The sequence below is a fragment of the Priestia sp. 10L35 genome (assembly GCF_056395685.1).
The window spans coordinates 517,565-632,907 of sequence record NZ_JBFTKA010000001.1; the positions used below are offsets into that span (position 1 = coordinate 517,565).

Below are 115,343 nucleotides of genomic sequence, written 5' to 3' on the forward strand. Positions count from 1 at the left end.
TTTCTTTGGAGATCTTCGTACGGTAGATACGCACGTCAAGCGTTTGCGTGAAAAGTTAAATCGTGTATCGTCCCAAGCGGCGAAAATGATTGTAACCGTATGGGGAGTAGGGTATAAATTTGAGGTTGAAAATAACTGATGTTTTGGAGAAGTGTAGTTGGTAAACTATGGTTTACTATCCTATTGCTCGTCACGCTTGTTTTATTTATTTTGACTATTTTATTGCTTCAGTTTTTTGAAAATTATCATGTTGTAGATGCAGAAAACCGTTTAACTAAAACGGCTGCTAAAATCTCTACCATTGTGCAGGAAACGGACGATGAAAAACTAGGACTATCCATTGCTCGTGAACTTGCAGACCAAGCAAGTGTAGTTATTGTTCAAGACAAAGATTTTTATTGGCATTCCACACATCCTGATAAAGAAAATAAGAAAGCTATTTCGGCCATTGTTAAACAAAACGATCAGCTAAATCAAGTGGTTGAAAAAGGTAAAGTAATACGGGAAAAAATGTACATGACCACAAAGAAAGACACGAGTGATGAACCTTTAATGTTTGTTGTCGGTGTACCTTTAATGAAAGATAACAAACCGACAGGCGGCGTTTATTTGTATCAATCTCTTTCTGAAATTGAAGAACCCGCTCAATATACGACTAAGTTCATTTTATTGGCTGCAGGTATTGCTATTATTTTAACTACTATCTTTGCTTTTTTCTTATCCACTCGAATTACAGCGCCTCTTAGAAAAATGAGGCAGGCGGCATTTGAAGTAACAAAAGGCAACTTTGATACAAAAGTACCTATTTTAACTCACGATGAAATTGGAGAGTTAGCGATTGCTTTTAATCAAATGGGCAGGCAGTTAAAGTTTAACCTCAATGCGCTTAATCAGGAAAAAGAGCAGCTTTCAAGTATTTTAAGCAGTATGGCAGACGGTGTTATTACGTTTAGTAGAGACGGGTCGATTTTAATTACCAATCCCCCAGCGGAGCATTTTCTTCAGACTTGGTATTACGAGCAGGATGTCAACAATCAGCAGGTGCCTGAGCTTCCAGCAAACGTTGTCCATTTGTTTCAAACGGTAGTAGAGACTGAAACGGAGCGAAGTGCAGAATTGAAAATCCAAGGGAAAACGTGGGTCATTTTAATGTCACCGCTCTATAATCAAACGAAAATTCGCGGTGCTGTAGCCGTACTACGGGATATGTCTGAAGAGCGTAAACTTGATAAATCGAGAAAAGATTTTATTGCAAACGTGTCTCATGAATTGCGTACACCTATTTCTATGCTTCAAGGTTATAGTGAAGCTATTATTGACGATATTGCAAGTACGGATGAAGAAAAGAAAGAAATTGCACAGGTGATTTATGATGAATCACTCCGTATGGGCCGGCTTGTAAATGAACTTTTAGATTTGGCGCGAATGGAAGCGGGACATGTGCAGCTTCACTTAGAATCTGTAGCAATGGTTGAATTTACAGAACGTGTTTTGCGTAAGTTTCAAGGGTTAGCTAAAGAAAAACATATTAAACTGTCTCTTAATGGAAAAGTAGAAGATGAATTTGAAGCGATGATTGATTCAGACCGTATGGAACAAGTGCTGACAAACTTAATTGATAATGCTATTCGTCATACGGATGACTACGGAGAAGTAAAGCTGCATCTTGATAAAAGTCAATCCGAAATCCATCTTTCTGTTCAAGATACAGGAGCAGGCATTCCGAAAGAAGATCTTCCATTTGTATTTGAACGATTTTATAAAGCGGATAAAGCCAGAACGAGAGGGAAGTCAGGAACTGGTCTTGGGCTTGCAATCGCCAAAAATATCGTGGAGGCACATCAAGGGATCATTGCGGTTGAAAGTGAATTAAATGAAGGAACAACTTTCTTCATCAAACTGCCAAAGTAAACATATGCTAAATAACAGTTTGTTCGGCTGAAATAATAAGAATAACAAAGAGATGTGATTCAGTGGAGAATCACATCTCTTTATTTTTTCTATAAACAAGTCTAAAAGAGAAAGAATTGGCATATAGTATGTTTTGTGTGCAATGATCTACATAGGAGGTTCTTTCTTCATGATTGACGTGTTAAGAAGAATATTGGTTGTATTAGTAATGGGATTGTGTATAGGTCTTTTATTTTTGGGCGGGCAAATGGTAAAAGCAGAAGAGAAGCAGTGGGAGTGGCCGGTTGAAGGAGTCTTAACTGATATATTTGGTTCACGTCACGCCAAACACTTTGGAATTGATATAGCAGCACCTGTTGGTAAACAGGTGTATGCTGTCGCAAAAGGAGTGGTGAGCCGCTCTTATTATTCAAATACATATGGACAGGTTGTTTTTATCAAACAAACAAATGGATATGAAACGGTTTATGCTCATCTAGAGGAACGTTTTGTTGCAGAAGGAAATCGTGTAGCCGCTGGTCAAAACATTGGACGAGTTGGCAATACAGGGCGCTCTTCAGGTGCACATTTGCATTTTGAAGTTCATCAAGGAAGTTGGAATCCGGATAAAACCAATGCAGTAAACCCACTTGCCAAATTGGACAAGCAAAAACTATCGGCATACGTAAAAAGCGATTTAGCTGCCACGGTTTTTCAGCAGTTACATCAGACTTCTGATAACTGTATTCTTATCCATCAAGGAGATACATTATCTGAGCTCGCAGTCAAATATGAAGTAGATATGGATCAGCTAAGAAAGTGGAATCATTTAGAAAATACGATGTTAAATACAGGACAAGTGTTAAAAATAAGTCCATAAAAAAAGAGCCGCTCAGGCTCTTTTTTTCAATTTCACAATTCAATACGCTGTATGGTCACAATTTCGCTTGTTTGTTTTAACGAAGAGATGACAGAATCATCTAAAAGCTTATCAAACGTAAGCATCATAATGGCTTCTCCGCCTTTTTGCTTACGGCCCACTTGCATGGTAGCAATGTTAATACGTAAATCTCCAAGTACTTTCCCTACATTTCCAATAACTCCGGGCTGATCACTGTGACGGATATAAAGAAGGTGTCCTTCCGGATAAAAATCAATATCAAACGAATCAATATTAACAATTCGAGGTCCATACCCTGCTATATAGGTGCCCGTAATGGTAAATGTACGCTGTTCGCCTGTTACGGTAACGTCAATCATATTGGAATATCCTTGCGTATCTTCCGATGTTTTTTCACCAAATGTAATTCCCCGTTCTTTGGCAATCATAGAAGCATTGACTTCGTTAACAGGTGAGTCGATACGATGAGTCAAAAAGCCTGATAATAAGCTCCGTGTAATATAAGTGGTTTCCAAATCCGTCACTGTACCTCCGTAGGAGATAGAGATATGCTGAACAGGTTCTCGCATGCATTGAGATAAAATAGCTCCTATTTGTTTAGTAAGGCTCGTAAACGGCTGAATTTTTTCAAAAACTTCTTTAGAAAGCGTCGGTAAATTAATGGATGAGCTTACAGGATTACCTTCTAGAAAACGCAAAACGTCATGTGCCACGTCTTCAGCAACGTTAAGCTGGGCTTCTTTTGTAGAAGCTCCTAAATGGGGAGTTGTAATAACTTGATCAAAATGTAACAAAGGGTTATCAATCGGCGGCTCAACTTCAAATACGTCAATAGCTGCACCTTGAACATGGCCAATTTCTAAATAATGAACTAAGGCTTTTTCATCAATGATCCCGCCGCGTGCGCAGTTTAATAAAAACACGCCCTTCTTTGTTTTGGCTAACGTGTCATGATTGAGCAATCCCTTTGTTTCTTTGGTAAGCGGAGTGTGCACGGTAATAACATCCGCTGCTGCTAGTAATTCATCCAGGGATAATAGTTCTACGCCTAGCTTTTCAGCTCGGGAAGAGGTTAAAAAAGGATCGTAAACGTGAACGCTCATATTGAAGGCTTTTGCGCGTTTGGCAAGCTCTGAGCCAATTCGTCCAAATCCGATAATGCCCAGGTGTTTGCGATTAAGCTCTGTTCCAACAAATGCTGAGCGGTTCCATTCGCGCGCTTTGACTGAAGCATTTCCTTGGGGAATATGCCGAAACAAGCTAGCCATCATAGCAAATGTATGTTCCGCCGTTGAAATGGTATTTCCGTTCGGCGCGTTAATAACGACAACCCCTCGTTTGGTTGAGGCTTCAATATCAATATTATCGACACCTACTCCAGCGCGAGCAACAATTTTTAAATTCGGCATTTTTGCCAGCAAATCCTCTGTAACCGTCGTAGCACTCCGTACTAAAAGCGCATCGTACGTATGCAAATCATTCTCAACTTCTTCAACTTTTTTTCGCGTAAGATTCACATGAGGAGCTTCAAGTAGTGGAGCAAGACCTTCATTGCTAATTGAATCAGCTACTAATACATTATACATGACGTGAACATCTCCCTTGGATTTTACTATCATCAAATATTTGATAATTTACCATGTTAAAAAAATTCTGTCAATTGTATTTTTCAAACTTTACGATTAGTTATCAAATACACAATTATAAACGTAAAATTGAAACTATAAATATGTCATAATGCTGTTGGTTATGCACTTATTTCCTTATTTTACATATAAAACAGTAATGAAGTTTATAAAATACATCAATTTAATAGGAATTAAAAAACTTCTTTATTTACTTTTAATTCGAGATAACATATAATAAATTCATAATTAAATATTGGTCTATCTTCGGGGCAGGGTGAAATTCCCGACCGGCGGTAAAAAACAAATTGTTTTGAGCCCGCGAGCTTATATGTAATACATACGAGCAGATTTGGTGAAATTCCAAAGCCGACAGTACAGTCTGGATGGGAGAAGGTGGAGGTTCAGCGTTCAAAACTTAATGTGATGAACGTTTATTAAATATGCCTGCCATGTCTCCTCTCAACGAATCATTTGTTGGGAGGTTTTTGCGTGGGGATATAAAGTTGAACCTTTCTTCTTTGAAGAGTGGATCACAAAGAAGGAGAGAGGCAAGATGCAACAAAGTAAGAAAACTCAAAAGCTGGTCATACTAGGAATGCTAAGTAGTATTGCTTATATTTTAATGATGATTAATTTTCCAATTCCTGGATTACCTCCGTTTTTAACAATTGATTTTAGCGAAATTCCTGCACTCGTAGCAGCACTTGTATTTGGACCGATGGCTGCTGTTATAGTAGAAGGAATAAAAAATTTATTGAATTATTTAATTCAAGGAAGTGCTACAGGGGTTCCAGTTGGTCAAGTGGCTAACTTTGTGGCTGGTTTACTGTTCGTTCTTCCTGTATCATACATGTTCAACCGATTTAAAACGGCTAAAGGCGTAACGATAGGTTTGGTTACGGGTACGGTGGTAATGACGGTACTCATGGCTGTCTTAAATTATTATGTCTTCTTACCAGCGTATACAATCTTCTTGCAATCGCCAGAAATGTCTAGTGAACAAGCACGTCAATATATCGTTGCAGGTATTTTGCCGTTTAACTTAATAAAAGGAGCAGCAACAGGGGTTATCTTTGTCTTATTGTTTTCAAAAATGAAGCAATGGATCACGCGTCGCATTGCTGTTTAATTCAATCGCTCTCCCGGGGAGAGCGATTTTTATATATAAAAAAACCTGCAGCATGTACACTACAGGTTTGCTCAATACTTATTCGAATTTATTAGCATCGCCTTCGAATTTTTCATCCGCTACGCGAATTGAATCCGTAGGGCAGCCTTCCATTGCATCCATCATATCATCTTCTAGATCTTCTGGAATTTCTACTACACCTTGGTTATCATCTAGTGTTACGAATGCAATACCTTCATCATCATAATCATAAATGTCTGGTGCTGCTGCTCCGCAAGCGCCGCATGCGATGCAAGTATCTTTATCAACAATTGTATATTTTGGCATAACAAGACCTCCTGTAAAGTGTTCGAAAATTTCTCATTATATAATCTCTTCGCGAATCAAGAGTGAAATTTCTCCTTATTCATTGTAAAATGATTTATAAAACTTTTCAATAGAAAAGTCACTGAGAATGCTTATCAAATCAAGGTTTCTTCACTTACCCAAACGTTTTAATACATAAAGGAAAGAGCTAAAAAGCCTTTATCTCACATGCTATTGGTCACTTTTGGTACAATGAATGAGAAAGGAAGTTGACACCTTTGAATTATATTCAAGTTAGCATTTTATTTTGTATAAAACAGTTAAAAGGTGAGCGAACCGCCTATGGTATTTATCATTTATTAACAGGTAAAAAGTCAGCTCAAACGATTCAAGACGGAAAAATTTTTGGAATTTCGTTTCTTTTTCAGTCATTTGTTTACTTAGATAAACGGTCTTTTGAAACCTGCGTTGCATATTTAAAAGAACAGCAGTATATTGAAGAAACTGAAAATCAAAAGTATGTGATGACAGATAAGGGACAAGCACGCCTTGAAGATGAACTGACGGCTCGACCCTTTCATCCAGCTTTAGACGGATGGAAATTCGCAAGCAGTACTCAATTATTTTTAGCAAGAATCACTTTGTTCATTCAGACCTTATCAAACCTACAGTATTTTCAAAAAGGGTTTTTACCCATTTCCAAAAATGCTGAGGTCATTCAATGGGTCAAAACGTATATTATGTCTCAAAAGCAAACGCGTCAAGAGTTAGCCGCCGAGCTATTCGAAGAGCTCCGAACGTGCTTGAAAGGCTGCACGGAACGGGACGCGTCTCTTTTTGTTTTGCAGCTGACTGGATACCAAAGAGTAGGCTTTACAAAAAATCAGTTAGCATATCAATATGAACTCGATGAGCATTATGTTCATATTCAACTTTTAGGCGTTATTCACCATATCATTGAAAAAGTAAGTAAAAATAATGAAAGCTTTCATGTACTGTCTTCTTTTTTACGTGATCTATATTTAGAATTGCCTTTGACAAGCTCGACGTTAAAAACGTATAGCTGGCTTCAAAAAGGCAAGACGCTTGAAGAAATTGCTTATATAAGGCGTTTAAAAGAAAGTACAATTGAAGACCATATTGCAGAATTAGCTCTGTTTGTTCCATCTTTTTCAATCGATGCATACGTATCGCCTAAGCAGCAGGAAAAAATTATCTCAGCCTTTGAAGGTTTGCGTACAAATAAATTAAAGATGATAAAAGAAGAAGTAAAAGACGACGTTACCTATTTTCAGATTCGTCTCGTATTAGCAAAACATTTTACCTGATAATAAAAAAAGTGGTGTTTGATGTGAAGATAGAACAACTTCTACAGAAACAATTTGGCTATAGCCAATTTCGACTAGGACAAAAAGAGATTATTCAAGATATTTTAACCGGTCATAATGTGTTAGCGGTTCTTCCTACAGGAACAGGAAAATCATTGTGCTATCAGCTCCCAGCTTATTTGTTGAACCGACCGGTGCTGATTGTATCTCCTTTAATTTCACTGATGGAAGATCAAGTTCAACAACTAAAGGCAAGCGGAGAAAAGCGAGTTATTGCCTTAAATAGTTTCCTACAACAAGAAGAAAAACAACGAGCGCTAAAAAATTTAGCTTTTTATCGTTTTATTTATGCATCTCCTGAAATTTTGCAAAATGCTGTTGTAGTAGAAGCATTAAAGCAGGCAAAGGTAGGCCTTTTTGTTGTGGACGAGGCGCATTGTATTTCTCAGTGGGGACATGATTTTCGTTTAGATTATCTACAGCTAGGAGATATATGGAAGGAACTTGGCAGTCCACTATGTCTAGCACTAACGGGAACTGCGACTAGGGAAGTAGTGGAAGATATTAAGCGCTACTTATCGCTTCCTGCTGTCAACGAGCACATCTATTCCATGAATCGAAGTAATATTGCGATGAAAGTTGATTTTGTTGCAAGTATTGAAGAAAAAAAAGAGAAATTACTGATGTACGTTAGTGAACTGCAAGGTCCGGGAATTATCTATTGTTCCAGCCGATCTTGGACAGAAGCGTTAACACAGCTTCTAAAGGAAAATGGGATACAGCGAGTGCAGTATTACCATGGGGGAATGGAACCGAATGAAAGAATGCTTGTTCAACAGCAATTTTTAGAAAATCAGCTTGATATCATTTGCTGCACAAGTGCATTTGGAATGGGGGTTAACAAATCGAATGTTCGCTTTGTTATTCATTTTCATACACCTACGCAGCTAGAAGCATATGTACAGGAAATTGGAAGAAGTGGACGCGATCAGCGAAACAGTATTGCGATCTTGCTTTATGCTGAAGGAGACGATGATTTTGCTCATTCTTTACTTGAAATTGAGCTTCCTTCTTCAGATACTATCTTATACTGCTTGTCGTATTTACGAAACCATGATCAGGCCATTCCTTTAAAACAAGTAGAGTCTCACTTTCTCTATACAGTAGGTGTTCAAGAAACACATTGGCGATTTATTCGTTATTATTTGTACAGAGAAAATGTAGTGAAAAATGAACATGTTGAACCCTGGAAAATTCCTGCATCGCTGCATGAAACGATTGTTGCAGCTGTAAATAAACGTCTTCGAAACAAACATGACAAGTATCGTGCGATGAAGGGGTTTATTAAGACAAAAGAATGCCGTCGTCACGTGCTGCTTGGCTATTTCGATGAAACGGGAAAATCAGAGCTTGAGAATTGTTGCGATTGCTGCGGCTTGGATTTAGAAAACTATAAAAAAACAAATGGTGAGCAGGAGCAATGGACATTTCAAGGCTGGGAATTAGAATTAGCTCGTTTGCTTCGTCAAGGAGAGATATAATGGCAAAATCACAGCAAGAGCTTATTTCATCCATGACAGATGCAGAGCTAGTTAAAAATTTATATGTAACACAGCTGCTCATCTGCTTCATTGCTTTAGGCATCGGTCTTTTTACATTCGATTCGTGGAATTCCTTTTTGCAGTTTTTTCAGCTGGATTGGTCTTCTATTTTATTGTACGGGGGAGGAACAGCTCTCTTGGTAGTAGGAGGAGATATACTTCTAATGAAATGCGTACCTGAGCATTTATACGATGACGGAGGGATCAATGAACGTTTATTTGCTAATCGTTCTGTTCCTCATCTGATCCTTATTTGCCTAATTGTTGCATGTTCAGAAGAAATATTATTTCGAGGGGTTATACAAGTTCAGTTTGGCCTCTTTTGGGCGAGTATTGTATTTGCACTGGTTCACATTCGATATTTAAAAAAGTGGTTTCTTTTTATTTCGGTTGTGTTTTTAAGCTTTTTAATAGGGTTGCTTTTTTGGTGGACTGAAAATTTGTATGTCACGATTTTTACTCATTTTCTCATTGATTTTTTATTGGGCCTGCAGATACGAAAATCAAAAGGGGAATCTGCACAGCCAGAAGAATTAATGCAGTAAAGGTTAAGGAAACAGCCATTATTTTCAATACTACCCACATAATCTTTTATGTTCCCTCATATGTTGTACTAGCATACGAGGGGGGGGTGGAATAATGGAAAACAAAGTGATAGACTTTGAAAACGATGAAACACTTCAATATATATTAGCTAGCGTTATTAAAAGAAAAGAGACAGTCAATAAGCTGAAAGCTAAAGAGAAAAAATGGAAGCTTTTGTTTTTAGCCAGTGTAACGGCTGTTATTAGCTACTTTTTTTTCATATTTCAAAGCGGTTTTTTTACGACGTTTAGCGAATTTTTTTCATTTTTGTTAGGCAACATGGGACATTTGATGTTTCTATTGCTTACAGTCTCACTTTACTTTTATACTGTACAGCTGCAGAAAAAAAGCGAGAAAGCAGAAAAGACTTTTCAAGATTTGCGCTGTGAGATTATTAAAAGAAGCAAAGAGCTATGGGCGACGCCTGAAACATGGGAGCACCGAAAAGAAACGTTCCGCTGGATGCAGTCAACCTATGGAATTAATTTATATCATGAAAACAAATAGAATCGCATGAAAAAGCCTCTTTTTACATAGAAGTTTAGTGAAGGGGGTTTTTTTGTGAGGGATTGGTTTAACTTGCTGGCTGCGTGGTTATGCAGTTATTATATCAGCAGTTTAACGGCTGTAGGCTCAAAAGCTTCGTTAACCTATTTACTTATTCAAATGATTTTACATCCGTTAGATGTGTTTAGTGTTATAATCTTGTTTTTTACGGCTCTTTTTTGTCTGTCGGCGGCAGTTCGTAAAGTGTTTCTGCAAAGTCGGTTGCTTCTAAAAGGCTATAAGGTAAAATGGCATGAATACCTTGTTTCATGTCTATGTGTAATAGGAATTTTATCGTTAAGTGCAATTGCACTTTATCAAGTAGTAGGTTTGTTAACAATTGCGATAATTTATGCCCTTTCTTCTTTAAAGGAAACACATCGGGTATAAAATGAAAAGAAGGAGAATATATGGTTATTCTTTTAATTGTTTTAGCGTTAGGCATAGGCTTGCTGATTTTTATGTTTTCAGAAGCCCATCGTACATATGTCGAAAAAAGAACGATTCATTTATCAAGATTTCCTGAAAATCAGCAGCCTTTGCGCCTGTTTTTTATATCGGATATACATAAGCGAACAGTTTCGTCGAAGCTGTTGGAAAAAATACCGGGCGAAGTAGATTTTGTGATCATAGGCGGTGATTTACTAGAAGGAGGAGTCCCTTTAGTGCGGGCTCGTCAAAATATTCAACAGCTTAAAACGCTAGGACCCGTCTATTTTGTGTGGGGAAATAATGATTACGAAGTAAGTCAGATGCAATTGAAGCAGATGCTTAAAGATGAAGGAGTTATTGCCCTTAAAAATGAGCATGCCTTTGCCGTTTCTAAATATGGTACTACCTGCCACTTTGCGGGGGTAGATGATTTATCAGAAGGTCAGATGAATCTAAAGCGAGCCGTTTCTTCCATTGAACCTGAACAGCTTACCATTCTTCTAAGCCATAATCCTGATGTTATCTATTATGTAGATGAAGAATCAAAAGTAGATTTAATTTTGAGCGGGCATACACACGGGGGACAGATACGCTTATTTAATTTGGGTATGTATGAATTAGGAGGGCTGAAAGAAAAAAGAAAGATTCCTCTTTTTGTCAGTAACGGATATGGTACAACCTCTTTGCCTCTCCGTTTACAAGCTAGAGCCCAAACGCATTATATTACTTTAAAAAGGAAAGAATAGCCTTGAACAAACTCTTTACATAGCATATACAAATTTTACACACAGGATAACTTATCCTATAATTCAATTAATAGATACAGTTCACGAAGAGTAGTTGGAGGTTACGTATGGCTCACGAAGGGAAGTATAATATTAAAGCCATCTCAAATATGGTCGGAATCCAGCCGGGAACTTTGCGTGCATGGGAACGACGTTATCAAATTTTAAATCCTGTCCGCAACGATTCGGGGCATCGGTTATATACAGAGGAAGATTTGCGGAAATTAAAATGGCTCACGGAAAAAGTGAGCGGAGGTTTTACCATCAGTCAAGCGGTTTCGTTATTAGAAACGGAAAGCAGTACAGTAGGAACGTTTGAAGAAGAAGGAGAAGTAGATTCCCCTCAAAAAATTAGGGATGAGCTGTTAACGATGCTTTTATCTTTTGAAGAAGGAAAAGCACAGGATTTAATTAATCATGCTTTTAGCCTGTATTCGGTAGAAAAAGTGGTTATTGATATTTTGGGTTCTCTACTCGTGACGGTTGGAGATATGTGGGAAAAAGGGCAAATTACAAGTGCTCATGAGCATTATACGACTCAAGTATTAAAAACGCGTATCAGCATGATTTTTTATTCGCTGCCTTCAAATGGCTTATTGCCTAAAGCGATTGCTGTATGCGGACCTAATGAGACACATGAAGTGGGACTCCTAGTCTTTACGCTATTTTTACGCCGTAAAGGGTTTGAAGTTATTTATTTAGGAAGCAGCATTGAAGATAAAGATGTTGAGTTAATTGTTAAAGAAGTAGACCCAACGTTTTTATTTATGTCATGCACAATGATGGAAAATGCCGAGAAAACACTAAACTTGACGAACCAAATGATAAAGAAATTCCCGCATCTCAAAGTAGGGTTAGGCGGTTATGTGTTTGATGGTTTAGATAGCAAAAGAAAAGGCGAGGCCCAGCCGTTTATTTTAGGAAATACAAAAGAAGAGTGGAACAGCTGGCTAACAAAAAAATTAGCAGAAATTGATTGAGAATAGCTTGTCTTTCCTATCATAAACCTGTAAACTCGTAAGTAAACATCACGAACCGTTTTCCAAAAAATACATATACTGCATTATCGAACCATGTGGTTATGAGTGCAAGCGGGGAGGGACGCTAATGAGGCTTGAACGATTAAACTATAATAAGCTAAAAGTTTTTTTGACCTACGATGATTTACAAGAAAGAGGGTTAACAAAAGAAGATCTATGGACAGATACATTCAAAGTAAAACAGCTTTTTCGTGAGATGATAGAGCAAGCTTCTCAAGAACTGAACTTTGAACCTACAAATTCTCTTTCGGTAGAAGTTTTTTCACTTCAAGCACAGGGAATGGTTGTATTTGTGACGAAGCAGTATGAAGAAGAAACCAGCTACGGTGAGTTCGATGAAGACGAGTTCGAGGACTTCATTGAAATGCAGGTCATGCTAGATGAAAGCGAAGACATGTTTTTTGAGTTTGATTCATTTGAAGATGTCATTCAGCTGACCAAGCGCATGTCAAACTTTTACGATACGGATAGCGTGCTCTATTCATTTGAAAAACGTTTTTACGTGCTGTTGGATTATCACATGCTGTCACCGGCTGAAGTTGGGAATATGATTGCGGTTTTGGCGGAGTATGGAAATCCCTCTACAATTACAAAGCACCGCGTAAATGAATATGGAAAAATGTTAGTAGAAAAGAGAGCTTTGGAGTATATTAATTCTGTCTTTTCTTAATTGTTTAATTGAAATAATTACACCCGTGAAGGATAAAGCACTTTTATTAAAATAAGAGTGGCTGCACTTTCAGCTTGTACAAAGTTGTTGAAAGTGCTCTTTATCACCGGGTGTTTTTTATTTTTTTTAGACGATTAAAGCATACTAGAAAAGAGGCAGACTTAAAACATTGTAGCATACCTTGTAAAGTTATTGGAAGCGTTTTCTTAGAAGAACACAAAAAATACTAAAAGTTCGATATTTTCCTTTGCAATGTAAAACTAAGGGTGTATACTATGTCATGAAAGAAGCACCATTCAATTAAAAACGAATAATTTTCGATACATTTTAGGAGGTTTACAGATGGTAGCCGACAAGATGCAAGACAGTAAAAATAGTCAAGAAGAGAAGCATGATGTTTTAAAATCTACACAAACAGTGATACATAAAGCGTTAGAAAAACTAGGCTATCCTGATGAAGTGTATGAACTATTAAAAGAGCCATTACGAATGATGACAGTAAAAATTCCTGTTCGTATGGATGACGGATCAGTTAAGATTTTTACAGGTCACCGAGCGCAGCATAACGATGCAGTTGGTCCTACGAAAGGCGGAATTCGTTTTCACCCAAACGTAACTGAAAAAGAAGTAAAAGCTCTATCTATATGGATGAGTTTAAAATGTGGAATCGTTGACCTTCCTTACGGTGGAGGAAAAGGTGGAATTGTTTGTGATCCTCGAAATATGTCTTTTGGAGAATTAGAGCGTTTAAGCCGCGGATATGTTCGTGCGATTAGCCAAATTGTTGGACCAACAAAGGATATTCCAGCGCCGGATGTGTTTACAAATTCACAAATTATGGCTTGGATGATGGATGAATACAGCCGGATTGATGAATTTAACTCACCGGGTTTTATTACTGGAAAGCCCCTTGTCTTAGGTGGTTCGCACGGCCGTGAAACAGCGACTGCAAAAGGAGTAACTATTTGTATTCGTGAAGCAGCGAAAAAACGAGGCATTGAATTACAAGGTGCACGGGTAGTAGTACAAGGGTTTGGAAATGCAGGGAGCTTTTTAGCTAAGTTCATGCACGACGCTGGCGCTAAAATTGTAGGGATATCCGATGCGTACGGAGCGCTGCATGACCCTAACGGTTTAGACATTGATTATTTATTAGATCGACGCGATAGCTTTGGTACAGTAACAAAATTATTCAATAATACAATCAGCAACAAAGAGCTGCTTGAACTTGACTGTGACATCCTAGTTCCAGCTGCGATTGAAAATCAAATTACAGAAGAAAACGCCCATAACATTCAAGCGAGTATTGTAGTAGAAGCAGCAAATGGACCAACAACTCTTGAAGCAACGCGCATTTTGTCAGAGAGAGGAATTTTATTAGTTCCAGACGTTTTGGCAAGTGCCGGCGGTGTAACAGTCTCTTATTTTGAATGGGTGCAAAATAACCAAGGTTATTATTGGACGGAAGAAGAAGTAGAAGAAAAGCTTGAAAAAGTAATGGTTAAATCATTTAATAACATCTACGAAACCTCTACAACTCGAAAAGTCGACATGCGTCTAGCTGCTTATATGATAGGCGTAAGAAAAATGGCAGAAGGCTCTCGTTTCAGAGGCTGGATTTAAAAACAGAACAGCAGAACAATTGCGTAAATAGAAAAAATCTCCTATCATTAATGAGGAGATTTTTTTGTTTTACACTGCCTTAAAATAAAAAAAAAGGTGCGTTTACAACTGAAGGAGTGACAGGCATGAAGAAAGAAAAAGTAATTATTGTTGGCGGAGGACCATGCGGCCTTTCAGCAGCTATCGAGCTTCAACATACAGGTATTGATGCCCTTGTAATTGAAAAAGGGAACATTGTGAATGCCATTTATAACTATCCGACCCACCAAACGTTTTTTAGTTCGAGTGAAAAACTAGAAATTGGGGATGTCCCTTTTATTACCGAAAATCGTAAGCCTGTGCGCAACCAAGCTCTTGCTTACTACCGAGAAGTGGTGAAGCGCAGGCAAGTTCGAATTCAGCCGTTTGAACGTGTCTTGCAAGTAGACAAACAAGCGGAAAACCAATTTATTGTCACAACATCTAAAGAGACATATGAAGCAGAGAATGTCATTATAGCTACAGGCTATTACGATCATCCTAATTATATGAATGTGCCTGGTGAAGATTTATCAAAGGTATTTCATTATTTTAAAGAAGCGCATCCGTACTTTGATAAAGATGTAGTCGTTATAGGCGGAAAAAACTCTAGCGTCGATGCAGCTCTGGAATTGGTGAAGTGTGATGCAAGGGTGACGGTTATTTATCGTGGCTCAGATTACTCACCTAGCGTAAAACCTTGGATATTGCCTGAATTTGAGGCTCTGGTTCGAAATGGGACAATTAGGATGCATTTTAATGCTCATGTAACAAAGATAACGGATGAAACGGTAACATATGAACAGGAAGGGAAAGAATCTACGATTAGTAACGATTTCGTTTTTGCGATGACTGGGTATCACCCTGATCATTCGTTCTTAACAAAAATGGGTGTGGAATTAGATGATGAAACAGGCCGCCCTTCTTTTAACGAAGAGACCATGGAAACAAACGTGGAAGGAATTTATATCGCTGGTGTGATTGCTGCAGGAAACAATGCTAATGAGGTTTTTATCGAAAATGGACGTTTTCATGGAAAATCAATTGCTTCTCATATTATCAACAAAAACAACGCATAGGCTTCTATGCGTTGTTTTACTAATGATTAAATAGCTGCTGCAGTTCATCATGATTCGTTGTTACTTGGAGAGCAACTAAGAGTTTAATGCGTGCTTTAGGACCATTTAAGCCATTTGAAAAAATAACGCCCATCTCTTTCAACTGCTTGCCGCCGCCTTCATATCCATATACATCTTGAGCAATTCCATTAAAACAGCGGGAAACGAGCACGATGGGTATCTTTCGCTCTAAAAGCAATTGAATGCCTGGAATTGTGAGAGGAGGTAGATTTCCTTGGCCGAGGGCTTCAATTACAAGTCCATCAACATTCATTGAAGCCACTGCTTGAAATAAATGGTCGTCCATTCCTGCATAAGCTTTTAATAAAGTGATTTGTTTATCTATCTGATTGACAGGATAAAATTCGTGTTCTGTAGGCATGTGGTGAAAAGATACGCCGCGTTTTGTGATTAATCCTATTGGCCCGTACTGAGGGCTTTGAAATGTCGCCACGTTGCTTGTGTGGGTCTTGGTCACATTTTCAGCGGTATGAATTTCATCGTTCATCACAACTAAGACACCTTTTCCTTTTGCACCGTCACTAATAGCCACCCGAACCGCAGATATAAAATTATAAGGACCGTCTGAACCAATTTCATTGCTTGATCTCATGGCTCCAGTTAAGACAATTGGAATATCTGTATGCACTGTTAAATCTAAAAAATAAGCGGTTTCTTCCAGCGTGTCCGTACCGTGGGTTAGCACGACTGCATCAATTTTGCCTTCATTAATTTTATCGCGTATTTTTTTTGAAAGTATAAGCATTTCCTTAGGAGTAATGTGAGGAGAAGGCAGATGAAATGCTTCTTCTACGATTACATTGGCCATACCTGAAACAGATGATGTGGAGCGGTGAAGCGGATTTTGAATATCTGGTGTTACTGATCCAGTTGCCATGTCTTCTTTCATAGAGATTGTGCCGCCGGTGTGAAGAATATAAACAGTTTTCATAAAGAGCTCCTTTCAATTTTTCATATAAGTATGATACATTTTTTGGTATACTTGTTTAAGGTCTTTGTTAGGCTTTGTAAATCGACAGCAAGTTATGTGAGCATTTACATATAAAGATAAGGACATTATAGACGGAGATTTTCATCCTAAAGATAACATGTTACTATTAAAAAAAATAGAGGAGATGAGGCGCTATTTATGTTGGCGATTGTATCTGCAGGCATTGCGCCAGGATTGGCATTGTTAAGTTTTTTTTATTTGAAAGATGAATATGAAACTGAGCCTATTTCAATGGTATTAAAAACATTTATTTTTGGAGCAATGCTTGTTTTGCCAATTATGTTTATTCAATATGTATTTGGTGAAGAACACGTTTTTCAATCACCTTTTCTTCAAGCATTTTTTACGACAAGCTTTTTAGAAGAATTTTTCAAATGGTTCATTTTATATTTCACGATTTATCAGCATGTGGAATTTGATGAGCATTATGATGGAATTGTTTACGGGGCAGCTGTTTCATTAGGTTTTGCTACCGTTGAAAATATTTTATATTTATTTGCAAATGGTTTAGAATCAGCGCTAGGAAGAGCCTTTTTACCCGTATCTAGTCATGCTTTATTCGGCGTCATTATGGGGTATTATTTAGGGAAAGCAAAGTTTTCTGAAGGAAAGGAAAAAACGAAGTGGACGCTGTACTCCGTATTTGCGCCGCTCATTTTACATGGAACATATGATTATATTTTAAAAACAATGGATCATTGGGTATTTATTATTATTCCATTTATGATTTATTTATGGTGGCTGGCGTTAAGAAAAGTAAAAAAGGCCAAACAGCCATCGATTGTCTAGGCTCAGCTTGTAAATCTTTTTTTGAGAGATTTACGAGCTGAGTTTTTTTCATTTCGGTAAATTTTGCGCATCTTGTATAAAAAAACAACCTTTACAAAAAATACTCCTATCATCTTATCAGTTACATACGATGTAGGAGGTTTTGTCATGTTATCATTTCGATGTTTTAAAAAGTATGCATGTCTCATATGCATATGTTCATTTATTGCAGCATCCGTTGTGAGTCCAAAGGCCGCTCACGCGTTTTCAAATCAAGTCATTCAACACGGAGCAGTTGGAGATGACGTTATTGAGCTGCAGTCGAGACTTCAGTATTTAGGTTATTATAATGGGAAAATTGACGGTGTATTTGGATGGAGCACATACTGGGCGCTGCGCAATTTTCAATATGAATTTGGCATTAAAAAGATTGACGGTTTAGCAGGCTGGCAAACAAAGATTAAATTAGCCAACGCAACAAAATATCACGAAAACTATGTGAAAAATCAAATTAGAAAAGGGAATAAGTTTACGCACTATGGCGGTCAGCCTCTTGATCAACAGTCTAAAGGAAGCGGTAGCAGTGGGAAAAGCAGGGGGAACAATGGTCAGCAAAAAGCACAAAGCGGATCTTCTCAAGCAAAAAAACCTGCCAGTCAGCCGCAGCGTAATACGTCTAAAGGAAATTCTGAACAACAGAAAGAAAAAGCACAAAAGCCAACAGCGGTGAATGTACCAAGCGGTTTTTCACAAAATGATATTCAGCTCATGGCAAATGCCGTGCATGGTGAAGCACGGGGTGAACCATATAATGGCCAAGTAGCCGTAGCGGCCGTTATTTTGAACCGAGTTAACAGTCCGTCATTTCCAAATACAGTCGCTGGAGTTATTTTTGAACCGCGTGCATTTACTGCCGTAGCAGATGGGCAAATTTGGCTTGAACCCAATCCAACATCTAAAAAAGCGGTTATGGATGCGATTAACGGATGGGATCCTACTGGGAATGCTATTTATTACTTTAATCCGGATACAGCAACAAGCGCATGGATTTGGTCACGTCCTCAAATTAAGCAAATCGGGAAACACATTTTCTGTCGATAAAGAGAGGTGAAGGAAACATGATTCGAACAATTTTAATTGTATTATTAGCTATTGGTGTTGTAGGTGTAGGGTATTGGGGGTACAGCGAACATCAAGAAAAAGATGCTGTGCTGCTTCAAGCGGAGAATACGTATCAACGAGCATTTCATGATTTGTCATATCAGCTAGATTTATTAAATGATAAAATTGGTGGCACGCTCGCCATGAGTTCGAGAGATCAGCTTTCGCCCGCGCTTGCAGAAGTATGGCGTTTAACTTCTGAAGCTCATAACAATGTAGGACAGCTGCCTTTATCGCTGTTACCGTTCAATAAAACAGAAGAGTTTCTTTCAGATGTTGGTGACTTTACGTATAAAGTGGCGGTAAGGGATTTAAGCAAATCCCCCCTAACAGATAAAGAGTATAAAACGTTAAATTCGCTTTATGATCAGTCAGGCGAAATTCAAAATGAAATGCGCCAAGTACAGCATCTAGTCATTGATAATAACTTGCGCTGGATGGATGTTGAGCTAGCCTTAGCGACAAAAGAAAAGCAAGGGGACAATACGATTATTGACGGATTAAAAACCGTTGAAAAAAGTATGGATTCTTTTGCCGAAACAGATTTAGGCGTTATGAATGCAACGAATGAGCAGGAAAAAAACGCTTTTCATCAATTAAAAGGTAGAGAAGTTAGTGAAGATGTGGCAAAACAAGTGGCGCGTTCGTTTTTGAATTTAAAAGGAAATGAACAAATTCATATTGTAAAGAGCGGAAAAGACGCTGATTATGAAGTGTACAGCTTAACCATTACAGATCCAAAGACTAAACAAGAGACGTATATGGATATTACACAAAAAGGTGGATATCCGCTTTGGGTGCTCGAAGATCGAGATATTAAAAAACAAAATATTAGTTTAAACGATGCTATGAACAAAGCGAATAAGTTTTTAAAAGATCATCGTTTTGAAAGCCTAGTGATGGCTGAAAGCGCTCAATATGATAATATGGGAGTCTTTACATTCGTAGAGCAAACGGAAAGTGGAGTTCGGATTTATCCGGATTCAGTTAAAATGAAAATGTCTTTAGAAGATGGATCTGTGATTGGTTTCTCAGCTAAAGACTTCTTATTAAAACATCGTACAAGAGATATTCCAAAACCTAAAATTTCGAAAGAACAGGCAAAAACCAAGCTGAACTCGAATGTAAAAGTGATGGAAGAACGCTTGGCAATTATTACGAATGATTTAAACGAAGAAGTGCTATGCTATGAGTTTTTAGGGACAATAAAAAATGATACGTATCGTATTTTCATCAATGCCGATACGGGTTTTGAAGAAAAAGTCGAAAAACTGCAAAACTCAGAACCTTTATATAATGAAGTGTAAAGTTGATAAAAACCAGTGTCTATAGACACTGGTTTTTGTGTTTTGTAATATTTTATTGAGTCTAAATAACTAATTTATATTTACAAAATAAACATATTTGACTATGTTTAAATAAAGGGAAAAAGTGTATATAGTGGAACTGAAGGAGAGAGAAGATGATAAAAGCGGGAATGAGGTTGACGTTAGAGAGCGGGCACAGAGAGTCTACATTACAACAAACATATCGGTGTAAAGTAGTTGAGTTTACGGAAGACGTGATTTATATTAGCTATCCGCTAAATGAAGAAACGCAGCGAAGTGCTTTTTTACTAAAAGGTACAAAATTGCTTGCTACGTTTATTGGATATGATCAAAATGTATATACTTTTCCAACTGAAGTAACAGGGCGTGAAATAAAAGGCATGCCTGTTGTGAAGCTCTTTTACCCGGGCGATAAAAAGTTAAAATCTATCCAAAGAAGAAATTTTTTTCGTGTGCCGCTTACAGTGAAGGCGGTGATAGAAAGTGAACAAGAACAGCAGGATGTAATGGAAATCATGACTAAAAACATCAGTGCAGGTGGAATAGCCGGCTCCTTCCATCACTCGCTGCTTTTTAATGAGAAAGATTCGGTTGTTGTACGATTAAGTCTTCCTAATCGTGAGGGAGCTTTGCAGCATCTTGAATTAAAAGGGGAAGTTGTACGAATTACCGCCCCGACTCCTTGTAAAGTAGGTCAGCTATCTATTAAATTTATGAATATGGAAAAACAAACGAAAGAAATGATGATTCGTTATACCTTAAAGCGTCAGCTCGACCTAAGAAGAAAAGGTCTTCTTTAGCGTATAAAAAAAACTTCTCTTTCCTAAACTGTAAGCAAAGGTATTACTTCTTACAAAAGGAGAAAAAAGGTGAATCGAATAGAACGAATTTTAATTAAATTAGTGGTTATTCAATTTGTGTTTTTAATAATTGCCCAATGTATTTTACTATCTAGCAGTCACAGTACATATTTCTCAAAGGTTATTCAGTATGAGGGAGTTAGCAAAAATAATTTTAATAAAATTATTGAAACATTCGACCAGTAGTCGGACGTATGGTAGAATAACTAGGAAAGAAACATGCAGTGAACACCAGGCAGGAGAAGACCCCCTGCTCTTTTTTTCGTTTATAAACGCTTCATATAAAATGGCTCATTGTATAAAAGATGAAAGTGGTTTGTTCCTGTTTTGAAATTAAGGGAGGCACTTATGGAAAAACAAATTTCAATCGCGATTGACGGTCCTGCAGCTGCTGGGAAAAGTACAGTGGCAAAGATTATAGCAGAAACCTTATCATATATTTATGTTGATACAGGAGCGATGTACCGTGCTCTAACGTATCAAGCGCAGAAAAACCAGGTAGATTTGCAAAATGAAGAAGAGCTATTGCATTTGCTTAACGAAACAGTAATCGATTTAAAACCGTCTGAATCTGGACAGGTAGTCATCTTGAATGGACAGAATGTTACAAGTGAAATTCGTTCGGCAGAAGTAACTAACTCTGTATCCATCGTAGCGAAACATCGTGCAGTTCGTGAAGAGATGGTAGCGAGACAGCAGGGCCTTGCTAAAGATGGAGGCGTTGTAATGGATGGACGTGATATCGGTACACACGTGCTTCCTCACGCAGAAGTTAAAATCTTTTTATTAGCGTCTGTGGATGAAAGAGCACAGCGACGCCACGACGAAAACATAAAAAAAGGTTTTGAATCAAATTTAGAGCGTTTAAAAGAAGAAATTGCCCGCAGAGACAAGCTGGATTCTGAGCGCGAAGTAGCACCTCTTAAAAAAGCTGAAGATGCAATTGAAATCGATACAACTTCTTTATCGATTGAAGGAGTTGTAGAAAAAATACTTTCTATTACAAAAGAAAGGATTGGATGATTTTGAGCTTTTATATGTTTGCACGTGCCATTGTAAAAGGCATTTTAACACCAGTTTATCGTTATGAAGTAATCGGTGCAGAAAATATCCCTTCAGAAGGCGGAGTGTTGCTTTGTTCAAATCATATTGACAACTTAGATCCGCCTACTGTAGGTGTGACATGTCCAAGGCCCATTTCGTTTATGGCAAAAGCAGAGCTGTTTAAAGCACCTTTTCTGAAGACGGTTCTGCCAAAGTTAGAAACATTCCCTGTAAAGCGCGGGATGGCAGATCGTGAAGCTTTGCGCCAGGGGTTAAAGATTTTAAAAGAAGGAAAAGTGCTTGGATTGTTTCCCGAAGGAACAAGAAGTAAAGATGGGAAATTAGGAAAAGGGATGGCTGGAGTAGGCTTTTTTGCTTTGCGTTCAAAAGCAGCTGTTGTGCCTTGTGCTGTTATTGGTCCATATAAGCGTTTTGCAAGGTTAAAAGTAGTGTACGGACCGCCAATTCAGATGGATGAGCTTCGCGAACGAAAAGCACCAGCCGACGAAGTGACCGAAGTTATTATGAAAAGCATTGGTGAATTAATTGAAAAATATCAATAGTTTGTAACCTTATGACTTGACAAAAGATTCTATTTATTAGAAGTTAGTAACAAAGAGAGTTTTTTCTATACAGAGCTATATACAATAATGATGAGCTAAAAGAGTGAAGAACTCTTACAAGGGAATACATATTGTAGATGGATATTGGAGGAGGAAAAGACGATGACAGAAGATATGAATCAAGTAGAGGTAACGTCATTAGAAGTAGGAGAAACAGTAAAAGGTACTATTACAAAAGTAGAAGAAAAGCAAGTGTATGTAGATGTACCTAACAGCAAACTAGACGGTATTATTCCAATTAGTGAATTAGCGAGCTTACATATTGAAAAAGCAGGCGATGTAATCCAAGAAGGTGCCGAAGTCGAAGCGAAAGTAATTAAAGTGGAAGACGATTTGCTTGTGCTATCTAAACGGGCTGTAGATGCTGAAAAAGCATGGGATGGTTTAGAAGCAAAACTTTCTTCAGGTGAAGTGTTTGAAGCGGTAGTCAAAGAAATTGTCAAAGGCGGATTAGTAGTAGATATTGGTGTGAGAGGGTTCATTCCAGCTTCTCTTGTTGAAACTCATTTCGTTGATGATTTTGCAGAGTATCAAGATCAAACTCTTACGGTCAAAGTAGTGGAATTAGATAAAGAAAAAAATCGCGTGATCCTTTCGCATCGTGCAGTTGTAGAAGAAGAGCTTGTACAACAAAAAGAAAATGTTCTTGAGTCATTAAAAGAAGGTCAGGTTTTAGAAGGAACCGTTCAGCGCTTAACAGACTTTGGAGCGTTTGTAGATGTGGGCGGAGTAGATGGGTTAGTGCACATTTCTCAGCTTTCACATACGCGTGTAGAAAAACCTTCAGACGTAGTAGCTGAGGGAGATGCTGTGAAAGTCAAAGTATTGTCTGTTGACAAATCAACGGGGCGTGTTTCATTATCTATTAAAGATACGTTAGAAGGTCCATGGTCCAACATTTCTACGAAGCTTCGCCAAGGTGATGTAGTAGATGGAACCGTTAAAAGACTTGTATCTTTTGGAGCTTTTGTGGAAGTTCTACCTGGAGTAGAAGGACTTGTACACATTTCTCAAATTTCCCATAAGCATATCGGGACACCGCATGAAGTGCTTTCTGAAGGCGAAAAAGTGACGGTGAAAGTACTTGATGTGAATGAACAAGAACGACGCGTTTCGTTAAGCATTCGTGATCTTGAGGAAGAAGAACAAGAAGATTACGGTGACTATGAATTACAAGAAGAGTCAAAAGGTTTCCAATTAGGTGATATGATTGGGGATCAATTAAAAAAATTAAGATAAGTAATGGTGATGATTTGTGAGCAGAGCAAAACGTAAAATTGATCACATTCATCATGCGATTCAAACGGGACAGCATCGGCTGCACGGGCTAGATGATATTCGCTTCGTTCATAATAGCTTGCCAAATACTGGCGTGCACGATGTTCATATTGATACAAAAATTGGCGAACTTTTGTTAAGTTCGCCAATTTTTATAAATGCTATGACGGGCGGTGGCGGACAAGAAACGGAACGGATTAACCGTTCGTTTGCTCAAATTGCTCATCATGGTCAATTAGCAATGGCCGTTGGATCGCAGATGGCTGCGATTAAAGATGAAAAGGAAGAACAATCATACAGAGTAGTGCGTCAAGAAAACCCTAACGGAATTATTTTTGCCAACCTAGGCAGTGAAGCTACAGTTGAACAAGCTAAAAAAGCAGTTGATATGCTTGAAGCAAATGGACTTCAAATTCATTTAAATGTTATACAAGAACTGGTCATGCCGGAGGGAGATCGTGATTTCACCGATGCATTACGTCGTATTGAACGCATTGTCCGAGAAGTAACCGTTCCTGTAATTGTCAAAGAAGTAGGTTTTGGGATGAGCGCTCAAGCAGTGCAAAAACTTAAAGATGTTGGTGTTGAAATCGTTGATATTGGTGGGTACGGTGGTACCAATTTTTCGAAAATCGAAAATGAAAGACGAGCAAAACATTTTCACTTCTTTAATGATTGGGGAATTTCCACAGCAGTTTCTTTAGCAGAAGTATCTCAGCACGTAGAAGGTATATCCATTATTGGTTCGGGAGGTATTCAAACCTCTATGGATATTGCTAAGTCTATTGCGTTAGGAGCTTCTGCAACGGGAATGGCAGGATATTTTTTATCCATTTTAATGAAGTCTGGTTTAGAAGCAGTTGTAGAAGAGATAGCCGAGATGCATGAGGAGTTAACGTTCATCATGGCTGCGCTAGGAGCAACTTCTATTGCTAAGCTTCAGCAAATGCCTCTAGTTATTACAGGGGATACCCATAGCTGGCTGACTCAGCGAAATGTATCTATAGAAATATTTAATAACAGATCATAAAAAAGCATGCAGTTGACTGCGTGCTTTTTTATTTCTTTAAAAGATGAATGATCGCGTTTTCATTTAAAAAAACAAAAAATGTTGGCAGAAGAAGTGACAAAAAGCATGAAATCCCAAACGTTAGCCCCTTATAATAAGTAAAATAGACAGAAAAATCAGAAAAAAGAGGTGGCGTAATGAAAAAGGGACATCCTGTATTTACAATTTTTCTTTTCTTTTTAGGCTGGGTTTTCATGTATGCAGATCGTAATATTTTATCTCCGGTTATGGGAGATATCGGTGCGCAGTGGGATCTTAATAAAGCTGAACTTGGGCTAATGTTTACCGTATTTTTTGCAGCGTATGCAGCTATGCAAATTCCAACGGGTTTTTTGGCAGATCGATTTGGTCGAGTTAAGATCTTAGTAGCTGGATACATCTTGTTTGGAGTTGCCACATTTTTTACAGGACTTACAACTACTTTCGGTATGTTCTTATTTATGCGGGCGCTGACAGGACTTGGAGAAGGAACGTATTATGGTTCACAATACGGAATTTCTTCAAGCATCACATCTGAACGATACCGAGGTTTAGTGTCGGCGCTCATTAATAGTGGAATGGCTTTTGGTATATCACTTGGTTTTATCGGTTCTACATACATTACATATACATTAGAAAAAGACTGGCAGTTTACTTTTTACTTATTTGCTATTCCAACTATAGTAATAGCTATTTTAATAGCTTTCTTTGTAAAAGATAAGCAAAGGGATCAAGAAAAAAATTCGCTAAATAAAGAAACAAAGCAGTCGCTAAAAGTATTATTTACAAAAAATCATATTTTCGTATACATTTTAATCTTCTGCTCTCTTTACGGATTTTTTGGGATGCTGACTTGGCTTCCTTATTATTTGCAGCACTCGCGAGGCTTAGAAGGGTCTCAAACAGGCATCATAGCATCTTTAGTACCTTGGGCGTCTATTCCAGGAGCAATCTTCTTTGGATATATATCTGATCGAATTGCAAATAAAAAAGCATTAATTGTGAGTTTGTCAGTAGCGGGCGCTTTGTGTCAATTTTTTATTCCCTATACAGAGAGTTATTCTTGGCTATTATTCGGCTTAATTGTGTACGGTTTGATAGGTAAATTAGCATTAGATCCGATTTTGATTTCGTATATGGCGGATATTACTCCATCGTCCATGTACTCTAAAGTGTACGGTTTTTTCAACTTCAGCGGCATGCTGTCATCGATCTTTGCACCTTACATTACCGGATATTTTGCAGATAAACTTGGAAGTATGGAATTCGGGTTTTATTTGTCAGGAGCACTATTGTTAGTGGGAGGAGTTCTCTTTTTGTTTACAGGAAAGAAAGAACGTTCCTATCCTGTTTCACATCCAGTTTTAAAATAAAAAAAATGCGCTGACTTAGTCAGCGCATTTTTTTTATTTATGCTCATTTAACTCGCGTGCTTCTTCAGGACTTTGCAAGCTAGTTGCTCCCGGATAGTGAAGTCCTTGATCACGGTCAGATTCAACTCGTTTTGATTCTTTTAATTTTTTCTCTTGACGATCTTTTCCCATTTTAGATTCCCTCCTTTTTTCTGATAGGTTGTCCAAAATAAGGGGTTCTATTCTAAAACTCCGATTAAGTTTTACCGAATTGATACATACTGATGACAGGTAGAGGAGGTGCCATATTCAGTGGACGGAATTTTCTTTTATTGGCTTTCGTGGATGGGATGGATTGTTGCGACTTTTCTTATGCCCAAAACACCTAGACGTTGGAAGGTAGCAGCCATTATATTAATCAGTATACTCCTAAGCGGAATGAACATGCATATGGCTCAGTTTTCATTTAGCTACACCGCTTTGTTTTTAGTGGGGGTAGCGTGTGTTTATGCTTCAGGCTACAGCAGGTTTCAGCAGTTATATTATGTTATTGTATGCGGCATTATAATAATTGCCTATGCTGGTTTTTGTTTACTTGAGCTCTATGATCCTGTATGGATTTTTATTGATCGTAAGTGGATTTTGACTGGACTTATCTTATATATTTGCTTTATGGTGATTAAAGATGCTGAAAAAAGATTCGCAGCGATCATTTTAGGTGTAGTTGGAGGAGATTTTTTATACGCAGTTGTCATTCGAGATATTGCATCTTATGAAGTAGGGTCTCTTCGGACACTCGACGTTTTAGCAACAGCAGTAGGAGCTATGTTTATTTGGGAGATGCTGGTTTATTTCTCTGCTTATTTAGATTTGTACGTGCTGAAGTCTCACAGGCAAAAGCAAAGTACTTACAAATAGAAGAAGAGATTTCGTAAAATTATATTGTTGTTACCGGTGATTTTTGATAAAATTGTTTGATTGAAAGAGTAATGCTTATTCAGCGGATAGGCAGTTAATCAGCCTGGTGTAAAATAGAGCTGATAAAAAGCCTGCTTTATCGCTTATGATCGATTAGTAGAGGTCATGCCACGCTGCATGGCCTCAATTTTTGAAAAAAGAATGATCTTATTTATTTGTACATGTAGATAAATACCTTTAGTCGATTAAAGACTGGTTGCCGATACATAAAAAAGATCAAGGAAAGGGAAGAATCGTATGCCAAAACCAATTATTGCGATTGTTGGTCGTCCCAACGTAGGAAAATCAACAATTTTCAACCGAATTGTAGGAGAGCGAGTATCTATTGTAGAAGATATTCCGGGTGTAACTCGTGATCGTATCTATAGTTCAGGTGAGTGGCTGAATGTGGACTTTAACATTATTGATACCGGCGGTATTGATATTGGAGATGAACCATTTTTAGAACAGATCAAACAGCAGGCAGAAATTGCAATTGATGAAGCGGACGTAATCATTTTTCTAGTGAATGGACGCGATGGAATTACTGCAGCTGATGAAGAAGTGGCGAAAATTTTATACAAATCCAAAAAGCCCGTTGTCCTAGCTGTTAATAAAGTAGATAATCCTGAAATGAGAGAATTAATCTATGATTTCTACGCACTAGGATATGGAGAACCGTTCCCAATCTCAGGAACGCATGGTTTAGGTTTAGGTGACCTGCTAGACGAGGCAGCTAAGCACTTTCCAAAAGAAAAAGACGAAGATTACGGAGAAGACGTCATTAAATTTTCATTGATTGGTCGTCCTAACGTAGGGAAATCTTCATTAGTTAATGCTCTTCTAGGTGAAGACCGTGTTATTGTCAGTGATCTTGCCGGCACGACACGCGATGCCATTGATACAAAGTTTACAAAAGAAGATCAAGAATATGTTGTTATTGATACAGCTGGAATGAGAAAGCGTGGAAAAGTGTACGAGAGTACTGAAAAATACAGCGTACTGCGCGCATTAAAGGCAATTGAACGCTCAGATGTTGTCTTAGTTGTATTAAATGCTGAAGAGGGTATTATTGAACAAGATAAGAAAATTGCTGGCTATGCACAAGAAGCTGGAAAAGCTGTTGTCATCGTTGTGAACAAATGGGATACAGTAGAAAAAGATGAAAAAACAATGAAAAAATTTGAAGAGAATATACGTGAGCATTTTCAGTTCTTAACATATGCTCCAATTGTATTCCTTTCAGCTAAAACGAAAAAACGTACGCATACGCTATTGCCGATGATTGATCTTGCAAGCGAAAGCCATGCGGTACGTGTAGAAACAAGCATCTTAAATGATGTGATTATGGATGCAGTAGCAATGAACCCTACGCCTACTCACAACGGCAACCGCTTGAAAATCTATTACACAACTCAAGTAGCAATCAAGCCGCCAACTTTTGTTGTGTTTGTAAATGATCCTGAGCTAATGCATTTTTCATATAAACGTTTCTTAGAAAATAAGCTTCGTGAAGCTTTTGGATTTGAAGGAACTCCAATTAAAATTATTGCAAGACCAAGAAAATAACAGAGGATGTGATCGGCGTGGAAAGAATAGCTGTACTAGGAGCAGGAAGCTGGGGAACTGCATTAGCTTTCGTATTGGCGGAAAATGGACACGATGTTCGCATTTGGGGACATAGACAACAAGTCATTGATCAAATCAACGAGACGCATAAGAATGAAAAATATTTGCCTGGTGTAGAGCTTCCTCATCAGATTAAAGGTTTTACGTCATTAGAAAAGGCAATAGAAGGTGTTGAAACCCTTATTTTAGCTGTTCCAACGAAGGCCATTCGTGAAGTGTTGCAGCAGCTAAAATCCCTTACCGATGAACTATTTACAATTGTTCACGTAAGTAAAGGGATTGAACCGGATTCTCTTTTACGTATATCTCAAATGATTCAACAAGAAATTGATACAAAAGACATCGTTGTCTTATCAGGTCCGAGTCATGCTGAAGAAGTAAGTAGAAGGCAGCCCACAACTGTGACGTCAGCTTCAACAAATATACAAGCAGCAGAAAAAGTGCAGGATTTATTTAATAATCAGCAGTACTTCCGTGTTTATACAAATCCTGATGTGATTGGTGTGGAAATTGGGGGAGCGTTAAAAAATATTATTGCTCTTGCTGCTGGTATTACGGATGGACTTGGATATGGTGACAATGCGAAGGCCGCTCTTATGACTCGTGGCTTGGCTGAAATCGCTCGTTTAGGTACTGTGCTTGGTGCCAATCCTTTGACGTTCTCAGGTTTAACTGGGATTGGAGACTTGATTGTAACGTGTACAAGCGTTCATTCTCGAAATTGGCGCGCTGGTAATCTTCTTGGAAAAGGCAAAAATTTAGACGAAGTATTAGAAAATATGGGAATGGTTGTAGAAGGTGTACGCACGACGAAAGCAGCTTACCAGCTATCTCAAAAATATGACGTAAAAATGCCGATTGCTGATGCTTTATATAATGTACTGTTTAATGATGTGAAGGCAAAGGATGCAGTAGACGCGCTTATGTCTCGTACTAAAACACATGAAATGGAAGATTTAGCGAATGTTTTAGGAGAAAAATTAAATTAAGTGCAAAGAAATATGAAAAAATAGGCAATTAGTGATACCCAAAATCATTTACTTGCATAAAATAACGTGTAAATAAAGATGAGTAGAACTGTTAGTATGGGAATATTTAGTTATGATCGAAGCGAAGAGCCCCCTTCGCTTCGATTTTTTTATGTGAATAAGCAGGAATTTGTCAATTTAATAGGAAAGTAATTACTATAGAGCATGAATCACTGGAAGGTAAATAAATAGTTAATTTAGAAAGTTCTATCAATATCCATCTTAACTATAAGTCCTTATGTTATAATAACGGTGAAAAAAGGAGTGGATGCAGTTTGTCGCCAGGTTTGTTAAAGATGTGGATTTCATTGGGCTCCATTGTATTTATGTTTATTTCGGTATTTTCTATTTACTTTAGTCGTTATAAAATTACGAACCGCATTGGTAAAATTGTACTCGCTTTCATTGCCTATTCGCTTATGATTGTAGCAGGTCTTATTATGGTAATTGTTGTATTCAGCGGGCCGACAGATGCTTAATGTACATATGGTAGGGTGAGGAAAATGAAAAAATTCATGCTAACGTCTATTGTTGGGTTAACCATTTTTGTATTATCCGGTTGTTTGTACCCGGCAGAAAGAATGTCTCAAAATCAAGTTCCTTATAAAGATCAAGTTGCTTCCGTGCAAACGGCGGTTGATCAATTTAAACAAGAAAGCGGAGGCTTATTGCCAATAAAAACGAAAGATATGGACACGCCGATTTATCAAAAATATCCGATTGACTTTACGAAAATTGTTCCTAGATACATGCAAGACGCACCTGGTAATTCGTATGAAAGCGGAGGGATATTTGCGTACGTGCTTGTGGATGCAGAAACAAAGCCCAAGGTTAAATTATTAGACTTACGAATGGCGGATACGATTCAAGATGTTAACGTACATTTGAATATATACCGTCAAAATCATAAAGGGTACGTACCGTTTAAAGAGGTCATCGCTCCCGGCGTATTCTCTATTAATTATAAAAAATTGAATATGAAAGAGCCTCCTGTCGTTACTAGCCCATATACAGGGAATAGTCTTTCTTTAATTGTTAATGGACAGGGAGATGTATTTGTAGATTATCGTCCTGATTTGTATGATGCCATTCAAAAGCATAAAAGCTCCTACAAACCTGGTGAAGATATACGAAAGCTCCTTGTGGAAAACAGTGATTTTGTACCTGCTTACTCTCTTCCTTATACAGTCAACGATAAGAATGAACCAATATTTTTAAAAAAATAAGTCATGAACCCCTTCTCCTTGAATAATATTCAGAGAGAAGGGGTTTTCTCTTTCTTGTACACCAATAATGATAATCAGAATGACTAAGTCAGCATGTGCATGAAAAAAATCATAAATTTTTCTATCAAAAGTCATATTTTAATAGGACAACGTCATAACTATATAGTGTCCTAATTTACTCTCGCAATGGATGTCATATTCCATGAACTCATAGATCGGAGGGGATCTTTTGGAAAAGGTGGATGTATTTAAAGATATCGCTGAACGTACAGGAGGCGATATATATTTAGGTGTGGTGGGAGCAGTTCGAACAGGAAAATCTACATTTATTAAAAAATTTATGGAGCTGGTGGTCCTGCCTCACATCGAGAACGAGGCAGAAAGAGCTCGCACACAAGATGAACTACCACAAAGTGCAGCTGGAAAAACGATTATGACAACTGAGCCGAAATTCGTACCGAATCAAGCAGTTAATGTTTTGGTAGATGACGGGCTAGAAGTTAACATACGGTTAGTAGATTGTGTAGGATATACGGTGCCAGGCGCTAAAGGGTACGAAGATGAAAACGGACCTCGAATGATCAATACACCTTGGTATGAAGAACCAATTCCATTTCACGAAGCGGCTGAAATTGGAACGAGAAAGGTAATTCAAGAACACTCAACGATTGGTGTCGTCATTACAACAGATGGCTCAATTGGAGATATACCTCGTCAAGATTACGTGGAAGCAGAAGAGCGCGTCATTAATGAACTAAAAGAAGTAGGGAAACCATTTATCATGGTTATTAATACCGTACAGCCATATCATCCTGATACAGAAAAGCTTCGTGCAAAGCTTAATGAAAAATATGATATTCCAGTATTAGCGATGAGTGTGGAAAGCATGCGCGATACTGATGTGATGAACGTATTAAGAGAAGCACTCTACGAGTTTCCTGTATTAGAAGTCAACGTTAATCTACCAAGCTGGGTAATGGTTTTAAAAGATAAACATTGGCTGCGTGAAAGCTATCAAGAAGCCGTTAAAGAAACGGTAAAAGATATTAAGAGGCTGAGAGACGTTGAACGGGTAGTAGAGCAATTTAGCCAGTTTGAGTTTATCGATCAGGCTCGATTAGCCGGAATTGAGATGGGGCAGGGAATTGCTGAAATTGACTTATATGCTCCAGATGACTTATACGACCAGATCTTGAAAGAAATTGTGGGAGTAGAAATTCGCGGAAGAGATCATTTGCTGCAGTTAATGCAAGATTTTGTGCATGCAAAAACCGAGTATGATCAAGTCTCTGATGCCCTTCGTATGGTTAAACAAACGGGTTATGGTGTAGCTGCACCTTCGCTTTCGGATATGAGCCTTGATGAGCCTGAAATTATTCGCCAAGGATCGCGTTTTGGAGTTCGTTTAAAAGCAGTGGCACCTTCAATACACATGATTAAAGTGGATGTAGAATCAGAATTTGCCCCGATTATCGGAACGGAGAAGCAAAGCGAAGAATTAGTTCGTTATTTGATGCAAGACTTTGAAGATGATCCGCTTTCAATTTGGAATTCAGATATATTTGGCCGCTCTCTAAGTTCAATCGTAAGAGAAGGGATTCAAGGAAAGCTGTCGCTGATGCCTGAAAATGCACGATACAAGTTAAAAGAAACGCTAGAACGGATTATTAACGAAGGATCCGGAGGTTTAATCGCGATTATTCTATAAGCATGTAACGTTAGGCTCCTCATAAAGGAGCCTCTTCTTTTTGGATAGATCATACAAAACTTTACATATATTGTGATAGATCGCGTGGTTATCCTATTCCTGCGTTATTTTCTGCTTGCTATGCCTTGTTCAATATGTTAATCTTTTAACAGAAATCGATCGATCATACTGTTTTTACTACATACATACGGCAGATGAATGAAAAACATTGAATTATTTAGTTCAATCGTTTATGATTAGGCTTGTCGATACATAGGTTATGTATAATATCCATTTGTTTTGTTAAAGAATGAGATATAACGAATTACTAGATTCCTTTTCTAACAAGGTTTTTAGTTATTATATGATCCGATTTTGGGAGGAGGTGAATGGCATGAACAAGACAGAATTAATTAATGCTGTTGCAGAAGCAAGTGAGCTTTCAAAAAAGGATGCTACAAAAGCAGTTGATGCTGTTTTCGATACAATTTTAGAAGCTTTAAAAGCTGAGGACAAAGTTCAACTTATCGGTTTTGGTAACTTCGAAGTACGTGAACGTGCTGCTCGTAAAGGACGCAATCCACAAACTGGCGAAGAAATCGAAATTCCTGCTAGCAAAGTTCCTGCATTCAAACCAGGTAAAGCTCTTAAAGATGCTGTAAAATAATATCTACATAAAATGGCTTTATTCATAGCCGTTGATGAAGAGCTTTGAAAGGTCGCACATTTGCGACCTTTCTTTTTTGCCTTTGGTATATACATATGCTAGAATTTTTTTCATAAAGTCGTAATGCAACGAATTGGAGGGCAACAACATGTCATCTGTAAATAAACCACAGATCGAACAAGCCGTGAGATTAATTTTAGAAGCAATTGGCGAAGATCCAAACCGTGAAGGATTATTAGATACACCAAAGCGAGTAGCTAAAATGTATGAGGAAGTCTTTTCCGGGTTGAATGAAGATCCAAAAGAACATTTTAAAACAGTTTTTGGAGAAGATCATGAAGAGCTAGTGCTTGTAAAAGATATTCCTTTTTACTCTATGTGTGAACACCACTTAGTTCCTTTTTATGGAAAAGCTCATGTTGCGTATATTCCAAAAGGCGGACGAGTGACCGGTTTAAGTAAGCTGGCAAGAGCAGTAGAAGCTGTTGCAAAACGTCCTCAGCTTCAGGAGAGAATTACATCTACAGTGGCGGATTCTATTGTAGAAACATTAGAGCCGCACGGGGTAATGGTAGTAGTGGAAGCAGAGCACATGTGTATGACCATGCGCGGCATTAAAAAGCCTGGAGCTATGACAATCACTTCTGCTGTACGCGGAGTGTTAGAACACGATGCAAGTTCTAGAGCTGAAGTTTTATCACTGATTAAATCATAATGTGGATGATGAAGGAGAAGAGAATATGACACAAAAAGGAACGCCGGAGTATATTGTCATTAAAGCGGTCGAAGATGGAGTTAACGTAATTGGCTTAACGCGAGGAGCAGATACGCGATTTCATCATTCAGAAAAACTAGATAAAGGCGAAGTAATGATTGCGCAGTTTACTGAGCATACATCCGCAATTAAAATTCGTGGCAAAGCCGTCATTCAGACTGTTCACGGAGAAATTGAATCCGATACGAAAAAATAAGCAGGGATTTTCCTGCTTTTATTTATATTTAAAATAAATGAATAAGAACAGGAAAAACATGGTGAAACTAAAAGCAATATCTTAAATTACTGTCTAAGAAATCCAGATGGTATGTAGATGAACGGTGTTCAAGCGGATGAGCAGCTAAATGATTTAAACCGTGAAAAAGCTTCAAAAGAATTTAAAGGATATTTTATAATGTAATTATGTTATAATTGACACTATCGATTTGGAGTTAAAAGAACTTTAAACAAATAGTGATGGAAAGGGAGACAAGGATGATGAGCGTAAAAACCATCTATGATATTGTGGCCAACATGAAAGAACAGCTTCATGTTGAATTAAGTCATCCATATGTAAAAAAATATATTCATCATCCGCGTATTGATGAAAATAGATTACTGTACATGTGTTCGTTCTTAGATACTCTCTCAATGGAAGAAGAAAAAAAGAACAGCTCTGTGCTATCTGTGATGCTCGTTCAAACCGCACTTGATACCCACGATCTAGTCTCCACTCAAAATGTTAGCGGAAATGAAGGAAAGCTGCATGAGCGGCAGCTGGTAGTTTTGGCCGGAGATTATTACAGCGGCCTGTACTATTACTATTTAGCTCAAAGCAACCAGCTGAATTTAATGAAAGTTATAGCATCTGCTATTAAAGAAATTAATATCGCTAAGATACACATTTATAACAATCGCTCTACTAATCCACACGACGTTATGAATAGTTTTTTAGCAGCAGAATCATCGTTTGTAAGATGCTTATGTGACTATTTTGAACGTGAAGAGTGGAAAGAACTTTTAAAACATGCAGCGTATTTGAACGGGATATTAAAGCAATTAAAGTCATTACAGCATAAAGAGCCTACTCTCTTGCTAAACTATTGCAAACAAATTGGTATGAATCAAGAACAAATAAAAGAATACCTTTATTCGTATACTCAACAGTCTGTAAACATTGTTAGAGGATACTTACGAAGTGAATTTGTGATGAATGAGTTTTTAAGAGAGCACTTAGATGAACTTACATCTAGCTTAGAAGTGCTGAAAAATGTCGTAGGAGAAGGATAGAGATATGCAGCAATCAAAAGAACAGCGTGTCCATGGCGTATTTGAAAAAATATACAAAAATTATGATCAAATGAATTCTGTTATTAGTTTTCAGCGTCATAAGGCATGGCGCAAAGATACGATGAAGCGAATGAATGTTCAAAAAGGAACAAAAGCTTTAGATGTTTGTTGCGGAACTGCGGATTGGACGCTAGCTATGGCTGAAGCAGTTGGAGAAACAGGAGAGGCAGTTGGCCTGGATTTTAGTCAAAATATGCTAAAGATTGGTGAAGAGAAAGTAAAAAACTCACCTTTTTCAAATATTACCTTACTACATGGCAATGCAATGGAACTTCCTTTTGAAGATAATTCATTTGACTATGTAACGATTGGATTCGGACTGCGCAACGTGCCCGATTACCTTCAAGTGTTAAAGGAAATGCAGCGCGTCGTGAAACCTGGCGGAAAAGTGGTTTGCCTTGAAACGTCTCAGCCCACGATGATCGGCTACCGACAAATGTACTTGCTTTACTTTAAGTATATTATGCCTGCGCTTGGAAAGATGGTCGCTAAAAGCTATGATGAATATTCATGGCTTCAAGAGTCAGCAAGGGACTTTCCAGGTCAAAAGCAATTGGCTGATATGTTCCGTGAAGCCGGTTTGACAGATGTTGAAGTGAAATCTTACACAGGTGGAGTAGCAGCGATGCATCTAGGGTACAAACGATAAAAGAGAAAAAGCTTGTCCTACAGGTGCAACAGCCTGTAGGATAAGGAGTAAAGAATGAATATATAATGCAAGGTGAGTCCAATGAAACTAAAAATGATGTACGCTTTTTTGAATACGGATATTACCCTTATTGAGAAAGAACTTGAACAAACTGTTCATACCGATGAAACACTTATCACAGATGCTTCTCTTCACCTTTTACAAGCAGGGGGGAAACGAATTCGCCCTGTATTTGTTTTGTTGGCAGCTAAATTTGGGCATTACAACATCGACCAAATCAAACACGTGGCAGTAGCGCTTGAGCTGATTCACATGGCGTCTCTTGTTCATGATGATGTTATTGATGACGCTGATAAGCGACGCGGAAAACCAACAATTAAGGCAAAATGGGACAATCGTATTGCTATGTATACAGGGGATTACATCTTTGCTCGTGCGCTTGAAGTTATGAGCGAGGTTAAAGATGTGGAAGCACATAAAATTTTATCTAATACGATGGTGGAATTAACGCTCGGTGAAATTGAACAGATTAAGGACAAATACAACCTAAACCAAAACTTACGCGTGTATCTGCGTAGAATTAAACGTAAAACGGCACTGCTAATTGCTGCAAGCTGTCAGTTAGGCGCAATTGCAGCGGGAGCTCCTGAAGATATACATAAACGTTTATTTTGGTTTGGATATTACGTGGGAATGTCATTTCAAATTACCGATGACATTTTAGATTTTATCTCATCAGAAGAACAGCTTGGGAAACCAGTTGGCAGCGACTTACTGCAAGGAAATATTACGCTGCCAGTTTTGTATGCCATTGAAAATGCTGAGTTTCGAGATAAAGTAGAACAGCTTTTCGAGAGGGAATATGAGCAAGAGCTGATCAATGAAATTATTTCTGATATTAAATCTTCTAACGCCATTGAACGTTCATTTGAGATGAGCGATCGTTATCTGCAAAAAGCGATGAGCATTTTAGAAGAACTGCCGCCAAACAAGGCGAAAAAAACGCTGCATCAAATTGCGAAGTACATTGGAAAACGGAAATTTTGATTTATTTACTTTCATAAGTTGTAAACTGCTCGAAACAATGTTAATATCTTCATGAGGTGTGATTGCGCTTTCAAAACTTGTTTACATATCATGAACTTCAGGGGTGGAGAGTAAAATGATACAAAAAACGTTTTTAATGGTCAAACCAGACGGGGTACAAAGAAGCATTATTGGTGAGGTTATTTCTCGCTTTGAGAAAAAAGGTTTTCAATTAGTCGGAGCTAAGCTTATGCATATTTCGCAAGAATTAGCTGAAACACACTACGGTGAACATAAAGAGAAACCTTTCTTCGGTGAGTTAGTGAAATTTATCACATCAGGTCCAGTTTTTGCTATGGTATGGGAAGGTGAAAACGTGATTTCAGTATCACGTCAAATGGTGGGGAAAACTAACCCTCAAGAAGCGCTTCCTGGAACTATTCGAGGTGATTATGGACTGATTGTCGATAAGAATATTATTCACGGCTCAGATTCACCAGAAAGTGCGGAGCGTGAAATCAGCTTATTCTTTGAAAGTGAAGAGCTGACTTTCTATAAAAAAGACGCAGACGCTTGGATTTACTAATTTAGATAGCGCAAGGAGACGAATGAATTTTCATTCGTCTTTTTTATTGTGTTTATACATAGGTTCTAGGCTATTGATTGCGAATATCTCTCTACATAAACATTTTCACAATGTATTCCGATATATTAATAAGAAGCTAAGCGTATATAAAGGTTTTATTTCCTTATACGTCTAACATAAACGTATAGAAATGAGAAAGGAGAGTTAAAAATGATAGATGAATACGACGGGTTTGTGGAGAAAATAAAAATAAAAACAGGCATTGATTTATCACTATATAAGCAGTCTCAAATGAAACGCCGCCTCACCTCCTTGTATGAAAAAAAAGGTTTTTCTAGTTTTTTTGAATATTATCGAGCAATAAGCAGTAACAGCGAACTGCTTGAGGAGTTTTTAGATCGGATGACGATTAACGTGTCAGAGTTTTATCGTAACTATCAGCGGTGGGATATATTGGAGCAAAAAATTTTACCGGCTCTTGTAAAAGGAAAAACAGACCTGAAAGTGTGGAGCGCTGCCTGTTCAACAGGGGAAGAGCCATATACACTAGCGATGGTTTTATCAACATTTTTTCCTCTTTCGCGTATTTCTATATTAGCGACTGATTTGGATGAAAAAGTGATAGAAAAAGCAAAAATAGGCTTTTATGATGAACGTTCACTTCAGGAGATGCCTGTTTCGATGAAAAATAAGTACTTTCAACAAAGAGGAACCGGGTACTTATTAGATGAAAAAATCAAAAAAACAGTTGTTTTTCAGAAACATAACTTACTGTCAGACTCTTTTCCAAAAAACGTTGACTTGATTGTTTGTCGAAATGTGCTTATTTATTTTACAGATGAAGCAAAGCATGCTTTATATGAAAAATTTAGCAGAGCTTTAGCACCTGGCGGCATCTTATTTGTAGGTAGCACAGAACAGGTTTTTACTCCGCAAAAGTATGGATTTGAAACGGCTGATACGTTTTTTTACAGAAAAGTAAAGACCATTTAATTGAGACAACCTGAAGCGGTTTCTTAAAAGCTGAGGTGAAACTTTTTGTACATTCTTATGTTATAGTATGGTATAGTCATATTTAAAAATGGAAAAATTCTGACGAATAATACATATTAAGCGGAGGTACGATTATGCGATATTTAACAGCAGGAGAATCACATGGTCCACAATTGACTACTATTTTAGAGGGTGTTCCGGCAGGGCTTCCTTTAACAGCCGAAGACATCAATACAGATTTAGCGCGAAGACAAAAAGGTCATGGTCGCGGAAGACGTATGCAAATTGAAAAAGATAAAGCGGAAATTTTAAGCGGTGTCCGCCACGGCTATACGCTAGGATCTCCTATTACGTTAGCGGTAGAAAATAACGACTGGAAACACTGGACAAAAATTATGGGCATCGAGCCAATTTCTGAAGAAGAATCAGAAGAAGTAAAGCGCAAAATCTCAAGACCAAGACCAGGGCATGCCGATTTAAACGGCGCTATTAAATATGGTCATCGCGATATGAGAAATGTATTAGAACGTTCTTCAGCTCGCGAAACAACTGTAAGGGTAGCAGCAGGTGCAGTCGCTCGTCAAATCCTTGCTCAGTTCGGGATTTCTGTAGCTGGACATGTATTAGAAATTGGCGGCGTACAGGCAAATCCGCCTCAATACAAAAGCTTAGAGGAACTGCAAGAAGTCACTGAAGCTTCTCCAGTAAGATGTTTTGACTCAGCTGTTGAGAAGGACATGATGCAAGCAATCGATGATGCTAAGAAAAATGGCGATTCTATCGGAGGCGTAGTAGAAGTTATTATTGAAGGCGTGCCAGCAGGAGTAGGCAGCTATGTTCATTACGATCGTAAATTAGATGCGAAGATTGCTGCAGCTGTTATGAGCATTAATGCATTTAAAGGCGTTGAGTTTGGGATTGGATTTGAAGCGGCTCGCAGACCAGGAAGCGAAGTTCATGACGAAATTCTATGGGATGAAAAGAACGGGTATACCCGTAAAACAAACAACTTAGGCGGCTTTGAAGGCGGCATGACAACAGGTATGCCAATTGTAGTACGCGGAGTAATGAAGCCTATTCCAACGCTTTACAAGCCGTTAAAAAGTGTTGATATTGAAACAAAAGAAGCCTTCGAGGCAAGCATCGAACGTTCAGACAGCTGCGCTGTGCCGGCGGCAAGCGTTGTAGCAGAAGCCGTTGTAGCTTGGGAATTGGCTGATGCGCTAATCGAACAGTTTGGACAAGACCGAATTGATTTAATTGCTGAAAATATTGAGAAAATGCGTGCACATGCGAGGGAGTTTTAATGTTGCAAATTGATATTCAAACTTTATCCAAAACATACCCTCTTTATTTAGGAAATGGATTAATTGAAAAGCTGCCTTCTATTATCGAGAGTGTAAAACCTAATCTGTCGTCCGTGCTAATCATCACCGATTCAGCTGTAGATTCATATTATGGAGAAGCGGCTGTAAAAGCGATTGAGACAAAATTTAAAGTGGCTAAATACGTAGTGCCAAGCGGTGAACATGCAAAGTCATTTCAACATTACTACGATTGTCAGACATTTGCGCTCGAACAGCAGCTTGACCGCAATGCGCTCGTTATTGCTTTTGGGGGAGGAGTAGTAGGCGATTTAGCTGGATTTGTAGCCGCTACTTATATGAGAGGAATTTCTTTTATTCAAGTGCCAACGACGCTTCTTGCTCACGATAGTGCTGTAGGCGGTAAAGTAGCCATTAATCATGAGCTTGGAAAAAATATGATTGGTGCTTTTTATCAGCCTGAAGCGGTTGTTTATGATATTGATCTTCTTAAAACGCTTCCCGAAAGAGAATGGCGTTCCGGTTTTGCAGAAGTGATTAAACACGCTTTTATTCACGATGAAGCATTTTATAAATGGCTTCAGCAAAATATACAATCGCTGACTGATTTACAAGATGAAAAATTAATTTATGCTATTCAAAACGGTATTTTAGTCAAAGCATCTGTTGTAAAAGAAGATGAGACAGAAGCTGGCGTTCGCGCTCACCTGAACTTTGGACATACGCTAGGGCATGCGATCGAAGCGGAGTGCGGCTATGGACAAATCAGTCACGGAGAAGGCGTAGCGATTGGTATGCTGTTTGCTATGAAAGTCAGCAATGTTCTTGAAAAAAGTCAGTTCTCTGTGGACGACATTGCGAAATGGTTTGAAAAATTTGGCTACAAGACGTCTGTCCCAAACCATCTTTCAGCTGAAAAACTGCTCGTAAGAATGAAAGCGGACAAGAAGTCTAAATCAAGCAATGTTCACATGGTACTGCTTGAAGGCATAGGCAAACCTTTTGTTCAACAAGTAGAAGATGAAGTGATTCTTAAACTGCTGAATGAAGAGCTTAAAGCTTAGTTTCGTCTAAAGCCAAGTAGATAGTAGTTGACAAATGGATTTGAAACGTACTACAATTGGTAACAAGTTAGTTTAGAGATTTTAGTTATGAGAAAACAATAGACAGTTTAGTTGAGATTAGGGTAGACGAGAATGAGACAGTTGAGCAGAGTTTAGTTGAGTGAATTTTACCATTCGTATACCCAAAGGCCCATTTTTGATGTGTCTTTGGGTTTATTTATTATATCCTCTTTTATATAACCTCATCTATTCTCATTCTCCATGAAATGGAGGATTGAAAGATATGACGAACACGTATACTTCTTTTTTAGAAGACTCTACAGAGTATTTAACCATTCCAATTATAAAAAAAATATTTATCGATAGCATGACACCTGTTGATCTTTTTCAACAAGTAAAAGATGAAGCCGTATATTTGCTTGAAAGTAATGATGAATCATCACCATGGTCCAATTATTCTTTTATTGGCTTAAATCCATTTTTGTATGTTGAGGAAGAAAAAGGAACCTATCTAGCAAAAAATAAGCAGCTTCAGCCTATGCTGCAAGGAGATAGCTTTAAAGAGGTGTTTTGTAAAATTCAGCAAGAGCTGAAAGTGAAAGTGCCAGACCTTGCACTTCCTTTTAAAGGAGGAGCAGTAGGGTTTATCAGCTACGACGCAGTATCGCAAATTGAAAAAGTGAACGTACATGCCCAAAATGATTTGAACATGCCTACTTTTCACTTTATCTATTGTCAAACGATGCTTGCTTACAATCATCAAACAAAAGAGCTTATGGTGATTCACTACATTCAGCTTAATGAGCAAGACAAAGAGCAGCAGAAAAAAGAAAAATACGGTGAAGCTTTAGCAGAGATCAATAGATATGTTGAAAGAATAGCGCAGACGGTGAAAGAAAAGCCAATGATGTTTGAAAGCGAGCAGCGCGAAGTTAGCTTTGAAGGCGTAACATCGTCATACCAAAAAGATAAATTTGTGCAAGATGTGGAAAAAATTAAGGAATACATTAAAAGCGGAGATGTTTTTCAAGCCGTATTGTCGCAGAGATTTCAAATTGATACGACCGTAGCTGGATTTGATATTTACAGAGTATTGCGATTAGTTAATCCGTCTCCTTATTTATTTTACGTGAAAGTAAAAGGCGTGGAGCTAATTGGAAGTTCTCCTGAGCGGTTGATTCAAATTGAAAACGGCCATTTAGAAATTCATCCGATTGCAGGAACGAGAAGACGTGGCAGGGATGCAGAAGAAGATGCGCGCTTATACGAAGACTTAATTAACGATGAAAAAGAGCGGGCAGAACACTATATGCTCGTGGACTTAGCAAGAAATGACATCGGCCGAGTTGCACAGTATGGAAGTGTCCAAACACCAGTATTAATGCAGCAGGTTAACTTTTCGCACGTCATGCACTTGATTTCTAAAGTGACAGGGCGCCTTGACGAAAAAGTACATCCCATTGATGCGCTGCTTTCTGCATTTCCAGCGGGTACCGTATCTGGCGCTCCAAAAGTGCGAGCGATGCAAATCTTAAATGAAATTGAACCAGTTGCGCGAAATGTATATGCAGGAACCGTAGCATATCTCGGATTTGATGGAAACATTGATTCGTGCATTGCGATTCGGACCATTCTTTTGAAAGACCAGACCGCTTATATCCAGGCTGGAGCAGGAGTGGTTGCTGACTCAAAACCGGAGCTTGAGTGGAAAGAAACCCGCAATAAAGCTAGCGCTTTAATCAAAACAATTCAATTAGCCCAAGACATCTACGATAAAAAGGAGGATGTATATGTTTAAAGAATTGTTAAAAAAGTGTTTGCGCGGTGAGTCACTTTCAGCGGAAGAAGCAGAAAAAATTATGAATGATATTATGAACGGTAAAGTCCCGGCAGCTCAAATTGCTAGCGTGCTAACCATCTTAACGTATCGAGGAGAAACCGTCGATGAAATTGTTGGTTTTGTCCGAGGTATGAAAAATAATATGAATGCTATTTCTCTAGAAGAATTAAACGTAGTAGATACATGCGGTACCGGAGGAGACGGGGCCTCTACGTTTAATATCTCAACGGCTAGTGCGATTGTGGCATCTGCTGCGGGAGTAAAGGTTGCGAAACATGGGAACCGAGCTGTATCTTCTAAAAGCGGAAGTGCCGACGTGTTAGAACATCTGGATATATGGATTCAAGGAAATGAAAAAGAAGTGAAAAATGCGGTGGCTGACCTCAATATGTCCTTTTTATTTGCGCCGCTTTATCACCCTGCTATGAAACATGTTGCTGCTACTCGAAAGGAATTAGGATTTAGAACGGTTTTTAATGCATTAGGTCCATTAGCAAACCCTACTAACTGCACAAAGCAAGTAATTGGCGTTTATTCCATTGAGCTTGCACGAAAATTAGCAGAAGCGCTTGTTGTACTGGGAGCTAACCACGTCCTTCTGGTTGCGGGCAGAGACGGTTTAGATGAAATCAGTGCCACGGATGTAACGGATGTTGTAGAAGTACAGGGCAATGTCATTACAGAATATACGCTTGCACCAGAGGATGTACACTTACAGAGAGGGAAGCTTGAAGACTTAGTGGTAGAAGATGCGAAATCGAGTGCCGAGCTTATTGAATCGCTATTTTTAAATAAAAGCAATGTAACTGCTAAAAACGCAGTCGTATTAAACTCTGCTGCAGCTATTTACGTTAGCGGAAATGTTTCTACTTTTGAAGAAGGAGTAGCTGTAGCTTTAGAAACAATTGAATCAGGTGCTGCATACACACAATTACAACGATTGAAATCGAAAAAGGTGGTTGAACATGCTCAATAAAATTATTGAAACAAAAAAAGAAGAAATTCAAAACCTACAGTTACCCGAACAGCAAAATGTTGCAAAACGATCATTTTTAGACGCTTTATCAAATCCGAATCGAGAGCTGGCTCTTATTGCAGAAGTGAAAAAAGCTTCTCCTTCCAAAGGATTAATAAAAGAGAATTTTCAGCCTGTGGAAATTGCTAAAGCCTACGAGAAAGGGAAAGCAGATGCTTTGTCTGTGTTAACAGATCAGCACTATTTTCAAGGGAATCGAACGTTTTTAAGTGACATTAAACAGCATGTCTCTATCCCTGTGCTTCGCAAGGATTTCATCATTGATTCCATTCAAGTGGAAGAAAGTGCAAGAATCGGTGCTGACGCTATTTTACTCATTGGAGAAGCACTTGAACCATTAAAATTGCAAGAGCTTTATCTTCAAGCTGCTGAAAAAGAGTTAGATTGTTTAGTAGAAGTGCATTCTCTAGAAACGCTTGAAAAGCTGCTAGCTGTATTTACCCCGAAGATTATTGGCATTAATAATCGAAATCTTCACACGTTTGAAACCAGCGTGCAGCAGACCAAAGAAATCGCCAAGCATGTTCCGAAAAATCAGCTGTTAGTGAGTGAAAGCGGAATTTACTTATACGATGATGTTTCCTACGTAAAAGAAGCGGGAGCAAAAGCTATTTTAGTAGGGGAATCGCTTATGAGGCAGGATAATCAAACCAAAGCGATTGAAAAGCTGTTTGGGGAAAGTGAATATGCTCATTAAGTACTGTGGTATTCGATCAAAACAAGATATAGCTTTAATCGAAAAGTCGGCTGCTACTCACATTGGCTTTATTTTCTATCCTAGAAGTAAACGATATGTAAAGCCTGAACGAGTAAATGAGTTTGTAACGGATGAAATAAAAAAACAAGTCTCGCTAGTAGGGGTATTTGTTAATACACCGGTAGATCAAATAATTGAAATTGCCTCCGTAACAAATTTAGATGTAATTCAGTGCCACGGGCAAGAAACAGCTGCGGACGTACGTCGGTTAAAGCAGCGTGGATATGAAGTGTGGAAAGCGCTCCCTCACAATAAAGAAACGGTGCAGCAAATGCATGTATATGAAGAGGCTGACGGGTATGTAATTGATAGCAAGGTTAAAGAACAATTTGGAGGAACGGGCGTCGCTTTTGATTGGAGTTTCGTTCCTCAGTATGAATCAGCTGCCCAAAGGTTAGGTAAAAAATGCTTTATTGCTGGAGGAATCAATGCTTGTAACATTGAGAACTTGTTACCCTACAAGCCTGGGGCGATTGATATTTCTGGAGGTATTGAAACAAATGGAACGAAGGACTATACAAAAATTATAGAGATTGAAAGGAAGATCATACTATGACATACAATCATCCTGATGAATTTGGCCGCTTTGGTGAATTTGGCGGAAAATACGTACCTGAAACATTAATGAAGCCACTTGAAGAAGTAGAAGCAGCTTTGAATCAAGCAATGAAAGATCCGGCATTTAAAGATGAGTATCTATCCTTACTTGTTAACTACTCTGGGCGACCAACGGCTTTAACATATGCTGATAATATTACCGAAACGCTCGGCGGGGCAAAAATTTATTTAAAACGTGAAGACTTAAATCATACGGGTGCTCACAAAATCAATAATGCCATTGGACAGATTTTACTTGCTAAACGTATGGGAAAAACAAAAATTATTGCTGAAACAGGAGCGGGTCAGCATGGGGTAGCCACAGCTACAGTAGCTGCAAAGTTCGGAATGGAATGTAAAGTATTCATGGGAGAAGAAGATATTGAACGTCAGGCATTGAACGTCTTTCGCATGAAGCTTCTAGGAGCGGAAGTCATTCCTGCAACTTCTGGAACAAAAACGCTAAAAGATGCAACAAATGAAGCGATTCGCTACTGGGTTCAACATTGTGAAGATCATTTTTACTTAATTGGTTCGGCTATTGGACCGCACCCTTATCCTAAAATGGTTCGAGATTTCCAAAAAATTATTGGAGAAGAAGCAAAAGAACAGTTTACAGCGGTAGAAGGCAAACTTCCGAATGCTGTCGTGGCATGCGTCGGAGGCGGCAGTAATGCAATCGGAATGTTTTATGATTTTATTAAAGAAGAAAATGTACGCTTGATCGGCGTAGAAGCAGGAGGGAAAGGACTAAATACAGCCCTCCATGCTGCTAAAATGGCTAAAGGCACAAAAGGTGTTATTCACGGAACGCTCACGTATTTACTTCAAGATGAAAATGGTCAGATTACAGAGCCTTATTCTATTTCAGCAGGTTTGGATTATCCAGGTATCGGTCCAGAGCATTCTCACCTTTCATCTATTGGACGAGTAGAATATGAAAGTGTAACGGATGATGAGTCAATCGAAGCTCTTCAGCTGCTGGCGAAAACAGAGGGAATCATCCCGGCTATTGAGTCCGCCCATGCGCTGGCAAAAGCATTTGAACTGGCTAAAAGCATGACGAAAGAAGAAACCATTTTAATTTGCTTGTCAGGTCGAGGAGATAAGGACGTTCATACATTAGTAAACTTGCTAGAAGGGAAGGAAGAAGAACATGAATACTTTTGAAGCGAGACTACCTAAACATGAAACATTGTTTATTCCATTTATTACAGCAGGAGATCCTCATGAAGATGCAACGGTGGAAATTGCTTTGTCTTTGCAAAAGCAAGGTGCTTCTATTTTAGAACTGGGCGTACCATATTCTGACCCTTTAGCAGATGGTCCAATTATTCAAGAGGCATCTAAAAGAGCTTTATCTGGCGGCATGTCTATTTCAAAAGCCATTAAGCTTGTATCGGTGATGAGAAAAAAAGGTGTGAAAATACCGGTAATTCTCTTTACCTATTTTAATCCTGTGTTACAATTAGGTTTAGAATCCTTTTTCGCGTTAATGCGAGAAAATGAAATAGATGGAGTGCTAATTCCGGATTTACCGTACGAAGAGAGTGGCCGTATCCGAGAGCTTGCCGCTGAAAATGAAGTTGCGTACATTTCAATGGTTGCTCCTACATCTAAAGAGCGTATCCAAAAAATCGCTGCAGATGCAACAGGCTTCTTATACTGCGTGTCGTCTTTAGGCGTTACTGGGGTTCGCTCTACGTTGCCAGCTGATATTGGCACCTTTTTAGAAGATGTGAAAGCAGCAGCTTCTATACCGGTTGCCGTCGGTTTTGGGATTTCAACAAGTGAACAAGTAGAGGTGTTAAAGGAACATAGCGACGGCATTGTAATTGGAAGTGCAATTGTTAATAAAATTGGCCAGCTTGAACAAGTTCTTTTAAATAAGGATACACGCCGGGACGGATTAAATCAAATTGAGGAGTATGTTGCATCCATCGTTTCGCCTATACAAAAATGCGAGGTGTAACACGTTGAAGGTAAAAGAACAATTACTAACTTTATCTCCATATAAACCAGGTAAGCCAATTGAAGAAGTAAAGCGTGAATTTAATTTAGATCGCGTTGTAAAATTAGCATCTAATGAAAATCCTTACGGCAGTTCTGCTTTAGTAAAAGAGGCGATTGCTGCAGAAATCGAAAATATGGCGCTTTATCCAGACGGCTATGCAGCTGAACTGCGTGCAGCAGTAGCAAAGCACGTAGGCGTAGAGCAAGATCAGCTGATTTTTGGAAATGGGTCTGATGAAGTCATTCAAATTATTTGCCGAGCTTTGCTATCGGCTGATACAAATACTGTCATGCCGACGCCGTCATTTCCTCAATATAAGCACAATGCCGTAATTGAAGGTGCAGAAATTCGTGAAGTACCGCTGCGCGGCGGAGATCATGATTTAGATGCTATGCTTCGTGCAATTGATGAAAATACGACAATTGTGTGGGTATGCAGTCCTAATAACCCAACGGGAACGTATGTGAAGGGCGATGAGTTAATTTCTTTTATGAAACAAGTTCCTAAGCATACATTAATCGTTATGGATGAAGCCTATTTTGAGTATGCAGCAGATCAAGCCGACTATCCGGATACGGTAGAGTTTTTGAATGAATACGAAAACTTAATTGTACTTCGCACATTTTCAAAAGCATACGGCTTAGCTTCTTTGCGCATTGGTTACGGTATTGCAAACGAATCATTGCTACAAAAAATTGAGCCGGCTCGTGAACCTTTTAATACAAGCCGCATGGCTCAAAAAGCAGCAATTGTTGCTCTTGAAGACCAAGCGTTCATTGAAGAGTGTAAAAAGAAAAATGAAGAAGGTTTGCAGCAATACTATGCTTTCTGTGATAAGAATGGCTTAAACTATTATCCGTCTTTCACTAATTTTGTTCTAATCGATTTTGGTCGTCAAGGCGATGAAGTGTTTCAATTTTTATTGCAACGCGGATTTATTGTTCGTTCAGGGAATGCATTAGGCTTCCCAACTTCCGTTCGTATTACAGTGGGAACAAAAGAACAAAATGAACAAATTATTGAATTGCTTCAGCAGTTTGTTAACCAAGCAGCAGCGAAAGCTTAATACCTAATATAGTAAAAGATGAGAGTGTGATTTCACACTCTCATCTTCATATGTACAATGAGGTGAAGGAAAGTGAAAGAAAATGTTTTTGTTATAGGTTTGGGGTTAATTGGAGGATCGCTGGCACTTAATATAAAAAAGACGCATCATCATCTTGATGTAATAGGTTTTGACATTAATCAAGAGCAGCTGGAGCTTGCCAAAACCCTAGGTGTAATTGACCAAGCGGCTTCTTCTTTACAACAAGGCGCGGAGCAAGCGGATTATATTGTTATTGCCATTCCGGTCACTCAAGCAGCGGAAGTGCTAAAACAGTTAGAACATTTTACGCTTAAACAGTCTGTTATCGTCACAGACGTAGGAAGTACAAAAGAAGAGGTCGTGAAAACAGCGGAAGCTCTTATTGCTAAAGGTATTGAGTTTATCGGCGGTCACCCAATGGCGGGGTCTCATAAAAGCGGAGTAGCTGCTTCTAAAGCTCATTTGTTTGAAAATGCAATGTATGTATTAACACCTTCATCTTCTACTTCTTCGGAGGCTTTAGGCAGTTTAAAGGAATTGCTAAGTGGTACAAAAGCTAAAATTATTGTGATGTCACCAAAAGAACATGATAAATTAGCGGGTGTCATCAGCCATTTTCCTCATATTATTGCTGCAAGCCTTGTTCATCAAGCAGAATATTACCAACAAGACAACCAGCTAGTTTCGCAGCTTGCAGCTGGAGGGTTTCGTGATATTACACGTATTGCTTCAAGCAGTCCAGCGATGTGGAGAGATATCTTGCTTCATAATCAGGATGCGCTTCTTTCAATGTTTGACCACTGGCTTGAAGAAATGAACGACGTGCGAAATATGATCGAACGAAAAGACGCGAACGATATCTATACATATTTTTCACAAGCAAAACAATTTAGAGATCAGCTTCCTGTACGAACCAAAGGAGCGATTCCATCCTTTTATGATCTCTATGTGGATGTTCCTGACTATCCGGGGATTATTTCAGAAGTAACGGGTTATTTAGCAGAAGATGAAATCAGTATTACAAACATTCGAATTTTAGAAACACGAGAAGACATATACGGAGTATTACGTTTGAGCTTTCAAACAGAGGAAGATAGAAAGCGGGCAAGAGCGTGTCTCCATCAGCATCAATATCAGACGTTTATTTCTTAATGTACGAAAGGTGTGAATGAAATGAGTGGAAAACAATTAAAAACTAATCTTTCATCTCTCCAAGGAGAAATTTCTATTCCTGGAGATAAATCGATTTCTCACAGAGCTGTGATGTTCGGAGCGATGGCAGAAGGGAAAACAACGATTAATCATTTTTTAGCGGGGGAAGATTGCTTAAGTACGATTTCGTGTTTTGAAAAGATGGGCGTATCGATTAAAAGAGAAGACGAGTATGTCGAAGTGGAAGGTAAAGGTATCGAAGGGTTAAGTGAACCTGCTTCCATCTTAGATGTAGGAAATTCAGGAACGACTACTCGTTTAATGCTTGGGATTCTTGCAGGTGTGCCATTTCATACGTCTCTAATTGGAGATGAGTCGATTGCCAAGCGTCCTATGAGTCGCGTTACGGTGCCCCTGCGCTCTATGGGTGCAAAGATTGATGGGCGTGAGCACGGCCAATATACGCCTTTATCCACTCGAGGAGGAGCTTTAAAAGCAATTCATTACCATTCTCCTGTAGCAAGTGCACAAGTAAAATCAGCGATTTTACTTGCGGGACTTCATGCGGAAGGCACAACAAAAGTAACCGAGCCTTTTACATCACGGGACCATACAGAGCGTATGCTTCGCGCCTTTGGAGTAGACGTAGAGGTAGATGGAACGACTGTAAGCATTGAAGGAGGACAATCTCTGCGCGGAACGGATGTATACGTACCTGGTGACATTTCTTCAGCTGCGTTCATTCTTGTTGCAGGAGCCATTGTTCCAAACAGCCGAATCGTTTTGAAAAACGTCGGACTCAATCCTACAAGAACAGGTATTATTGATGTGCTTCAGCAAATGGGTGCACGCCTTACAATTTCTAATGAACGTATTCAAAATGGAGAGCCTATTGGCGATTTGACGATTGAAACGTCTCAGTTGAAAGGGATTGAAATTGGGGGGGATTTAATTCCTCGTTTAATTGATGAAATTCCAGTGATCGCTCTTTTGGCGACTCAGGCGAATGGGAAAACAGTTATTAAAGATGCCGAAGAATTAAAAGTAAAAGAAACGAACCGTATCGATACGGTTGCAACGGAGTTAAGCAAGCTAGGTGCCTCTGTTATTCCAACAGCTGATGGCCTCATCATTGAAGGCAAGACGGCTCTAAAAAGCGGTGAAGTCGACAGCTATGGAGATCATCGAATTGGAATGATGCTTGCGGTCGCAGCAGCCATTGCAACGGGAGAGGTAACACTAATGAGAAGTGAAGCTATTCACGTCTCCTATCCTACTTTCTTTGAAGATCTTGATAAACTAAGCGAATAAGAAAGAGGCTGGAACAAGCGCATTTTGGTTGAAGGAAAATCCGAACGATGAATTGATATTCTTGATAGAGAATCAAACTCGTTCGGATTTTTATTCAAAAAATGTAAGCGTATTCAAATTGATTTGTTGAACAAACGCTCAAACTATTTTATCATGGTGTATAGAAGCATGTGTTCTTGCTTCGGTTTGGAAAAAATAGAAAATTAATTCGTTTTATTTGTATATAAAAAGTGAATGTAATAATAAAGGAGAATTGTGTGTGAAAGAACTAGACCGCGCGATAGGTTACGTAGAATCCAATGAAATTGAAAAAGGTCTTGCCCTTATTCATGAATTGAAAGATAAAGCTACAGACGAAGAAAAATTTTTAATGGCTGAACAGCTTCAAGAGTGGGGACTAGTAAATGATGCGCTGCCTTTAATAGACGAGCTCATCGCTAAATACCCAGAAGAAGGCGAGCTGTATTTATTAAAAGCTGAAATGCTTATCGATTTAGAAGAAGAAGAAGAAGCGATTCATATTTTAAATCAAATTAGCAGCGAAGATGATAACTACGTGCCAGCTCTGCTTCTTGTAGCTGACTTATATCAAATGCAAGGCCTTAGTGAAGTAAGTGAGCAAAAGTTAATGGAAGCGAAAAAAATGCTTCCAAATGAGCCGGTTATAGATTTTGGGCTCGGTGAATTTTACAGCAGTCAAGGAATTTATCAAAAGGCGATTCCTTTTTATCAAACGCTGCTAAAAACAGAAAAAGAATTTAACGGCACGGATCTTCGTCAGCGATTAGCTGAAAGTTTAGCAGGTATCGGCCAGTTTGAAGAAGCGCTTCCTTACTTTGATCAAGCGCTAAAAGATAAGCTTGAGATTAACACACTATTTGAATATGCGATTTCAGCGTATCAAGCAGGTCATTATCAGACCGCTATTGAAAAGTTCACAGAACTAAAAGAGCTAGACCGTGAGTACCATTCTCTTTATTTATATTTAGCAAAATCATATGAACATGAAGAGATGCTAGAAGAGGCTGCGGTGGCTGTTAACGAAGGTATTGCGCAGGATGAATTTCAAAAAGAACTTTACTTTTTTAAAGGGAAGATAGCATTAAAGCGCGGTCTAGAAGAAGACGCTGAATCGGCATTTCAACAAGCGATTGCACTAGATCCAGGGTATATTGAAGCCATTTTAACTCTCTCTAAACTTTATATGAGTCAAGAGAGATATGAAGATGTAGTAGAGAATATAGAGCACGCCAAAGAATATAATGAGCATGACCCTCATTTTGAATGGGATTTAGCAAAAGCTCACCAAGAATTAGAAAATTATGAAGAAGCGCTAAAATACTACGAATCTGCATACACTGTTTTTAAAGAAGAGTATGCGTTTTTAGAAGAGTATGGCTACTTCTTATTAGAAGAAGGACAGCGCTCGAAAGCGAAGGGGATTTTCCAAGCCTTATTAGCAATGGATCCAACAGTAGATGAAATTCAAGACATATTATTTCAATTAGAAGAATAAATAATAGTTCAGAGGATTTTATTGCTGCCGTGTGGAATAAATAACTGTAAAAGGTGTTTTAACTGAGAGTTTAAACACAGAGGAGGGAAGTGAGAATATGACGACCCCTGTTACTGTCAACGAGAAAAAAGAATTTGTTCGCTGGTTTTTAACGAATTATCAGCTGAAGCGAAGAGAATGTGTATGGATTTTAAATTATTTGATGAGCCATGATCAATTGATGAAACGAGTTCACTTCGTTGAGCAAGCACAGTTTTGTCCTCGCGGGATGGTGATGTCTACGCACTGTGTGGAAGACCCTCCATTTCGTTTTTATAAAGAAAATATCATGACAACCGATGCAGAAAAATCATTTCATGATATTCGTTTGAATCGAGAAGAAGACATTTATATTCAATTAAACTTCCGATCGTTGTATTCATCGCCTCAATATGTGGCTGTACTGGAAGACAATCCGTATATGCCAAAAGCTAATCAAACAAATGAAAAAGACAGAGTATTAGCTGAGCAAATATTGGAAGAATCTATTCAGAAGTTTCAGCGATCAAAAATCATGGAACTAATTGATAAAGCATTAGATGAAAACGATAAAGAGGAATTTCAGCGCTTAAGCGAATATTTAAATAACCATTATGTACAGTAGATAACTGAGGGATTGGCTAGCTTCTTAGAAAAAGGTCAATCTCTTTTTTTATCTCCTTATTCATTTTGGAAAATAAATAAGACAAGCTTTAGCGGGCTTGCTGAGAGGAGAAGGAAGTTGAAGCTTCAGGCCAAGGAAATGGATGTGTACTTACAATCCAAAAGTTATGTTGATACTGTATTGGTTCCACTCATTCCGATTGATTTCGGAGAAGATTTAAAGCTTACTGCATCTATGAGTGAATATACGACTGCTCTTACTGAAGAGTTAGAGAGGCAATTTAAAGGAAGAGTGATTTTAACACCTAGTTTTACATACTTAAAAAAAGATGGAGTAGCTGCTGTTTATGAAACATTACTTCGTTGGAATGAGCATATAAATGACAATGAAGTCAAACATCTTTTTGTGCTTACTAGCGACCGAGACTGGCTGCAGTTTGAAAAAGAAATAGGGGCGTACTGCATTTGGATACCTGCTTTACCGCTTGAGCATATAGATGAGTCGCATAAGTATACGCTCATACATGAACAAGTTCAACAGCTCTTACCGATTTTTGTAGAGAAATGGAGTGTTTAAAAAGACTGTAGAATAAGCAATGGAAGCGCAAACAAAATAATGACAAAAAATTTAGAAAAATAAAGGTTATTTCCATGTTTTAGGTTTTTATTGTATTGACCTTCCAGAAATATTAATATATCATGATTATGTCCTAGTTTAATAGAATGGTCCATCATGTGTCCAAAATTCTCTGGACTGAACTTTTTTAAAGGGGGGAAAAGCATGGGTGATCGGGTATCAAGACGACAGTTTTTAAACTATACGCTCACTGGTGTAGGGGGATTCATGGCTGCTGGAATGTTAATGCCAATGGTGCGCTTTGCAGTAGATCCAATTTTAGAAAAAGAAGCGGGTCAGGATTTAGTAGCTGTGGCGCAGGTTAAAGACATTACAAAAGAGCCGAAACGTGTCGATTTTAAAATCAAGCAAGTGGATGCGTGGCATAAATCAGAAGAGCCAAGATCGGCTTGGGTGTACAAAACTGATAAAGGTGAAATCGTCGCGCTGTCACCAATTTGTAAGCATTTAGGCTGTACGGTTAACTGGGCTGGTGACAAAAACTATCCACACCGTTTCTACTGTCCTTGTCATGGGGGAATGTATGAAAAAAGCGGTAAAAATGTACCGGGGACACCACCGATGGGACCGTTAGATGTATACGTTCAAAAAGTAAAAGGCGGTACGTTATATCTAGGAAAAGCCAAACCACAAGGAGGGGCATAGAAAATGTTGAATAAAATCTATGACTGGGTGGATGAACGGCTAGATATTACTCCTTTATGGCGAGATGTGGCCGATCATGAAGTGCCAGAGCACGTAAATCCTGCACATCACTTTTCAGCATTTGTGTATTGTTTTGGTGGATTAACGTTTTTTGTTACCGTTATTCAAATTTTATCAGGCATGTTTTTAACCATGTATTATGTACCAGATATAAAAAATGCATGGGAATCCGTTTATTATCTGCAAAATGAAGTCGCTTTCGGACAAATTGTTCGAGGTATGCATCACTGGGGAGCAAGTTTGGTTATCGTCATGATGTTTTTACATACACTTCGTGTTTTCTTCCAAGGAGCATACAAAAAACCCCGCGAGTTAAACTGGATTGTGGGTGTGTTAATTTTCTTTGTTATGTTAGGTTTAGGTTTTACAGGTTATTTGTTGCCGTGGGATATGAAAGCGCTCTTTGCAACGAAAGTAGGTTTGCAAATTGCTGAATCCACACCAATTATAGGCCAGCAAGTGAAGACATTACTCTCAGGACATCCAGACATCGTTGGTGCTCAAACACTAACTCGCTTTTTCGCCATTCACGTATTCTTTTTACCCGGAGCCCTACTTGGCTTAATGGGTGCCCACTTCTTAATGATTCGTAAACAAGGAATTTCAGGACCACTATAAAATTTTATACGCTTTATTCAAGTATTCAATCATACTAGTCATCATATGCATCAAGCACATACTCCGTTGTTAGTACTTTCACTAGAACAGTGAGAAAAAGGAGGGAGAACATGCATCGTGGTAAAGGGATGAAGTTTGTTGGAGATTCACGTGTTCCTGCAGAACGAAAACCCAATATTCCAAAAGATTACTCTGAATTTCCAGGGAAAACAGAAGCATTCTGGCCAAACTTTTTACTAAAAGAATGGATGGTAGGGGCAGTTTTTTTAATCGGTTATCTATGTTTAACCATCGCTCATCCATCTCCTCTTGAACGTATTGCCGATCCGACTGATACGGGGTACTTGCCTCTTCCTGACTGGTATTTTTTGTTCCTATATCAGTTGCTTAAATATTCATTTGCTTCTGGTCCATATAATATTATAGGTGCATTTATTATTCCAGGGATTGCATTTGGCGCATTAATGCTTGCTCCGTTCATTGATCGAGGACCAGAAAGAAGACCAGCTAAGAGGCCGTTTGCAACAGGATTCATGCTTTTGGCTATAGCAGCAGTCTATTTCCTAACGTGGCAGTCAGCGACACAGGTGGATTGGAAAGCGCGTGAAGAGCAAGGGAAAATTAGAGAAGAAGTAGCGATTGACAAAAATTCAGAAGGCTACAAAATCATGCAAGAGCAAACGTGCTTGACCTGTCATGGTGATAACTTACAGGGAGGCCCTGCGGCTCCGGCTTTAACAGGAATTGATTTATCTCCTGAAGAAATCGCCAATATTGCAAAAAATGGTAGAGGCAATATGCCAAAAGGTGTTTTCAAAGGTTCAGATAAAGAATTGAAAACGCTCTCGGAGTTTGTCGGCAACTTAGGAAAAGAATAGTGAAAACCAGCCAAAGGGCTGGTTTTTTTGAATTTATTTAATGTAGTGTTTCACATCAAGGAGATAGGTGCTTGCTATTGTTCAAAAACTGTACATAATAAAGAAGAGATTAAATGTAAAGGAGACTTTCTAAATGGCTTGGTTATGGTATACCTTAAAAGATAAGCGTTTTTTAACGCTTTTGCTGATTGTGAATATACTAGGAACAATATATGGATATATTTGGTACGGTAGTCAATTAGCGGAAACACCTAAGAAGTTTTTATTATTTGTGCCTGATAGTCCAACGGCAAGCTTGTTTTTTGTTATTGTACTTATCGGTCTTTTACTTGGAAAGCATTTTTCACTGTTTGAAGCTTTGGCCATGATCACGCTGTTTAAATACGGGATTTGGGCCGTCGTAATGAATGTATTGGTCTATGTGTTAACAGGATACATTGATTGGATGATGCTTATGTTAATGGCTTCTCATGCAGCAATGGCTTTTCAAGGGCTTTTATACGTGCCGTTTTACCGGATTAAATTATGGCATTTAGCTGTTGCCGCTGTATGGGCCATACATAATGATATCATTGATTACGTTTTTTCTATGATGCCAAGATACAGCATGCTCAATGCGTATATGTCTGAAATTGGTTATTTTACATTTTGGCTAAGCATTTTATCTATTTTCATTACATACTGGTTCACAGTTCGTGCTTCTTCAAAAAAACAGCTATAAAAATTTTTTTGAAATAGGTGCACGAAACGAGCTCTCTTTTTCTAAGATATAGTAGGCTATATTTAAGTATGAGGTGAGTGACTGTGAAGGAAACCAAACGAGAGCTTCATCCGTCCGTTGTGGAATTTAAACAATTTGTAAAATCACATCCAAAATTAGTAGAACAGGTTCGAAAGCAGCAAAAAACGTGGAAAGAGCTTTATGAAGATTGGTATTTATTCGGTGCAGAAGATCCAATGTGGGAGGCATATCGTTCAGAAGAAAGTGCAAAGGCTGAACCAGCTGCTGCAACAGAGGAGAAAAAAGATATTATGGGTACAATTGTATCCTCGCTGAAAAACATGGACTTGAATCAAATGCAAAATCATATCACAAATGTAAATTCAGCTATTTCGAATATTCAACAAGTACTGCAGCAATTTCAACCATCTAAGCCATCCGGTGGAGGAGCAGCTTCCGGGCCAGGGAATCCATTTGGCTTTAGGAAAGATTAAACGCAATGAGAAAAGATATATACGAGTATATGCAGTCTCGTCCTAAACTCAACGACTTTGTTCGTGAACAGCCAATGTGGTACCGGCGTTTATCTAGAAATCCTGAAGAACTGGAGAAATTTGAATTAGAATCCAAGCACTACTACAAACAAACGATTCCTCATAAAGTCGAAAAGTTTTCGAATTCGATTCAAATGGCAAACATGATGTTTCATATGTTTCAGTCCATGAAAAATCAATGATCTCTGCATACATAGCGATGCAGAGATTTTTGCACGTCATGAGTAAAAACAAAGAGTTTGTAAACACTATGGAGAAACGAATGATAAAGGAATGGTATTATGCGCTTACTATTAACGACGGCCTTATGTGTAGTTTCTCTGCTAGGATGCAACCATGATAAACCAAAACCTGAAACTAAAATTTCCTCTCAGCCGCGGGCAGCTGAAACGTTTGGTGCAATGAATACAAAACCTTCACTGATGGTACACCAGCATGTGAAAGGACAGAATGTATACGTCGAATGTATTCTAAGCGGGTTTTCATTTTCAACAGAGAGTGGATTCCTGCAAATTACAGTAGATGGAAAACCATTTAAAGAAATGAAGCAAGCAGCCTTTGTTTTAAGTGATCTTCCAAAAGGATCTCATACTGTTACGATTGAACTGATGAAATCTAAAGAAGAAAGTTATCAAGTGAGGAATACCTTTACGGTTGAAATTATATAGTTAAAAAGTAGAACTTGTAGTAAATCAGTGTAAGCTGTTTTAGCAAGTTCTTTTTCTTTAGATCCAAAACGTGATAAGATAAAAACGGAGGTGCACAGCCATGCTGACAACAATGAGAACTGTTGAATTACTCGATGAGTCTGATCACGTAGCGAACATGGTGCTACAATCAGACGTAGCCGAGAACTATCGTCAATGTTTATATAGATTAAATAAAGATTCACATGCACAGGCATTAATTGCTGAATTTGTGAAAATAAAGGAACAGTATGAGGATGTTCAGCGATTTGGAAAATATCATCCTGATTATAAAACCATTACGAGACAAGTACGTGATGTAAAGCGTCAAGTTGATTTACACGCGACAATCGCTGCGTTCAAAAAAGCAGAAAGTGAATTACAAAAGCTGCTTGATGAAATTAGCGTTATCCTTGGTCAAGCTGTTTCAGAGCATGTGAAAGTACCAACGGGAAATCCGTTTTTTGATACGGGAAGCAGCTGCGGCGGTGGCTGCGGATCTGGTGGAAGCTGTGGGTGCAGCGCATAAGCCGTTCACTGTATAAATCGAACGCAATCAGCACAGGAATTTCCGCAGCAGGCCATTTTACGCTGTGGAACGTAAAACCTATGCTGATAAATATAAGTAAGATGCTGACTTCTGACAAAAGTTGAGCGCCACGTAGCATTTGTATTGGATGTAGCAAAAATAGATGAAGCTTCTAGAAGCTCATCTATTTTTCTACGCTTAATTGATGTGTTTATATACAAAAAGGGTATATTTGTGATTTTTTTGAAAATGACTTGTTCAATAGCTCTCTGCTCGTTAAAATGAGTAAGAAAGAGCATCCAGATATCATCTAAATTCATACATAAAGCACCTACTTCATATAAAAGAATTTATGATAAAGAAAACCAATATAACGTATGCAAAAGGGGAACTAAATATGTTTGTTGAACGTCAAGGAATTGTGGCGTATGTGCATTCTGTTAAGCAAGCAAAAGCATTGCGAAAGTACGGAAATGTACATTACGTATCTAAAGAATTAAAGTATGTTGTCTTATATTGCAACCAAGATGGCATTGAAAAAACAATCCATAAACTTCAGTCTCTACCTTTTGTGAAGAAAGTAGATCCTTCTTATCGGCCGTTTTTAAAAACAGAATTCGAAAATTCAAAGCCGGATAAGGCGAAGGAATATGACTATAAGATAGGAATTTAAACAAAAAAGGAATGTTATTTACATTCCTTTTTTTTATTTTACTTGCCCTTAGTAAACGAATAGGCAGGGATGAGATTATTGCATTGGCGGAATAAAGCGGTTCATTCGCAAAATGCCAATAAGGTGCTGATAGTAGAGTGCTGTTTCTGGAAATGTAGTAGATGGTTTGACATCGAGTACCACAATTTCTTTTCCCGCTTCCTCAGCAGCTCGTTTAAATAACTCAACGCGCTTGCTGTCGTTTTGTTTTAAAACAATTCCTTCTCGGCAAACGTAAAGCGGTTGGAAATTCCCTTCAGCTGTTGGATGCAAGACAGCGACAAAAGAAGCTACTTGTCGATCTTCTTTTACTGTTCGCAGCATAATAAGATGAGCAAGACGGTGTTTGTTGCTTTTGACAATCTCTAACAGCTCATAAATATCTGAATACCCTTCTCCGAGCTCAATAAAACGCTGAATCATATGTATTTCCCCCTTTATGTATTAAAAAAGCAAACTCACGTAGTTTAATGTATCACTGAATATTTTAAGAGTAAATAAAAAAATCCCTACAACTACTCATTGTAGGGCCCTTCAATAAAGGGGTGTAATCACCTCTGCGATTACAAGCACCTTGATGAAGGCAAAGGGAGAGGAGAAACCGGAGGAAGAACTTATGGGGAAACGTAAGTCTTCTCCGCGGTTGGCAACAACATCGGTTAGATGATGTTGTTACTAGTCAGTATGTCCGTTTTAAACGTTCATATACCTGTCTTGTGAAATTCACTTTTTAATACATAAAAGACTGATAACATAACAGAGAAAAAGGGTAAATTTACGTTTGTTATGACATATTAAAGTAAAGGAATTCTTCTATGAACGAAATGCCGAATGATCTTCATAGGTGTATCTTTTAGAAAAGAATCAGTGTATCTAAGGACACGGCCGTAAAAGTCCAGCATAAAAGCAAGCTGCTGGTTACTGCATAGAATGTATACAGCATTGAATAAATTGAGGATTTTTGCTAGTCTTTGTAATTCAAAATATGTTAGGATAATGAAGAATAAGGAAGTAAAAGTAAGGTAGTGATAAGGATGAGAGTAGTAGCAGGTTTATATAAAGGCCATGCGTTAAAGGCGGTTCCAGGATACTCAACCCGCCCTACAACAGATAAGGTGAAAGAAGCTATTTTTAATATGATTGGACCGTTTTTTGAAGGTGGAACAGCTCTTGATTTGTTCGGTGGAAGCGGTGGCTTGGGAATTGAAGCTCTAAGCCGAGGAATAGATAAAGTCATTTTTGTGGATCGGGATGGCAAAGCGATTCAGACGATTAAAGCAAACTTAGCATCTTGCCGGTTAGAAGACCGCGCTGAAGTGTATCGAAATGATGCAGAACGTGCACTGAAAGCGATAAAGAAAAGGGAGCTGACGGTCGATTTACTTTTGCTTGATCCACCGTATAAAGCACAAAAGTTGAAAGCGCTTATCGAAACGGTAAGTGAAGAAAATCTTCTAGCAAAAACAGGAATTATTGTAGCGGAGCATTCTCATGATGTACAGTTAGATGATGAGATTGGTTTATTTGAAAAAATAAAAAGCGAAACGTACGGTATCATTGGTGTTTCTATTTATACATACAAAAAAGAAGAATCAGTTGACTAAATCAATGAGCTGTTAGATGTAGAAAGGGGATACGTATGGGCAGTATAGCTGTTTGTCCAGGAAGCTTTGATCCAGTTACAAATGGACATTTTGATATTATTAAACGAGGCGCAAATGTATTTGATACGATTTATGTGGTTGTTTTAAATAACTCTTCAAAAAGTCCTTTATTTACAGGGGAAGAGCGAGTAGCTTTGCTGAAAGAAGTAACAAAATCACTTCCTAATGTGGTAGTAGAGTCGTATAGTGGATTATTAATGGAATATGCAAAAGAAAAGCAGGCAAAGACCATTTTAAGAGGTTTACGTGCAGTATCGGATTTTGAGTACGAAATGCAAATCACATCTGTAAATCGCGTATTAGATAAAGAAATCGAAACGTTATTTATGATGACAAATAATCAATACTCGTTTTTAAGTTCTAGTATTGTAAAAGAAGTAGCTAAATATGGCGGGAATATTTCTGAATTAGTTCCTCCCCCTGTTAGAGAAGCGCTTGCGGAAAAATTTGAACAGCTGTCTCAAAAATAAGATAAAAAGAACGTGACGTTTTCTTTGCCGATAAGAAAACGTCGCGTTCTTTTTTTACTGGGAACGATGAAGAAACGTTCGTTTTGAATATATATAAATATAGCAGCACAGCGTAAAAATCGTTAAGAGCGGACCGTACACGTTTAGCCACTGCGATAGAATCGTAACGGACTCCAAGTGAGAAGAAACCGGCAGTGCTCCTTCAGATGCTTGAAAAGTAGTAATGGATTCTCGAAGAGGACCCCATAGAAAAATAGTGAATACTACCGCAAAACAGCCGTGAAAAATGCGTGCAATAAAAAACGGGAAAAATCGAATATCTGTTTCGGCGAGTATACTAGCCACTTGTGCTTGAACGGAGAAACCGCTGAAGCCTAATACAAAGCTAACGATGATAATTTGATGAAACAGCAGCGTGTCTGGCGCTTCACTTGCTAGACGGCTTCCTAGCGTGATTTCAAAAAGCCCTGAAATAAAAGGAAGGCTCAGTTCAGTCCCTATATGACAAAGGGAAAATAAATAAGCTAGACCGCTGCTTAAAACGGCCGTAATATGAGTAACATATAAAAGTTTGTTTAATACAGAAAATAAAATGATAAAACCGCCAATCATTAAGAGAGATTGAACAGCAGAAGTAACCGCATCTCCTAGAAGCTTCCCGATAGGACGCTTATCTTTTAAACGCGTTTTATGCATTTCATGAAAAGCTAACGATAAAGAAGGTTTTTGAGTTACTTGTCCTTTCGGTTTTGCTGATCCATAAAAACGCATTACCAGTCCTACACAAATATTCCCTATGTAATGAGAGAGAGCTAATATGATACCGACAGCTGGATTGTGAAAAAAGCCAACTGCCACAGCTCCAAAAATAAAAATAGGGTTAGATGAGTTAGTAAATGATACGAGTCTTTCAGCTTCTATAGCTGTTAGCTGCTTTTCTTGACGCAGCCGGGAAGTGATTTTTGCTCCTGAAGGAAACCCAGAAGCCATGCCCATTGCTAAAGCAAAACCCCCTACTCCAGGTACTCGGAATAAAGGCCTCATAAACGGCTCTAATAAGATCCCAATGAACTTCACTACGCCAAACCCAATAAGCATTTCTGAAACAATAAAAAAGGGCAGCAGAGAAGGAAAGACGACCTTCCACCATGTGTTGAGACCTCTTACTGAACCTTCTAGCGCTTCTTTTGGATATACAATAAGCGCAATAGCGAGAAGCGTTACGCTCGTCCCGAGCAGAAGTGTTTTCACCATTGATTTATTCAACGAACGATTCATCTCCTTTTCTAAGCTCATGTCATCTTGATATGAATGAAATGAGGAGTTTTAGGCAAATGTACAAGTTCTTCTATATATCAATATACGAAGCTATGCATCGACTTTATGCCTATGAGTAAGGAGAAAATAAATTCATACTGAATAAAAAGGCGTCTTGTCACATTTGGAAATACAATTCATATACATAAATCAATGCACTTCTAGGATAGTCAAGGAGTAAAAAAACGTATACGCAGCAAGCGAAGAGAAAGAATTTCTTAAAACAACCTTCAGTATAGTATAATGCTTAATAACCACCGTGTATTGAGCAAAACATATCTTTAGCTTCATACTAAATGAACAAATAGAAAATGAAGAATAGTCCTACCGAATACAGGGCAACAATGATAGAGAAGCTCATCAAATGTTTTTACATTTTTAGAAGTCTATAAGGTAAAACGAGGGGGCAGGTAAAGTGGAAAGCCCAAAAATAGGAGTTGCGTTAGGCTCAGGTGGAGCTAGAGGTTTTGCACATTTAGGAGTAATCAAAACGCTAACAGAAAATAACATTCCTATTGATTTTCTAGCTGGCAGCAGCATGGGAGCTTTAGTTGGTGCACTATATGCGTCAGGTATTGAACTAGCAACTCTTTATAAAATGGCGCTAACGTTCAAACGAAAGTATTATTTGGATTTTACCGTGCCTAAAATGGGATTTATTACGGGAAACAGAGTGAAATCGTTGGTTCGCACCTTTACGCAAAATAGAACCATTGAACAGCTGTCTATACCGTTTGCCATTGTAGCGACAGATTTGAAAACAGGAGAGAAAGTGGTGTTTAAAAAAGGACCTATCGCTGAAGCGGTGAGAGCAAGTATTTCAATTCCAGGAATCTTTGCTCCCGAAGTAATTGATGGACGATTGCTTGTAGACGGCGGGGTAGTGGACCGTATTCCTGTATCGGTTGTAAAAGAAATGGGATCTGATATTGTTATTGGAGTCGATGTATCAAAAGCGAAAGTGAATGCAGAAATCACCTCTATTTTTGATGTCATTATGCAAAGTTTAGATATTTTGCAAGATGAGCTAGTAGCTCATCGGACCATTGCTTCAGACATTATGATTCGTCCTAATCTCGATACTTTTAGTTCCAGAGCGTTTACAAACATTCAAGAAATGATTTCAATTGGTGAACAAGCAGCACATGAGCAGTTGCCTTCTATCCTACAAGCAATTGATCATTGGAAGGAGAACAAAAAAAGTGAAATCTAGAATTAGAATTTTGGTATATTTGGCTGTTATTGCAGTGGTGGCAATGCTTTGTTTTTATCCTTTGCCGTACTACATTACAAAGCCTGGAATGGCAGAAGAACTTGCGCCTATTATTAAGGTAGAAGATGGATACCATGAAAAAGGGACGTTTATGCTGACAACTGTAAGAATGGGCAGAGCAACTCCTCTTTCATATGGTCTTGCGAAAATACAGGACTTTCATGAAATTTTCCCTACAAAGCAAATTTTGCAGCAAGGTGAAAGCGATGAAGATTACTCGACAAGGCAATTACATATGATGGATACATCAAAAAATGCCGCTATTTCAGTAGCATACGAAGCAGCTGGAAAGAGCGTTTCCTATCTCAATAAAGGCGTATATGTTACATATGTCGTAGAAAATATGCCTGCACATGGAAAACTTCATGTTGGAGATGTAGTAACGAAAGTAGATGGGGAAAAAATTCAAACTGCTGAGGACTTAATCAACTACGTATCGACTAAAAAAGCAGGAGATTCAGTATCAATTTATGTAAAAAGAGATGGCAAAGAAAGCAAACATACTCTAAAAGTTAAAGCATTTCCTGACGAGCCGAAACGAGTAGGCCTAGGAATTGCCTTAGAAACGAACCAAGAACTAAAAGTTAAGCCCGATATACATATTGATACTGAAAAAATAGGAGGGCCTTCAGCTGGACTGATGTTCTCGCTTGAAATTTATAATCAGCTTGTTAAAGAGGACATGACAAAAGGCCATCGCGTTGCAGGTACAGGGACTATCAATGATAAAGGAGAGGTAGGACCAATCGGAGGTATTTCGCAAAAAATTGTAGCCGCAGATAAAGAAGGAGCAGAGATTTTCTTTGCACCAAATGAAAAAGGGGCTGCGAGCTCTAACTACCGAGAAGCAGTGAAGACAGCTAAAAAAATAGACAGTGATATGAAAATTGTACCCGTAGATTCATTTTCGGACGCCGTAACGTATTTGGAAAAGCTGAAACCATAAAAAATCGTCTGTTGCAGACGATTTTTTTATGGCCAAATGATAGGAGGCTGCGTGTATTCTTGTTTCATAAATTGAGAGCGCAGAGGCTCTTGAAACGGCATACTATAAACATGTGTCGCTTTAATATCGGTATCAATTTCTTTTAGTTTACATTGCGATACAGTGGATACAATAGGAAGGGACAGCTTTTTCTTAATCGTTTTTAAATAGCCTTGTCCTGTCTTTGACATTCCCAATAAGCGAATATAAGGATCAGCTTGTTGCATCTCACTTTTTGTTGTATTGGTTAAAAGGTGAACGCACATGCGCTGTAAACGGGTTCTCGTATATCGCTTCGTTTTAACATTTGTTAAAAAATCTTCAAATGAAGTAGCTGAAGAAATATAAGATAGGAGCCGATGTTCAATACCTTCTTCTATTTCATAAATACGCTGTAAGTCATAAAGCGGAGTAGTTAATAATTTGTATTTCAAAAATGGGAAATAATGCTCCCAATGATGTAACTGTCCGTGTGCTTGCTTGTAAGCTGCTAATTCATTTGCTGTACTAACTGGCATGTGCTTGCTCAGGTCCCCATGGCTGCTGCTGTCAAAAATAGCTTTACGTATGCTTGTAGCACTTGAAATAAAAGAGGAAGACAGGGAATCATCGTGATAATGTGATTGAATTCGAGTGATTGTATATGGTTTAATAGATGCATGCTGTTTTTTAATGGCAGCTACATAGCTCATTCCAAGCACATTATTTGGCTGAGATAGATCAATAGGAGCCTCCGTGAAAAGCTGTAAGAAAGCATTGGAAGCTGCTTTTGGATAACTGTTCCCTTTTTTCATCTCTTGTTGAATTAAAGCGGATAGTTCTGATTCATGAGCTTCGAGCAAATCAGCGGTGCGGGTAAATGAGTCAATATTGCCATTTTCGCTGCCAAAGCATACAAAGTCAGCGCGAAGGGATTCTAAAATAGAAATAGCGCCGCCTGCGAATGTTTCAGCTTTTTGAGTAGAAAAAGCATAGGGTAATTCAACGACTAAGTCTGCACCAGCCGCTAAAGCCATTCTTGTGCGGGACCATTTTGATACAAGAGCAGGCTCTCCGCGCTGCAAAAAGTGCCCGCTCATCACAGCAATCACACAATCTGCTCCGGTTTGTTGTTTCGCTTGCTGCAAATGATAAGCGTGTCCGTTATGAAAAGGATTATATTCGACAATTATTCCAACTGCTTGCATAATGTCTCCTTTTAATTTATTATTTTTAGTCTAGCTCTTTGTTTTAAAAACATTTTTTTATGAAAGTAAGAAATTTTTACAAAAAAGCATATTTAAGTACATTATAGTGTAAAGAAAAAATATTGACAAATAATCTTGTGAAAGCTATAATAACCTTTGTTGCCTTGAGGTGATTAACAATGAAATGGACAATACATCAATTGTATCAGTTGCAAAATAAAGGTCTAACATTTGACGAAGTGATTGACGGCAAAGAGTTTATGAATGCTGATCCTCAAATTCGTAGAATGTCAGATGTAAACGTGAAAGGAAGAGCCGACATTAGCTCTTCGAAAGTAACGTTTCACCTTAAAATTTCAGGAAAGATGACGTTGCCTTGTGCTCGTACATTAGTTGACGTTCCGTATCCGTTTGAAATTAACGCAACTGAAACGTTTTTATTGAATGTGAATGCTGATTATGAAGAAGATGCTGAAGTACGCATTGTAGAGGGAGAAACGGTTGATTTACAGCCTTTGATTCAAGAGTTAATTATTGTTGAAATTCCTCTGCAGGTATTTAGTGAAAATCAGCAAGCGGCAGGAGCAGCTCCACAGTCAGGAAAAGACTGGGAAGTTGTTACCGAAGAAGAAAAGCAGGAAAAAGTAGATCCCCGCTTAGCCGTACTCGAAAATTTCTTTAAAGACAAAAAGAAATAAAAATGCGAAGATCCGGCTTTCGGGCCTTCATATGATTTTAAAATTCTTTTAAGGAGGTGGGAATAATGGCTGTACCTTTTAGAAGAACATCTAAAATGAAGAAAAGAACGCGTCGTACGCACTTTAAATTACAAGTTCCTGGTATGGTAGAGTGCCCAAATTGTGGTGAAATGAAACTATCACACCGCGTATGTAAAGCTTGTGGTACTTACAAAGGAAATGACGTAGTAAGCAAATAATTGCTTATTTAAATAAAAGACCCTCTTAAAGGGTCTTTTATTTTTTTTGCCTTTTTTCCTTCTCTACCCTTTGGGAGAGAAGGATTTTTCTTATAGAACAAGAACTCTTTTTAAATAAACAATTACTGTTGTAAAAGGATTCATACCTTGTCTATAAGGAGGAAAAAGCATGAAAAAAAGCGAGCTGTTTACTACAAGCCAAGGCATTGCTACGTTTGTGATTAATCGTCCTGAAAAGCGTAATGCTATTGATTATGATGTTATGAATGAACTGCAGCAAGCTGTAGATTATGTGAAACATGATCAGTTAGTAAAAGCTTTCGTAATTACAGGGGCTGGTTCAGATGCATTTTGCAGTGGAGGAGATTTAAGCGTATTTCATGAGCTAAAGACTTCGAAAGAGGCGTCTCAAATGTTAACGAAAATGGGGAAAATTCTTTATGAGATTTTAACACTCCCAAAACCCACAGTTGCCCTTTTGAATGGAACATCGGTTGGAGGAGGATGTGAACTTGCGATTGCATGTGACTTCCGTATAAGTGCAACACATAGCGAAATGGGCTTTATTCAAGGGAATTTAGGAATTACAACAGGCTGGGGAGGAGGAACCATTCTTCTTGAAAAGCTGCGTTATCAAGAAGCGATGGAAATGATCTACAGTGCTCAGCTGTATGGAGTAGAACGAGCAAAGCAAATTGGATTTCTTTCCTATGTCACGTCGTTTAAAGAACTAACTATGAGGTGTGAGGAGTGGTTAGCCCCTATCACTCATAAACCGACCCAGGTATTGCAAGCTTACAAAGAAATCGCTATTGAGAAATGGGAGCAAAGCCGGGTTTGGAATCGGATGGAACAAGAAATTCATCGCTGCTCGATATTGTGGGAGTCGCCTGAGCATGAAGAAGCGGTTCAAAAGGTCATCGTTAAAAAAACATAGTTATGAACTGCATTTCCATAGCAATATAGTTAATAAGCGAAAGATGAAAGAATCACGGGTTTCCCATTTTGCTTCAAAGTATATGAAAGATTTTCTTGATTGAGAAGAGGAACAATAGTCTATCTTATCTAGTAGGTGCATATTCATTTAATAAGTACGGATAAGGAGGGATAGAAAAATGACTTCTTCTCGTCAAGATGCATGGACTCATGATGAAGATTTATTACTCGCAGAAATTGTACTGCGTCATATACGTGAAGGTGGCACTCAGCTAGCTGCATTTGAAGAAGTGGGGAAGAAACTTACACGAACATCAGCAGCTTGTGGCTTCCGCTGGAATTCTTTTGTGCGCAAACAATACAAGACTGGTATTGATCTTGCGAAAAAACAGAGAAAAGAATTAAAAGCAAGAACTGTTTCAAAAGATGACGAGCAGCCTGCACGCTTATCATATATGGAAGCAGAGAAACATATTTCGCTTAATGAGGTAATTAAATATTTAGAAAATGTAGATCAAGGGCAAAGGCACTCGTCAGAGCTTCTCGAAGCTAATGAAGAACTGCAGCAAAAGATTGAACGTTTACAAGAGAAAGTAACGATTTTGGAAAAAGAAAAAAAAGCTTTGCAAAACAACTTGTTAATTGTGGAAGATGACTATAAAGCTCTTATTGAAATTATGGAGAGGGCTCGTAAAATGGTTGTATTAAAAGAGGATGAAAAAAGTAGAAAAGTGAAATTTCAAGTGGATAAAAATTTAAATCTAGAAAAAGTTCAAAAGTAAAGCGACAGTTTGAATGCTCCCTACTTCATGTTGATCATATATACCACATAGATATAAAATAAACAGCTGGAAATCAGCTGTTTATTTTTGTTCGCTTACACCGCTTGGTAGCCAAATAAGAGGGTTTTCTCCTAAATCACGATCGATATCATATGTTACAGGTACGAACCCCATTTTTGACCAAAAATCACTCGATTTTACTCGTGGGCTTGTTTTGATAGGTAATTGAAAGGATTTGGCGTATTCAACGAGCGTTTGACCCAATCCTTTGCGCTGAAAATCGCTGAGCACTTCGAGTTTCCACACTTCAATATACGTTTGAGGCGGCTCGAAATATTGATCGTACTGTTTGTTTCGCTTATAGAGACTCATCCGAGCCACTAAGCTATTTCCAAAATAAATACCATAAAACGGAGAATTTATTTCATTATCGGAAATTTTGGCATGTAATTCTTCTAGCATTGAAAGTTCTTGAATGCCATATTCTTTGAATTTCTTGAACTCTTCTAGCGTTTTAAAATTAATTTTTAAATGCTTCACTTCGTAATTCATCCCATATCCCCCTTGTTATGTCTCCTTGCTAGACAAACGAACTGGCTTGGTTCGTTCATCTAATATTATATAACAAAAATACAAAATATTCTGTTTTCATGATTGGTGAACGAATATTCAATGCGCATGAGGAAAAATGAATTCTTTCAGTTAAATACGAAGAATACATTACTATAAGCATCACTTTTTAGAAAGGAAGCAAAAGAAAAGCGAGATTCAAATAGAAAGCGTTTTCAAAAATTGTAGAGGAGTTTTAAAATTATTGTAGAATTATATGGAGGAAAGTAGAAATTTGAGGAAAGGGGAGAGAAAGGTGAAAAAAATACTGATTGCAAATCGAGGAGAAATTGCTCTTCGTATTATTCATACATGCAAACAAATGGGCATTGAAACGGTGGCTGTCTATTCCGATGCAGATGCAGAGCTTCCTTATGTTCAAGCAGCTACAAAAGCACGTCGAATTGGAGAGCCTCCTGTGCAAAAGTCATATTTGAATGTAGAAGAATTGCTGCGAATTAGTCATGAAGAAAAAGTAGATGCCATTCATCCTGGGTATGGATTTTTATCGGAAAATAGTGCATTTGCTAAAAGAGCGATTGATGAAGGTTTTTGTTTTATCGGTCCTTCTCCCAAAATCATTTCGATGATGGGCGACAAAATTGCTGCTCGTGCCGCGATGAAAGAAGCGGGTGTACCTGTTGTCCCCGGCAGCGAAGGCGATGTGACGTCAGTTGAAGAGGCTTGTAAAGTAGCGAGACTAATTGGATATCCCGTTATGTTAAAAGCAAGCGGAGGCGGCGGCGGAATTGGGATGGTGCGCTGCGATAACGAAGAAGCAGTAAAACAAGTGTATGCCTCCACAAAAGCAAGAGCAAAAGCATATTTCGGTCAAGAAGGAATGTTTATTGAAAAGCTTATCACAAACGCAAAACATATCGAAGTACAGGTGTTTGGAGATCAGCATGGTAATGTCGTTCATCTTTTTGAACGCGATTGTTCCGTACAAAGAAGAAATCAAAAAGTGATTGAAGAAGCCCCTGCGCTTTCTTTAAAAGAAAGTACGCGACAAGCCATGCAAAACCAAGCCGTTCAAGCGGCTAAAGCAATCGGATATTATAATGCAGGTACGGTGGAGTTTATTGTGGATGAAGACGAAAATTTTTATTTTCTTGAAATGAACACACGGCTGCAAGTTGAGCATCCGATCACCGAGCAAATTGCAGGGGTCGATTTAGTTAAGTGGCAGATCTTAGCTGCGCGCGGAGAAAAGCTTCCACGTGTGCAAGAGGAAATAGCAGCAAATAACTATGCCATTGAATTTCGAATTTATGCAGAAGATCCGTTTACTTTTTTACCGGCTCCGGGAAAAATTACTGGTTATCACTTACCGGAGCGAACCTATGCGCGCGTAGACAGCGGCTACAGTGATATGAATGCGGTTACACCTTTTTATGATCCAATGATTGCAAAAGTTATTATTACTGGTCGTACGCGTTCAAATGCAATTGAACTAGCTAAATCATATTTTACAGAAGCTGTTGTAGAGGGAATCAAAACGAATATTCCTCTATTTAAGCAGTTGTTAAATGAAGAGTTATATGAAAAAGGCACCTATAACACATCGTTATTATCAACCGTATTAAATAAAGGAGGAGCACCACAATGAGTGAAATCAAAGCGACAATGGCAGGCATGGTATTTAATGTGTTTGTTCAGCAAGGTGCAAGTGTAGCCAAAGGAGAAGTTGTTGTTGTATTAGAATCTATGAAAATGGAAATTCCTATTGAAAGCGATCAAGCTGGTATTGCAGAGACTGTCCATATAGCCGTGGGGGATTTTGTGAACGAAGGCGACGTTTTGGTGACTATTTCATAACTCATAAAGGAGAGATATCATGATACATACAGGTGAATCTCAGAAAAAATATGATGAAAATCGTCAAAAAGTAGAGCGTGGCAACGCGGAGAAGTACAAAGAGAAACTTGCAAAACAACAGAAGCTTTTTGTAAGAGATCGTTTAGCCCTTTTATTTGATGACGGGAAATATGAAGAAGACGGCATGTTTGCAAATAATAAAGCTGAAGGATTGCCGGCAGACGGTGTTGTAACTGCAATTGGGAAAGTAAACGGTGAAACGGTTTGTGTAATGGCTAATGACTCTACTGTAAAAGCAGGGTCTTGGGGGGCCAGAACAGTAGAGAAAATTATTCGGATTCAAGAAGTAGCAGAAAAACTGCATGTGCCTTTGCTCTACCTAGTGGATTCTGCAGGAGCGCGTATTACGGATCAATTAGATATGTTTCCAAACCGCCGAGGAGCTGGACGGATCTTTCACAATCAAGTAAAACTTTCCGGCGTCATTCCTCAAATTTGTTTGCTCTTCGGTCCGTCAGCAGCTGGAGGAGCATATATCCCTGCATTTTGTGATATTGTTGTGATGGTAGATGGAAACGCTTCTATGTACTTAGGTTCGCCGCGTATGGCCGAAGCTGTTATTGGAGAAAAGGTTACGCTAGAAGAAATGGGAGGAGCACATATGCACTGCAGCGTTAGCGGATGTGGAGATGTGTTAGCTTATTCTGAAGAAGAAGCTATTTCCTATGCCAAATCTTATTTAACCTACTTTCCACAAAACTATCAAGAGAAGCCTAAAGTACAAAAAGCTAAAGAGCCTAAGCAGACAAAGGATTTAGTAGAACTAATTCCGGAGAATCAAAATGTTCCATTTGATATCTATGAAGCAATTGATACCCTTATTGACGAAGGGAGCTTCTTTGAAGTGAAAAAACTGTTTGCCGCCGAATTGGTAACAGGGCTTGCACGAATAGATGGAAAAGTAGTAGGGATTATTGCCAATCAGCCGAAGGTCAAAGGAGGAGTGCTGTTTGTAGATTCAGCAGATAAAGGAGCAAAATTTATTCAACTGTGCGATGCCTTCCATATTCCTTTGCTATTTTTAGCGGATGTACCTGGATTTATGATTGGAACCAAAGTAGAAAGAGCAGGCATCATTAGACATGGTGCAAAATTGATTGCAGCGATGAGTTCAGCTACAGTTCCTAAAATTTCCGTGGTCATGCGCAAAGCTTATGGCGCAGGGCTTTACGCTATGGCTGGTCCAGCTTTTGAACCGGATTGCTGCCTTGCATTACCTACTGCTCAAATTGCCGTAATGGGTCCTGAAGCGGCAGTAAATGCCGTCTATTCTAATAAAATTAATGAAATTGAAGATCCGAAAGAGCGGTTTATGTTTGTTAAACAGAAACAGCAGGAGTATAAAGAACACATCGATATCTATACGCTGGCTTCTGAACTTATTATTGACGACATCGTTCCTGCTAACGAACTGCGTCGAACTTTAATTGACCGCTTTCGATTATATGAAACAAAGAATGTGACCTTTAGCCGTCGTAAACATCCGGTGTATCCCGTATAATAGAAAAAAACGGGATCACTCTAAATAATTTACAATAAGCCCGGTGATTTTTAATCACACGGGCTATATGAATAGGTAAAATTTTAAGAATGCATTTAATTCAAAGCATTTTTTTGCTAAAATGAAACTCAATAATGGAAAGAGGAACAAAAAATACGATGAAAACTATAGGTATTATTGGAGGCGGATCATTAGGTCTGTTGTTTAGCGCGTATTTATCAGATTGTTATGATGTAACCTTGTATACGAAAACAAAAACTCAAGCAAAGTGTATTAACGATAATGGAATTACCTTACATAGACAAGGGGAACATCACACTAAAAAAGTGAGTGCTATCCCTCTGGAAAAAAACATAAAAGAAGCAGATCTAATCATTATTACTGTAAAACAGTATCATTTAAAAGAGATTATTCCTTTTATCAAAACCCTTACTATACATACTCCCCTTTTGTTTACCCAAAACGGTATGAGCCATATTGAAATTCTTAAAAATCTCCCCCAGAGCACTCTCTATTTGGGTACAGTTGAACACGGGGCAATGCGTACAAATATGGATAGCGTCCATCATACAGGAATAGGAACAACCCGTATTGCTTCATACAGAGGAGAAATGGAGTCTATCTTGCCAATTGTGAATTTTCCTTGGGTGATTGAAACAGATTGGTATGCGATGCTGGTGAAGAAATTAGTTGTAAATGCGCTCATCAATCCTCTTACGGCGCTGTATGGGGTAAAAAATGGGCAGCTGATTCATAACGGCTACTTTTATAAAACGATGCGTCTATTGTTTGAAGAGATTGCCGCTGTGTTAAAACTGGATTCAGCTTTTAATTATTGGGAAAATGCGCTGGGGGTTTGTTCGCGCACGAGTACAAATCAATCTTCTATGCTAAAAGATATACAGAAGGGGCGGCAAACAGAAATTGATGCTATTTTAGGCTATATTCAAACACAAGCTGCTGAAAAAAGAACGTCGACGCCTATTGTTGACTTTTTATATGGGTCAATAAAAGGAATCGAAGAAGAAAAGGGTGATTAACATGGGAAGTTTTATTGCTGGAGTTTTTGCGACGTTTGTCACTCTGCCGCTCGTTGGTTTTTTTATTCTATACATGCTTTTACGCAAACTGACGAAAAATAAAAGGAAATCTGTCCACATAGCAACATACATTACTACGGTTTTTCTTATTTTGTCCGTGCATTATGCAGCTGTGGAAATTTTCGGGCACTCTTTTTTGTGGTTGATTGCGTTAGTCCTTTTAGTTGTAGCAATGATTATGATGTTTGTACATTGGAAAGTCAAACATGACTTAGAAATGAAGCTTATCGCGAAAGGGTTCTTTCGGATGAATTTTGTTTTGTTTCTTATTGCACATATTGTATTAAATATAGGTGGAATCGCTTTTCGTATTTCCTCTCTGTAAAGCATGTTACTAGACGTGGGCAGTTACATTATGGATAATGAAGCTATATGTAGAGAATATAAGTATTAGGAAAAGAAAGGAAGTTCTTTCATGGAGATTACAGACGTCTCTTTAAAGGCGGGAAACAAACTAACGAACGATTACATAAAAGGTGAAAAGCAAGCACTTTCCTTTTTTCATTATAATATACACGAAAAAGACGTATATGAAAAACGTTTAGCGGATGTTCAAAAGCAGTCTTATCCAAGAGAACAGCTTGCTGAGTATCTGCTTGATTTTAATAAGCGCTACGGAGCATCTTCTAAGACGATTGAAAATATTGAAAAGCTAAAAGATCCTAACAGCGTAGTGGTCGTTGGAGGTCAGCAAGCGGGGCTGCTTACCGGTCCTTTGTACACCATTCATAAAGTGATTTCAATTGTGCTCCTAGCTAAACAACAAGAGGAAGCTTTAAACGTGCCCGTGCTTCCGGTATTTTGGATTGCTGGAGAAGATCATGATTTTGCTGAGATTAACCATGTATACACAGAGCATAAAAACCAGCTTTTAAAGAAAACGCTAAAGCATTCTTTAAAGAAAAAGCAAATGGTTTCTCAAATTGAACTAGACCATGAGGCCTGTAGAAGCTGGGTTCGTGATGTATTTCAAACGTTTAATGAAACGGCCCATACAAACCAGGTATTACACTTTGTTTTAGAAGCGTTAGATAAATCACGTACCTATGTCGATTTCTTTGCTCATTTGGTTACCACAATGTTCGCAGAGTCAGGTCTTATTTTAATGGATGCAGCTTCTAAAGAAGTGCGCAGCATTGAATCTTCTTTCTTTGTGACGTTAATTGAACAAAATGACAAATTATCGTCAGCCGTTATGGAACAGCAAACTGAGATTCAAAAACAATACGGACGAATGATTGAAGTGGGAGAAGAAACGGCTCATCTCTTTTATTCACACAATGAAAACAGAGTACTTTTAGAAAGAGATCCAGAACAAGAGCAGTTTGTTGGAAAGCAAAATGAACTCGCGCTGTCTAAAGAAGAGCTGGTTCAAATTGCTAAACAAACGCCTGAGCTTCTTAGTAACAACGTTGTGACTAGACCTCTTATGCAGGAGTACTTACTTCCTACCCTTGCGTTTATTGCAGGTCCGGGGGAAGTAGCGTATTGGGCAGAGCTTGAAAAAGCATTTTCTTTATTTAGCTTTAAAATGCCTCCCGTGGTCCCTAGGTTATCCTATGCAATCGTAGAAAGACATATTGAGAAGTATATGGATGAACTTCAGTTAGACCTTTCGAACGTAGTGAACGAAGGTGTAGATGCAGAGAGGGAGCACTGGCTTAAGACAGAAGTTCACAACCCATACGAAATGTATTTTGAAAAAGCGAAAGAAGATTTCGAAAAAATTCATAAAACTCTTCGTGAAAATATTCAAAAAGAAGACAAAACATTTGATGAAGTCATGCTTAAAAATCGAGCGATTATTCAAAAGCAGTTTGAAACCATTCAAAAGATTGTCGAATCCAAACAGCTAATTAAGCATGAAGTGAAGCATTCAAAATATGCTCAAATTGAACTTGCTCTTCGTCCCTACAATGCTCCACAAGAACGCATGTGGAATATTATGTATTATTTAAATGGTTATGGTATGCAATTTGTGTCAGATTTACTAAGTGCTGAAGTCGAATTAAATCACCAGTTAAAAGTCTGTTATGTCTAATAAAATCCTGCTGAAAAGCAGGATTTTTATTTTGGAAAAGAGAAAAAGTCTACAAGGTGAATGTTAACCAATTGAATCCTTATAAGGTATTTATTTCTAATTGTGCAAAAAAACCTTATATTCCTTACATTTTATTCTACGAATATGTCCTACCTTTAACAAAATGACACTATTTGTGACAAAAAGACAAAATTCTACTTAATTCTTATATAAATAGCTGAAATAATGTTGAACTTTGATATATAATATAAACGTGTATATATATCAAAGAAAAACACCGTTTTTTGCTTTTTGTATACATAACTAAGTAGTTTAGAAAGAAGTAGGTGTCATAATGTTTAATCACACAACTGTTTTGCTTAAAGAAGCAGCGGAAGGCTTAAATATTAAGCCGGATGGAGTATATGTCGACTGCACGCTTGGCGGAGCAGGTCATAGTGAATATATCGTAAAACAGCTATCAGAAAAAGGGAAATTAATTGCGTTTGATCAAGACGATGTCGCTCTTGCAAATGCAAAAGAGAAATTGGCCCCGTATCTAGACAGAGTTATTCTAATCAAAAGTAATTTTCGCTATTTAAAAGAGCAGCTAATGGAACACGGAATTGAAGAAGTAGACGGAGTATTATTTGACCTTGGAGTCTCGTCTCCTCAGTTGGATACACCAGAGCGAGGGTTCAGCTTTCATCATGATGCCCCGCTTGATATGCGCATGGATCAAAACTCAATGTTTTCTGCGTACAACGTAGTAAATGAATGGCCTTATGAAAAACTTGTGAAAATCTTTTTCCAATACGGAGAAGAAAAGTTTTCAAAACAAATTGCCCGCAAGATTGAAGCATATCGAGAGTCTAAACCAATTGAAACAACGCTAGAGCTGGTTGATCTTATTAAAGATGGTATTCCAGCACCAGCTAGACGAACGGGTGGACATCCGGCGAAACGAATTTTCCAGGCTATTCGAATTGCTGTAAATGATGAGCTTCAAGTATTTGAAGATGCAATTGAACAGGCTATGGATGTGATCAAAAAAGGTGGACGTGTAAGTGTTATTACCTTCCACTCACTTGAAGATCGAATTTGTAAAGTGGCGTTTAAAAATGCAAGCACGGTTCCGCAGCTTCCGCATGGACTGCCGATTATTCCAGAAGAATTTAAACCTAAAATGAAAGTTATTACAAGAAAACCTATTTTACCTTCAGAAGAAGAGATAGAAGAAAATAAGCGCGCGCGTTCGGCAAAACTTCGAATTGTTGAGAAATTAGTGTAATTAAAGGGTTTTATCAAAGAGGAGGGGACGAGAATGAACAATGTAGCATACAAAGTAAGAGAGCAAGATCAGCAGCAGAAGCAGCAAAAGACGGTACGTCAAGTTGTTCGAAAGACAAAAAGAAAAATTACGGTTGGTGAAAAAATTGTGTATTCTGGATTTGTCGCACTCATGCTGTTTGGGTCTGTGCAAATCATTTCAAATCAATCTTCGCTTTATAGCATCAGTGAAGAAGTGCAATCACTCGATGGAAAGATTGACAAGCAAGAGGCAAAAAACAATGAGTTAAAATTACAGGTAACAGAGTTAAGTGCATACGATCGTATTTGGACAAAAGCAAAAGAACTTGGACTAAAATTGAATGAAAATAACGTAAAAGTCGTTAACGATTAATTGCGATGACTACGCCAAGAAAAAATAGCAATATTAGTACAGGAGCAGCAATATTAATTTTAATATTTGCATTGCTCTTTTTTGTATTAGCCATCAGGTTCTTTTACATCCAAGCGACGGGCAAAGCAGACGGAGAAGCTTTAGCCGAAATTGCACAAAAACAGCATACGCGGACGTCTAAAATTGAAGGACAGCGCGGTACGATTTACGATCGAAACGGAGAAGCAATCGCTCAAGACACGGGTGCTTATACGGTTGTGGCGATTTTAGATAAAAAACAAACAAAAGACAAAGATCACCCGCAGCACGTAGTAGACCCAGAAAAAACGGCTGAAAAATTAGCCCCATTATTAAAGATGGACGAATCGAAAATTGACAGCATGTTAACGAGAGGAATTAAACGTGGTACCTTCCAAGTCGAACTTGGCCCAGGCGGACGTGACATTGATAACGTGCTAAAGCAAAAAATTGAAAAACTAAATCTCCCAGGGATCACGTTTTTACGCGATTCGAAGCGCTTCTATCCAAACGGTGTATTCGCCTCAAGTATTTTAGGATACGCACAAAAAGATGATACGGGTAAAATCGTAGGGAAAATGGGAATTGAAAAAGTATTTGATAAGCAGCTTTCTGAAGAAGATGGATATGTAAAATACGAAGCTGCTAAAAATGGAATTAAGCTTCCGGATCCAAAAGAGTCAATTGTAGCTCCGAAAAATGGAGACAGCGTCACGCTTACAATTGATGAAAAAATTCAAACGTTTTTAGAGGATGCAATGACAGCTGCTGCTAAAGAATATAAACCAGAAGAGCTAATGGCAACGGTAGTAAATCCGAAAACCGGTGAAATTTTGGCGATGTCAAATCGTCCTTCATTTGACCCAAATATTCGTGATATCACGTCTTATCGTAATCCGTTTGTTGAAAACAGCTATGAACTTGGTTCAACGATGAAAATCTTTACGCTAGCAGCCGCGATTGATGCAGGGGTCTATAACGGCGAAGACCGCTATCAGTCGGGATCTTATAAAGTAACGAAAAACAGCGTTCCGATTAACGATCACAACGGCGGAGTCGGCTGGGGAGCTATTACATTTAATGAAGGAATTCAAAGGTCTTCAAATGTAGCGGTAGCCATTTTAGCCAACGAAAAATTGGGCACCGACCGTTTGTATAAATACTTGGACAAGTTTGGCTTTATGGATAAAACGGGAATTGACTTGCCAAACGAAGCTTCTAGCAAGTTAGTGACGAAGTACCCGAGAGACCGCGTAACTACTGCATTTGGACAGGCGTCCGCTTTTACGCCTATTCAAGAAATTCAAGCGGCTACTGCGATTGCAAATGACGGAAAAATGATGAAGCCTTACGTGATTAAACAAGTAGTCGATGAAACAAATAAGAAAACGATTAAGAAAACAAAACCTACCGTAGTAGGACAACCTATTTCTAAAAAAGCAGCGAACGAAACGCTAGATATTTTAGAAACCGTTGTTTCTTCTGATGACGGAACAGGGAAACCTTACGCGATTGAAGGATACGATGTCGCTGGAAAGACGGGAACAGCTCAAATTCCTGGTCCTACCGGAGGCTACTTGCATGGACACGGGAAAAATTTCATTTCCTTTATGGGCTTTGCACCTGCTAAAGATCCAAAGCTGCTTGTCTATGTAGCCGTTAAAAATCCAACTCTTACGCCTCAAGAGACAGGTACTGCGCCGCTTACAGCCGTATTTAATCCGGTGATGAAAAACAGCCTGCAGTACTTAGGGGTGGAGCCTGAAAAAACAGACGAAGACGGAAAGAAAACAGAAGATAAAAAAGTAGATTCAGAAATTACGCTTAAGTCTTACGTTAACGAATCAGTTGATAGTGCCGTGAAAGACTTAAAACAAAAAGGACTTGTTCCTGTTGTAATAGGTAAAGGAGATACGGTAGAAAGCCAATCACCGACTTCTGATACCATTGTCACTGGTCAACGCGTGTTTATTAAGACAAATGGAAAAGCCACAATGCCTGATTTAACAGGTTTTTCACATCGTGATGTTATACGCTTTAGTGAATTTGTCAACGTTCGACCTAGCGCACTTGAAAATGGTTATGTTGTAAGTCAAAGTATTAAGGCAGGCGATCCGTTAAAAGCAGGAACCTACCTGAAAGTAGAACTTGAAACGCCTAAAGAATTTTCAAGTACGTTAAATAAGTTAAAAGAAACGGAAAAAAGTGAGTCTGATAGTAAAAAAGACGATAAGCAACTTGACTAGAAATTAAGTTCTAGTGAATCCTGTACAAGCATATATTGGAACGAGCCGATTCAGAGGAGGTTCTAATATATGCGGGTATCAGGAGTCACAGTTCGTAAAAGGCTAGCCATTGTTTTGTTTGTCGGTTTTATTGTGTTTTTGATTATTGATACAAGGCTTGGATATGTACAGTTGCTGACTGGGGATACGCTAACTGAAAAAGCCAAAGACTTATGGAGTCGGAATATTCCTTTTGAACCTGAAAGAGGAAAGATACTAGATCGCAATGATGTGGCACTTGCTACAAATAAAAGTGCACCGACCGTTTTAATTATGCCAAGACAAGTTGAAAATCCAGCTGTTACGGCTGAAAAGTTAGCAAAAGTGCTGGGAGCATCAAAAGAAAAAGTATATGAGCAAATAACAAAAGCTTCTTCTAGCGTGTATTTGCGTCCTGAAGGAAGAAAAATTTCACATGCGAAAGCAAATGAAGTGCGAAATTTAAATTTAAAAGGCGTATATATAGCTGAGGATTCGAAGCGGTACTATCCGTTTGGAAGTTATTTGTCGCATGTATTAGGCTTTGCGGGAGTAGATAATCAAGGGTTAACAGGCCTTGAATTATATTATGATAAAGAGCTAAAAGGACAAAAAGGTTCAGTTAAATTGTATTCGGATGCTAAAGGTAAAAAGATGCCCAATATAGCCGATGACTACACAGCACCTGTGGACGGGCTGGATTTGAGATTGACCATCGATTCACGTGTGCAAACGATCATGGAGCGTGAGTTGGATAATGCTCAGACAGCTTATAATCCAGATGGTATGATTGCCATTGCCATGAATCCTAAAAACGGTGAAATTTTAGGTATGTCTAGTCGTCCGGGCTTTGATCCTACGGATTTTAAAAATGTGAAGCCTGAGGTGTATAATCGCAATCTTCCAATCTGGAGCGTATATGAGCCCGGATCGACGTTTAAGATTATTACACTGGCAGCTGCTCTTGAAGAAAAGAAAGTGGATTTACTAAAAGATCAATTTTACGACGATGGAGCCGCGGAAGTTGGCGGAGCGAGACTTCGCTGCTGGAAAAAAGGCGGACATGGACAGCAGTCTTTTTTAGAAGTTGTACAAAACTCATGTAACCCTGGTTTTGTGGAGCTTGGGGAACGTTTAGGAAAAGAAAAATTGTTCAAATACATTAAAGAATTTGGCTTTGGTCAAAAAACAGGTATTGATTTACAAGGGGAAGCAAAAGGGATTTTGTTCCCGCTTGAGCGCGTAGGGCCGGTTGAACAAGCTACAACAGCTTTTGGGCAAGGGGTTGCTGTTACGCCTATTCAACAAGTAGCTGCTGTTTCCGCAGCCGTAAACGGTGGAACGCTTTATGAACCTTATATTGCAAAAGAGTGGGTGGATCCAACTACCGGAAAAGTTGTAAGCAGTCATAAGCCGGTTGCTAAGCGAAAAGTTATTTCCGAGGAAACGTCTAAGCAAGTGCGTTTTGCTCTTGAAAGTGTAGTAGCACAAGGAAGCGGAAAAGGAGCTTTTGTGGAAGGGTACCGCGTTGGAGGAAAGACGGGTACGGCGCAGAAAGCTCAAAATGGAAAGTATTTAAAAAATAATCACATCGTTTCTTTTATCGGTGTTGCACCAGCAGATAACCCTGAAATTGTCGTGTATGTTGCGGTTGATAATCCAAAAGGCACCATTCAATTTGGTGGAGTTGTAGCAGCTCCGATTGTAGGTAAAATGATTGAAGACAGCTTGCGTGTGATGGACGTTAAACCACGTAAAGGACAAATTGAAAAAGAGTTAACGTGGCTGGACACACCAATGATAAAAGTACCAAATGTCGTAGGAATGTCAAAAAAAGAGTTACAAGAACAGCTACTTAATTTAAAATTAGATGTGAGTGGCGAAGGAGATAAAGTGGTCAAGCAGTCTCCTGCAGCCGGAACGAAAGTTAAAGAAGGCGAAACGGTTAGAATTTATATGGGAAAATAAAAATCTCTATAAACCATTATTCTTCCTTGCATGATAATCAGCAGGTTACTCTGCGTGTGAACATGAAATCAACAAATAAGCCTTGGGGGTGTTCCCTCCGGGCTTCTTTTTCTGTAAAATGTAATAGGTTAGGTGCTAGAAAAAGAAGAATAGTTGCCATAGCGTCTTATAACAAACGTTTCACTTTACAAATAGAGAGGACATGGTAGGAATGGATTTACGAGAACTACTAACACATTTACATGATTTTGTTCAGCTTCCTGAACAGAATATTGATATTACGTCAATTGAAATGGATTCAAGAGAAGTTAAGCCCGGAGCATTGTTCATTTGTATAGACGGCTATACAGTTGATGGTCATAACTTTGCACAGATGGCTGTGGAAAAAGGGGCAGTAGCAATCTTAGCAGAAAAGCCTGTGGATGTAGAAGTGCCTGTTGTACGCGTGAAGAGTACAAAACGAGCAATGGCAGTGCTAGCGGATGCTTTCTACAATCAGCCTACACAAAAAATGCATTTAATTGGTGTAACAGGCACAAATGGAAAAACAACGATTACACATTTAATTGAGCATATCTTTAAATCACAACATAAAAAGACGGGTCTAATTGGAACGATTGAAATTCGTATTGGTGATACGTCTTATGATGTGAAAAACACAACGCCTGAATCGCTGACGCTCCAAAAAACATTTCACCAAATGGTGGAGGAGAATGTAGAAGTAGCGATGATGGAAGTATCATCTCATGCACTTGACTTAGGACGCGTACACGGGTGCGACTTTGATGTTGCGGTATTTAGTAACTTAACGCAAGATCACCTGGATTATCATCATACAATGGAAGATTATCGTCGTGCGAAAGGGTTGCTATTTGCACAGTTAGGAAACGCTTATAACCATAATCGTCCTAAATTTGCTGTTCTTAATGCTGATGATGCGGCAACCGAGGAATATATTAAAAACACGGCCGCTACAGTGATTACCTATGGTATTGACCGTGAAAGTGATATTCGTGCAACCAATATTCAAATTACAAACAGCGGCACAACGTTCGACTTGACAACACCGACAGAAACGGTTCGTGTAGAGATGAAGCTTATTGGGAAATTCAGCGTCTACAACGTATTAGCGGCTACGGCTTCATGTTTAGTATCAGGTATCCCTCTGTCAGTTATTGTCGAGGAAATAAAAGTGTTAGAAGGCGTATCTGGGCGTTTTGAAGTGGTTGATGCGGAGCAAGATTTTACGGTTATCGTTGATTATGCCCACACGCCGGACAGCTTAGAGAACGTGTTAAAAACTGTAAAAGAATTCGCAAAACGCAATATATATGTTATTGTTGGTTGTGGCGGAGATCGAGATCGTACAAAACGACCAATCATGGCTCGAATTGCAGCTGAATACAGTACACAAGCTATTTTGACATCTGATAATCCACGAAGTGAAGATCCATTGGCTATTTTAAAAGATATGGAAGAAGGTTTGGATACAGATAACTATGTGACGATTGCTGATCGTGCAGAAGCTATTCGCTATGCAGTGGAAACAGCGCATGCAGATGATGTTATTGTCATTGCTGGAAAAGGGCACGAGACCTATCAAATTATTGGTAAAAAAGTATTCGATTTTGACGATCGAGAAGTAGCACGCAAAATGATTGAGGAGCGAAAGTAGTAATGAAATGGGTAGAGAACAAAATGAGTCGGAATGAGTTGGAAGTTAAGGAGGGAACATCGTGCTAGAACAATCAATTTTATTGACAATCGGCGTAGCCTTTTTGATTACGGTTGTATTGTCGCCGATTTTTATTCCCTTCTTAAGAAGATTAAAGTTTGGTCAAAGTATTCGTGATGAAGGCCCGAAATCTCACCAGAAAAAATCAGGTACACCTACAATGGGCGGTATCATGATTTTATTATCTATTATTGTGGCAACTCTTATTATGGTCAATCAGTATGCAGAACTTACATATAAGACGTTTCTATTATTATTTGTCACAATCGGATTTGGTTTATTAGGATTTTTAGATGATTTTATAAAAGTAGTGTTAAAGCGTAACCTTGGATTAACATCTAAACAAAAGTTTTTAGGTCAGGTTGTCATTTCAATTATTTTTTACTTTATTGCAAGACAGTTTGAGTTTTCAACTGAAGTGACGATTCCTGGAATTAAAGACCCAATCGATTTAGGTTGGTTTTATGTTGTTTTCCTCATCATCTGGCTTGTTGGTTTTTCAAACGCGGTTAACTTGACGGATGGATTAGACGGACTTGTATCTGGTACAAGTGCGATTGCTTTTGGTGCATTTGCAGTTCTTGCTTGGAATGCAGAGCAGTTTGAACTATCTATTTTCTCAGTTGCTGTAGTAGGAGCTGTGTTAGGATTTTTAGTTTTTAATGCCCATCCTGCAAAAGTATTTATGGGAGATACGGGTTCTTTAGCGCTAGGAGGAGCTATCGCTACGGTGGCTGTCTTAATGAAAATGGAATTCTTGCTTGTTATTATCGGTGGTGTGTTTGTTATTGAAACACTATCTGTTATTATTCAAGTCGCATCTTTCAAAACAACAGGAAAACGTGTGTTTAAAATGAGCCCGCTTCATCACCATTACGAGCTAAGCGGCTGGTCGGAATGGCGCGTAGTTATGACTTTTTGGGCTGTAGGACTATTATTTGCAATGCTTGGAATTTATATCGAGGTGTGGATTTAAATGAAATCAGTCAATACGTATCAAGGTAAACAAGTACTTATTTTAGGATTAGCCAAGAGCGGTTTAGCAGCCGCTCAGTTAGTTAAACAGCTTGGTGCTAAAGTAGTCGTTAATGATCAAAAACCGTACGAAGAGAACGTAGCAGCACAGGAATTAGAAAAAACGGGCATTGAAGTTGTCTGTGGACATCACCCGCTTGAGCTTTTAGACAAAGCGGATGTTATTGTAAAAAACCCTGGGATTCCGTATTCAAATGTTCTATTGCAAGAAGCATTAAAGCGAAATATTCCGATTTTAACAGAGGTAGAATTGGCTTATGAAATTAGCGAAGCGCCTTTTATCGGAATTACGGGAAGCAATGGGAAAACAACAACAACAACGCTAATTTATAAAATGTTAGAAGAAGATCAAAAGCAGCCGTTGATTGCTGGAAATATTGGAACAGTAGCTTGTGAAGTGGCGCAAAAAGCAACAAAGGACAATGTAATTGTAACGGAGCTTTCTTCTTTTCAGCTGATGGGAATTGAAACATTCCGTCCGAGAATCTCTTTATTATTGAATTTGTTTGATGCTCACTTAGACTATCATGGCACAAAAGAGGAATATATCAAAGCGAAAGCAAATCTCTTTAACAATCAAACAAGTGAAGACTTTGCCGTTATTAATGCGGATGATGAACTAGTGATGAAAGCTAGTGCAGATGTTAAAGCGACAAAAGTACCTTTTTCTGTTACAGCTCAAACGACAGAAGGAGCGTATATTAAAAACGAAACCATTTTCTTTAAAGATGAAGAAGTGATGTCTTTAAAAGATGTGGTGCTGCCAGGCAAACATAATCAAGAAAACATTTTAGCAGCTGTATCCGTTGTGAAGCTGTACGGCTGTTCAAATGAAGCTATCTACCGCGTGCTCACAACGTTTGCTGGTGTTAAACATCGCGTTCAATATGTCACGACAATCAACAAACGTAAGTTTTATAATGACTCTAAAGCTACGAATATGCTTGCTACAAAAGTAGCTCTTTCCGCTTTTTCGCAGCCGACCATTCTACTTGCAGGTGGACTCGATCGCGGCAATGAGTTTGATGATTTAAAAGAAGAGTTTAAAAATGTGAAAGCTGTGATTACGTTTGGTGAAACGGCTCCTAAAATTGAACGCGTAGCAAAAGAAGCGGGAATACAAATTGTAAAACGTGTCGATAATGTTAAACAAGCAGTTTCAGAAGCATATGCTTGTTCAGATGAAGAAGATGTTATTTTATTATCTCCTGCTTGTGCAAGCTGGGATCAATTTAAAACTTTTGAAGAACGTGGTGACATCTTTATTGAATCTGTGCATAAACTGAAATAAGGGCTTGTCTAAACACCTAGAAAATACACTAGCCCTAATCTATTTTTAGAGGTGTGTGACAGTGTCGACAAAAAGGTCTACCCCAGATTTTTTTCTTATAATCGTTACGCTTTCCTTGCTAACCATCGGCCTTATCATGGTATACAGCGCAAGTGCGGTATGGGCTACATACAAGTTTAATGATTCTTTTTTCTTTGCTAAACGCCAGCTCTTATTTGCAGGGCTTGGAGTATGCGCGATGTTTGTCATCATGAATATTGATTATTGGATGTGGCGTACGTGGGCGAAGCCAATTGTAATCATTTGCTTTGTTATGCTGGTACTTGTATTGATTCCGGGAGTAGGGCTAGTACGGAATGGGTCGCAAAGTTGGATAGGAGTTGGAGCGTTTTCGATTCAGCCTTCAGAATTTATGAAGTTTGCTATGATTATATTTTTAGCGAAATATTTATCAGAAAACCAGAAGAAAATTACATCTTTTAGAAAAGGCATGTTACCGGCGTTATTACTGGTTTTCTTACCGTTTGGCATTATTATGATGCAGCCGGATTTAGGAACGGGAACGGTGCTTGTTGGAACTTGTTTAGTCATGATTTTTGTTTCAGGAGCAAAAGTAAGTCACTTTGCAGGTCTTGGGTTGCTTGGCGTTGCCGGTTTTGTAGGGCTTGTTTTATCGGCTCCTTATCGGATTAAACGCATCACTTCATTTTTAAATCCTTGGGAAGATCCGCTTGGAAGCGGGTTTCAAATCATTCAATCTCTTTATGCAATTGGGCCAGGGGGATTGCTTGGATTAGGGTTAGGGCAAAGTAGACAAAAGTTCTTTTATTTGCCGGAGCCTCAAACTGATTTTATTTTTGCTATTCTGGCAGAAGAGCTCGGTTTCATCGGGGGAACGCTTGTTTTGCTTTTGTTTAGCTTATTGCTTTGGAGAGGAATTAAAGTAGCGCTCGGAGCTCCTGATCTTTACGGAACGTTTTTAGCCTTAGGAATTATTTCAATGGTTGCGATTCAAGTCATGATTAATATAGGAGTGGTAACAGGTCTTATGCCTGTTACGGGAATTACGCTTCCATTTTTAAGTTACGGCGGATCATCGCTGACGCTCATGCTGGCAGCAGTTGGAGTTTTGTTAAATGTTAGTAGATATTCTCGCTATTAATTGAAAAAAATTGTATAATGTCAAGTAGGCAATGGTCTACTGAAGTAAACCGTCATCTTAAATCCAAGTGCACGCCGGATTTTGTTGGCGGTTTATTTTCGATTTTTTACAGGTAGATGATATTTTTGTATGAAATGTTTTTAAAATGTAATGTTGTGATAACCAATTTTGAGTCCAACTATGGTATGATGTGTAAGGTTAAATGTTTTATCTTAGTGAGCAGGTGAACGTATGTTCACTTATGAGCGTAGCGTTTTTTTATGACTGTCAGCATGTGTTTAACTTCTAAATGAAAAACGATAAAAAAACAATCAAAATTACTTTATATAGCAGATGAACGTACATTCTATGGGTGAATGTCATACGATAAATAAAAATGATGAAATTGACAACAGAATAGAGTGCCTTGGTAGAAAAAAGGTATCTTACAAGGTGCTACTGCTTAGTTATGAATCTGTTCTTATTATTCTTATGCATTAGAAGTAAGGGCGCATTGACATGAAAGTTTTATAACAGCAAAGAGGGTTTTAGGAGGTTCTTATGGAAGCGTTAGTAAAAGAGTTAGTCGAAGCGAATATTGGAAAGGTTCGTGAAAATGAACCGCTAGCAAAACATACAACAATGAAAATTGGTGGTCCAGCAGATGTGCTTGTAGAACCTGATTCTGTTGATCACTTAAAAGTTACAATGGATATTATTAAAAAACACGGCGTGAAATGGAGAGCGATTGGTCGAGGATCTAATCTTCTTGTTTCTGATAAGGGAATTGAAGGTGTGGTCATTAAGCTCGGAGCCGGATTAGATGATTTAACAGTAGATGGAGAGACGGTTACTGTAGGTGGGGGATACCCTAGCATCAAGCTTGCAACAGTTATTACAAAACAAGGCCTGTCTGGGCTGGAGTTTTCAAGTGGAATTCCTGGATCTGTGGGAGGCGCTGTTTATATGAATGCAGGTGCCCATGGTTCTGATATGTCTCATGTAGTCGAAAAAGCGCTGATTTTATTTGAAGATGGCACTCTTGAGTGGCTGACAAATGAAGAGCTTCAATTTTCGTATCGTCATTCAATTCTACAAAAAGACCGTCCCGGAGTATGTGTAGAAGCCGTGCTGCGTTTGAAAAAGGGAACGAAAGATGATATTGTGGCGGTCATGCAGAAAAATAAAGACTATCGCCGTGAAACACAGCCTTGGAATTTCCCTTGTGCAGGCAGTATTTTTAGAAATCCGCTTCCAAATTATGCAGGAGACTTAATTGAAAAGTCCAACTTAAAAGGTTTTTCAGTAGGCGGAGCGCAAATTAGTGAACAGCATGCGAACTTCATTGTCAACACAGGAGATGCAACGGCTTCAGATGTGCTGAATTTAATTGCTCATGTTAAGAAAACAATTAAAGAGAAATTCGATATTGATATTCATACAGAAGTTGAGATTATTGGTCGCTAATTACCCAGCCCGTGGCTGTATGGTTATGCGTGAAAAGGTAGCTTTTATGTGTTTATTCTATGCTATAATGGGGATATTCTCATGAAGCAAAGATTGGAAATAAATAGATGGTAATTCCTCGTTTATTTTCTCAAATGGATAAGGGTGAAAAAAATGGAAAAAGGTAAGTTAATTGTTTTAGAAGATCGGGTACCGAAGCTGCAAGAACAGCGAAAGCAAAAAGCAAATAGACGGCTGATTTTGTATTTATCACTCTTTTTCATCCTTATTTTATTTATTGTATATTCTCAATCTTCTCTGAGTAATGTTTCTAACATTGAAGTACAAGGGAATAAACATGTAAGTGATAAGGATATTGTCAAAGCGAGTGGTCTGTCCAAAAAAACCAGCTACTGGAAAGCTGATGCTGATCAAATTCAAGAAAAAGTCGAAAAAAACCCTGAGGTAAAGGAAGCTGTCATTCACAAAACATTTCCTAATAAGGTCGTAATCGACGTAAAAGAGTACGCAAGAATTGCATATGTAACCTCGGGGAATAAATATTTCCCTGTGAATGAAAATGGAAAAGTTCTAAAAGAAGTAAGTGCTAAGAAAGTGTCATCCGACGCTCCACTGCTAATTGACTGGAAAGACGGAGACGCTATACAAAGCATGGTTCAAGAATTAGCTAAAACGCCTAAGAGCATAAAAGGGGCTATTTCTGAGATTTACTACGCGCCGACAAAATCAGAACCTCTTCACATCGAGGTGTTTATGAATGATACGCGTGAAGTAAGCGGGAAAATTAGCAACTTCTCTGATAAAATTGTTCATTACCCAGCTATTGCAAGTAAATTAAGTGATGATCAAAAAGGTATTATTGATTTAGAAGAAGGATATGCATTTAAACCTTATAAAAAGAGCAAGCAGTAATTATTTTTTATAAGTGTTAATTAAAGGAAATAGATGAGTTGAGACTGGCAAACTAGCCCTCGTACATTGTATAATCACATGCAAGTATTCTGCATACATATGATTTTCTTCTCCGTTGCTGTGAAATGGAAATGTAATATTTGTTCTAGGTAAGTTTCGCTTTTCTCAGTGTACATCTTAGTGTAGACTTGTAGTTAAATAGCTTTTTTCAGTGAATTTTAGGCTTAAATCTAAAAAAAAGTCAAAACCAGAACGTTTTGTTCTTTGAAAGAGATAAAGTCTGTGAAAAACTTGAAAAAAATTGATTTTACAAAAGGGAAACAGATGTATTTGTTGAATATTTTCATATAATAAAAAATTAATATTGTTGTTCTTCTTAATTTATTAAGATGACATGTGCAGAAAGAAAAAGGAGGTGCCAAAGAATGAACAGCAATGAAATATACGTTAGTTTAGACATCGGTACATCCAGTGTGAAAGTAATCATCGGAGAGATGAGTAACGATTCATTGAATATCATTGGTGTAGGGAATGTTAAATCACACGGACTAAAAAAAGGTTCTATCGTTGATATAGATGCAACAGTTCAATCTATTAGAAAAGCAGTAGAACAAGCTGAACGAATGGTAGGCATTACAATTAAAAAGGTTGTAGTGGGCATAAGCGGAAATCATGTATTTTTACAGGATTGTCACGGAGTAGTAGCCGTGTCAAGCGAGAATCGTGAAATTACAAACGAAGATATTCATCGAGTAATTGATGCTGCTCAAGTCATGTCTATCCCGCCAGATCGTGAAATCATTGATGTTATTCCAAAGCAATTTATTGTAGATGGCTTAGAAGGTATTAATGATCCTAGAGGTATGATTGGGGTACGTTTAGAAATGGAAGGCACAATCATAACGGGATCTAGAACGGTTTTACATAACTTATTACGCTGTGTAGAAAGAGCTGGTTTAGAAATCAGTGATATTTGTTTACAGCCTCTAGCCGCTGGTTCAATTGCATTATCTCGTGATGAAAAAAACTTAGGTGTCGCACTGGTAGATATCGGTGGAGGTTCAACAACGGTTGCGATCTTTGACCAAGGACATTTGAAAGTAACAAATGTACTAGCTGTTGGCGGAGAGCACATTACCAAGGATTTATCGATTGGCCTTCGCACATCGACTGAAGATGCGGAAAATATTAAGATAAAGCATGGACATGCTTTCTACGATCATGCTTCTGAAGAAGAAGTATTTAGTGTACCGATTATTGGAAGCGATCAGCATCAGCAGTTTAATCAGCTCGAAATCTCTGATATTATTGAAGCTAGACTAGAAGAGATTTTAGATATGATTACGCAAGAGGTAAATCGCCTAGGATACAAAGATATTCCAGGAGGATTTGTTTTAACAGGCGGAGTAGTAGCGATGCCTGGTATTCTTGAGCTAGCTCAAGTGATTTTAAAGAATAACGTGCGCATAGCAGTGCCTGATTATATTGGAGTACGTGAGCCGCATTATACAACAGGCGTAGGATTAATAAAATTTGCATACAAAAATGCTAAAATACAAGGCCGGGAAATTGGAGCGCCAGTTGTGGAAGAAGAGCCGATTGAGCAAGAAATGATCAAACCTAGCCCGAAACCACAGCAGCCGCAACAATCAGCCGAGCAGCCGAAAAAGAAAAATGACCAAAATTTAATGAAGAAGTTTTTTGGATACTTCTTTGATTAACGTTACGGATTGGTAATTTCGAAGAATTAGGAGGAACTATCATGTTGGAGTTTGATACAAGTGTAGACCAATTAGCGACGATTAAAGTAATCGGTGTCGGAGGCGGCGGTAACAACGCGGTTAACCGAATGATTGAACATGGCGTCCAAGGTGTAGAATTTATTGCAGTTAATACAGATGCACAAGCATTAAATTTATCAAAAGCTGAAACAAAAATGCAAATCGGCGCTAAATTAACAAGAGGATTAGGTGCAGGTGCTAATCCAGAGGTTGGTAAAAAAGCAGCCGAAGAAAGTAAGGAACAAATCCAAGAAGCCCTAAAAGGTGCAGATATGGTTTTCGTAACGGCTGGTATGGGTGGAGGAACTGGAACTGGTGCAGCTCCAGTCATTGCCCAAATTGCTCGTGAGCTAGGAGCACTAACGGTAGGTGTTGTTACTCGTCCGTTTACGTTCGAAGGTCGTAAGCGTTCTACTCAAGCGGCAGGCGGCATTGCGTCAATGAAAGAAGCAGTGGACACGCTGATTGTTATTCCAAATGATCGCTTATTGGAAATCGTTGATAAAAACACGCCAATGCTAGAAGCGTTCCGTGAAGCGGATAACGTATTGCGACAAGGTGTGCAAGGTATTTCAGATTTAATCGCAGTTCCTGGATTAATTAACTTAGACTTCGCTGACGTGAAAACAATTATGTCTAACAAAGGATCTGCACTTATGGGTATCGGTATTGCAACTGGTGAAAACCGCGCTGCTGAAGCGGCTAAAAAAGCTATTTCAAGTCCACTTCTTGAAACATCTATCGATGGAGCTCAAGGTGTATTAATGAACATCACAGGCGGTACAAACCTAAGTCTTTACGAAGTACAAGAAGCTGCAGATATCGTTGCTTCGGCTTCTGACCAAGAAGTGAACATGATCTTTGGATCTGTTATTAACGAAAACCTAAAAGACGAGATTGTTGTTACAGTTATTGCAACTGGCTTTAGTGACCAAGATTTATCACAGCCAAAACCAGGTCGTCCTTCGTTATCGGCGAATCGCATGCAGCAATCGACACAGCAGCCGGCTCCACAGCCGAAGCGTGAAGTAAAGCGTGAAGAACCTGTACAGCAAGAATATACGCGTCCATCTCAGCCACAGTCTGAAGATGCGCTAGATATTCCAACATTCTTACGAAACCGTAATCGTAGACGCTAAGAAAATAAAAAACCAAGACCTCTGTTTTATACAGAGGTCTTTTTTTATGCAATGAATCTAGAAAACTCAAAAAGAATATAAAAAACATTCGACATGGTCAATATGATGCCTTTAAAGGGTTTATGTTTTCTTTCTAAAAGTGGTGTGACAAATATCGAATGATTTCCTCAAAAATACTGCTTGTTTCTCGGCATGAACTGACAGACTTTCTAATAGGATGTACTATATACTAATTTTTAACAGAAAAATTCAGAAAGAATGGAGAGGTTATAAACATTGCCAATCTATTTAGATTTAATATGGATGCTGAATTTTGGGTTAGATACGATTTTACTAATGTTATGTGCAGTTGTACTTAAACGGAATTACAAGTGGTGGCGGCTTTTGCTTGGCGGCTTTATCGGTTCATTAATTGTCCTTCTTATGTTTACGCCTTTTTCTCATCTTATGGTTCACCCTGCCATTAAAATTTCATTCTCTTTTTTTATGGTATTGATGACGTTTGGTTATAAACGACTGCGCTTTTTCTTTGAGAATTTATTAACGTTTTATTTTGCAACCTTTGTTGTTGGTGGAGGATTAATGGGCGTTCACTTTTTATTTCAAGATCAGTTTCTTGTTCTTAATCAAATGGTTGATACAAAATCTCCACAGTTTGGTGATCCTATTAGCTGGATATTTGTTCTTATCGGTTTTCCGCTATTATCTTATTTTTCAAAAGCACGAGTTGATGATTTGCGAATGAAAAACATTACATTTGATCAGCTGGTAGATGTGGAAGTTATTTTAAACGAACAGACTCTGTCGATGAAAGGACTTATTGATAGTGGAAACCAGCTTGTAGATCCGCTGACGAAAACCCCGGTTATGATTGTTACAGCAGATTCTTTAAAAGAAATATTGCCTGAAGGCTTAATGGAATTAAGCAAAAATGTCCAATCCTTTTCACACAGCGAAGATATTGATCAAGAGTGGTATTCAAAAGTCCGCTTTGTCCCTTATCGAAGCGTGGGCCAAGCCAATCAGCTCCTTCTTGCTCTAAAGCCAGATATGGTAAGGCTGGTGCATCAGTCCAATACGATTGAAGTCACTAAAGTATTAGTAGGTATTAGTCATACAACGCTTTCAGTGGAGAAGCAATATGAATGTATTGTTCATCCGAAGCTCATTGTTATTGGAGAAGTAAGTTCCGCATCGTAAAAGGTGTGAACAAATAAAGGAGGATACAGAATGGCTACATATCGAATTCGATTTCAATTATGGTGGTACAAATTATTAATTAAACTTAAGCTAAAAACAGATGAAGTGTACTATATAGGAGGAAGTGAAGCTCTTCCACCGCCTTTAACAAAAGATGAAGAAGAAGTACTCCTGAAAAAACTTCCATCAGGAGATGAAGCAGCACGTTCACTGTTGATTGAGCGTAATTTGCGACTGGTTGTTTATATTGCCCGCAAGTTTGAAAATACGGGAATCAATATTGAGGATTTAATTAGCATCGGCACCATCGGTTTAATTAAAGCAGTAAACACATTTAATCCTGAAAAGAAAATTAAGCTAGCGACGTACGCCTCTCGCTGTATTGAAAATGAAATTTTAATGTATTTGCGCCGCAACAATAAAATTCGATCTGAAGTTTCATTTGATGAGCCGTTAAATATTGATTGGGATGGAAACGAACTGCTATTATCTGACGTGATGGGAACCGAAGAAGATATCATCACAAAAGACCTAGAAGCGAACGTGGATAGAAAACTTTTGTTGAAAGCACTGCACCAATTAAATGATCGTGAAAAGCAAATTATGGAGCTGCGCTTTGGGCTAGCCGGCGGAGAAGAAAAAACGCAAAAAGATGTAGCTGATATGCTAGGCATTTCTCAGTCTTATATTTCAAGGCTTGAAAAACGAATTATTAAACGGCTGCGAAAAGAATTTAATAAAATGGTTTAAGTAAAAAAGCTGATTGTATAAGGGCTGAGAAGCATCTTATACAATCAGCTTTTTTAGCGTGGAATTGTCAGAATTGTAAAAGTGCATATTTTTTCCTTCGGAGGAGATACTGAATTCAGAACATCATCTCCTGTTAGGAGGGAAAGAGTTGACAAGAAATAAAGTAGAAATTTGTGGAGTAGATACTTCGAAACTTCCCGTATTAAAAAATGAAGAAATGCGAAAGTTGTTTAAACAAATGCAGGCTGGAGATGGAACAGCAAGAGAAAAGCTAGTAAGCGGAAATTTACGTCTCGTACTCAGCGTGATTCAACGTTTTAACAATCGTGGAGAATTTGTTGATGACTTATTTCAGGTTGGATGTATTGGATTAATGAAATCCATTGACAATTTTGATTTAAGTCAAAACGTGAAGTTTTCTACATATGCTGTCCCAATGATTATAGGGGAAATTCGCCGCTATTTACGTGACAATAATCCAATCCGTGTTTCTCGTTCCCTTCGTGATATTGCTTATAAAGCTCTTCAAGTTCGTGAAAGGCTTATGAGTGAAACATCCAAGGAACCTACAGCTGAGGAAATTTCAAAAGTCCTAGAAGTGCCGCATGAAGAAATTGTGTTTGCTTTAGATGCTATCCAAGATCCGGTTTCTCTATTTGAACCTATTTACAATGATGGTGGAGACCCAATCTATGTCATGGATCAGCTAAGCGATGAACGCAACCGTGATTCAACTTGGATTGAAGAAATTGCTTTGCAAGAAGGTATGAGAAGATTGAACGAGCGAGAAAAACTAATTTTACGAAAGCGCTTCTTTCAAGGTAAAACACAGATGGAAGTTGCTGAAGAAATTGGTATTTCTCAAGCGCAGGTTTCTCGTTTAGAAAAAGCTGCTATTAAACAGATGAATAAAAATATTCAAAGTTAACAAAAGCTATCTAAACTGGCAGCTGCTCGCGTTCATACAATTAATACCATTCACTTTATTTGATGTTCAACTTAATAAGCATCGTGTCTATAAAAACAGACACGGTGCTTATTTTGTATATATCAATGTATAATACATGACCAAAAGATATTCATATCCGGTTTCCTATTGCTGTGAGGACTTCTAGCTACTCGTTGAGAATGTCTCTTGATGAAAAGCTGTGTAATTAGTGGACAAAATGCCTATAGAACGAGAATGGCAGAGAAAAAATAAGCTTTTCCTTCATGAAATCAAAATTTGAAAATATATATAGGCTAAGGAATAAAGTTGGCTATAGGAGGAGAGAGCATGTTAAAGATTTCAGAATTCCAGCTGAAAGATGTAGTGAATGTAGCTGATGGCAAAAAACTTGGAAATGTAGGGGATATTGATATTGACTTAACAACGGGAAAAATACAGGCCGTCATTATCGGAGGCTCTCGTGTATTGGGCTTCTTTGGAAAAGATGATGAAATTGTGATTCCGTGGAAAAATATTGTGAAAATTGGTTCTGATGTCATTTTAGTACGTTATAAAGACGCATTTCAGCCTGAAGAGAATTAGTTTTTTGTCAACAGCACCTAGCAATCTGTGGTACAATATGTGAGAAGAAATGAAACAAGGGATGTGTCACATACATGAATCCTGAGCCATTAAAAAAAAGCCATCACGAGTCGTTTATGTGGCTGAGCCCTTGGGTAGAAAAGAATGATATGCTTGTTGCTGGTTTCACCACAAAAAATGGTGGCGTGAGTAAACCTCCATTTGCTTCTTTTAACCTAGGGCTTCACGTAAACGATAACGTAGAAGATGTTATTACAAATAGAAAAATTTTAGCAGCCGAACTAGACATGTCTTTTGAAAGCTTTGTATGTGCTGAACAAGTACATGAAGCAACTGTTCAAAAAGTAACAAAAGCCGACTGTGCAAAAGGACTCTACAAGTATGAAGAGGGCATAAAAGCAACGGATGGCATTTATACAAATGAATCTGATATTTTGTTAGCTTTATGTTATGCAGATTGTGTTCCGCTGTACTTCTATGCGCCTGATCACCATTTAGTTGGTCTAGCTCATGCCGGGTGGAAGGGAACAGTGAAAGATATTGCAGGAAATATGATTCGACGTTGGGTAGAGCAAGAAAATGTTCCGGTTGAAGATATTTACGTGGCGATTGGCCCTTCGATTGAAGATTGCTGTTATGTTGTCGATAACCGCGTCATTACACAAGTAAACGAAGTAGTTGGCCAAAATGGATATCAAGAAGTAAGCCCTGGACAATACGCGCTTAATTTAAAAAAAGTCAATAAGCTGCTGATTCAAAACGCAGGCGTATTGCCGGAACGAATTTTAACATCGTCGTATTGTACAAGCTGTGAAGATGACCTGTTCTTCTCACATCGCCGCGACCAAGGGAAAACAGGACGCATGTTTAACTTCATAGGCTTTAAGGAGGAGTAATTACATAGTGACAGCTAGCGTAAGTGAAAATCTAGAAGCAGTTCAACAAACAATTGCTGAAGCGTGTAAAAAAGTTAATCGAAATCGAGAAGATGTAGAGCTGATTGCTGTAACAAAATACGTTTCCACAAAACGAGCAGCAGAAGCAGTGGATGCAGGCATTTTACATCTTGGAGAAAACAGGGATGAAGGTCTTCTAGAAAAGTATGAATCAATCGGTGAGAAAGCGACCTGGCATTTTATCGGAAGCTTACAAACAAGAAAAGTAAAAAATGTGATTGATAAAGTTGACTATATTCATTCACTAGACCGAGTATCTTTAGCAAAAGAAATTGATAAACGCGCAGGGCATCGTATAAAATGTTTTGTACAAGTTAATGTTGCCGAAGAACAATCCAAGCATGGCCTTGCTGTAGAAGACGTAATTCCATTTATTAAATCCCTTGAAGAATTTACAAATATTCAAGTGGTCGGATTGATGACCATGGCTCCTCACACAGATGACGAGTCTACGCTTCGCAGCTGTTTTCAAGGTCTAAAAAAATTGCAGAGTCGCATACAAGAACTAAACTTGCCATATGCACCGTGTACAGAGCTATCAATGGGAATGTCAAACGATTATGCAATTGCAATTGAAGAAGGAGCAACATTCATTCGACTAGGAACCACGTTAGTTGGGAATGAACGTTAAGGAGGTGTAATTCAAGATGAGTATGAAAAATCGCTTTAGAAGTTTTTTTGCTCTTGATGACGATACTGAATATGTAGAAGAACATTACGAACAAGAAGAGTCGGTAGAAGAGCCCGTACAGCAGTCGAGACCAGCAGCGAAAGCTAGTCAGCAGCCGAATCAGCAGCAAAATGTGATTAGCTTGCAAAGCGTTCAAAAATCATCAAAAATGATGCTTTGCGAACCTCGCGTCTATGCCGAAGCACAAGAAATTACGGATCATTTAAAAAATCGTAAAGTCGTAGTTGTGAATTTACAGCGCATTCAACGAGATCAAGCAGTGAGAATTGTCGACTTTTTAAGTGGTACAGTTTATGCTTTAGGCGGGGACATTCAAAAAATTGGAACCGACATCTTTTTATGTACACCTGATAATGTAGACGTAAGCGGAAGCATTTCAGATATGATGGGGGAACACGATACAACAAACGTAAAGAGGTGGTAGTTTTTGGACATCGTTTTTGGGATTCTTGGAAAATTAATTGGGCTTTACTCATGGGCACTGATTATTTACATTTTGATGTCTTGGGTACCCGATGTAAGGGCGTCTAAGTTTGGTCAGCTGCTTGGCAGTATTTGTGAGCCTTACTTAGAGCCTTTTCGTAAAATCATTCCGCCTATTGGCATGATTGATATTTCACCTCTTGTTGCAATCTTTTTATTGCGATTTGCTGAAAGAGGCGTGTATTCACTTAATAATGTGGTAGGTTTTATTTAAAAAAGGAATCGCTGGATTCCTTTTTTACATACCAATAGTAGGAGTAATAATATGTCTATTTATGAACATTTTAGGCAAGAAGAACATGGATTTATTGACCAGGTTCTTCAGTGGAAAGAAGATGTCCTACATCAATACAGCCCAAAATTAACGGACTTTTTAGATCCAAGAGAGCAGCAGATTGTGACAGCTATTGTCGGGACTGAAGGAGAGGTTCAAGTTTCATTTGATGGTGGACAACCGTTTGCTGAACGCAAGCGCGCGCTGCTATATCCGGATTACTATGTACCTCAAAGCGAAGATTTTCAGTTGCATATGTACGAGCTCAATTATCCTAAAAAGTTTGTGACAATTGAACATCCTCAAGTTCTTGGTTCGGCGATGTCCTTAGGACTGCGCCGTTCAAAATTTGGAGATATTTTGGTCGCGGGAGACGATATTCAGCTTGTAGCTGCAGAGGAAATTTCTTCTTATATCGAGATGAATTTAACATCAATTGGAAAAGCCAAAGTTTCACTTTCTTCTATTCAAAGAGAGCAGCTGCATGTGGTAAAAGAAGAGCTGATTGAACACGTTTATACAGTTTCTTCAATGAGGCTTGATGTTTTGCTGTCGACCATTCACAATTTATCAAGACAAAAAGTCCAGCCGTTTATTGCAAATGGAGCGGTAAAAGTAAATTTTAAAGTCATTGAACAGTCTTCTTTTGAATGTCATGAAGGTGATATTTTGTCGCTTCGTGGTCACGGCAGAAGTCGTATCGTTTCACTTGAAGGAAAAACTAAAAAAGAAAAATGGCGAATTGTTGTAGGAAAGCAGAAATAAAGAAATCTACTAGCAGGAAATTTTAAAAATATGTCGAATAAACCATTACTAATGATGTAATGAGACAACACGGAGGTGGCCTAGATGCCTTTAACCCCTTTGGATATTCATAACAAAGAGTTTAATCGCGGGTTTCGCGGATATGATGAAGATGAAGTAAATGAGTTTCTTGACCAAGTAATTAAAGACTATGAGCTAGTCATGCGTGATAAAAAGGAGTTAGAAGGAAGAGTATCTGAATTAACAGATCGTCTTGGACATTTTACTAACATCGAAGAAACATTAAATAAATCAATTTTAATTGCTCAAGAAGCAGCGGAAGATGTGAAGCGAAACGCTGAAAAAGAAGCGAAGCTCATTATAAAAGAAGCAGAAAAAAATGCGGACCGTATTATTAATGAAGCATTGTCTAAGTCTCGTAAAATTGCGATGGACATTGAGGAGACGAAAAAGCAGTCTAAAGTATTTAGAACTCGTTTCAAAATGTTAATCGAAGCACAGCTTGAAATGTTAAACAGCGACGACTGGGATCAGTTGATGGATTATGAGATGCCAGCGCTAGAAGAAAAAATTGACTAGTCAAGACATCATCTTGACTTCTCACGTTTTGTTGTCATATAATTTGGTAACAGATGAAATTTCATATCAAACAGTACGGAGACAGGGACAGTAGCTTTTTTAGTTTGTCAAAGCGAATCGAGGATGGTGTGAGCTCGATAACAAACAAAAAAGTGAAAATCACCCTAGAGTACCATTGCTGAACTGATGATAGTAAGCAGTGGCGGTTTATTCACGTTACGAATGCAAAGAGGATTTGCGTGCAGCAAATCTACTAGGGTGGTACCGCGGGAGGCCTTCTCGTCCCTTTTTGGGATGAGGAGGTCTTTTTGTTATGGTACAAAAAGATATGAAATTTACGTTTTTTTTGGAGGGTAAAACATGGAATATAAAGATACATTATTGATGCCAAAAACTGAATTTCCAATGCGTGGAAATTTACCAAACCGCGAGCCTAAAATGCAAGAACAGTGGGCTGAAATGAATATTTATGAAAAAGTACAAAAACGTACGGAAGGCCGTCCGCTATTTGTCCTGCATGATGGACCTCCATATGCGAATGGCGATATTCACATGGGACATGCATTAAATAAAATTTTAAAAGATTTTATCGTTCGCTATAAGTCGATGTCAGGCTTCTGCGCACCTTATGTACCAGGCTGGGATACACACGGTTTGCCAATTGAAACAGCTTTAACAAAAAATAAAAAAGTAAACCGCAAAGAAATGACGGTAGCTGAGTTCCGTAAGCTTTGCGAACAGTATGCTTGGGAACAAGTAAACGGCCAGCGTCAGCAGTTCAAGCGTTTAGGTGTACGCGGAGATTGGGATAATCCATATGTAACGCTTCAGCCCCAGTACGAAGCGCAGCAAATTAAAGTGTTTGGTGACATGGCGAAAAAAGGCTACATCTACAAAGGGTTAAAACCAGTGTACTGGTCCCCTTCAAGTGAATCTGCTTTAGCAGAAGCGGAAATTGAGTACTATGACAAACGTTCAGCTTCTATTTACGTAGCATTTAACGTAAAAGATGGTAAAGGTGTGCTTGAACAAGATGAAAAATTCATCATTTGGACGACAACACCATGGACAATGCCAGCTAACCAAGGGATTGCCGTCAATCCTGAGCTTCAGTACAGCGTAGTTGAAGCAGATGGAGCAAAATATGTAGTGGCAACTGAACTGATTGAAACAGTTGCTAAAGAAATTGAATGGGCTGACTATAAGACGCTTCGTAAGGTAAAAGGTTCAGAACTTGAGCGTGTAGTAGCTGAGCATCCAATCTACAAGCGTGATTCATTAGTTGTTCTTGGCGATCACGTAACAACGGATGCTGGTACTGGGTGTGTTCATACAGCACCGGGACACGGGGAAGACGACTTTATCGTTGGTCAAAAATACGGTTTGGAAGTTCTTTGTCCAGTCGACAGTAAGGGTCATATGACGAATGAAGCACCAGGATTTGAAGGGTTATTCTATGATAAAGCGAATAAGCCGATCACAGACAAACTAGAAGAAGAAGGCGCGCTGTTAAAATTAAGTTTCATTACCCACTCATACCCACATGACTGGCGTACAAAGAAACCAACAATTTTCCGTGCAACGGCACAGTGGTTTGCGTCTATTAAAGATTTCCGTGAAGATTTATTAAAAGCAGTAGAAAAAACAAAATGGGTGCCTACTTGGGGTGAAACGCGACTTTATAACATGGTGCGTGACCGCGGAGACTGGTGTATTTCTCGTCAACGTGCATGGGGCGTTCCAATTCCGGTATTTTATGCTGAAAATGATGAGCCAATCATTACGGATGAAACAATTGAACACGTATCAAATCTATTTAGAGAACATGGATCAAACGTATGGTTTGAGCGTGAAGCAAAAGACTTGCTTCCGGAAGGCTTTACTCATGAAGGAAGCCCAAATGGCCGCTTCACAAAAGAAACAGACATCATGGACGTATGGTTTGACTCTGGTTCTTCACATCAAGCTGTTCTTGAAGAACGTGAAGACTTACAGCGTCCGGCTGATTTGTATTTAGAAGGTTCTGACCAATACCGCGGCTGGTTTAATTCAAGTCTTTCTACAAGCGTAGCTGTAACGGGTGAAGCACCTTATAAAGGGGTACTTAGCCACGGATTTGCTTTAGACGGTGAAGGTCGCAAAATGAGTAAGTCATTAGGAAACGTTGTAATTCCAGAAAAAGTAATGAAACAACTAGGTGCAGATATTTTACGTTTATGGGTAGCTTCTGTAGATTACCAAGCTGATGTTCGTGTATCTGATAACATTTTAAAACAAGTAGCAGAAGTATATCGTAAAATCCGCAACACGTTCCGTTTCTTACTAGGAAACTTAGCGGACTTTAATCCAACAACTGATGCTGTAGCTGTTGAAGACCTTCGTGAAGTAGACCGCTACATGCTTGTGAAGCTGAACAAATTAATTGATAAAGTGAAAAAATCTTATGATTCATATGAATTCTCAAGCATTTATCACGCAGTGCATAATTTCTGTACAATTGATATGAGTTCATTCTACTTAGACTTTGCAAAAGATGTATTGTACATCGAAGCAGAAAATAATGTAGAGCGCCGCAGCATTCAAACGGTCCTTTATGAAACGTTATTATCGTTAACGAAATTAGTGTCTCCAATTCTTTCTCATACAGCAGACGAAGTATGGGTTCACATTCCAAATGTAACGGAAGAAAGCGTGCAGCTAGTTGATATGCCAGAGGTTCAAGAAATCGAAGGAGCAGATCAATTAGTAGAGAAATGGGATGCATTCATGGAGCTTCGTGATGAAGTATTAAAAGCGCTAGAACAGGCTCGTAATGAAAAAGTAATCGGTAAGTCTTTAGAAGCAAAATTAACGCTGTATCCAACAGCAGATACGAAAGAACTGTTAGCATCTATTTCTGAAAATGTAGGTCAACTCTTCATCGTTTCAGATCTTGAGGTAGCAGAAGGTGAAGCACCTGCTGAAGCACAAAAATTCAGCTATGCTTCAATTGTTGTAAGTAAAGCAGAAGGTGAGAAGTGTGAGCGCTGCTGGGTTGTATCACCAACAGTTGGCCAAGATCAAGATCACCCGACTTTATGTACACGCTGTGCGGATGTTGTAAAAAATCACTACGTTCAGCAGTAATTAACAAAAACACGTCCTTTTTGGGCGTGTTTTTTGCTGTACGAAATTCCCAAATACAATGGTATAAAGCATTTAAAGCCTTAGGAAAAACTTGTGTTGTAGATTCGATGGAAAACTCGGTAAACCTAACATCATTAATACTTCATCTTATCAGTACAGGAGGCGTTTGAATGTATGAAAATTATCTTTCCATTGGACAGGAATTAGCTCTTATTAAAGAAGAATTACAAGATCGCCTATTGAGATATGCTACAGAACAATCTGGTTATATAGATGAAAAGGAACGTTACGTAATAGAAATGATTAAAGCCGATTTAAAAGATGTAGAACACGCGTTAGCAAAGCTTGACGTTGGTGCGTTTGGAATTGATGAACTAACTGGCGAAGTGATGTCTATTCATAAATTAAAAGTAATGCCGACGGCCCGCACAAATGAAGATTTATTTGTTTTATGGTGAGAAGCGAGAAAAAAAATGAATTATGTGCTAAAATGCTTTAGTATGGATTCGTTTGATTTTATTGCGGGAGGAAAACGTTTGTGTTTTATTATCTTATCGCTTTAGCTGTTATACTTATTGATCAGGTAACAAAATGGATGATTGTAAAAGAAATGTATTATGGACAAAGCATCACCGTAATTGAAAACTTTCTTTACATTACCTCTCATCGTAACAGAGGAGCCGCGTGGGGGATTTTACAAGGACAGATGTGGTTCTTTTATCTCATTACGGTGGTTGTGGTAGTCGGTTTAATAATTTATATTCAAAAGCTCAAAAAACAAGATAAATGGTTCGGTATTGCGCTAGCATTAATGTTAGGCGGCGCCATTGGAAACTTTATTGATCGAGTGGTCCGTAAAGAAGTAGTTGATTTCGTAAATACATACATCTTTACGTATGATTTTCCGATTTTTAACGTAGCTGATTCGGCACTTGTCGTCGGAGTAATCATCATGTTTATTATGACGCTGTTTGAAGGGAAAATGAAGAAGGAGCACAAAGAATGAATGTAATTGAAACAGTTATAAATGAAGAACAAGCGGGAGAACGTATTGATAAAGTACTTTCGACTGTAAATGCAGAATGGTCACGTTCACAAGTGCAGCAATGGATTAAAGAAGGTCACGCAAAAGTGAACGATAAAACCGTTAAAGGAAACTATAAATGTAAAACAGGAGACGCTATTATTATCGAAGTGCCGGAATTAGAAGAGCTTGATGTGGTAGCGGAAGAAATGGATTTAGATATTTATTATGAAGATCAAGATGTGCTTGTTGTAAATAAACCTCGCGGCATGGTTGTACATCCAGCTCCTGGTCATCATAGCGGCACGCTTGTAAACGGCCTAATGGCTCACTGTAAAGATTTATCGGGTATTAACGGCGTTATGCGCCCTGGTATCGTTCATCGAATTGATAAAGATACATCCGGTTTACTTATGGTTGCAAAAAATGATTTAGCTCATGAATCACTAGTTAGTCAGCTTGTAGCTAAAACAGTGACGCGTCGTTATAAAGCTATCGTTCACGGAGTAATTGCGCACGATCACGGTACAATTGATGCGCCAATCGGCCGAGATAAGCAAGATCGTCAAAGCATGACGGTAACTGATGAAAACAGTCGTGATGCAGTGACACACTTTACTGTATTGCAGCGTTTTAAAGATTTTTCACTAGTCGAATGTAAGCTAGAAACGGGGCGAACACACCAAATTCGCGTTCATATGAAGTATATTGGCTTTCCGCTTGCCGGGGATCCGAAGTACGGACCGAAAAAAACGCTTCCGATTGACGGACAAGCGCTTCATGCAGGTGTATTAGGCTTTATTCACCCTCGTACAAATGAATATATGGAATTTGAAGCACCGGCTCCAAAAGAGTTTAATGAGATGCTAGAACTTATTGAAAAAAGAAGTTGACAACTGCCATAAGTGATGGCATACTTGTATTAACTTAATAAGAACCTTTAAGAACAGTCCAGAGAGGCTGAGAAGGAAACGGTGCAGAAAAGGCATATTTATAGCCTTTTTGAAGAAATATATCTAAAACCAAATCCTCTTGCCTCAAGGCAAGAGGATTTTTTTATGTCAACAACTTGAGGTGAAAAACAGTGAACGTAAAAGCTACCGTACTTGACGAACAGGCTATTCGCCGCGCTTTAACTCGAATTGCACATGAGATTATTGAAAAGAATAAAGGAATCGAAAATTGTGTGCTAGTGGGGATTAAAACGCGAGGTATTTATATCGCAAAACGTTTAGCAGAACGAATTGCACAAATTGAAGGAAATACATTGCCAGTCGGAGAACTAGACATCACGCTTTACCGAGATGATTTATCGAAAGTGACAAGCAATGATGAGCCTCTCGTAAAAGGATCAGATATTCCGACAGATATTGCAAATAAGAACGTCATCTTAGTAGACGATGTGTTATATACGGGCCGTACGGTTCGAGCAGCACTTGATGCACTGATTGATATCGGCCGACCTGAACTCATTCAGCTGGCTGTCTTAGTGGATAGAGGGCACCGCGAGCTGCCGATTCGAGCAGACTACGTTGGCAAAAACGTACCGACAGCTAAAAGTGAAAAAATTGCGGTGCATTTAATGGAAGTAGATGAAAAAGACCACGTGTCTATTTATGAAAAATAAATTATATACCCTTTTAAATGGTAGTCCCGTGAGGCTGCAAAAGGGGGGTCACTATACAAGGGAAACTATACTGCGGTATAGCGTCTTCCTTGTATGCTGAAAACCTCTTTGCCTCTGCGTAAAGAGGTTTTTTAATAGTGATAGGAGGAAAAACATATGAGTCAACAACGAGATTTTGTACTTGATATACATGATAAACCAAAAGCAATAAATTGGTTAACATTGAGTCTGCAGCATTTGTTTGCAATGTTTGGGTCGACGGTGTTAGTGCCGTTCCTAGTTGGGTTCAGCCCGGCAATTGCTTTGATTTCAAGCGGGGTAGGAACGCTTGCTTTCCTGCTCATTACAAGAGGTCAAATTCCTTCTTATCTTGGTTCATCGTTCGCGTTCATCACGCCAATCATTTTCGCCAAAGCTTCGTTTGGACCTGAAGAAACGATGGTTGGTTGTTTCTTAGCCGGACTTGTTTATGGAATTGTTGCTTTGATTATAAAAGGAACAGGAATCAATTGGATTATGAAGCTGCTTCCTCCGGTTGTAGTAGGACCAGTTATTATGGTTATAGGCTTAGGACTGGCTAATACAGCAGTAGGCATGGCTATGAACGATGCAAAAGGAAATTACAGCTTAACTTACCTGATGGTTGCGCTTGTGACACTAGTGATAACAGTTGCTTGCTCAATCTTCTTTAAAAACATTATCAGTCTGATTCCGGTACTGATGGGAATTATCGGTGGATACATCTTCGCTTATACACAAGGATTGGTAGACTTTTCAAAGGTAGTGAAAGCAGAGTGGATTGAAGTACCTCACTTCTACGTGCCGTTCGTCACATACACGCCGTCCATTTCATTAGGGATTGTGCTTATCATGGTACCTGTAGCAGTCGTAACACTCTCAGAACATATCGGACACATTCTCGTCTTAAATAAGATTGTGGATCGAAATTATATTGAAAAGCCAGGGCTGCACAGATCGATTTTAGGAGACGGAGTAGCAACTATGCTTGCTGCGCTGATCGGCGGACCGCCAAATACAACATACGGTGAGAACATCGGAGTGTTAGCCATCACAAAGGTGCTTAGCGTATTTGTGATAGCAGGAGCAGCAGTCTTCGCGATTTTGTTCGGGTTTGTCGGAAAAATCAACGCTCTTATTTCAAGTATACCAACGCCGGTCATGGGCGGGATTTCGATTCTCCTATTCGGAATCATTGCTTCATCGGGCTTGCGAATGATGGTGGATGCAAAGGTAGACCTTGGATCAAAACGAAACTTAATGATTGCTTCGATTATCTTAGTATTAGGAATCGGAGGAGCACACTTAGATATCTCAGAACATGTAAAGATTGATAGCATGGCACTGTCTGCTATCATGGGAGTTCTGCTGAATCTAGTTCTGCCGAAAGAGAAGATAAAAGAAGCAGAAAACGTTCAAGAAACGTCAGCACGAAAAATTTCATAGAACGCCTTTTAATTGAAATCCAGAGAGGTTTCTAAGGGTGTGTGAAAAGCGCGTTATAGACGAAGCTTGTTTTCTTACACCCTTTCTAAGTTAGAAAGGGTGTTTTTTATAAAGAAATGCGAGGAAAGCAAAAATGGAGGGAATCGATATGAAACATTTAGTGACAGTCTCAACACTAGAAACAAATGAAATTCTAGAGATTTTAGACAGCGCTGAAAACTATCGAACGAATAAACAAGGATGGAAACCGGAAGAGAAAATGTTTGTTGCCAACTTATTTTTTGAAGCGAGCACGCGTACTCGATGCAGCTTTGAAATGGCAGAACAGCAGCTAGGATTAACAACAATTCCGTTTGAAGTAACAACTTCAAGCGTCCAAAAAGGAGAAACGCTTTATGACACGATTGAAACATTAGCTTCAATCGGCGTTCAATCAGTTGTTATTCGCCACCCGCAAGATCGTTATTATGAAGCACTGCAGGAAAAAGTATCGATTCCCATCATTAATGCAGGAGACGGATGCGGTCAGCATCCAACTCAGTGTCTGCTTGATCTACTGACGATTCGCCAAGAGTTCGGCTCGTTTAAAGGATTAAAAGTTGCAATAGTCGGAGATTTGCGACATAGCCGCGTAGCGAGATCGAATGCTGAAATGCTGACAAAACTAGGGGCGACCGTATATTTTGCGGGACCTGAAGAATGGAAAGATGAAGAGAACAGACACGGTACATATCTTGATATCGATGAAGCAATCGAAACGGTCGATGTTGTGATGCTGCTGCGTATTCAATTTGAAAGGCATGAAGAGAACACTTCAGAGCTTGCACAGAACTACCACAGCCGCTTCGGATTAACCGTTGAACGAGAGCGGAAAATGAAATCACATAGCATTATCCTTCATCCAGCTCCTGTAAACAGAGGAGTCGAAATTGCAGATGAGCTCGTTGAATGTGAACGATCAAGAATTTTTAAACAAATGCAAAATGGCGTGTACATTCGCATGGCAGTATTAGCAAGAGCGCTACAACCAATTGAAAGGGGACTTAATAATGACAACAATTATCAAAAATGCTACATGGTTAAATGAAGGAAAAATTGAACAAGTCGAACTGAAAATTGAAAATGGTGTAATTGCTGAAATAGCTTCACACATCGACGTGGAGAATGAAGAAGTCATTGATGCAGGCGGGAACTTCTTATCACCGGGTTTAATCGATGTCCACGTTCACTTGCGCGAGCCAGGGGGAGAAAAGAAAGAAACGATTGAAACGGGTACTCTAGCAGCGGCAAAGGGCGGTTTTACAGCAATTGCTGCAATGCCAAACACGCGTCCAGTTCCCGATACTGTTGAACAAATGGAGTGGGTAAACAAGCGTATTGAAGAAACAGCACATGTTCGCGTATTGCCATACGCATCGATTACCACTCGCCAATTAGGAAAAGAACTAACGGACTTTGAAGGCTTAAAAGAAGCGGGCGCATTTGCTTTTACAGATGATGGAGTAGGCGTTCAGTCAACAGGAATGATGCTAGAAGCGATGAAGAAAGCCGCTTCATTAAATAAAGCAATCGTTGCACACTGTGAAGATAATGATTTAATCAACAAAGGCTGCGTCCACGACGGAAAATTTGCAAAAGAACATGGACTAAACGGTATTCCTTCTATCTGTGAAGCCGTTCAAATTGCACGAGATGTACTGCTTGCTGAAGCAGCAAACTGTCACTATCATGTGTGTCACGTAAGTACAAAAGAATCCATTCGCGCCATTCGAGATGCAAAAAAAGCAGGTATTCGCGTAACCGCAGAAGTAACGCCTCATCATTTACTGCTAAATGAGGAAGACATCCCTGGGCTTGATTCAAACTTTAAAATGAATCCGCCGCTTCGAGGAAAAGATGATCAACAGGCATTAACTGAAGCTTTATTAGATGGAACGCTTGATTTTATCGCCACTGATCATGCACCGCACACAGCGGACGAAAAAGCAGAAGGCATGGAGCTTGCGCCGTTTGGGATTGTGGGACTTGAAACAGCTTTCCCGCTTCTTTATACAAACTTAGTATTAAAAGAAGTAATGACGCTAGAGCAGCTAGTATCATATTTAACAAACAAGCCTGCTGACACGTTCAACCTTCCCTATGGCACCATCGAAGTAGGGAAAACAGCAGATTTAACTATCATTGATCTTGAAACGGAAAAAGCAATTAATCCAGAAGAATTTGTATCAAAAGGTAAAAATACGCCGTTTGCTAACTGGGTATGCAAAGGTTGGCCGGTAATGACATTAGTAGAAGGTAAACGAGTATGGGAGGATGTTAAAGCATGCAACGTCAACTAATTTTAGAAGATGGAACAGTATTTATCGGAAAAGGATTCGGCAGCGACAAAGAAATGACAGGAGAAGTTGTTTTCAACACGGGAATGACAGGATATCAAGAAATTCTATCTGATCCATCATACTGTGCACAAATTGTGACATTAACATATCCTTTAATCGGAAACTACGGTATTAACCGCGATGACTTTGAGTCGATTGAACCAGCTGTACACGGTTTGATTGTAAAAGAAATTTGTGATGCTCCTTCAAACTTCAGAAGCGAACTATCAGTAGATGAATTTTTAAAACAAAAAGATATTCCAGGATTAGCTGGAATCGACACGAGAAAATTAACGAGAAAAATTCGTCAGCACGGTGCGCTTCGCGGACGCGTGTGCAACATGGAAGTCAATGTAGAAGAAGTGGTAGCACAGCTTCAAAATCATGAACTTCCGACTGATTCAGTTAAAAAAGTATCAACAGTGAAGCCTTATCCAAGCCCAGGCAGAGGTAAAAAAGTGGTACTCGTTGACTTTGGAATGAAACACGGAATTTTACGTGAATTAACAGCTCGTCAATGCGACGTGATTGTGGTTCCTTATAACGTAACTGCGCAAGAAATTCTTCAATTAAATCCAGATGGCATCATGTTGAGCAACGGACCTGGAGACCCAAAAGACGTACCTGAAGCAATCGAGATGATTCAAGGGGTTTTAGGAAAGGTTCCTCTTTTCGGAATTTGTTTAGGACATCAGCTGTTTGCGCTAGCATGCGGAGCAGATACAGAAAAAATGAAATTTGGTCATCGTGGATCCAACCATCCTGTAAAGGATCTAAAAACCAATAAAGTAGCTCTTACATCTCAAAACCACGGCTATACAGTATGTGAGCCATCTCTTGTCAACACGCCATTAGAAGTGACGCACGTTGCGCTTAACGATGGAACAGTTGAAGGAGTAAAGCATAAAGAATATCCGGCATTCACGGTTCAATATCACCCTGAAGCATCACCGGGACCTGAAGATGCAAACGGATTGTTCAACGAATTTATGAATCTTATGAAAAACAATCAGAAAGTAGGTAATTGCTAATGCCAAAACGTCAAGATATTAACACAATTCTCGTAATCGGATCAGGACCAATCGTCATCGGACAGGCGGCAGAGTTTGACTATGCAGGAGCGCAAGCGTGTATTGCCCTAAAAGAAGAAGGATACAAAGTTATTCTTGTGAATTCCAATCCTGCAACAATCATGACAGACTCAGAAATGGCAGATAAAGTATATATTGAACCTCTAACGGTTGAATTTGTAAGCTCAATTATTCGTAAAGAACGCCCTGATGCACTGCTTCCAACGCTTGGCGGTCAAACGGGATTGAACTTAGCGGTAGAATTACATGAAACGGGTATTTTAGAAGAATTTAATGTAGAAATTCTGGGGACAAAATTATCGGCGATTGAACAAGCTGAAGACCGTGAGCAGTTCCGTTCACTAATGAATGAACTAAATCAGCCTGTCCCAGCAAGTGAAATCATTCATTCGCTAGACGAAGCGTATGCGTTTGTTGAACAAGTAAACTATCCGGTAATCGTGCGTCCTGCTTATACGCTTGGCGGTACGGGAGGCGGAATTTGTAACAACGAGCAAGAGTTGATTGAAATTGTAACAAGTGGATTAAAACACAGTCCTGTAACACAGTGCTTACTTGAGAAAAGCATTGCAGGCTTTAAAGAAATTGAATATGAAGTAATGCGCGATGCAAACGATAATGCGATTGTAGTATGTAATATGGAAAACTTTGATCCGGTCGGTATTCATACGGGAGATTCAATTGTTGTAGCACCAAGCCAAACGCTAAGCGACCGTGAGTATCAGCTGCTTAGAAATGCGTCACTAACAATTATCCGAGCGCTTAAAATCGAAGGCGGATGTAACGTTCAGCTAGCACTAGATCCAGAAAGCTTCCAGTATTACGTAATTGAAGTAAACCCTCGCGTAAGCCGCTCATCGGCTTTAGCATCAAAAGCAACAGGGTATCCAATTGCAAAATTAGCAGCAAAAATTGCGGTAGGCTTAACATTAGATGAAATGATGAACCCGGTAACTGGGAAGACATACGCATGTTTCGAACCGGCACTAGATTACATCGTATCTAAAATTCCACGCTGGCCGTTTGATAAATTTGAATCAGCTAATCGTAAACTAGGTACACAGATGAAAGCAACAGGTGAAGTAATGGCAATTGGCCGCACGTTCGAAGAGTCAATTTTAAAAGCCGTACGCTCACTAGAGTCAAACGTTCATCACTTAGAGCTGAAAGATGCGCATGAATTTGATGATGCAATTATTGAAAAACGTATTCGCAAAGCTGGTGATGAGCGATTATTCTACATCGCAGAAGCGATTCGCCGTGGCGTAACGATTCAGCAAATTCACGAGTGGAGCAAAATCGATCTCTTCTTCTTAGTAAAACTTGAAAAAGTGATTGCTTTTGAAAATGTGTTAAAAGAAGAGATTCATAACGTAGAAGTTTTACAGGAAGCAAAAGAAATGGGATTTGCAGACTGCACGATTGCTAAGCTATGGAATCAAACAGAGCGTGAAGTATATGACTTCCGCAAACAAAATGGCGTGATGCCAGTGTACAAAACGGTAGATACATGTGCAGCTGAATTTGAATCTACAACACCATATTTCTACGGCACGTTTGAAGATGAAAACGAATCGATTGTTACAGATCGTAAAAGCGTTGTAGTGTTAGGGTCAGGACCAATCCGCATCGGGCAAGGAATTGAGTTTGACTATGCAACAGTTCACTCCGTGTGGGCGATTAAAGAAGCTGGATACGAGGCGATTATTGTCAATAACAATCCAGAAACAGTATCAACTGACTTCAGTATTTCAGATAAATTATACTTCGAGCCGCTGACGATTGAAGATGTGATGCATATCATCGATTTAGAAAAACCAGAAGGTGTGGTTGTACAGTTCGGTGGTCAAACAGCAATCAACTTAGCAGACGAGCTAGAAGCAAGAGGGGTCAAGATTTTAGGAACGTCGCTTGAAAGCTTAGACGCAGCGGAAGATCGTAAAAAATTCGAAGCGACGCTAGCACGTTTAGAAGTACCTCAGCCGCTTGGAAAGACGGTTACATCCGTAGAAGAAGCAGTGGTTGTGGCAAAAGAAATTGGTTATCCGGTGCTTGTACGACCTTCATATGTACTAGGCGGACGCGCAATGGAAATTGTATATAAAGAAGAAGAACTGCTTCACTATATGAAACACGCGGTAAAAGTACACGCTGATCACCCTGTGTTAATCGACCGCTACTTAACTGGAAAAGAAATTGAAGTCGATGCCATTTCAGACGGTGAAACAGTGGTTATTCCAGGGATTATGGAACATGTAGAGCGCGCCGGTGTACACTCAGGTGACTCCATTGCTGTATATCCACCGCAAACTCTGTCACAGGATGTAAAAGATACAATCATTGATTACACAACACGTATTGCAAAAGGCTTAAACATTATTGGACTGCTCAACATTCAGTTCGTCTTATCAAAAGGAGAAGTGTTTGTTCTTGAAGTAAATCCTCGTTCAAGCCGTACGGTGCCGTTCTTAAGTAAAATTACGCGTATTCCGATGGCGAATGTCGCAACAAAAGTTATTTTAGGAACAAGTTTGCGAGAGCTTGGTTATGAATCAGGCATGCACCCTGAAGAAGAAGGCGTCTACGTAAAAGTGCCGGTCTTCTCATTTGCAAAGCTGCGTCGCGTAGATATTACGCTTGGACCTGAAATGAAATCTACTGGAGAAGTAATGGGGCAAGATTCAACGTACGAAAAAGCATTATATAAAGGACTAATTGCGTCAGGTATGTCCATTAAGCCGTACGGTTCAGTACTTATGACAGTAGCGGATAAAGACAAAGAAGAGGCAACAGCGCTTGCGAAGCGTTTTGCTAACATCGGCTACCAGGTGATTGCAACGGAAGGAACAGCTTCAACGTTTACAAAAGAAGACATTCGCGTAAAAGTAGTAAATAAAATTCATCATGAAGATCACAATCTTTTAGATGTGATACGAAAAGGTGAAGCGCAGCTTGTCATCAACACGCTAACAAAAGGAAAACAGCCTGCGCGTGACGGATTTAAAATTCGCCGTGAAGCAGTTGAAAATGGTGTACCTTGCTTAACATCACTTGATACAGCAGAAGCGATTTTACGAGTGCTTGAAACGATCAGCTTCCATACAACACCAATGAAAAAAGTTCGTCCAACTAAAGAGGTGACAACCGTATGATCAAACATGAAATGATGCAAGTCGTCAGTCAGCGACCGTTAACACACAATGTATATGAATTAACCCTTCAAGGCGAGCTTGTTCGTTTCATGAATGAGCCGGGGCAGTTTGTGCATATCCGCGTCAACAACGACTACTTGCCGCTGCTTCGCAGACCAATCAGTATTGCAGAAATTGACCAAACGCACGAACAATTTACGATGATTTACCGTGCAGAAGGGGCGGGAACATCGCTGCTTGCCGAAAAACAAGCCGGACAGTCGATCGACGTGTTAGGTCCGCTTGGCCACGGTTTTCCATTGGAAGCGATAGAGTCAGGTCAAACGGCTTTATTAGTAGGGGGAGGCATTGGAGTGCCTCCGCTCTATGAGCTTTCAAAAAGACTTCGTGAAAAAGGCGTGCAGGTTATTCACGTCTTAGGCTTTCAATCAAAAGCAGACGTATTTTACGAGCGAGAGTTTTTAGCTTTAGGAGAAACATATATTGCAACGGTAGACGGCTCTTACGGAACAAAAGGTTTTGTCACAACGGTGATTGACGAGCAGCAGTTTTCATATGACGTTATGTTTTCATGCGGTCCAACTCCGATGTTAAAAGCACTAGAAAATAATTATACAAACAAGCCGCTTTACATTTCTTTAGAAGAAAGAATGGGTTGTGGAATCGGTGCTTGTTTTGCATGTGTATGCAGAGAAAGTGAAGATTCTACGGCGTATAAAAAAATCTGCAGCGACGGTCCCGTCTTTCAAGCAGGGGAGGTGCTTCTATGAGTATGCTAAAAACGACATTGCCAGGATTAGATTTGAAAAATCCAATTATGCCCGCATCCGGCTGTTTTGGATTTGGGCGTGAGTATGCTCAATTTTATTCACTTGATGCACTTGGAGCCATTATGATTAAAGCGACGACTGCGGACACTCGTTTTGGCAATCCAACTCCTCGCGTAGCGGAAACATCTGCAGGAATGTTAAATGCGATTGGATTACAAAATCCTGGGTTAGAAAAAGTAATGAACGAAGAGCTCGTTTGGCTTCAGCAATATGACGTGCCGATTATCGCGAACGTAGCCGGTGCTTCAATTGAAGAATATGTGCACGTGGCAAAAGAAATTTCAACCGTATCAAATGTAAAAGCACTTGAATTGAATATTTCATGTCCTAACGTAAAAGAAGGCGGAATTGCGTTTGGCGTAGATCCTGTCATTGCTGCTCGTTTAACGAAAGCAGTAAAAGATGTTTCAAATGTTCCAGTTTATGTTAAACTATCACCAAACGTATCCAATATTGTAGACATGGCAATGGCTGTTGAAGAAGCCGGTGCGGATGGCTTAACGATGATCAATACGCTTCTCGGGATGCGTCTGGATTTGAAAACAGCTCAGCCGGTTTTAGCGAACGGCACAGGCGGACTGTCAGGCCCATCTATTAAACCGGTAGCGATTCGAATGGTATATGAAGTGAGTCAAAAAGTGAACATTCCAATTATCGGTATGGGCGGAGTGACAACTGCTGAAGATGCACTCGAGTTCCTATATGCAGGTGCAAGTGCAGTGGCGGTTGGTACAGCAAACTTTGTTGACCCGTATGTATGTCCAACCATCATTGACGAACTGCCAAGGCTATTAACATCATTAGGATACGAGCATGTTTCAGAATGTATTGGAAGGAGCTGGAAAAAGCGTGAAGCAACCGTTAATCATTGCTCTTGATTTTTCATCAATTAACGATGTACAGCAGTTTTTAATGCCTTTTCAACAAGAGTCATTGTTTGTGAAAGTAGGCATGGAACTGTTTTATAAAGAAGGGTTATCCATTATTTCTGCATTAAAAGAGCAAAACCACCAAATCTTTTTAGACTTAAAGCTTCATGATATTCCCAATACAGTAAAGCAAGGGATGAAGTCTTTAGCTTCTCTTGAAGTGGATTTGGTTAACGTTCACGCAGCGGGCGGAATGAACATGATGCAAGCAGCCGTTGAAGGACTTGACTTAGGAACCGCTGCCGGCAAAAAGCGCCCGGATTGTATTGCGGTTACTCAGCTAACGAGTACATCTGATGAAATGCTAAAAGAGCAGCAGCTCATTACACATTCGATGCAAGAAGTGGTTACGCATTATGCAGCGCTTGCTAAAAAAAGCGGACTTGACGGCG

At 38.8% G+C, this 115,343-nt stretch carries 119 protein-coding genes, 1 riboswitch and 1 other annotated feature (2 of these 121 running past the window's edge); of the genes, 110 read left to right on the forward strand and 9 right to left on the reverse strand.

The genetic code is table 11. The features are described 5' to 3' along the window. The 3 genes from AC1DEF_RS02680 to AC1DEF_RS02690 all read left to right on the forward strand — a co-directional run. Positions 1–139: the end of a response regulator transcription factor gene (locus AC1DEF_RS02680; protein ID WP_013059051.1), read on the forward strand. 578 nt of this gene lie to the left of the window's left edge; 139 of the gene's 717 nt are visible here — the last part of the coding sequence; the start codon falls outside the window, past its left edge; it ends in the stop codon at positions 137–139. After that, positions 139–1,911: an ATP-binding protein gene (locus tag AC1DEF_RS02685; RefSeq protein ID WP_013084918.1), complete on the forward strand. Its 1,773-nt coding sequence runs from the start codon at positions 139–141 to the stop codon at positions 1,909–1,911. The genes AC1DEF_RS02680 and AC1DEF_RS02685 overlap by 1 nt, the downstream gene beginning before the upstream one ends. Positions 1,912–2,080: 169 nt before the next feature. Then, complete coding sequence (locus AC1DEF_RS02690; RefSeq protein ID WP_097824553.1) at positions 2,081–2,770, forward strand: peptidoglycan DD-metalloendopeptidase family protein; 690 nt, start codon at positions 2,081–2,083, stop codon at positions 2,768–2,770. Between the two features lie 32 nt (positions 2,771–2,802). Here the strand turns inward: AC1DEF_RS02690 and serA are convergent, their stop codons facing one another. After that, entirely contained in the window at positions 2,803–4,377 is a 1,575-nt protein-coding gene (serA, locus tag AC1DEF_RS02695; protein ID WP_043976346.1) for a phosphoglycerate dehydrogenase, read from the reverse strand. Positions 4,378–4,675: 298 nt separating this feature from the next. After that, a riboswitch (FMN riboswitch) is annotated at positions 4,676–4,818 on the forward strand. A 154-nt stretch (positions 4,819–4,972) separates the two neighbouring features. Between serA and AC1DEF_RS02700 the strand changes: the two genes are divergently transcribed. After that, positions 4,973–5,548: an ECF transporter S component gene (locus AC1DEF_RS02700; RefSeq protein ID WP_013084915.1), complete on the forward strand. Its 576-nt coding sequence runs from the start codon at positions 4,973–4,975 to the stop codon at positions 5,546–5,548. A 78-nt stretch (positions 5,549–5,626) separates the two neighbouring features. Here the strand turns inward: AC1DEF_RS02700 and AC1DEF_RS02705 are convergent, their stop codons facing one another. Beyond that, positions 5,627–5,875 (reverse strand): ferredoxin, encoded by a 249-nt coding sequence (locus tag AC1DEF_RS02705; RefSeq protein WP_013059046.1) that lies wholly within the window; start codon positions 5,873–5,875, stop codon positions 5,627–5,629. A 257-nt stretch (positions 5,876–6,132) separates the two neighbouring features. On the opposite strand from AC1DEF_RS02705, the gene AC1DEF_RS02710 reads away from it, so the two are divergent. The 10 genes from AC1DEF_RS02710 to AC1DEF_RS02755 all read left to right on the forward strand — a co-directional run bounded on the left by AC1DEF_RS02710 (position 6,133) and on the right by AC1DEF_RS02755 (position 15,561). Next, positions 6,133–7,182 carry a YpbB family protein gene (locus AC1DEF_RS02710; RefSeq protein ID WP_043976350.1) on the forward strand — a complete coding sequence of 350 codons (1,050 nt, stop codon included), beginning with the start codon at positions 6,133–6,135 and terminating at the stop codon, positions 7,180–7,182. Between the two features lie 23 nt (positions 7,183–7,205). Beyond that, positions 7,206–8,723, forward strand: coding sequence for a RecQ family ATP-dependent DNA helicase (locus AC1DEF_RS02715; RefSeq protein ID WP_097824552.1), 1,518 nt, complete (start codon positions 7,206–7,208; stop codon positions 8,721–8,723). Next, a complete protein-coding gene (locus AC1DEF_RS02720) occupies positions 8,723–9,328 on the forward strand; it encodes a CPBP family intramembrane glutamic endopeptidase (protein WP_097824551.1) in 606 nt (201 codons plus the stop codon). The genes AC1DEF_RS02715 and AC1DEF_RS02720 overlap by 1 nt, the downstream gene beginning before the upstream one ends. A 94-nt stretch (positions 9,329–9,422) precedes the next feature. Continuing rightward, entirely contained in the window at positions 9,423–9,875 is a 453-nt protein-coding gene (locus AC1DEF_RS02725) for a DUF2663 family protein (protein WP_097824550.1), read from the forward strand. A 54-nt stretch (positions 9,876–9,929) separates the two neighbouring features. Further along, complete coding sequence (locus AC1DEF_RS02730) at positions 9,930–10,304, forward strand: hypothetical protein (RefSeq protein ID WP_013084909.1); 375 nt, start codon at positions 9,930–9,932, stop codon at positions 10,302–10,304. Between the two features lie 20 nt (positions 10,305–10,324). After that, positions 10,325–11,092: a metallophosphoesterase gene (locus AC1DEF_RS02735; protein WP_097824549.1), complete on the forward strand. Its 768-nt coding sequence runs from the start codon at positions 10,325–10,327 to the stop codon at positions 11,090–11,092. Between the two features lie 107 nt (positions 11,093–11,199). Beyond that, positions 11,200–12,111, forward strand: coding sequence for a MerR family transcriptional regulator (locus AC1DEF_RS02740; RefSeq protein WP_025750422.1), 912 nt, complete (start codon positions 11,200–11,202; stop codon positions 12,109–12,111). A 127-nt stretch (positions 12,112–12,238) separates the two neighbouring features. Further along, positions 12,239–12,841, forward strand: a complete 603-nt coding sequence (locus AC1DEF_RS02745; protein ID WP_043976361.1) for a genetic competence negative regulator — start codon at positions 12,239–12,241, stop codon at positions 12,839–12,841. 357 nt (positions 12,842–13,198) lie between these two features. After that, on the forward strand, positions 13,199–14,464 hold the full coding sequence (locus tag AC1DEF_RS02750) for a Glu/Leu/Phe/Val family dehydrogenase (protein ID WP_370506064.1): 1,266 nt from the start codon (positions 13,199–13,201) through the stop codon (positions 14,462–14,464). 125 nt (positions 14,465–14,589) lie between these two features. Beyond that, positions 14,590–15,561, forward strand: coding sequence for a YpdA family putative bacillithiol disulfide reductase (locus AC1DEF_RS02755; RefSeq protein ID WP_097824548.1), 972 nt, complete (start codon positions 14,590–14,592; stop codon positions 15,559–15,561). Between the two features lie 19 nt (positions 15,562–15,580). Here the strand turns inward: AC1DEF_RS02755 and AC1DEF_RS02760 are convergent, their stop codons facing one another. After that, positions 15,581–16,552 carry an asparaginase gene (locus tag AC1DEF_RS02760; protein ID WP_013084903.1) on the reverse strand — a complete coding sequence of 324 codons (972 nt, stop codon included), beginning with the start codon at positions 16,550–16,552 and terminating at the stop codon, positions 15,581–15,583. A gap of 198 nt (positions 16,553–16,750) precedes the next feature. On the opposite strand from AC1DEF_RS02760, the gene prsW reads away from it, so the two are divergent. The 10 genes from prsW (at position 16,751) to AC1DEF_RS02810 (ending at position 26,095) form a co-directional block, all read left to right on the forward strand. Continuing rightward, positions 16,751–17,401 carry a glutamic-type intramembrane protease PrsW gene (gene prsW, locus AC1DEF_RS02765; RefSeq protein ID WP_013059034.1) on the forward strand — a complete coding sequence of 217 codons (651 nt, stop codon included), beginning with the start codon at positions 16,751–16,753 and terminating at the stop codon, positions 17,399–17,401. 147 nt (positions 17,402–17,548) lie between these two features. Next, positions 17,549–18,481 carry a spore cortex-lytic enzyme gene (gene sleB, locus AC1DEF_RS02770; protein WP_043976367.1) on the forward strand — a complete coding sequence of 311 codons (933 nt, stop codon included), beginning with the start codon at positions 17,549–17,551 and terminating at the stop codon, positions 18,479–18,481. Positions 18,482–18,498: 17 nt separating this feature from the next. Continuing rightward, a complete protein-coding gene (gene ypeB / locus AC1DEF_RS02775; protein ID WP_097824547.1) occupies positions 18,499–19,848 on the forward strand; it encodes a germination protein YpeB in 1,350 nt (449 codons plus the stop codon). A 155-nt stretch (positions 19,849–20,003) separates the two neighbouring features. Further along, the gene (locus AC1DEF_RS02780; RefSeq protein ID WP_053487718.1) at positions 20,004–20,669 is read left to right on the forward strand and encodes a flagellar brake protein; all 666 of its coding nucleotides are present in this window, start codon (positions 20,004–20,006) and stop codon (positions 20,667–20,669) included. A gap of 69 nt (positions 20,670–20,738) precedes the next feature. Beyond that, positions 20,739–20,915 carry a YpfB family protein gene (locus tag AC1DEF_RS02785; protein WP_013059030.1) on the forward strand — a complete coding sequence of 59 codons (177 nt, stop codon included), beginning with the start codon at positions 20,739–20,741 and terminating at the stop codon, positions 20,913–20,915. A 162-nt stretch (positions 20,916–21,077) separates the two neighbouring features. Then, positions 21,078–21,752 (forward strand): (d)CMP kinase, encoded by a 675-nt coding sequence (gene cmk / locus AC1DEF_RS02790; protein WP_013059029.1) that lies wholly within the window; start codon positions 21,078–21,080, stop codon positions 21,750–21,752. Then, positions 21,749–22,336, forward strand: a complete 588-nt coding sequence (locus tag AC1DEF_RS02795; protein WP_043976371.1) for a lysophospholipid acyltransferase family protein — start codon at positions 21,749–21,751, stop codon at positions 22,334–22,336. Before cmk ends, AC1DEF_RS02795 begins: the two co-directional genes overlap by 4 nt. Before the next feature lie 162 nt (positions 22,337–22,498). Continuing rightward, positions 22,499–23,635 carry a 30S ribosomal protein S1 gene (gene rpsA, locus AC1DEF_RS02800; RefSeq protein WP_013059027.1) on the forward strand — a complete coding sequence of 379 codons (1,137 nt, stop codon included), beginning with the start codon at positions 22,499–22,501 and terminating at the stop codon, positions 23,633–23,635. 16 nt (positions 23,636–23,651) lie between these two features. Beyond that, complete coding sequence (gene fni / locus AC1DEF_RS02805) at positions 23,652–24,704, forward strand: type 2 isopentenyl-diphosphate Delta-isomerase (RefSeq protein WP_097824546.1); 1,053 nt, start codon at positions 23,652–23,654, stop codon at positions 24,702–24,704. A gap of 176 nt (positions 24,705–24,880) precedes the next feature. Then, positions 24,881–26,095 (forward strand): MFS transporter, encoded by a 1,215-nt coding sequence (locus AC1DEF_RS02810; RefSeq protein ID WP_097824545.1) that lies wholly within the window; start codon positions 24,881–24,883, stop codon positions 26,093–26,095. A gap of 33 nt (positions 26,096–26,128) precedes the next feature. Here the strand turns inward: AC1DEF_RS02810 and AC1DEF_RS02815 are convergent, their stop codons facing one another. After that, entirely contained in the window at positions 26,129–26,266 is a 138-nt protein-coding gene (locus AC1DEF_RS02815; RefSeq protein ID WP_013059024.1) for a YpzI family protein, read from the reverse strand. A gap of 120 nt (positions 26,267–26,386) precedes the next feature. Here AC1DEF_RS02815 and AC1DEF_RS02820 point away from each other — a divergent pair, with 120 nt between their 5' ends. From AC1DEF_RS02820 to AC1DEF_RS02995, 36 genes are all read left to right on the forward strand, one after another. Beyond that, positions 26,387–26,992 (forward strand): YphA family membrane protein, encoded by a 606-nt coding sequence (locus AC1DEF_RS02820; protein ID WP_043976376.1) that lies wholly within the window; start codon positions 26,387–26,389, stop codon positions 26,990–26,992. A gap of 297 nt (positions 26,993–27,289) precedes the next feature. Next, entirely contained in the window at positions 27,290–28,600 is a 1,311-nt protein-coding gene (gene der, locus AC1DEF_RS02825; RefSeq protein WP_013059022.1) for a ribosome biogenesis GTPase Der, read from the forward strand. A 17-nt stretch (positions 28,601–28,617) separates the two neighbouring features. After that, the gene (locus tag AC1DEF_RS02830) at positions 28,618–29,649 is read left to right on the forward strand and encodes an NAD(P)H-dependent glycerol-3-phosphate dehydrogenase (protein ID WP_013084894.1); all 1,032 of its coding nucleotides are present in this window, start codon (positions 28,618–28,620) and stop codon (positions 29,647–29,649) included. Positions 29,650–29,963: 314 nt separating this feature from the next. Beyond that, the gene (locus AC1DEF_RS02835) at positions 29,964–30,167 is read left to right on the forward strand and encodes a DUF2768 domain-containing protein (RefSeq protein WP_013059020.1); all 204 of its coding nucleotides are present in this window, start codon (positions 29,964–29,966) and stop codon (positions 30,165–30,167) included. A gap of 24 nt (positions 30,168–30,191) precedes the next feature. Then, positions 30,192–30,914: a hypothetical protein gene (locus tag AC1DEF_RS02840; RefSeq protein ID WP_097824544.1), complete on the forward strand. Its 723-nt coding sequence runs from the start codon at positions 30,192–30,194 to the stop codon at positions 30,912–30,914. A 229-nt stretch (positions 30,915–31,143) separates the two neighbouring features. After that, positions 31,144–32,622 carry a stage IV sporulation protein A gene (gene spoIVA / locus AC1DEF_RS02845; protein WP_013059017.1) on the forward strand — a complete coding sequence of 493 codons (1,479 nt, stop codon included), beginning with the start codon at positions 31,144–31,146 and terminating at the stop codon, positions 32,620–32,622. A 373-nt stretch (positions 32,623–32,995) separates the two neighbouring features. Next, the gene (locus tag AC1DEF_RS02850) at positions 32,996–33,268 is read left to right on the forward strand and encodes an HU family DNA-binding protein (RefSeq protein WP_013059016.1); all 273 of its coding nucleotides are present in this window, start codon (positions 32,996–32,998) and stop codon (positions 33,266–33,268) included. A gap of 148 nt (positions 33,269–33,416) precedes the next feature. Next, positions 33,417–33,983: a GTP cyclohydrolase I FolE gene (folE, locus tag AC1DEF_RS02855; RefSeq protein WP_013059015.1), complete on the forward strand. Its 567-nt coding sequence runs from the start codon at positions 33,417–33,419 to the stop codon at positions 33,981–33,983. A gap of 25 nt (positions 33,984–34,008) precedes the next feature. Continuing rightward, on the forward strand, positions 34,009–34,239 hold the full coding sequence (gene mtrB, locus AC1DEF_RS02860; RefSeq protein WP_013059014.1) for a trp RNA-binding attenuation protein MtrB: 231 nt from the start codon (positions 34,009–34,011) through the stop codon (positions 34,237–34,239). Between the two features lie 278 nt (positions 34,240–34,517). Beyond that, positions 34,518–35,312 carry a heptaprenyl diphosphate synthase component 1 gene (locus tag AC1DEF_RS02865; protein WP_014458346.1) on the forward strand — a complete coding sequence of 265 codons (795 nt, stop codon included), beginning with the start codon at positions 34,518–34,520 and terminating at the stop codon, positions 35,310–35,312. Between the two features lie 4 nt (positions 35,313–35,316). After that, a complete protein-coding gene (locus AC1DEF_RS02870; protein ID WP_013059012.1) occupies positions 35,317–36,021 on the forward strand; it encodes a demethylmenaquinone methyltransferase in 705 nt (234 codons plus the stop codon). A gap of 81 nt (positions 36,022–36,102) precedes the next feature. Further along, the gene (hepT, locus tag AC1DEF_RS02875) at positions 36,103–37,068 is read left to right on the forward strand and encodes a heptaprenyl diphosphate synthase component II (protein WP_013084891.1); all 966 of its coding nucleotides are present in this window, start codon (positions 36,103–36,105) and stop codon (positions 37,066–37,068) included. Between the two features lie 115 nt (positions 37,069–37,183). Then, positions 37,184–37,633 (forward strand): nucleoside-diphosphate kinase, encoded by a 450-nt coding sequence (gene ndk / locus AC1DEF_RS02880; RefSeq protein ID WP_013059010.1) that lies wholly within the window; start codon positions 37,184–37,186, stop codon positions 37,631–37,633. Between the two features lie 210 nt (positions 37,634–37,843). Further along, positions 37,844–38,626, forward strand: a complete 783-nt coding sequence (locus tag AC1DEF_RS02885; protein ID WP_097824543.1) for a CheR family methyltransferase — start codon at positions 37,844–37,846, stop codon at positions 38,624–38,626. Between the two features lie 134 nt (positions 38,627–38,760). Continuing rightward, positions 38,761–39,933, forward strand: coding sequence for a chorismate synthase (aroC, locus tag AC1DEF_RS02890; protein ID WP_097824542.1), 1,173 nt, complete (start codon positions 38,761–38,763; stop codon positions 39,931–39,933). Next, positions 39,933–41,015: a 3-dehydroquinate synthase gene (gene aroB, locus AC1DEF_RS02895; protein WP_043976386.1), complete on the forward strand. Its 1,083-nt coding sequence runs from the start codon at positions 39,933–39,935 to the stop codon at positions 41,013–41,015. The genes aroC and aroB overlap by 1 nt, the downstream gene beginning before the upstream one ends. A 283-nt stretch (positions 41,016–41,298) precedes the next feature. After that, positions 41,299–42,813, forward strand: a complete 1,515-nt coding sequence (gene trpE, locus AC1DEF_RS02900) for an anthranilate synthase component I (RefSeq protein WP_043976388.1) — start codon at positions 41,299–41,301, stop codon at positions 42,811–42,813. After that, a complete protein-coding gene (gene trpD / locus AC1DEF_RS02905) occupies positions 42,806–43,831 on the forward strand; it encodes an anthranilate phosphoribosyltransferase (RefSeq protein ID WP_013059005.1) in 1,026 nt (341 codons plus the stop codon). Before trpE ends, trpD begins: the two co-directional genes overlap by 8 nt. Further along, a complete protein-coding gene (gene trpC, locus AC1DEF_RS02910; RefSeq protein WP_013084885.1) occupies positions 43,821–44,588 on the forward strand; it encodes an indole-3-glycerol phosphate synthase TrpC in 768 nt (255 codons plus the stop codon). The genes trpD and trpC overlap by 11 nt, the downstream gene beginning before the upstream one ends. Further along, a complete protein-coding gene (locus AC1DEF_RS02915) occupies positions 44,578–45,204 on the forward strand; it encodes a phosphoribosylanthranilate isomerase (protein WP_043976393.1) in 627 nt (208 codons plus the stop codon). Before trpC ends, AC1DEF_RS02915 begins: the two co-directional genes overlap by 11 nt. Further along, entirely contained in the window at positions 45,201–46,415 is a 1,215-nt protein-coding gene (gene trpB / locus AC1DEF_RS02920) for a tryptophan synthase subunit beta (RefSeq protein WP_097824541.1), read from the forward strand. Before AC1DEF_RS02915 ends, trpB begins: the two co-directional genes overlap by 4 nt. Further along, entirely contained in the window at positions 46,402–47,217 is an 816-nt protein-coding gene (gene trpA / locus AC1DEF_RS02925) for a tryptophan synthase subunit alpha (protein WP_013084883.1), read from the forward strand. Before trpB ends, trpA begins: the two co-directional genes overlap by 14 nt. Positions 47,218–47,221: 4 nt before the next feature. Further along, positions 47,222–48,325: a histidinol-phosphate transaminase gene (gene hisC / locus AC1DEF_RS02930; RefSeq protein WP_025750397.1), complete on the forward strand. Its 1,104-nt coding sequence runs from the start codon at positions 47,222–47,224 to the stop codon at positions 48,323–48,325. 72 nt (positions 48,326–48,397) lie between these two features. After that, complete coding sequence (locus tag AC1DEF_RS02935; RefSeq protein WP_043976398.1) at positions 48,398–49,498, forward strand: prephenate dehydrogenase; 1,101 nt, start codon at positions 48,398–48,400, stop codon at positions 49,496–49,498. Positions 49,499–49,519: 21 nt separating this feature from the next. After that, positions 49,520–50,809 (forward strand): 3-phosphoshikimate 1-carboxyvinyltransferase, encoded by a 1,290-nt coding sequence (gene aroA, locus AC1DEF_RS02940; RefSeq protein WP_097824540.1) that lies wholly within the window; start codon positions 49,520–49,522, stop codon positions 50,807–50,809. A gap of 253 nt (positions 50,810–51,062) precedes the next feature. Beyond that, the gene (locus AC1DEF_RS02945) at positions 51,063–52,325 is read left to right on the forward strand and encodes a tetratricopeptide repeat protein (protein WP_272911060.1); all 1,263 of its coding nucleotides are present in this window, start codon (positions 51,063–51,065) and stop codon (positions 52,323–52,325) included. Between the two features lie 97 nt (positions 52,326–52,422). Beyond that, positions 52,423–52,968, forward strand: coding sequence for a ReoY family proteolytic degradation factor (locus AC1DEF_RS02950; RefSeq protein ID WP_013058996.1), 546 nt, complete (start codon positions 52,423–52,425; stop codon positions 52,966–52,968). A 138-nt stretch (positions 52,969–53,106) separates the two neighbouring features. Continuing rightward, a complete protein-coding gene (locus AC1DEF_RS02955; RefSeq protein ID WP_051463741.1) occupies positions 53,107–53,544 on the forward strand; it encodes a YpiF family protein in 438 nt (145 codons plus the stop codon). A 204-nt stretch (positions 53,545–53,748) separates the two neighbouring features. Beyond that, the gene (locus tag AC1DEF_RS02960; protein WP_013058993.1) at positions 53,749–54,249 is read left to right on the forward strand and encodes a QcrA and Rieske domain-containing protein; all 501 of its coding nucleotides are present in this window, start codon (positions 53,749–53,751) and stop codon (positions 54,247–54,249) included. 3 nt (positions 54,250–54,252) lie between these two features. Beyond that, the gene (gene qcrB, locus AC1DEF_RS02965; RefSeq protein ID WP_013058992.1) at positions 54,253–54,927 is read left to right on the forward strand and encodes a menaquinol-cytochrome c reductase cytochrome b subunit; all 675 of its coding nucleotides are present in this window, start codon (positions 54,253–54,255) and stop codon (positions 54,925–54,927) included. Positions 54,928–55,037: 110 nt separating this feature from the next. Beyond that, entirely contained in the window at positions 55,038–55,805 is a 768-nt protein-coding gene (locus AC1DEF_RS02970) for a menaquinol-cytochrome c reductase cytochrome b/c subunit (protein ID WP_025750391.1), read from the forward strand. Positions 55,806–55,938: 133 nt separating this feature from the next. Continuing rightward, a complete protein-coding gene (gene lhaT, locus AC1DEF_RS02975) occupies positions 55,939–56,526 on the forward strand; it encodes a lipoprotein heptaprenylglyceryl N-acetyltransferase LhaT (RefSeq protein WP_097824539.1) in 588 nt (195 codons plus the stop codon). An 83-nt stretch (positions 56,527–56,609) separates the two neighbouring features. Beyond that, complete coding sequence (ylbD, locus tag AC1DEF_RS02980) at positions 56,610–57,020, forward strand: YlbD family protein (protein ID WP_013058989.1); 411 nt, start codon at positions 56,610–56,612, stop codon at positions 57,018–57,020. 5 nt (positions 57,021–57,025) lie between these two features. Further along, a complete protein-coding gene (locus AC1DEF_RS02985) occupies positions 57,026–57,262 on the forward strand; it encodes a YlbE-like family protein (protein WP_013058988.1) in 237 nt (78 codons plus the stop codon). Between the two features lie 99 nt (positions 57,263–57,361). Next, a complete protein-coding gene (locus tag AC1DEF_RS02990; RefSeq protein ID WP_048019818.1) occupies positions 57,362–57,748 on the forward strand; it encodes a carbohydrate-binding protein in 387 nt (128 codons plus the stop codon). 100 nt (positions 57,749–57,848) lie between these two features. Next, positions 57,849–58,295 (forward strand): YlbF/YmcA family competence regulator, encoded by a 447-nt coding sequence (locus AC1DEF_RS02995; RefSeq protein ID WP_016765457.1) that lies wholly within the window; start codon positions 57,849–57,851, stop codon positions 58,293–58,295. Positions 58,296–58,300: 5 nt separating this feature from the next. Here AC1DEF_RS02995 and AC1DEF_RS03000 read toward each other — a convergent pair whose 3' ends face one another. Continuing rightward, positions 58,301–58,615 (reverse strand): hypothetical protein, encoded by a 315-nt coding sequence (locus tag AC1DEF_RS03000; protein ID WP_318330946.1) that lies wholly within the window; start codon positions 58,613–58,615, stop codon positions 58,301–58,303. 77 nt (positions 58,616–58,692) lie between these two features. On the opposite strand from AC1DEF_RS03000, the gene AC1DEF_RS03005 reads away from it, so the two are divergent. Beyond that, positions 58,693–58,968: a YlbG family protein gene (locus AC1DEF_RS03005; protein ID WP_013058985.1), complete on the forward strand. Its 276-nt coding sequence runs from the start codon at positions 58,693–58,695 to the stop codon at positions 58,966–58,968. A gap of 75 nt (positions 58,969–59,043) precedes the next feature. Here the strand turns inward: AC1DEF_RS03005 and AC1DEF_RS03010 are convergent, their stop codons facing one another. After that, entirely contained in the window at positions 59,044–59,430 is a 387-nt protein-coding gene (locus tag AC1DEF_RS03010; RefSeq protein ID WP_013084871.1) for a DUF7147 family protein, read from the reverse strand. 611 nt (positions 59,431–60,041) lie between these two features. Between AC1DEF_RS03010 and rsmD the strand changes: the two genes are divergently transcribed. Both rsmD and coaD read left to right on the forward strand, forming a co-directional pair. Then, on the forward strand, positions 60,042–60,611 hold the full coding sequence (rsmD, locus tag AC1DEF_RS03015; protein ID WP_034649113.1) for a 16S rRNA (guanine(966)-N(2))-methyltransferase RsmD: 570 nt from the start codon (positions 60,042–60,044) through the stop codon (positions 60,609–60,611). A 35-nt stretch (positions 60,612–60,646) separates the two neighbouring features. After that, positions 60,647–61,141, forward strand: coding sequence for a pantetheine-phosphate adenylyltransferase (gene coaD, locus AC1DEF_RS03020; RefSeq protein ID WP_013058982.1), 495 nt, complete (start codon positions 60,647–60,649; stop codon positions 61,139–61,141). Positions 61,142–61,195: 54 nt separating this feature from the next. Here coaD and ylbJ read toward each other — a convergent pair whose 3' ends face one another. Then, positions 61,196–62,407 (reverse strand): sporulation integral membrane protein YlbJ, encoded by a 1,212-nt coding sequence (gene ylbJ, locus AC1DEF_RS03025; protein WP_043976409.1) that lies wholly within the window; start codon positions 62,405–62,407, stop codon positions 61,196–61,198. 466 nt (positions 62,408–62,873) lie between these two features. On the opposite strand from ylbJ, the gene AC1DEF_RS03030 reads away from it, so the two are divergent. Next, positions 62,874–63,671, forward strand: a complete 798-nt coding sequence (locus AC1DEF_RS03030) for a patatin-like phospholipase family protein (protein WP_097824538.1) — start codon at positions 62,874–62,876, stop codon at positions 63,669–63,671. Further along, positions 63,661–64,677 carry a SepM family pheromone-processing serine protease gene (locus tag AC1DEF_RS03035; RefSeq protein ID WP_277813710.1) on the forward strand — a complete coding sequence of 339 codons (1,017 nt, stop codon included), beginning with the start codon at positions 63,661–63,663 and terminating at the stop codon, positions 64,675–64,677. The genes AC1DEF_RS03030 and AC1DEF_RS03035 overlap by 11 nt, the downstream gene beginning before the upstream one ends. Positions 64,678–64,703: 26 nt before the next feature. Here AC1DEF_RS03035 and AC1DEF_RS03040 read toward each other — a convergent pair whose 3' ends face one another. After that, complete coding sequence (locus AC1DEF_RS03040) at positions 64,704–65,903, reverse strand: nucleotidyltransferase (protein WP_097824537.1); 1,200 nt, start codon at positions 65,901–65,903, stop codon at positions 64,704–64,706. A 179-nt stretch (positions 65,904–66,082) separates the two neighbouring features. Between AC1DEF_RS03040 and AC1DEF_RS03045 the strand changes: the two genes are divergently transcribed. The 4 genes from AC1DEF_RS03045 to AC1DEF_RS03060 all read left to right on the forward strand — a co-directional run bounded on the left by AC1DEF_RS03045 (position 66,083) and on the right by AC1DEF_RS03060 (position 68,558). Continuing rightward, entirely contained in the window at positions 66,083–66,601 is a 519-nt protein-coding gene (locus tag AC1DEF_RS03045) for a YceD family protein (protein WP_013084865.1), read from the forward strand. Positions 66,602–66,666: 65 nt separating this feature from the next. Next, positions 66,667–66,840, forward strand: coding sequence for a 50S ribosomal protein L32 (gene rpmF, locus AC1DEF_RS03050; protein ID WP_013058976.1), 174 nt, complete (start codon positions 66,667–66,669; stop codon positions 66,838–66,840). Between the two features lie 169 nt (positions 66,841–67,009). Continuing rightward, positions 67,010–67,777: an enoyl-CoA hydratase/isomerase family protein gene (locus AC1DEF_RS03055; protein WP_013084864.1), complete on the forward strand. Its 768-nt coding sequence runs from the start codon at positions 67,010–67,012 to the stop codon at positions 67,775–67,777. A 178-nt stretch (positions 67,778–67,955) separates the two neighbouring features. After that, positions 67,956–68,558: an RsfA family transcriptional regulator gene (locus AC1DEF_RS03060; protein WP_013058974.1), complete on the forward strand. Its 603-nt coding sequence runs from the start codon at positions 67,956–67,958 to the stop codon at positions 68,556–68,558. 81 nt (positions 68,559–68,639) lie between these two features. Here AC1DEF_RS03060 and AC1DEF_RS03065 read toward each other — a convergent pair whose 3' ends face one another. After that, complete coding sequence (locus tag AC1DEF_RS03065) at positions 68,640–69,110, reverse strand: N-acetyltransferase (protein WP_097824536.1); 471 nt, start codon at positions 69,108–69,110, stop codon at positions 68,640–68,642. Between the two features lie 313 nt (positions 69,111–69,423). Between AC1DEF_RS03065 and AC1DEF_RS03070 the strand changes: the two genes are divergently transcribed. From AC1DEF_RS03070 to pyrF, 41 genes are all read left to right on the forward strand, one after another. Further along, the gene (locus AC1DEF_RS03070; RefSeq protein ID WP_097824535.1) at positions 69,424–70,776 is read left to right on the forward strand and encodes an acetyl-CoA carboxylase biotin carboxylase subunit; all 1,353 of its coding nucleotides are present in this window, start codon (positions 69,424–69,426) and stop codon (positions 70,774–70,776) included. Continuing rightward, on the forward strand, positions 70,773–70,985 hold the full coding sequence (locus AC1DEF_RS03075) for a biotin/lipoyl-containing protein (protein WP_013058971.1): 213 nt from the start codon (positions 70,773–70,775) through the stop codon (positions 70,983–70,985). Before AC1DEF_RS03070 ends, AC1DEF_RS03075 begins: the two co-directional genes overlap by 4 nt. Positions 70,986–71,004: 19 nt before the next feature. Then, a complete protein-coding gene (locus tag AC1DEF_RS03080) occupies positions 71,005–72,546 on the forward strand; it encodes an acyl-CoA carboxylase subunit beta (protein ID WP_013084862.1) in 1,542 nt (513 codons plus the stop codon). A gap of 134 nt (positions 72,547–72,680) precedes the next feature. Beyond that, positions 72,681–73,586 (forward strand): 2-dehydropantoate 2-reductase, encoded by a 906-nt coding sequence (locus AC1DEF_RS03085; RefSeq protein WP_477727300.1) that lies wholly within the window; start codon positions 72,681–72,683, stop codon positions 73,584–73,586. 1 nt (position 73,587) lies between these two features. Continuing rightward, on the forward strand, positions 73,588–73,971 hold the full coding sequence (locus AC1DEF_RS03090; RefSeq protein WP_013058968.1) for a DUF3397 domain-containing protein: 384 nt from the start codon (positions 73,588–73,590) through the stop codon (positions 73,969–73,971). A 90-nt stretch (positions 73,972–74,061) separates the two neighbouring features. Then, the gene (bshC, locus tag AC1DEF_RS03095; RefSeq protein WP_097824533.1) at positions 74,062–75,687 is read left to right on the forward strand and encodes a bacillithiol biosynthesis cysteine-adding enzyme BshC; all 1,626 of its coding nucleotides are present in this window, start codon (positions 74,062–74,064) and stop codon (positions 75,685–75,687) included. A 334-nt stretch (positions 75,688–76,021) separates the two neighbouring features. After that, positions 76,022–76,957, forward strand: coding sequence for a 16S rRNA (cytosine(1402)-N(4))-methyltransferase RsmH (rsmH, locus tag AC1DEF_RS03100; RefSeq protein WP_013084858.1), 936 nt, complete (start codon positions 76,022–76,024; stop codon positions 76,955–76,957). A gap of 33 nt (positions 76,958–76,990) precedes the next feature. Next, positions 76,991–77,350: a cell division protein FtsL gene (gene ftsL, locus AC1DEF_RS03105; protein ID WP_013058965.1), complete on the forward strand. Its 360-nt coding sequence runs from the start codon at positions 76,991–76,993 to the stop codon at positions 77,348–77,350. A gap of 5 nt (positions 77,351–77,355) precedes the next feature. Continuing rightward, positions 77,356–79,614, forward strand: a complete 2,259-nt coding sequence (locus AC1DEF_RS03110) for a penicillin-binding protein (RefSeq protein WP_016765447.1) — start codon at positions 77,356–77,358, stop codon at positions 79,612–79,614. 69 nt (positions 79,615–79,683) lie between these two features. Beyond that, positions 79,684–81,600, forward strand: a complete 1,917-nt coding sequence (locus AC1DEF_RS03115) for a stage V sporulation protein D (protein WP_097824532.1) — start codon at positions 79,684–79,686, stop codon at positions 81,598–81,600. 211 nt (positions 81,601–81,811) lie between these two features. Further along, the gene (locus tag AC1DEF_RS03120) at positions 81,812–83,275 is read left to right on the forward strand and encodes a UDP-N-acetylmuramoyl-L-alanyl-D-glutamate--2,6-diaminopimelate ligase (RefSeq protein WP_043976716.1); all 1,464 of its coding nucleotides are present in this window, start codon (positions 81,812–81,814) and stop codon (positions 83,273–83,275) included. A 61-nt stretch (positions 83,276–83,336) separates the two neighbouring features. Further along, positions 83,337–84,311, forward strand: coding sequence for a phospho-N-acetylmuramoyl-pentapeptide-transferase (gene mraY / locus AC1DEF_RS03125; protein WP_013058961.1), 975 nt, complete (start codon positions 83,337–83,339; stop codon positions 84,309–84,311). Beyond that, positions 84,312–85,661, forward strand: a complete 1,350-nt coding sequence (gene murD, locus AC1DEF_RS03130; protein ID WP_097824530.1) for a UDP-N-acetylmuramoyl-L-alanine--D-glutamate ligase — start codon at positions 84,312–84,314, stop codon at positions 85,659–85,661. It abuts the gene before it with no gap. A 61-nt stretch (positions 85,662–85,722) separates the two neighbouring features. Beyond that, complete coding sequence (gene spoVE / locus AC1DEF_RS03135; RefSeq protein WP_013058959.1) at positions 85,723–86,823, forward strand: stage V sporulation protein E; 1,101 nt, start codon at positions 85,723–85,725, stop codon at positions 86,821–86,823. 540 nt (positions 86,824–87,363) lie between these two features. Further along, positions 87,364–88,269, forward strand: coding sequence for a UDP-N-acetylmuramate dehydrogenase (gene murB / locus AC1DEF_RS03140; protein ID WP_013058958.1), 906 nt, complete (start codon positions 87,364–87,366; stop codon positions 88,267–88,269). Positions 88,270–88,422: 153 nt separating this feature from the next. Further along, positions 88,423–89,181 (forward strand): cell division protein FtsQ/DivIB, encoded by a 759-nt coding sequence (locus tag AC1DEF_RS03145; protein WP_016765445.1) that lies wholly within the window; start codon positions 88,423–88,425, stop codon positions 89,179–89,181. 425 nt (positions 89,182–89,606) lie between these two features. Continuing rightward, positions 89,607–90,902: a cell division protein FtsA gene (gene ftsA / locus AC1DEF_RS03150; protein WP_013058956.1), complete on the forward strand. Its 1,296-nt coding sequence runs from the start codon at positions 89,607–89,609 to the stop codon at positions 90,900–90,902. 41 nt (positions 90,903–90,943) lie between these two features. Further along, complete coding sequence (gene ftsZ, locus AC1DEF_RS03155) at positions 90,944–92,101, forward strand: cell division protein FtsZ (RefSeq protein ID WP_013058955.1); 1,158 nt, start codon at positions 90,944–90,946, stop codon at positions 92,099–92,101. A gap of 276 nt (positions 92,102–92,377) precedes the next feature. Then, positions 92,378–93,301, forward strand: coding sequence for a sigma-E processing peptidase SpoIIGA (gene spoIIGA / locus AC1DEF_RS03160; RefSeq protein WP_097824529.1), 924 nt, complete (start codon positions 92,378–92,380; stop codon positions 93,299–93,301). A gap of 30 nt (positions 93,302–93,331) precedes the next feature. Next, positions 93,332–94,051, forward strand: coding sequence for an RNA polymerase sporulation sigma factor SigE (sigE, locus tag AC1DEF_RS03165; protein ID WP_013058953.1), 720 nt, complete (start codon positions 93,332–93,334; stop codon positions 94,049–94,051). A gap of 148 nt (positions 94,052–94,199) precedes the next feature. After that, on the forward strand, positions 94,200–94,979 hold the full coding sequence (gene sigG, locus AC1DEF_RS03170) for an RNA polymerase sporulation sigma factor SigG (protein WP_013058952.1): 780 nt from the start codon (positions 94,200–94,202) through the stop codon (positions 94,977–94,979). A 348-nt stretch (positions 94,980–95,327) separates the two neighbouring features. Beyond that, the gene (locus AC1DEF_RS03175) at positions 95,328–95,582 is read left to right on the forward strand and encodes a YlmC/YmxH family sporulation protein (RefSeq protein ID WP_013058951.1); all 255 of its coding nucleotides are present in this window, start codon (positions 95,328–95,330) and stop codon (positions 95,580–95,582) included. Positions 95,583–95,656: 74 nt separating this feature from the next. Then, positions 95,657–96,478 carry a peptidoglycan editing factor PgeF gene (gene pgeF, locus AC1DEF_RS03180; RefSeq protein WP_097824528.1) on the forward strand — a complete coding sequence of 274 codons (822 nt, stop codon included), beginning with the start codon at positions 95,657–95,659 and terminating at the stop codon, positions 96,476–96,478. Positions 96,479–96,485: 7 nt separating this feature from the next. Continuing rightward, complete coding sequence (locus AC1DEF_RS03185) at positions 96,486–97,169, forward strand: YggS family pyridoxal phosphate-dependent enzyme (protein WP_097824527.1); 684 nt, start codon at positions 96,486–96,488, stop codon at positions 97,167–97,169. A 16-nt stretch (positions 97,170–97,185) separates the two neighbouring features. Further along, the gene (locus AC1DEF_RS03190; protein ID WP_028410770.1) at positions 97,186–97,653 is read left to right on the forward strand and encodes a cell division protein SepF; all 468 of its coding nucleotides are present in this window, start codon (positions 97,186–97,188) and stop codon (positions 97,651–97,653) included. Positions 97,654–97,656: 3 nt separating this feature from the next. Then, positions 97,657–97,926, forward strand: coding sequence for a YggT family protein (locus AC1DEF_RS03195; RefSeq protein ID WP_013058947.1), 270 nt, complete (start codon positions 97,657–97,659; stop codon positions 97,924–97,926). Positions 97,927–97,977: 51 nt separating this feature from the next. Beyond that, complete coding sequence (locus AC1DEF_RS03200) at positions 97,978–98,751, forward strand: YlmH family RNA-binding protein (protein ID WP_097824526.1); 774 nt, start codon at positions 97,978–97,980, stop codon at positions 98,749–98,751. Between the two features lie 84 nt (positions 98,752–98,835). Beyond that, the gene (locus AC1DEF_RS03205; protein ID WP_013058945.1) at positions 98,836–99,330 is read left to right on the forward strand and encodes a DivIVA domain-containing protein; all 495 of its coding nucleotides are present in this window, start codon (positions 98,836–98,838) and stop codon (positions 99,328–99,330) included. 69 nt (positions 99,331–99,399) lie between these two features. Next, positions 99,400–99,620 (forward strand) — a binding site (T-box leader). 70 nt (positions 99,621–99,690) lie between these two features. Beyond that, entirely contained in the window at positions 99,691–102,456 is a 2,766-nt protein-coding gene (gene ileS / locus AC1DEF_RS03210) for an isoleucine--tRNA ligase (RefSeq protein WP_097824525.1), read from the forward strand. 170 nt (positions 102,457–102,626) lie between these two features. Continuing rightward, complete coding sequence (locus AC1DEF_RS03215) at positions 102,627–102,914, forward strand: conjugal transfer protein TraR (protein ID WP_013084845.1); 288 nt, start codon at positions 102,627–102,629, stop codon at positions 102,912–102,914. A gap of 80 nt (positions 102,915–102,994) precedes the next feature. Then, entirely contained in the window at positions 102,995–103,462 is a 468-nt protein-coding gene (gene lspA / locus AC1DEF_RS03220) for a signal peptidase II (RefSeq protein ID WP_013084844.1), read from the forward strand. Beyond that, complete coding sequence (locus AC1DEF_RS03225) at positions 103,459–104,373, forward strand: RluA family pseudouridine synthase (RefSeq protein ID WP_013058941.1); 915 nt, start codon at positions 103,459–103,461, stop codon at positions 104,371–104,373. The genes lspA and AC1DEF_RS03225 overlap by 4 nt, the downstream gene beginning before the upstream one ends. A gap of 191 nt (positions 104,374–104,564) precedes the next feature. Next, positions 104,565–105,107 carry a bifunctional pyr operon transcriptional regulator/uracil phosphoribosyltransferase PyrR gene (pyrR, locus tag AC1DEF_RS03230; RefSeq protein ID WP_013058940.1) on the forward strand — a complete coding sequence of 181 codons (543 nt, stop codon included), beginning with the start codon at positions 104,565–104,567 and terminating at the stop codon, positions 105,105–105,107. 156 nt (positions 105,108–105,263) lie between these two features. After that, positions 105,264–106,571, forward strand: coding sequence for a uracil-xanthine permease family protein (locus tag AC1DEF_RS03235; RefSeq protein WP_097824524.1), 1,308 nt, complete (start codon positions 105,264–105,266; stop codon positions 106,569–106,571). Positions 106,572–106,719: 148 nt separating this feature from the next. Next, positions 106,720–107,658, forward strand: a complete 939-nt coding sequence (locus tag AC1DEF_RS03240) for an aspartate carbamoyltransferase catalytic subunit (RefSeq protein ID WP_013058938.1) — start codon at positions 106,720–106,722, stop codon at positions 107,656–107,658. Further along, positions 107,621–108,910 (forward strand): dihydroorotase, encoded by a 1,290-nt coding sequence (locus tag AC1DEF_RS03245; protein ID WP_097824523.1) that lies wholly within the window; start codon positions 107,621–107,623, stop codon positions 108,908–108,910. Before AC1DEF_RS03240 ends, AC1DEF_RS03245 begins: the two co-directional genes overlap by 38 nt. Beyond that, the gene (locus AC1DEF_RS03250) at positions 108,895–109,980 is read left to right on the forward strand and encodes a carbamoyl phosphate synthase small subunit (protein WP_043976434.1); all 1,086 of its coding nucleotides are present in this window, start codon (positions 108,895–108,897) and stop codon (positions 109,978–109,980) included. The genes AC1DEF_RS03245 and AC1DEF_RS03250 overlap by 16 nt, the downstream gene beginning before the upstream one ends. Further along, positions 109,980–113,192, forward strand: coding sequence for a carbamoyl-phosphate synthase large subunit (gene carB, locus AC1DEF_RS03255; RefSeq protein ID WP_097824522.1), 3,213 nt, complete (start codon positions 109,980–109,982; stop codon positions 113,190–113,192). Before AC1DEF_RS03250 ends, carB begins: the two co-directional genes overlap by 1 nt. Then, the gene (locus AC1DEF_RS03260) at positions 113,189–113,962 is read left to right on the forward strand and encodes a dihydroorotate dehydrogenase electron transfer subunit (RefSeq protein WP_013084838.1); all 774 of its coding nucleotides are present in this window, start codon (positions 113,189–113,191) and stop codon (positions 113,960–113,962) included. Before carB ends, AC1DEF_RS03260 begins: the two co-directional genes overlap by 4 nt. Then, complete coding sequence (locus AC1DEF_RS03265) at positions 113,959–114,900, forward strand: dihydroorotate dehydrogenase (protein ID WP_016765435.1); 942 nt, start codon at positions 113,959–113,961, stop codon at positions 114,898–114,900. Before AC1DEF_RS03260 ends, AC1DEF_RS03265 begins: the two co-directional genes overlap by 4 nt. After that, positions 114,872–115,343 carry the 5' portion of an orotidine-5'-phosphate decarboxylase gene (gene pyrF, locus AC1DEF_RS03270; protein ID WP_013058932.1) on the forward strand. It continues 251 nt past the right edge of the window, so the window shows 472 of its 723 coding nt (coding positions 1–472); its start codon is at positions 114,872–114,874; its stop codon lies off the right edge, out of view. The genes AC1DEF_RS03265 and pyrF overlap by 29 nt, the downstream gene beginning before the upstream one ends.

Excerpts from the sequence above, each read along its gene's own strand:
- der (WP_013059022.1), top strand. The coding sequence starts at position 27,290 with ATGCCAAAACCAATTATTGCGATTGTTGGTCGTCCCAACGTAGGAAAA.
- AC1DEF_RS03225 (WP_013058941.1), top strand. The coding sequence starts at position 103,459 with ATGAATGTAATTGAAACAGTTATAAATGAAGAACAAGCGGGAGAACGT.
- aroC (WP_097824542.1), top strand. The coding sequence starts at position 38,761 with ATGCGATATTTAACAGCAGGAGAATCACATGGTCCACAATTGACTACT.
- ftsL (WP_013058965.1), top strand. The coding sequence starts at position 76,991 with ATGAACAATGTAGCATACAAAGTAAGAGAGCAAGATCAGCAGCAGAAG.
- lhaT (WP_097824539.1), top strand. The coding sequence starts at position 55,939 with ATGGCTTGGTTATGGTATACCTTAAAAGATAAGCGTTTTTTAACGCTT.
- murD (WP_097824530.1), top strand. The coding sequence starts at position 84,312 with ATGAAATCAGTCAATACGTATCAAGGTAAACAAGTACTTATTTTAGGA.
- AC1DEF_RS03080 (WP_013084862.1), top strand. The coding sequence starts at position 71,005 with ATGATACATACAGGTGAATCTCAGAAAAAATATGATGAAAATCGTCAA.
- AC1DEF_RS02885 (WP_097824543.1), top strand. The coding sequence starts at position 37,844 with ATGATAGATGAATACGACGGGTTTGTGGAGAAAATAAAAATAAAAACA.
- cmk (WP_013059029.1), top strand. The coding sequence starts at position 21,078 with ATGGAAAAACAAATTTCAATCGCGATTGACGGTCCTGCAGCTGCTGGG.
- AC1DEF_RS03200 (WP_097824526.1), top strand. The coding sequence starts at position 97,978 with ATGTCTATTTATGAACATTTTAGGCAAGAAGAACATGGATTTATTGAC.
- AC1DEF_RS03205 (WP_013058945.1), top strand. The coding sequence starts at position 98,836 with ATGCCTTTAACCCCTTTGGATATTCATAACAAAGAGTTTAATCGCGGG.
- sleB (WP_043976367.1), top strand. The coding sequence starts at position 17,549 with ATGTTATCATTTCGATGTTTTAAAAAGTATGCATGTCTCATATGCATA.
- AC1DEF_RS03060 (WP_013058974.1), top strand. The coding sequence starts at position 67,956 with ATGACTTCTTCTCGTCAAGATGCATGGACTCATGATGAAGATTTATTA.
- AC1DEF_RS02795 (WP_043976371.1), top strand. The coding sequence starts at position 21,749 with ATGATTTTGAGCTTTTATATGTTTGCACGTGCCATTGTAAAAGGCATT.
- rpmF (WP_013058976.1), top strand. The coding sequence starts at position 66,667 with ATGGCTGTACCTTTTAGAAGAACATCTAAAATGAAGAAAAGAACGCGT.
- rsmH (WP_013084858.1), top strand. The coding sequence starts at position 76,022 with ATGTTTAATCACACAACTGTTTTGCTTAAAGAAGCAGCGGAAGGCTTA.
- AC1DEF_RS03085 (WP_477727300.1), top strand. The coding sequence starts at position 72,681 with ATGGAAAGAGGAACAAAAAATACGATGAAAACTATAGGTATTATTGGA.
- murB (WP_013058958.1), top strand. The coding sequence starts at position 87,364 with ATGGAAGCGTTAGTAAAAGAGTTAGTCGAAGCGAATATTGGAAAGGTT.
- rpsA (WP_013059027.1), top strand. The coding sequence starts at position 22,499 with ATGACAGAAGATATGAATCAAGTAGAGGTAACGTCATTAGAAGTAGGA.
- AC1DEF_RS03260 (WP_013084838.1), top strand. The coding sequence starts at position 113,189 with ATGATCAAACATGAAATGATGCAAGTCGTCAGTCAGCGACCGTTAACA.
- AC1DEF_RS02700 (WP_013084915.1), top strand. The coding sequence starts at position 4,973 with ATGCAACAAAGTAAGAAAACTCAAAAGCTGGTCATACTAGGAATGCTA.
- AC1DEF_RS02990 (WP_048019818.1), top strand. The coding sequence starts at position 57,362 with ATGCGCTTACTATTAACGACGGCCTTATGTGTAGTTTCTCTGCTAGGA.
- AC1DEF_RS02950 (WP_013058996.1), top strand. The coding sequence starts at position 52,423 with ATGACGACCCCTGTTACTGTCAACGAGAAAAAAGAATTTGTTCGCTGG.
- bshC (WP_097824533.1), top strand. The coding sequence starts at position 74,062 with ATGGAGATTACAGACGTCTCTTTAAAGGCGGGAAACAAACTAACGAAC.
- sigE (WP_013058953.1), top strand. The coding sequence starts at position 93,332 with ATGGCTACATATCGAATTCGATTTCAATTATGGTGGTACAAATTATTA.
- aroB (WP_043976386.1), top strand. The coding sequence starts at position 39,933 with ATGTTGCAAATTGATATTCAAACTTTATCCAAAACATACCCTCTTTAT.
- AC1DEF_RS03045 (WP_013084865.1), top strand. The coding sequence starts at position 66,083 with ATGAAATGGACAATACATCAATTGTATCAGTTGCAAAATAAAGGTCTA.
- mtrB (WP_013059014.1), top strand. The coding sequence starts at position 34,009 with ATGACACAAAAAGGAACGCCGGAGTATATTGTCATTAAAGCGGTCGAA.
- prsW (WP_013059034.1), top strand. The coding sequence starts at position 16,751 with ATGTTGGCGATTGTATCTGCAGGCATTGCGCCAGGATTGGCATTGTTA.
- trpA (WP_013084883.1), top strand. The coding sequence starts at position 46,402 with ATGAATACTTTTGAAGCGAGACTACCTAAACATGAAACATTGTTTATT.
- AC1DEF_RS03190 (WP_028410770.1), top strand. The coding sequence starts at position 97,186 with ATGAGTATGAAAAATCGCTTTAGAAGTTTTTTTGCTCTTGATGACGAT.
- AC1DEF_RS02720 (WP_097824551.1), top strand. The coding sequence starts at position 8,723 with ATGGCAAAATCACAGCAAGAGCTTATTTCATCCATGACAGATGCAGAG.
- AC1DEF_RS03065 (WP_097824536.1), bottom strand. The coding sequence starts at position 69,110 with ATGAATTACGAAGTGAAGCATTTAAAAATTAATTTTAAAACGCTAGAA.
- AC1DEF_RS02810 (WP_097824545.1), top strand. The coding sequence starts at position 24,881 with ATGAAAAAGGGACATCCTGTATTTACAATTTTTCTTTTCTTTTTAGGC.
- AC1DEF_RS03055 (WP_013084864.1), top strand. The coding sequence starts at position 67,010 with ATGAAAAAAAGCGAGCTGTTTACTACAAGCCAAGGCATTGCTACGTTT.
- ftsA (WP_013058956.1), top strand. The coding sequence starts at position 89,607 with ATGAACAGCAATGAAATATACGTTAGTTTAGACATCGGTACATCCAGT.
- coaD (WP_013058982.1), top strand. The coding sequence starts at position 60,647 with ATGGGCAGTATAGCTGTTTGTCCAGGAAGCTTTGATCCAGTTACAAAT.
- carB (WP_097824522.1), top strand. The coding sequence starts at position 109,980 with ATGCCAAAACGTCAAGATATTAACACAATTCTCGTAATCGGATCAGGA.
- qcrB (WP_013058992.1), top strand. The coding sequence starts at position 54,253 with ATGTTGAATAAAATCTATGACTGGGTGGATGAACGGCTAGATATTACT.
- AC1DEF_RS03010 (WP_013084871.1), bottom strand. The coding sequence starts at position 59,430 with ATGATTCAGCGTTTTATTGAGCTCGGAGAAGGGTATTCAGATATTTAT.
- ftsZ (WP_013058955.1), top strand. The coding sequence starts at position 90,944 with ATGTTGGAGTTTGATACAAGTGTAGACCAATTAGCGACGATTAAAGTA.
- AC1DEF_RS02755 (WP_097824548.1), top strand. The coding sequence starts at position 14,590 with ATGAAGAAAGAAAAAGTAATTATTGTTGGCGGAGGACCATGCGGCCTT.
- AC1DEF_RS02690 (WP_097824553.1), top strand. The coding sequence starts at position 2,081 with ATGATTGACGTGTTAAGAAGAATATTGGTTGTATTAGTAATGGGATTG.
- AC1DEF_RS02740 (WP_025750422.1), top strand. The coding sequence starts at position 11,200 with ATGGCTCACGAAGGGAAGTATAATATTAAAGCCATCTCAAATATGGTC.
- AC1DEF_RS02780 (WP_053487718.1), top strand. The coding sequence starts at position 20,004 with ATGATAAAAGCGGGAATGAGGTTGACGTTAGAGAGCGGGCACAGAGAG.
- AC1DEF_RS02915 (WP_043976393.1), top strand. The coding sequence starts at position 44,578 with ATGCTCATTAAGTACTGTGGTATTCGATCAAAACAAGATATAGCTTTA.
- AC1DEF_RS02725 (WP_097824550.1), top strand. The coding sequence starts at position 9,423 with ATGGAAAACAAAGTGATAGACTTTGAAAACGATGAAACACTTCAATAT.
- aroA (WP_097824540.1), top strand. The coding sequence starts at position 49,520 with ATGAGTGGAAAACAATTAAAAACTAATCTTTCATCTCTCCAAGGAGAA.
- trpE (WP_043976388.1), top strand. The coding sequence starts at position 41,299 with ATGACGAACACGTATACTTCTTTTTTAGAAGACTCTACAGAGTATTTA.
- AC1DEF_RS03000 (WP_318330946.1), bottom strand. The coding sequence starts at position 58,615 with ATGAATTTAGATGATATCTGGATGCTCTTTCTTACTCATTTTAACGAG.
- AC1DEF_RS03005 (WP_013058985.1), top strand. The coding sequence starts at position 58,693 with ATGTTTGTTGAACGTCAAGGAATTGTGGCGTATGTGCATTCTGTTAAG.
- AC1DEF_RS03265 (WP_016765435.1), top strand. The coding sequence starts at position 113,959 with ATGAGTATGCTAAAAACGACATTGCCAGGATTAGATTTGAAAAATCCA.
- rsmD (WP_034649113.1), top strand. The coding sequence starts at position 60,042 with ATGAGAGTAGTAGCAGGTTTATATAAAGGCCATGCGTTAAAGGCGGTT.
- AC1DEF_RS03145 (WP_016765445.1), top strand. The coding sequence starts at position 88,423 with ATGGAAAAAGGTAAGTTAATTGTTTTAGAAGATCGGGTACCGAAGCTG.
- AC1DEF_RS03090 (WP_013058968.1), top strand. The coding sequence starts at position 73,588 with ATGGGAAGTTTTATTGCTGGAGTTTTTGCGACGTTTGTCACTCTGCCG.
- AC1DEF_RS02955 (WP_051463741.1), top strand. The coding sequence starts at position 53,107 with ATGGATGTGTACTTACAATCCAAAAGTTATGTTGATACTGTATTGGTT.
- AC1DEF_RS03240 (WP_013058938.1), top strand. The coding sequence starts at position 106,720 with ATGAAACATTTAGTGACAGTCTCAACACTAGAAACAAATGAAATTCTA.
- AC1DEF_RS02760 (WP_013084903.1), bottom strand. The coding sequence starts at position 16,552 with ATGAAAACTGTTTATATTCTTCACACCGGCGGCACAATCTCTATGAAA.
- folE (WP_013059015.1), top strand. The coding sequence starts at position 33,417 with ATGTCATCTGTAAATAAACCACAGATCGAACAAGCCGTGAGATTAATT.
- AC1DEF_RS03040 (WP_097824537.1), bottom strand. The coding sequence starts at position 65,903 with ATGCAAGCAGTTGGAATAATTGTCGAATATAATCCTTTTCATAACGGA.
- hepT (WP_013084891.1), top strand. The coding sequence starts at position 36,103 with ATGAAACTAAAAATGATGTACGCTTTTTTGAATACGGATATTACCCTT.
- AC1DEF_RS02850 (WP_013059016.1), top strand. The coding sequence starts at position 32,996 with ATGAACAAGACAGAATTAATTAATGCTGTTGCAGAAGCAAGTGAGCTT.
- trpC (WP_013084885.1), top strand. The coding sequence starts at position 43,821 with ATGCTCAATAAAATTATTGAAACAAAAAAAGAAGAAATTCAAAACCTA.
- AC1DEF_RS02985 (WP_013058988.1), top strand. The coding sequence starts at position 57,026 with ATGAGAAAAGATATATACGAGTATATGCAGTCTCGTCCTAAACTCAAC.
- AC1DEF_RS02870 (WP_013059012.1), top strand. The coding sequence starts at position 35,317 with ATGCAGCAATCAAAAGAACAGCGTGTCCATGGCGTATTTGAAAAAATA.
- ypeB (WP_097824547.1), top strand. The coding sequence starts at position 18,499 with ATGATTCGAACAATTTTAATTGTATTATTAGCTATTGGTGTTGTAGGT.
- AC1DEF_RS02815 (WP_013059024.1), bottom strand. The coding sequence starts at position 26,266 with ATGGGAAAAGATCGTCAAGAGAAAAAATTAAAAGAATCAAAACGAGTT.
- AC1DEF_RS02735 (WP_097824549.1), top strand. The coding sequence starts at position 10,325 with ATGGTTATTCTTTTAATTGTTTTAGCGTTAGGCATAGGCTTGCTGATT.
- AC1DEF_RS02995 (WP_016765457.1), top strand. The coding sequence starts at position 57,849 with ATGCTGACAACAATGAGAACTGTTGAATTACTCGATGAGTCTGATCAC.
- AC1DEF_RS03120 (WP_043976716.1), top strand. The coding sequence starts at position 81,812 with ATGGATTTACGAGAACTACTAACACATTTACATGATTTTGTTCAGCTT.
- ndk (WP_013059010.1), top strand. The coding sequence starts at position 37,184 with ATGATACAAAAAACGTTTTTAATGGTCAAACCAGACGGGGTACAAAGA.
- AC1DEF_RS03235 (WP_097824524.1), top strand. The coding sequence starts at position 105,264 with ATGAGTCAACAACGAGATTTTGTACTTGATATACATGATAAACCAAAA.
- AC1DEF_RS03175 (WP_013058951.1), top strand. The coding sequence starts at position 95,328 with ATGTTAAAGATTTCAGAATTCCAGCTGAAAGATGTAGTGAATGTAGCT.
- AC1DEF_RS02750 (WP_370506064.1), top strand. The coding sequence starts at position 13,199 with ATGCAAGACAGTAAAAATAGTCAAGAAGAGAAGCATGATGTTTTAAAA.
- AC1DEF_RS02685 (WP_013084918.1), top strand. The coding sequence starts at position 139 with ATGTTTTGGAGAAGTGTAGTTGGTAAACTATGGTTTACTATCCTATTG.
- ileS (WP_097824525.1), top strand. The coding sequence starts at position 99,691 with ATGGAATATAAAGATACATTATTGATGCCAAAAACTGAATTTCCAATG.
- AC1DEF_RS02865 (WP_014458346.1), top strand. The coding sequence starts at position 34,518 with ATGATGAGCGTAAAAACCATCTATGATATTGTGGCCAACATGAAAGAA.
- AC1DEF_RS02705 (WP_013059046.1), bottom strand. The coding sequence starts at position 5,875 with ATGCCAAAATATACAATTGTTGATAAAGATACTTGCATCGCATGCGGC.
- AC1DEF_RS03215 (WP_013084845.1), top strand. The coding sequence starts at position 102,627 with ATGTATGAAAATTATCTTTCCATTGGACAGGAATTAGCTCTTATTAAA.
- AC1DEF_RS03250 (WP_043976434.1), top strand. The coding sequence starts at position 108,895 with ATGCAACGTCAACTAATTTTAGAAGATGGAACAGTATTTATCGGAAAA.
- AC1DEF_RS02745 (WP_043976361.1), top strand. The coding sequence starts at position 12,239 with ATGAGGCTTGAACGATTAAACTATAATAAGCTAAAAGTTTTTTTGACC.
- AC1DEF_RS03115 (WP_097824532.1), top strand. The coding sequence starts at position 79,684 with ATGCGGGTATCAGGAGTCACAGTTCGTAAAAGGCTAGCCATTGTTTTG.
- serA (WP_043976346.1), bottom strand. The coding sequence starts at position 4,377 with ATGTATAATGTATTAGTAGCTGATTCAATTAGCAATGAAGGTCTTGCT.
- AC1DEF_RS02970 (WP_025750391.1), top strand. The coding sequence starts at position 55,038 with ATGCATCGTGGTAAAGGGATGAAGTTTGTTGGAGATTCACGTGTTCCT.
- trpD (WP_013059005.1), top strand. The coding sequence starts at position 42,806 with ATGTTTAAAGAATTGTTAAAAAAGTGTTTGCGCGGTGAGTCACTTTCA.
- AC1DEF_RS03075 (WP_013058971.1), top strand. The coding sequence starts at position 70,773 with ATGAGTGAAATCAAAGCGACAATGGCAGGCATGGTATTTAATGTGTTT.
- AC1DEF_RS02960 (WP_013058993.1), top strand. The coding sequence starts at position 53,749 with ATGGGTGATCGGGTATCAAGACGACAGTTTTTAAACTATACGCTCACT.
- trpB (WP_097824541.1), top strand. The coding sequence starts at position 45,201 with ATGACATACAATCATCCTGATGAATTTGGCCGCTTTGGTGAATTTGGC.
- AC1DEF_RS02840 (WP_097824544.1), top strand. The coding sequence starts at position 30,192 with ATGAAAAAATTCATGCTAACGTCTATTGTTGGGTTAACCATTTTTGTA.
- AC1DEF_RS03110 (WP_016765447.1), top strand. The coding sequence starts at position 77,356 with ATGACTACGCCAAGAAAAAATAGCAATATTAGTACAGGAGCAGCAATA.
- AC1DEF_RS03245 (WP_097824523.1), top strand. The coding sequence starts at position 107,621 with ATGACAACAATTATCAAAAATGCTACATGGTTAAATGAAGGAAAAATT.
- pgeF (WP_097824528.1), top strand. The coding sequence starts at position 95,657 with ATGAATCCTGAGCCATTAAAAAAAAGCCATCACGAGTCGTTTATGTGG.